Here is a 114,765-nt window from a genome sequence, read left to right as displayed (position 1 = left end):
TTAAAAAGTTATCCTCTCCACCAAATAAGACGAACCAGTCATCTTTAAACGGTAGGCGATACGTCACTTTAGAAGGCACTTTGTACTCATGATATTGTTCTAGGTAGCCAAACTTAAGACCAATAATCAGTGACTGTTTGACTGCGACCGTCAACATTCTTTTCGTCTTGTCATCTACAAAAGCATAACGTCTCACACCAAGTTCTAGTTCATTTTCTCTATACAAGGAAAAGTGTATCGTACCCTGATGAAAATGGCGCGCTTCATTTAGAAACTCTTCTTTTGGCATCAATGCTTGCCATTCAGGCATAGTGGAAAGATAGATGTCTTCGAATTTTTGTGCGTTAAAAAGCTCTCCAATCAAAGCCCCTTCTATTTTCACTTGTTACTCACCCGCTTCGTTTATTTTATCGACAATATACTCCGTTTGTTTTTGTATAGAAATCAAATCATTAGTAATAGTATCTTCTGAATTGAGTAAAATCACATGACCCTTCTCAATATCGAGTGCCTGGGCAAATTCAGTTTTAATATCCTCATTTTCATAGTCAGGTGTATTTACAAAGACATAATCTGCTTCAAACTCACTAAGGTCACTTGGTGTTTTCACATCAAATAAATTGTCTTCTAAGTGACTTTGGAGTGCACTATCCATCTGGAAACCGAGCACATCATATACCGCTTCAGTCCCATAGCTCATATATTCATTATAGAGCACATAGCCATCTTCATGAGCGACTGCAACAACAGCATTCTTATTGTCAACTTGCGTATTAAGTTCCCGTTTTAAGACTGTTGTCTGTCCTTCCCACTCGTCACCAATCTTGTTTGCTTCTTCTTCTTTATTTAAAATTACACCTAAATAATAGAGCTGCGTTAAATAGACGCGTGGACTAAACGGACTCAGTATCCCCCCTGAATAAGACATTCTAATCGTTGGTGCGACTTCACTATACTGATCAAAATATTCATCAGGTGAGTAGGTCACAATTAAATCAGGGTCGACTGCTTTTAATCCCTCAATATCACCAGGCTCTAAAAATGTCAGTGATTGTCCGACCTCATTAGTCAGTGTTTCATTTCCCTCTAGTGCTCTGTTCACGGCAGTTGGCTCATATCCTAAAAGGGCTGCATTTCCTGGATCAATGGTACGAAACAGGACAATATTTTCTGGCTTACCCGGTATATCAATTTCTGATGTATCTTCTGTAGTAATTCTTCTTAACTCCCCATCATCTGTCACATCAATTTCACGAAAACTAGAACATGCCGTGAGCATGAGTACCAGCGTAAGGAGGAATATCATTTTAAATTTCATAGCTTCCCCTTTATTATTTATACCGTCATTATACACAAATATAATACGCATTCGGTACCATTAGAAAAAAATCCCTCATTTCAAATATAAAAAAAGACTCCGGGCTTACCGGAGCCTTCAATATTCAATATACTTTTATGCCAGTGCTTCATTTTCGACTGTAACTCTACCTTTGTACTTGTAGACAAATTCTAAGAACTTATCAAGCTTACCTTCAGAAATGCTTTTTACGCTGACGATTAATTGATCATCTGTCCACAGATGTACAATGTGACCTACAAGAAGCAAATCTTCTATAGTAATTCTTGTGATTTTTTCATAGCCAAAATCTTCAATACAAACGACACCGTGATCTTCAAGATTCAAGAACAATCTTTGTGTCGTAGCAACAAGTGAACCATGGTAAGTACTTTTCTCCCCATTAAAGTACTCTACAGATCCAACAAGCGCAGGTCCTACAACTTCTTTAGGTTGTAAAGTTACACCTTCGATGTTTTTTAATTTGTTGTACATAGACAACATCCCCTTTTTAACTGTTATTTCTTTATTTACCACCAAACATCAAGTAATAAACATCTTTTATCTTTAAAAATAGGACGCCAAGTAAAACGCCTATGATGCCTCCGATTGAGTTTAAAATAATATCATCGATACTTGTTATTCTTCCAATCGGTAATAAATACTGCGTCGTTTCTATAAAGATTGACAAACATAAGCAAAGAATCGTGGTTAACAACTCTCTTCGAATTATAAAATATAAAAAGAAGGAAGTTGGTATGAATAGAACAATATTCATTAACACACTATTGATTAATGCTTCTGTTGTTGCATAATACCAAAGATCTTCAATACTCTCAAAAGGTGTGAGCTGAACGATGTCACTTCCATTTGAAGTCGGCATCAGCGTTACGAGAAAAATACCCACTACGCTCATCGTCAAACCAATGATTGAAAAATATCTGATCTTTTTTGCGATTGTATCGAGCTGATAGCCACTCCTAATATTAATCAATAAGGTCACCACAACAATGATCATAAAAATAAAGATAAATATAGGTATGATTGGACTAAATGCTTCTATTAAAATTCCCATTTATAAAACTGCCTCTAATCTTCTCCAAATTGCTGGTTTGTAAATTCTTTATATTTTTCATGACTGGCCATTAGGGATTCATGTGTCCCTTCTCCAGTAAGTAATCCATTATCGATAAAGTATATCTTATCTGAGTTTACAATTGTTGATAAACGGTGTGCAATTACAAGGACTGTTCTACCCGCCATAAGTTCGTTTAAAGCTTCACCAACATATTTCTCAGACTCTGAATCTAAACTGGCAGTCGCTTCATCTAGCATTAATATTTTAGGGTTTCTTAAAAACGCTCGAGCAATACCGATACGCTGACGTTGTCCACCTGACAATTTAACACCACGTTCACCTACTTCGGTGTCGAGTCCGTTTTCTAGATTGACTACAAATTCTTTAGTGTATGACTGTTCAACAGCTTTTTCAATATCTGCTTCTGTATAAAAAGATGGATCTAAACCATAAGTAATATTATCGCGTATTGTACCTGAAATAATGGCGCTTTCCTGGGCGACATAACCAATGCCCCTACGATATGAACTTAGACTTAGATTATTGATATTAATACCATCAACAAGTATTTGTCCACTCCAAACTTCATAATACTTCTCTATTAAAGCAAAAATTGTAGATTTACCACTGCCACTTGGACCAACAAAAGCAACCTTTTGATTGTTTTGTGCCGTAAATGAAATATTTTCTAAAACAGGTGTTTCATCATATCCAAATGTGACTTGCTCAAATCTTAAGTTGTTATATTCAAGATTCGGTTTCTCTACTCCTGATTTTTCATCATCTAGTTCCATTATATTGATAATTCTACCTGTTGCGCCTAGGGCTTTATTATATTCTGTAAAGAACATCGCAAACATCGTCATCGGCATAATAATTTGGAAGAGGTACAGTAGAAATGCGACAAGTGTACCAATTGTCATCGTTCCATCTGCAACCCGTATGCCTCCATAACCAATGACTAAAATGATGACTAACATCATTACTGTATACATTATGGGTGATAATAAGGCGTTGATAACAGCTTCTTTCATTCCATATTTATAAAGTTCACCAATACCTTTACGGCCTTTTACCTTTTCATAGTTTTCAGCATTAAAGGATTTCATCAAGCGGATTTCACCAAGCGTTTCTTGAATAGAACCTGTGAATGTCGCCGTTTCATCCTGTAATTTCCTCGATACTTTTTGCATTCTATTTCCTAGAGGTAGAATTACTGCAATAGAAATTGGCAAGGCTATAAACATTATTAGCGTGAGTTTCCAGTCCAAGAAGAAAAGAATGACAACCGAGCCAATTATACTCATCACACCTGAAATTAATTGAGGAAAATGACTCGTGATTAAGCCTTGAATAATACTTGTATCATTTACCACTCTACTTACAGACTCACCGCTCTTCGTCTTATCAAAATATGTTACTGGTAATTTAAGAAACTTATCCCATACGAGTTCTCTTAACCGTTTGACGACTGACTGTCCAATTTTTGCGAGCATATAGTAAGCAACACCATCAACGACTGCGCTTAAGAGAAAGACAGCAATAATCAGTACGATGAGTGGTGTACTAATTACTGAAGGATCAAAACCATCTATGAACATCTGCGTTAAAAGTGGCACGATTAAAGATCCTGCGGTACTAATTAAAGTAAGGAACACACCACCAAAAAATATACTTTTCTTTACATTCGTGCGTTTAATTAAATCCATAAACTTTTTAAATGATGCTTTTTCTTCGACTGCTTCCAAGACGACACCTCACTTTATAATTTTGACCTTTACATTATAACAACTTTTCATTAACAAGTGGTGTGGTAAAATGTAAACATCAATATAAAGGAGGAACATCCCATGGCTTTGGAGTTAAGTAACATCCAGAAAACCTTCGGTAACCACAAAGCAGTAGATTCTATTAACATTAATGTACCAAGTGGCAGTATGTACGGCTTTCTTGGCGGTAATGGTGCAGGTAAAACAACGACCTTTAGAATGATTTTGCAGTTACTCACGCCGACTGAAGGTACAATATTGTATAACGGTGATAAGATTGGCTATCACATGACGAACAAGATTGGCTATCTACCGGAAGAACGCGGCTTACATCCAAAATTAACGGTTAAAGAACAAGTCATCTATCTAGCAGAGCTGAAAGGCATGTCCAAAAAAGAAGCCAATGAGGCATTAGATTATTGGTTAGACCGATTTAAGGTAACGGAGAATAAGCTAAAGAAAATAGAAAAACTCTCAAAAGGGAATCAACAAAAAATACAACTTATTGCTTCAATAATCCATAATCCAGAACTCATCATTCTCGATGAACCTTTCAGTGGACTTGACCCGATTAATGTTGAACTTCTTAAAGATGCGGTCAAAGATTTAAATAGAAATGGTTCAACGATTATTTTTAGTTCTCACCGTATGGAACACGTTGAAGAACTGTGTGAAGAGCTATGTATATTAGACCGTGGTAAACAAGTGGTCAGCGGTAATATTGATCAAATTAAAAAAGACTTTGGACAAAAAGAAATTATTATTGAAGGCGATCATGATGTGTCCTTCTTAAAAGATTTTCCTGGTGTACTTGATATCAAACAAGTACGTAAGAAGACTACCTTAAAAATTGAAGAGGAAAAGTATGCAGAAGAAATCTATAACAAAGTGACTGAACTCGGTTTCTTTAAACGTTTCCAAGTTAACGAACCTTCACTAACCGATATCTTCATTTCGAAAGTAGGTCGAGACTATGAATAAATTTATGACGACTTTCAACCTAACATTTTTCTCAAAATTAAAAGCAAAATCATTTATTATCACAACCTTGATTATTATCGCAGGAATGTTTTTAGCATTTAACCTGGATAAAATAATCAGTCTGTTTGATTCAGATGAGTCCTCTACGCTTCAAATTGAAGCAGATCAGTCCTTTATAGAAGTGTTTGAACCGATTATTCAAACATATGACGAAGAGATAGAGATTGTAGAAGAAGATGGTGATACGGTTCTAGAGGTTACAAGTACAGACCCACTAGAAGCAGAAATTAGAAGTGATGAAGCCTTATCTTCTACAGAAGAACAAAACATTCAACTTGCATTAAATGATACCAACCGTGCTTACGTACTGCAGACTTTAGATCTAAGTGAAGAAGAGCTAGCGTTAATGTACGACGAAGTGCCTGTTAACTTCTTAGTCCAAGCTGAAGATTCAGGAGAATTTGAAGCAGCAAGTGAAGATGATACCAATATATTAAATATGGTTATATTCTACTTCTCAGTCATTTTGATGTTTATCATCATACTGAACTATGCATCACAAATTGCTATGGAGATTGCAAATGAGAAATCTTCAAGAGTGATTGAAATGATTGTTTCAAGTATACGACCTGTTCAACACTTAATGGCAAAAATCTTAGCAATGATGGCCGTTAGTATCATTCAAGTTGCCGCCATAACGATCGGTGGTCTTATCGCCTTTTACACATCAGATCACGCAGCATTACTTGAACGATTTGGTCTAGAACCAAACGACCAAACACCATTATTAATCGTTTATTGTGTCATCTTTGTTGTCCTTGGTTTAATACTTTACCTATCGATTGCAGCTATGCTCGGTTCATTCATCAACCGTATGGAAGATATCCAACAAGGCTTAATGCCAGTCACCTTTATTACGATGATTGGTTACTTTATTGCATTGGCAGGTATCAGTTTTGCAGACCATTTCTTAATCACAGTAGCGAGCTACATCCCGTTCTTCACACCATTCGTTATGCCACTCAGATTACTCGCTAATGATACAGGTCACCTTGAGATGATTATAGGTGTTGTAATTCTCATCGCTCTGATTATCGTGACACTTATGGTTGCTGCTTATGTTTATAAAAGAAGTGTATTGTCGACTGAAAGTGGTATTATGAAAAACATTAGAAGACTTAGAAAATAAGCAATTTGAGACTACTTTTAATGAATAATATACAGTAAAAATTTATTTCTATAACTTTCTCAAAATTCTTAAGATACTTTCTTAAAAAGATTCTTTGATAAGGTCATTGACATTGCCCAAAAAAGGTGTAATATGATGTTGACTAAAACAAAGGAGTCCTGAATATGCAAGTAGAATTAACAAGATTTAGGGTGAAAAAAGGTAAGGAAGAATTAGTCGATCAATGGATGGAATTCCTCAATGAGCATATGAATGATGCGCTTCTCACACTCGACGGTGAAAAAATGTTTGTCGAGACGATTATGCGTGATCATATGGGCGAATTCGATTATCTTTACTGGTATTCTATTCAGGCAGATGATGGAGACTCCAGTACAGAATCTGAGAAATGTATTGATCAAAAACACTTAGAATACTTCGAGAAATGTATTGATAAAACCTATCGTCCTAAAAACCTAAAAACTGAAGTTGTTATGATACCGAAAAGAATTAAGAACCAAATAGAAGCTGCTGCAGAAGAGCAGTTCTCGTAAAATTTTAAAGGCATGCTTCCTGATTGTTTATTTCAGGAAGCATGCCTTTTTATGTATCATTTAAGATGGTTATTCTGGTTCGTTATTCTCTTTGCTTTTCTTGATTTCTCTATATGCCATATAAATATAATAAGCTGCAAACAGCACTGCTAATACTTGTAAGGCCCAGTTTACTTCAACCATAGTATTTGCGATAACTAAAAATATTAAAAGCATCGCTAAAGTGTATATGATTTTTTGCTTGTTTTCATTCATAAAAATACTCCTAACACGATGTATTAGGAGTATTATCTCATATGTTAGCCTTATTCACCAATTGCTGCACTGTCTGCAATAATCGTTACATCAGGATGATTATTTAGAATAGACGCAGGATTTTCTTCTGAAACTTCACCACTAAGTAGTGCTGATAAGGCTTCTTTCTTATTCTCACCATTGATTAAAATAAGGATTTTTCTCGCTTTCATAATTGACGCTAAGCCCATAGAAAATGCAGCCTTAGGTACATCATCAATATCATCAAAGAATCTCGAATTATCTTCAATCGTTTCTGGTGTTAATTCAACTTTATGTGTTAATGAATCAAATGAAGTGCCTGGTTCATTAAAAGCAATGTGACCATTACGTCCGATACCGAGTAGTTGAATATCGATACCTTTGTCGTCAATCTTTCTCTCGTAACTTTCAACTTCTGCAGTTTCGCTTTCTGCCTTACCATTTAATAAATTAATATTTTCTTCCTTAATAGAAACATGATCAAAAAAGTTTTTATGCATATAATATGAATAACTTTGCTCATGTGAAGCATCTAGTCCAACATACTCATCAAGGTTAAATGTTGTGATTTGATCTTGATTCACATCACTATCATTAAGTTTTTTAACAAGTGATTGATACGTACCTTCTGGTGTTGAACCAGTAGCTAAACCGATAACAGGTGCTGACTTAGATTGGATTACATCCATCAAAATATCCGCAGCCTTATCGCTCATTTCTTCATATGAATTTACTTTTAAAACGTCCATAATACCCTCCTAAGTATCTTGAAGATTTTCTATTAAGATATGAATTGCTTTTGTGATATCTTCTTGAGACCAACTTGCAGACACTACTGCAATTCCAATTTCATGACTCGGTGGAACATGTACAAAACCTGCTGGAATGTCTAAGCCTTTTTGATTTAAATAATAAAGACTACTATACATTAAATTATTGCAGAGATATGTCCCTGCTGAGTTAGAAATTGTTGTTGGAATATTGGCATCTAAAAGTGCTTGTTCTAATCGCTTTAAAGGCAACTTAGAGAATAGTCCATCTGCACCATCTTCATAGATTTTTTCTCCATTTGGTTTAAAACCAGAATTATCCTCACGACCATCTCTCGTATTGATTGCAATACGTTCAAGGTGGATGCTTTTAATACCATTAGCCAGTCCAAGTGAAACAATAGCGTCAGGTTCTACATCTTCAATGTCTTTTTCGATTAAGCTATTAATCTCACCAAAAACAACAGGATAAATTCTACCGACAATTTTATAACCACCAATTGTTTTACCCTCTAGGCTTTCAACAACAGATTGTGTTGGATTGGTTTTAAACTTTAAAAATGGTTCATATCCTGTGAGAAGCAAAGTCTTCATAACATCATCCTTACCTAACTAGATTAAAGTCGTAATTAATTAAATTTTAGCATAAAAGCAATTAAACTGTCAGATTTTATTATAAAAACAGACTTATTTTGAAGTCGTATTTTGCCATTTTCTACTACGAATACGTAAGTAAGTGACTATTCTAAGTAGGTATTCTAATGGACCATATCTAAAGTGTTTCATATACCAAGTCGCAAGGATTAACTGAAGTACATAGAAGAGTGTAAACAAGCAAACAGTATAGATTACGGTATTTGTACCAAACATGCCAAGCCCATAGCCGTACATCACTAAAGTTCCGAAGATACTTTGTAAGATATACATCGTGAGTGACAGTTTGCCAATGTTTTTCATACCGGTCAGTATCATATGATTTTCATATCTCTGGAATAAAAGTTTCACTAAACTCATTAAACCAAACGCTAAAAGTAAGCCAAAAACTAGGTTTAAGTTACTTGCTAATGTCTCATCATTTAACCAGTAAATACTTGATTTCATTATGATACTTACTGGAATAAGCCAAATATATAGTGCACTGTTCCAAAATTTTGTGCCATCTTTTTTGAACCAACCAGAACGAGACAAGTTAATACCAAACATAAAACCAAGTGCTGGCATAAAGAGTCCTAAAATCATGAATAACCCTTTTGAATCCTTGAATTCACTCATCATTTCATCATAAAAAGGATCTTCCATATTCTCTCTTGCATCGACTACTTCTCCGTAGGTCCCATTTTGATAGACCGTTAGTAATTCAGTCATATATTCATTTGTCTCCGCTTCACTAACCGTTGATACTTCATCAATTTCACCAACAAAAAAGCTACTAACGAGTATAAACATTAAAACGCCAATGATAATACCGGAGATAACTTTATAAAACCAAGTCGGTAAACCTATAAAAATAATGGATACTAACATAGCGAGTCCATATGCTAAAAGAATGTCCCCTTCCCAAATATATGTAGCATGTAGAAAACCAATCACTAAAATACCAATTGCTCGACATAAAAGTTTAAACCTTTTCCATTTAATTCCCTTATTCTTCATGGATTCAAATAATTTATCCATGGAAAAACCAAACAGTATGGCAAAAATAGGCATGAAACTACCTTCAAATATTACCTTTACAGCCTTAAATAGCAATTCATTTATCGTATTCAATTCATAATATTCAATTTGGTCTTTACCACTCAGGCCAAATTGAAATATAAGTAGATTCGCCATTAAAATGCCATATAAGCTAAATCCTCTTATAACATCTGCACTTTCGATTCTTTTCACTTTATAACTCACCTCAAAATCATTGTATCCTTCAGACTTTAAATGAAATTTAAACTTACCTTAAATGTTTCTTAATTTATTTTATAAAGGTGGTCAAGTAGAGCTTTTATTTCTACAATATAGTTGAGGTGTCACTATGACTAATAAAGTTTTAATCGTTGAAGACGATAATGATATTTTACAATTGATATCTTTAAGTTTATCGTCTCAAAATATAAATAATGTATACACTGCTACCCACTTAGAAGAAGCAAAAGACTTAATCTTAAAACACAATTTTCAAGTCTTACTATTAGATTTAAATTTAAAATCAGAAAATGGCTACCAGTTAATGAAATTCATCAATTTAAATATGACAAAAGTCATTATCGTAACTGCTAAAGATTCTGAAATCGATGTCTATAAAGGCTTTCAACAAGGTGCGATAGATTATGTCAAAAAGCCTTTTGACCCTATCGAACTTGCCTACAGAGTGAAAGTTCACTTAAAGCCAGTACATCATATGAAATATAAAGACTTAACGGTGGACACGTCAACAGCAGAAGTATTTAAGGCAGACATAAAAATTCATTTAACAACAAGAGAATTCGATCTTTTAACTTGTTTTATGACCAACAATAATCAAATACTGACGAAAGAGCAACTCTACCTTAATGTTTGGGGTTATGACAAAGGTGTGGATGATAATACATTAATGGTGCATATTAGAACCTTGCGTAAAAAAATTGAAGATAATCCAGAACAACCTGAATTAATTCAAACTGTAAGAGGAAAAGGTTATATCTTCCGTGGTGATGTTCATGAATAGGCGTTTTGCTTTAATATTTTTAAAGTACATCATTACTTTTCTTATCTTGAGTTTACTTGTTGTAATCATAGGACTTTTTCTTTTTGGTATAAACGTGAACTCATTGTTCTCTAATAACTCACCGGCTAAGATTGATAACTATGAATTAATTACTGAAATCAATGATGACGATGAAGATGGTTATATACTGTCTGATAATCTTAAATCATCTCTTAAAGAAGAGGGCTATACAGCTTTTATTGTCGATGATGAAGCAAATACGATATATCCGAAGAGTAATCGTAATTTAAAATCGTTAATCATCGATAATATTACAACAACAATTGCCATCCCCTATAAAGAAAATGCACACTTTCTATTGATCAATGAGAATGATGCCACAAATATCGATATCTCAAATGAAGATGAGGTCGATACTTTAATGCTGATTGATAGTCTTTATACGAAAAACTATAACGATTATAACTATCATATCATTGGTGATGAGCTACAGTTTTTTGAATCACCAACGACTACGGACTATGCCTATGTTGACGAATTTACAGATACGGATATTACTGTATTCAAATTAATAGGTATCCTGTTAATCGTTGTCCCTATTCTTATAATTCTCTTGGCAATTATCTTATCCATCATTATGACTCGAAGACTAAGTAAACCTTTGTTCTTCTATGTCGATTGGTTGACTCAACTATCTAATGGATTGTTATATAAACCGAGTTCTTCATACAATAGGAAAAAATCTAAGAAAATCTACAAGGAACTTGATGAAGCTGTTGAGTCTCTAAATGCTCAACTATTAGAAGATCGATTGTACCAAAATCAAATTGATTACTATAGAACGAAGTGGCTAACCCAAATTTCTCATGACTTAAAATCACCCTTAACTTCCATCTATGGTTATTCTAAAGTAATGCCTTATTTCCCAGATGACCAAAAGGAATATATCACTTTAATTTCTGATAAGGCCTTATATATGGAACAGCTGATCGATAGTTTAAATAGCACTTTTAAAATCGAAACAAGCCAGATGGAACTAGACAAGGAATCCTTTTCACTAGCCCGTGCGCTTAAGGAAATCATTAAAACTGTAGGCTACAAAGATATCAATATAGATAACAATTTAGACGATGATGAATTCTATGGAAATAAGTTGTATGTAGAGCGTATGTTTATCAACCTTATTGAGAACAGCCTTGATCATAATGAAAAAAATCCGATTATTAACATTAGTCTAGAAGATAATGAAGAAGGTATTGTCATCACTTATGAAGATAATGGTCAGGGTATAGACCAAAAAGACCTCAGTAAACTGATGCAAAGTAAACAAACGACTAAGGAAGATAAAGACCAGCACGGTCTTGGCTTTTCAATTATTATGGACGCTGTAAATTTCCATAATGGCAGTTTTACAGCAGCTCCAACTGAACATGGTGTAAAATTCATCATTCATTTCCGCTAAAAGTATATACATGATAAAACACAGTTAAATAGTCACTTTTTACTCTTATGTGTATAATGTCTCAGTTGATAATTTAGATATGGCATTCCATAATCAGACAACAAAATCCGAGTGTTGATACACAAGGGAAATTACCTTACAGGTATCACGACTGTTATCTTTATTTGATCTAACTTAAAACTAGAATTTGAAAAGAAGAAAGGACTGGAAATACTAATGAACTTTTTTCTTAGACTAATGTTAATAGGACTATTATCATTTATGGTCTCTTTAATTTTGATTAATGCTAATTTATTTGATGGTTATAAGTATTCAAATCAATATGATGCTATTATTACTGGATTAACAAGCCTTATATTCGCTTTCTTTATTTTTAGAGGAATGGATAATAAAGAGTAAAACATCTTATTAAAAAAATCACCCACTTCAATCTTCTTTTGTTGAAGTGGGTGGTATCTATCTATGGGAAAATTTTTTATTCACTTCTCCAGTTTTTCTTTAAAAGTCCCATAATATGAGAGTTCTTATATTCCCCTTTTGTATAAAAATGTTCTTTTAAGGTGCCTTCAATTTCAAAATTTTGATTTTTGTAAATGTGGATGGCTTTTTCATTTTCAACATCGACATATAAATATATTTTATGCAAATTTAAAATGTTAAATGCATAATCTATTGCTTGTTTCATTGCCCTTTTGGCATATCCATTACCAGCAAATTGTTCATCCACTATAATCTGAATTTCACAATTCCTATGAATAAAGTTTATTTCTACTAATTCTACAATGCCTACTTTCTCATTTTCATCTTCTATAATAAATCTTCGCTCAGATTCATCCAAGATATGCTTCTGGTAAAGCGATTGTAACTCGCCTAATGATTCATATGGTTCTTCAAACCAATATGCCATAGTAGAGTATCTGTTATTCAATGTATGAATAAAGTTTAGATCAGTTTCCTCTAATGCTCTTATTTTCATTTTTATGCTCCTTATATAGCCTTAATATTTATACGTTCCTTGTTAATTAAAGTATAAAATTTGCTTAGTTAATTGTAAATACATGCAAGAAGCCCCTACTCAAAATTATATTTTGAGTAGGAGCTTTCTTTTTTAATGCAAGTCTTTTAAATAAGGGAAACTACTTGGGTATTGATAATAGCCATCTAAATCAGAGTTAATCCCTGTTAACAATTTAGTATGGAAGATCGGAATCAATGGTTCTTCATCGATAATAATTTGTTGAGCGTCTTCATACATTTGTAGACGTGTTTCTTCATCTAACTCAACACGGGCATTGTCAAGTAGTTCATCTACTTCTGGATTAGAGTAACGTGTTCTGTTTCCTGCAGCTCCGATATTATCAGAGTGGAACATAGGATATAGACCATAGTCTGCATCTAGGGTTACTGTACCCCAGCCACCCATGAACATTTCGTGGTCACCGTTGGCAGTGTATTCTTGATATGCTCCAGCTTCCATCAAGGAAATTTCTAGATCAATGTTCAGTTCTTTTAGAACTTCTTGGATATACGTTGCAACATCTTGATGCGTTCTTGAGTTTAATACCACTTCTGCTGAAAAACCATCTGGATAATCACTTTCTGCAAGGTATTCTTTCGCTTGGTCAAGATCATACTCGATTGGGTCTAAGTTTTCACTATAGCCAAAAACAGTTGGGTTTAACGGTGTTTCGGCAACTTCGTGAATACCGACAAGAATATTTTCAATGATTGAGTTTTTATCGATAGCTGAAGCAATCGCAAGTCTCACATTTTCATCATTAAATGGTTCTTTTTCAGTATTAAATCCTAAGTAAGTCATGTTCGCACTTGGGCGTTGTTGCACTTCACTACCTTCATTAGAATCCACTTGTTCAACATCATTCGGATCCATCGGATAGATGATATCTGCCGTACCTGAAGTTAATTCAGCAATTCTCGACTGATCTTCTGGCACTGCTCTAAAGGTGATTGATTCTGGTTCGGCTGGGTCTCCCCAATACTCTTCGTTACGAACTAAAGTAATTTCTTCGCCTTCTTTAATATCTTCAAATTTAAAGAAACCAGTTCCTACTGGAGTTTTATTTACTTCTGTTAAAGGATTACCGCCTTCTTCCATTTGAGCATAATCCGCATCGATGACTTCCTTACTAATCATGTGTCCACCTGGATGTGCTAAGTGAGCAGGTAAGGCCGCAAATGGTTGTTTCGTGTGAACCTGAACAGTGTAGTCATCTACGACTTCAACTTCATCAATCTCTGTAAACAAGAAAGATAATGGTGATGCAACTTCCTCATCACGTACGCGGTCTAAGTTAGCTTTAACCACTTCCGCATTAAAATCACTACCATCGTGGAATTTGATCCCTTCCCTGAGCTTAAATTCCCATGTTGTATCTGAAATTTGTTCATAACTCTCAGCAAGTCCTGGTTCTAATTCCAGATCTTGATTCAGTTTTACTAAAGTTTCATAAATGTTTGTCATAACATATAATGAATAGCCATCATTAGCAGCATGTGGGTCTAGAGAGTTTGGTAGTGACATAATACTGAAATCAATCGCTTCTCCAGCAGTCTCTTCACCTTCTCCCTCCTCTTCTGTTAATTCCTCGTCAACCTCGCTATCAGATGTACAAGCAGCAAGTACGAGAACAAATAGAGCTATAATGGGTAATATGTACTTTTTCATTCTGACGCCTCCTAATATTAATCCCTATTATTATACTATGATTTAAAAATTATTGCTATATCAATTTAAAAATAAAAACCTTTCACATCTTTTTTGATGTGAAAGGTTGTTTATAATCCCCCTGTTCCAATATCCGTTCTATAGAATAGATCATCACCATGAAAGTCTACTTTCTTAAGATTATCGTAAGCTAGGTTTCTAGCTACTTCTAAATTCTCACCTCTAGCAGTGACCAACAAGACGCGTCCACCGTTTGTTTCAAAAATATCATCGTCGACTTGTTTTAGACCACTATTAAATACCTGACCCTTAAGTTCAGTTGGTATCTTCACCTTTAATCCTTTAGTTGATGATTCAGGATAGCCTTTAGACGCTAAGATAACTCCAAGCATATAGTCCTTAGAGAAGTTTAACTGATATTTTTCTTTCGCTTTAACCGCTTCTAAAACTTCAATTAAATCAGACTCTAACAATGATAGGAGAATTTGAGCTTCTGGATCACCAAAGCGAGCATTGAATTCAATGACCTTAATACCATCTTTAGTAATGATAGCACCAAGGTACATGACACCAAAATACTTCAAACCTTCTTTAACCATCGCATCTGCCATAGGTTGAACAATATTCTTAACCGCTTCTTCAATCACTGTATCACCCAAGTGATGGACTGGCGCATAGGCACCCATACCGCCTGTGTTCGGACCTTGATCATTATCATAGGCACGTTTATGATCTTGCGCAATAATATCAAAAGGTAAAATATAATCTTCGTTGACTAGCACCATCAAACTAAATTCTTCACCTTCAAGAAATTCTTCGATTACAAGTCCTTCTTCTGAAGATTCATCAAACATGTGATCAAGCGCTTGAAGTGCTTCGTCTACTGTCATAGCGACAGAAACACCTTTACCAGCAGCGAGCCCATCTTTTTTAAGTACTATTGGTGCTCCTTTATGTTCAATGTATGCTTTAGCTTCATTTTTATCATAGAAAACTTGGTAGTCTGCGGTTGGAATATCATATTTCTGCATTATTTTCTTAGCAAATTCCTTAGATGATTCAAGTTGAGCTTCTAATTTTCTTGGTCCAAAAACCTTAACACCATCAGCTTCTAATGCATCAACTAGACCAATATTAAGGGGTGCTTCAGGCCCGATGATTGCCCAAGTAATTTCAAGTGCTCTACATTTTTCTGAGATTTTTTCTGTATCAACATCTGAGATTTCAGGGTAAATTTCAGCATACTGTTTCATACTATCATTCCCTGGGATGGCATGAATTTCATCAACATATTTTGACTCACTTAGCTTTTTTACAAGCGCATGTTCTCTACCGCCACTACCTACTACTAAGACCTTCATAAGACATCTCCTTAATGTTTGAAATGACGCATGCCTGTAAACACCATTGCCATACCATGCTCGTTGCAGAAATCTATGGACTCCTGGTCACGCTTAGAGCCACCAGGTTGTATAATTGCCTTAATTCCATGTTCATAGGCAAGTTCTACTGTATCTGGCATAGGGAAGAAGCCATCACTTGCGAGTACAACTTCTTCATCAGAATCAATTGAACGTTCTGCAGCAATCTTTAAGGCCCCTACTCTATTCATCTGACCTGCACCAATACCGGTTGTTTGTTTAGAGTTCGCTAAGACAATTGCATTGGATTTAACATGTTTTGATACTTCCCAAGCGAGTGTCAGAGCTTTTAATTCAGCATTACTTGGTTGTTTTTCAGTCACAAACTCCAACTGACTCATGTCAAGTTTGCCAAGGTCTTTAGATTGGACTAAATATCCACCTGATACACTCACCATTTCTTCGCTTTGAACTTCATCTGTAAAATCCATTTTTAACAAACGAATATTCTTTTTGACGGTTAGTATCTCCAAGGCTTCATCAGTATAGTTAGGCGCAATAATCACTTCTAAAAAGATCTTACTTAATTTCTCAGCAGTCTCTTGATCCACAGTTTTGTTCAGGGCAACTATGCCACCAAAGATAGACTGACTATCCGCATCAAAGGTATTTTGAAAGGCATCGGCTAGATTTTCTCCAGTGCCCACCCCACAAGGGTTCATATGCTTTACAGCAACTGCAGCTGGCGCATCAAATTTTCTGACCAGGCTAAGTGCACTATCAGCATCTCTTAAATTGTTATAGCTCAATGCCTTACCATGTAAAATTTCAGCATTTAACAGTGTATTTGTATCATCACTTGTTTTAACTGAACGTGCAGTTTGATGTGGATTTTCACCATATCTTAAGATTTCTTCATTTTGAGAAAAATGGTTCACAATCGCTTGATCATAGTCATTGGTATGACGAAACACCTTAATCATAAGCGACTTTCTATAAGCTTCATTTAGATTATTACTTTGGATACGTTCAATGACTTCGTCATAATCAAACGGATCAACTACCGTCGTCACATGCTTAAAGTTTTTTGCTGCTGCTCTAAGCATAGTTGGTCCACCGATATCGATATTTTCAATTGCTTCGTATTCAGTCACGTTAGCTTTCCTAACTGTTTCTTTAAACGGATATAGATTAACCACTACAAGGTCAATTGTCTCGATGTTATTTTCTTTTAGTTCTTCTAGATGCCTCGGATTATCTCGATTAGCTAAAATGCCACCATGAACGGCAGGGTGTAAGGTTTTTACACGACCATCCATAATTTCACTAAAATTGGTTAAGTCACTCACTGATTTAACTGAAATGTTAGCATCCACTAAAGTCTGGTAAGTACCACCTGTGGAGTATAATTCATAGCCTTCTTTAACAAGTGATTTGGCAAAATCCTCTATACCTGTTTTATTTGAAACACTAAGTAAGGCTTTCATTCTTAAACGTCTCCTTTAAATAACTTTTTTAAAGTACTCGGATACAAGTTGTATTCAAGCAGATGTATTTTTTCTTCATATATATCTAAACTGTCATTATCATCTATAATTATTGGCTCTTGAGCAATAATCTCACCAGTATCTACACCACTATCCACATAGTGGATCGTCACACCGCTAACCTTCACTCCATACTGATATGCATCATGAATTGCATTTCCGCCTTTAAAAGCTGGCAATAATGATGGATGAATATTGATTATTTTTCTATCATATTGTTCAACAAATGTTTTCGATAAAATTCTCATGAAACCAGCTAGAATTAAATAATCTGGTTCTTCATCAGCTAAGGTTGCTTTTATTTTGTCCTCAAATTCTTCTTTTGATTGATAGTCTTTTCTATTGATCACGTGATATGGAATGTTTAGCATCTTCGCTCTTTCAATCGCATAAGCATTAGCTCGATCAACAATTAGGCTTGAGACTTCCATACCAATATCTTTAGATTTCAGTACAAGATTCTCAAAATTTGAACCGCCACCAGAAGCAAATATTACAACCCTTTTAGTCATTGATGACAAGTCCTTCTTGAGACGTAACTTCACCAATCATACTCGCTTCATAATTTGCTTCTTTTAATAAGCTAAGTGTCTCATCAACATCATCTTGGTCCACAATCATAATAAAGCCAATGCCCATGTTAAATACATTGTACGCTTCCTTCATATCTAAACCAGATGTTTCAATTAACCAAGAAATAATTTTGGGAAGTTTGATATCACTTGTATTAATATCAATACCTAGATGTTCAGGTATTGCTCTTGGGATATTTTCATAGAAGCCGCCACCAGTAATATGGCTCATTGCTTTAATGTCAATTTTATCCTTTACTTTTTTGACTGCTTTCGTGTAAATTCTTGTTGGCTCTATTAATAAATCCAGCAGCTTATCTCCATCAAGTTCATCACTAACATCTATATTATGATCTGCTAAAATTTTTCTGACTAAACTGTAACCATTTGAATGAATACCGCTTGAAGTTAAACCAATAACCTTATCGCCACTTTTAACAGTCGAACCATCAACATACTGATCTTTTTCAACAGCACCAACGGCAAAGCCAGCTAAATCATACTCTCCTTTTGCATACATTTCACCCATTTCAGCGGTTTCTCCACCAATCAAAGCGCAATCTGACTGTATACAACCTTCTGAAATTCCTTTTACAACTTCAGCAACATGTTCCGGAATCACCTTATTGACGGCAATATAGTCTAAGAAGTAAAGTGGTTCTGCACCTGTCGTAATAATATCGTTGACACACATTGCCACGGCATCTATTCCTATCGTGTCATGACGATTATGATCGATCGCAAGCTTTAATTTTGTTCCAACGCCATCTGTACCTGAAACGAGAACAGGTTTCTTCATATTGAGCTCTGACAAGTCAAAAGCAGCACCAAAGCCACCGATTCCACCAATGACTTCGGGTCTTAGTGTCTTTCTAACATGTCTTTTCATTTGTTCAACCGCTTCATAACCAGCTTCTATATCTACACCAGCATCTTTATATTGTTTCGACATGATTAAACCCCTTTCTTTTTAGCATCTTTTTCTTGAGGCATTAAACCGTCTAAGTTTTCAATAGGGTATTGTCCTGTAAAACAAGCATCACATTGTCCTCTAGATCCGAATTTATAATAGACCTCGTGCATTTTATCGACAGATAAGTAGGTCAGTGAATCAGCACCAATTTCTTCACATACTTCAGTTGTTGACTTCGATGAAGCAATTATTTCCGCATGTGTAGAGACATCAATACCGTAAAAACATGGATTCTTTAATGGTGGTGATGACACACCCATATGCACCTCTTTTGCACCAGCATCTTTTAAAGCCTTCACAATATACTTACTCGTCGTACCCCGGACAATGGAATCATCGATAACAATGACACGTTTCCCTTCCACAATATCCCTCACTGGTGAAAGCTTCATTCTGACCGCTCGTTCTCGAGCCTCTTGACCTGATGCAATAAAAGTACGACCAACATAACGATTCTTCAAGAGTCCCTGCTCACTCGGTATACCACTGTAATCACTGAATCCTTTTGCAGCGGCCAAGCTTGAGTCCGGTACACCGATGACGATATCGGCATCCACTGTCATCTCTTTTGCTAAGGCTTCACCGAGTGCTTTACGAATTGTATAGGTTGACGTGCCTCTAAACTCAGAATCTGCACGGGCAAAATAAATATATTCCATGGAACATAAATTCGGATTTTCATAATCTGAATAACGGTCAAAGTCGATGCCCTTATCATTAATAGTAATCAGTTCACCAGGCTCGATATCTCTGATGTAAGTTGCCCCAATTGCACTAAAGGCACAGGTCTCACTCGCAACACAGTATGCCCCGTCGACCTCACCTAACATCAGCGGTCTCACCCCGTGATCATCTAAGGCAACTGTGAGTTCATCCTCATGTAAAATCACGTAGGCAAAGGCCCCTTTTAATTGCTGTAATGCTGTCTTAATTCTCGCCTTTCTAGAAGGACCTTTAGCACGTCTTAAGAGATGGGCGAAAACTTCAGAATCTGAAGATGTCTGAAAAATTGCCCCTTCGTCTTCTAATGCTTTTCTTAGTTGAATAGCATTCACTAGATTTCCGTTATGTGCAAGCCCGAGATCCCCGATATGACTTTTAAAAAGAAAGGGTTGGACGTTGGAAAGTTCACTACCCCCTGTTGTTGCGTAACGGACGTGACCAATAGCACAAGGAAAGTTTCTTAAAGATTCTAATTGGGTCTTAGACAAGGCTTCAGTTAAGAGGCCCATGCCACGAGCACCAAATAGATATTCTTTATTTGAAGCAACGATTCCTGCCCCTTCTTGCCCACGATGCTGAAGACTGTGTAAGGCAATATAAGTCAGTTCCGTTGCTTCTTTATGGCCCCAAATTCCAAACACACCACATTCTTCATTTAGTCCACGGAGTTCATACATGTCGGGATTGCCCCTTCCCATTCAGCTTTTATTTCTTTTACTTTTTTCTTTATTTCAAAATCTTGTGCGGTAACTTTAAATGTTTCACCCACTAGCCTACCGATTTCAACAGCGTCTTCTATATCTAAACCACCTTTAGCAACAACCAGGTAGTTTGATCCACCTTCACTAAAAAGTAAGTCTGGACGAATATCCATATTCACATCTACACCAAGTTGATAAAAACTTGAAAGTTGTGCGATTTTAGTAATCAAGCCGCCTCGGCCGAGTGGTGCAATTTTGTTTATTTCACCTTTTACAAGTTTTTCTTTTAGGTACATTCCTCTTTTATATTCCGCATCTAAGTCAATATATCTTCTAGTTTTACGAATTGTATTCTCTAAAGTTTTTTCTATTTGACTTCCTGCAAAAGAAGGAGTGAGTTCTCCAACAAGATAAAGCACATCTCCTTCATTCACTTTTAAATCTTTCATGAAGTTTACATCTTCTATTAAGCCGACCATTCCAACCACTGGTGTTGGTAAAATCGATCCTTTGCTATTCTCGTTATAGAGGCTAACATTTCCTGATACAACAGGCGTTGATAATGCTTTACAAGCCTCTGCCATACCTTTGGTTGATTCACTTAACTGATTGTAGATTAATGGTTTGACAGGTGAACCGTAGTTCAGACAATCCGTCATGGCAAGTGGTGTTGCACCAGTAGCTATAATATTTCTAAAGGTTTGTGCGACGACTTCCTTACCACCGTTGTAAGGGTCGCTATAAACATAGCGGCTCTTTCCATCGATTGCCATAGAGATTGCTTTGTTGGTCCCTTCAACACGTACTACCCCTGGGCCGAAGCCAGATTGTTGTACCGTATTCGCACCTACTTGACTGTCGTACTGATCAAAGATAAACGACTTATCGCCGTGAGTTGGATGGCTAATCAACTTCATAAATACATCTTCTAGATCTTCATTTGAGTAGTCTTCACGCGCTTCATCCTGTACGTTTTCTTGACCTTCTAAAATGTACTCTGGTGCTTCTTCTGAAAGTGGTAAGACTGGAATGTCCGCGTAGAGTTCATCACGAAAGTAAAGTAGTAAACGTTTTGAATCCGTCACTTCCCCTATAACAGCTGAGTCTAGCTCATGTTCATCAAACAATTTAAGGAACTTATCTTCTGAACCATCTTCCACAACAAGAAGCATTCGTTCTTGAGTTTCTGAAAGCATCATTTCGTATGGAGAAATACCTGCTTCACGAACAGGGACCCTATCTAAATATAGCGTCATGCCTGATTGACCTTTAGCGGCCATTTCAGAGCTTGAAGAAGTTAATCCTGCTGCACCCATGTCTTGAATACCGACGAGTTCTGGCATTTCAATTGCAGCTAGTGTTGCTTCCATTAACTTCTTCCCTGTAAATGGATCACCAATTTGAACAGATGGTCGTTTTGCATCCGCTTCTTCATCTAGTTCTTCAGATGCAAATGTCGCACCGTGAATGCCATCGCGTCCTGTCTTTAGTCCAACATATATAACTTTATTTCCCTTACCTGTTGCAGTACCTTTTTGGATTTTATCGTGTTCGATAATACCGACACACATAGCGTTCACAAGTGGATTGCCGTCATATGACGGATCGAATTCAACCTCCCCTGAAACTGTCGGAATCCCAATGCAGTTACCGTAACCTCCAATTCCTTTTACGACACCTCTTAATAGACGGCGATTATTGGCTTTAGTTAGTTCACCGAATCTAAGTGAATTCAATAGCCCAATCGGACGTGCACCGATGGATACGATGTCACGAATGATACCACCGACACCTGTAGCAGCCCCTTGATAAGGCTCAACAGCTGATGGGTGATTGTGTGATTCTACTTTAAAGACGACAGCTTGGTTGTCACCAATATCGACAACTCCTGCACCCTCACCAGGTCCCATTAAAACGTGTTCGCCTGTTGTGGGAAACTGTTTTAAAAATGGTTTCGAATGCTTATAAGAACAATGTTCACTCCACATGACAGAAAATATTCCGATTTCAGTATAGTTAGGCTCTCTCGATAAAATTTCAACAACTTTCTTGTATTCATCATCAGTCAGACCCATTTCCTGATATAATTTTTGTTCTCTGATATCCTTACTAGTCGGCTCAATAAATCTCATCTTAATTGCCCTCCCAATTTGTTAGACTCTCAAAAACTCTAAAACCATCTTCACTACCGAGTAAAAGATCAATGGCACGTTCTGGGTGCGGCATCATACCACACACATTTCCAGCTTCATTAACAAGGCCAGCAATGTCGTCTCTTGAGCCATTTGGGTTGTCATTGTAAGTTAAGATAATTTGCTTATTCTTAACGAGTTGATCGTATGTGTCATCTGAGCAATAGTAGTGGCCTTCACCATGTGCGATTGGAAAGATAACATCTTCTCCATCGTTATAAAGTTCTGTATATTTCGTTTGATTGTTAACGATTTTTAACGATTCATTTCTAGAGACAAAACTATGGTTGTCATTATGTATAAGTGCACCGGGTAAAAGCCCAATCTCAGTTAAAATTTGGAACCCATTACAGATGCCAAGAACAGGCTTTCCTTTTGCCGCTAGTTTTTTAATCTCAACAGTCACTGGGGCAACACTTGCCATAGCTCCAGAACGTAAGTAATCCCCAAATGAAAATCCACCAGGTATTAAAACGCCATCATAGTCACTTAAATCAGTTTCTCTATAATCCACGTAATCTGCTTTAGCACCACTTTTTACAATGGCATTGTATAAATCACGGTCACAGTTTGACCCTGGAAAACGAATAACTGCAAACTTCATTTATACTGTCTCCTCGTCTAAGATTTTATATTCGTAAGTTTCTATGACTGTATTGGTAAATAATTTTTCAGAGAGTTGACGGACGATCTCATCAATCTTCTCATCATCAGTTTCATCAATATCAAAGTACAATACTTTACCTACTCTAATATTCTCAACCTGACCCGTACCGAGTTCCTTAACCGCTCTATCTAAAGCTTCGCCTTGAGTATCTAACACTTGGGGTTGTAAAGTTACGATAAGTTCAATTTTTTTCATTGTTAATTTCCTCCAACTTGTTATAAAAAATATTATATGTCTCAATTAATGATCCAGTATTATTTCTGTAAACATCCTTATCTAAATTTTTATTAGTAGTTTTATCCCATAATCGACAGGTGTCTGGTGAAATCTCGTCCGCTAATAGAATGTTGCCTTGGTCGTCTCGACCGAACTCAATTTTAAAGTCGACAAGCTTTAAATTCATTTCGTCCATAAGATGTGTCAGTGCTGAATTAATTTTAAGTGCTTGATTCTTCAGTTCTGATAATTCAACTGATGTCGCAATTTTAAGATGATGAATATGATCTTTTGTAACGAGTGGATCATTTAAATCGTCTTCTTTTAAGTAAAACTCAACTAGTGGTGTGTCAAAAACATGACCTTCTTTAAATCCCAATCTTTTAACAATATTGCCAGCAGCAATATTTCTAACAACGACTTCTAGTGGAATAATCGTGACCTTTTTTACAAGCTGACTGGTTTCTCCAGTCTCTTCTATAAAATGAGATTTAATATCGTGTGTTTTCAGATGTTTGAAAATACTGGCTGAAATTAAGTTATTTAAACGCCCTTTACCTGGTACAAAGTCATGTTTTTTGCCATTACCCGCTGTAACCTCATCTTTATACTCTATTAAAAGAACTTCCGACTCAGCTGTTGTGTATACTGATTTTGCCTTACCTTCATACAATAACGACATATTTTCACTCCTTTTCAAAGTCTGTTTTTAAAGACTTAAGTGATGCTTCGATATCGTTTGTTAATAGAGTGACATGTCCCATTTTACGAGCTGGAAGACTTTTACTTTTTCCGTACAAATGAACATTCCAATGCGGATGATAAAATAAATCACCTTCTAAGCGATCTAAATCTTGACCGAGTAAGTTCATCATAATTGCTTCTTGATGCTGATAAACTTCAGGCATCGGTGCACCAGTAATGGCTAAGATATGGGCATCAAATTGTGAGATATTACAAGATTCAATTGAATGATGTCCAGAATTATGTGGTCTTGGCGCAATTTCATTGACATAAAGTTCACCGTCTTTAGAAATGAAATACTCAATCGTAAAGACACCAACAAAATGGAGATGTGTCATTATTTTTTCCGCTTCGCTTTTAGCCTGTTCAAAGTAATCAAATCTAGACGGTGCAATGGTTCTGTACAAAATTTGATCTCTATGTAAATTTTCCTGCAGTGGGAAATAGATACATTTGGAGTCTGTATTTCTTGCGATGGTGAGCGAGACTTCCGCTTCTAGGTCAATGTATTTCTCTGCAATAAAATCAACTTGGTCAAAAGGAATCTCTTCACTTTCTAACGCTGCTTGACTGTTTAAGTAATACTGACCTTTACCGTCGTAACCGCCCGTTTTTGTTTTAACGATTAAGGGATAGCCATGTGTATTTGCAAAACTTTCAATATCTGCTTTACTTTGAACATTTTCAAAAGGCACAACTTTAGCACCCGTTGCTTTAATGGCATCTTTTTCAGAACTTCTATTCTGAAGCGTGAGTACTGTTTCAGCACCTTGTGGAACATAAAAGTTATCTGTTAGTGAGTGAAGAATATGAGCATCAATATTTTCAAATTCATAAGTCACCACATCAGACAAACTCGCTAATTTTTCCATCGCTTCTTGATTACTAAAATCTGCCTGTATAAAGGTGTGGCATGTTGAGCTTGCAGGGGCATCTGGAGAGGGATCTAGAACAATTACCTTATAGCCCATTCTTAAAGCACTTTGTGCAAGCATCTTACCAAGTTGACCGCCACCTATAATACCGATGGAGCTGCCAGGATATAGACGTTTACTTAAGGTCATTTTGCATAGCCTCCACTTTTTCTTCCAAGGATTTTTGATAAGCTTCTAATTTTTCGTATATTTCTTTAGAATTTACAGCTAAAATTCGTGCAGCAAGAATCGCAGCATTTTTAGCCCCTGCATCACCAATCGCTTGTGTGGCAACAGGTATGCCCGCCGGCATCTGCACTATAGATAATAGAGAATCCATACCGCTTAGTGCCTTAGATTGAATCGGCACCCCGATTACAGGCACGTGAGTCGAAGATGCAACCATGCCAGGGAGATGTGCAGCACCCCCAGCACCTGCAATGATGACATCAATACCATTAGACTTCGCTTCCTTAGCATAATCCAACATCATTTCTGGAGTACGATGCGCGCTAACCACTTTCTTCTCATACTTAATTCCAAAGTAATCAAGCAAGTCAGCACTATGTTTCATCGTTTCCCAGTCTGATGAGCTTCCCATAATTATTCCGACAGTCATTTCAATAACACTCCTAATTTAACGAACATTATTTATATTTATAATTATAATGTACGTATTTTAAATGTCAATAGTTGATCATTTTATTTTAATGTACGTTTTTAAGTAATTTTCACTGAGATTGCTGCTATGATGAGCTTAGTTTATTTTTGAAGCCCCTCCATTCAAAACAAAAAAAGACTCAAAAACCTCGATTAAGAGATTCTTGAGTCTGTATGAAACTTATTTTTTGTAATCTTCATTATTAATATCTGTAATGAACATGTGACCTGGTGCATGTGAGATCAGAATCTCAGGTTTTGCATTTAACACCACATTCTGAGGTGTCACACCACACGCCCAAAATACGGGCACTTCATCTTCGGCAATATCAATCGGATCACCGTAGTCAGGCTGATTAATATCTTTAATACCAATCATTTCTGGATCTCCTACATGTACAGGTCCCCCGTGCATATTAGGGAATTCATTCGTGATTCTGATAACATCATCTACTACTGACTTTTTAAATGGTCTCATTGATACCACTGTTTCCCCGTGGAAAATACCAGCAGGTTCAGTATCTATATTTGTCTTATACATCGCAACGTTAACACCTTGGTCTATATGTTTAATCGGAATACCTTCATCTAGAATTGCCTGTTCGAAAGTAAAACTACAACCAATCAAAAATGTGACAAGATCGTCTGACCAATATGGTCTGACATCATCTACTGTATCTACGAGCTCACCGTCTCTATAAATATTATAGAGCGGGACATCTGTTCGAATGTCTGAGTTTTTAGCGTAGCGACTGACATATTCACCAGCCTCTAACACTTCAATAATCGGTACAGGTTTATGGTTTCTCATAGCAAATAAAAGAAAATCAAAGGCATATTTTTTAGGTAAGATGGCCAAGTTTGCTTGGACTTTATCACCAGAAATTCCTGAAGTCGGCCCTGTATGTTCACCAGTTCTAATACGCTGTCTAATTTCTTCTGTATTCATTTAATCACCTATCCATTCCAAAGATCCGCGAGTCCTTGTAGCGACATAAATCCTGCAATCAAGGTTACAATTACTGCAATAATACCAAAAATAATCATCCATGTAGGGTGATGGTAGTTACCGACAATGCTCTTCTTACGTGATGCCAATAGAATGGCACCCAGTGTGACTGGTAAAATTAATCCGTTGAATGAACCTGCAAGTATAAGTAATGTTACTGGTCTTCCGACGAACAGGAAGATAAGTGTCGATGTTAGGATGAAGACCACAATTACAATATTATTATACTTATCGAAAACCTTATTAAACGAGCGCATGAAGCTTGCACTTGTATAAGCAGCCCCAATAACTGAAGATAATGCTGCTGCAAGGAGCACAACACCAAAGATCTTCATACCGATATCACCTAAAGCAAATTGGAAAACGGATGCTGGAGGGTTTTCAGAATCTAGTACTGCACCTTGAGCTAAGACTCCTAGTACTGCTAAGAATAATAGCACACGCATTAAACCTGTTGTTAAAATACCCCAATTTGCTGCGTGACTCACAAAGCGTAGGTTTCTCTCACCAGTCATCCCTGCTTCGATTAAACGGTGGGCACCAGCGAAGGTGATATAACCACCAACTGTTCCCCCAACCAGGGTGATAATTGGTAAGAGCATCGCAATAGGATCTTCTGGTAAAATTACGCGTTTCGCTGCTTCTGCAACAGGTGGTTCTGAAATTATCATGACGTAGGCAATGATACCTATCATGAGTACCCCGAGTATTTGTGTCACGATATCCATGACCGCACGTCCATTTTTTACTAAGAAAATGATAATTGCAAAAATACCTGTAATCGCTGCTCCAATTCTAACATCCCATCCAAAAATGGCATTAAAACCGAGCCCTGCACCTGCGACGTTACCAATATTAAACGCTAAACCACCGATGACAATTAATATGGCAACAACCGAACCAAGTCCTGGTAATACCTCATTGGCAACGTCTTGTCCGCGTTTTCCACTAACTGATAAAACTCTCCAAATATTTAGCTGTGCACCAATATCAATCACAATTGATGCGACAATTGCAAATGCGAAACTTGCCATAAATTGTTGGGTAAACACTGTTGTTTGCGTTAAAAAAGCAGGCCCAATTGATGATGTTGCCATCAAGAACACTGCACCAAATAATAACCTGCGCTGAGCAGCAGTTATCTTAGGTTTATTCTCCATAATTTCACCTCTTCTTACATCGTATCGATAGTAACACCTTTCTCCTGTAATTGTTTTCTTATCTCTTTAACAAATTCTAATGCTTTCGCACCATCACCATGGACACAGATACTATCTGCTTTAATATCTATGTCTTTGCCATTAATGCTTTCAACCTTACCTTCAGTAATCATGCGTAGCACTCTAGAGACTGCGATTTCACTATCTGTAATCATTGCACCTTCTTTAGAACGTGATACTAATGTACCGTCATCCTCGTAGGCTCTGTCTGCAAATACCTCATGCACAACCTTCAAACCGAGCTTTTCTCCACTTTTCACTAGGTTATTATTCGCTAAGCCCATTAATTTTAAATTAGGATTAAAGTCATTAACTGCACCAGCAATCACATCAGCGAGGTGTGCATCTGTAAACGTTGCATTATAAAGTGCGCCGTGGGGTTTCACATGATTTAGTTCCAAGCCATAAGTCTTCGCTAAACCATCCAGTGCAGATAATTGATAGAGTACCAAGGCATGCACTTCATCATCAGATAATTTCATAAATCGACGACCAAAGCCCATCAAATCTAAATAACCAGGATGGGCTCCAATTCCAGTTGTCCCAGATTCTTTAATGCGTTTAATTGTCTCAATCATCACACTCGGATCTCCTGCATGAAAGCCACAAGCAACGTTAGCAGATGAAATCATAGGAATAATTTCAGCATCATTGCCAATCTTGTAATTACCATAACTCTCACCTAAATCAGCATTTAAATCTATTGTTAACTCAGACATGTGAATCCTCCTTAATCAATGATATTCTCATTATGAATAAATTTAATATCGTAATCGTTGGCATGCACTTTCGGATGTCCAGCCAAGAAATATTGTAAATTCAAATTTGTTTTAATTGGTTCAATCACTGTTTCACCTAAGACTAACTTCAGCTTATCTAAAGCATCCGTACGATTATTTGCAGTTACAATTATTTTTGCAATCATCGAATCGTAGAAAGGTGGAATCACATAACCCGAATAGATGTGACTGTCCACTCTGACATTCCTACCTAAGCCATAGTGAAGTTTTTCGATTTTACCCGGCGAAGGCAAGAAATTGTTAGCCGGGTCTTCTGCATTAATTCGTGCTTCAATAGCGTGACCAGACAACTGAACTTCATCTTGAGTAAAACCAATTTCTCCATCGAATGCCACTTTAATCTGCGACTTAATGATATCGATGCCTGTTACCGCTTCAGATACGGTATGTTCCACTTGGACTCTCGTATTCATCTCAATGAAGTAAAAACGCTTCTCTTCTGGTACATATAAGTATTCAATCGTTCCAGCTCCACGGTATTTCAGTTTTGCGATTGCTTGACGTGTGGTTTCCGTAATGTCAGCTCGCTCTTTTTCACTTAAAATTGTCGCTGGCGCTTCTTCTAGAAGCTTCTGATTATTTCTTTGAATCGAGCAATCTCTTTCAAATAAATGCACCGCTTCTCCTTTACCATCACCGATAACCTGAATTTCTATGTGTCTCGCTTTCGGAATATATTTTTCAACATATAGGCGGTCATCATTAAAAGAACTTTTAGCTTCCTGCTTCGCTTGACTGTATAATTTGTCAACATCTTCATCATTAAAAGCAAAACGCATGCCTTTACCGCCACCACCGGATACGGCCTTGATTACAATTGGGTATGTCACTTCGTTAGCGATAGCTTTTACCGCCTCAATCGAATCTACGACACCCTCACTACCCGGTATGACAGGTACTCCAGCCTCATCCATTGTCTGACGAGCCATCGCCTTATCACCCATTTTTTCCATCGTCGACGCATCAGGCCCAATGAAAATGAACCCCGCTTCCTCTGTACGTCTTGCGAATTCAGGTGTTTCCGATAAAAACCCGTAACCAGGATGAATCGCATCCGATTCACTGACCGTCGCAGCTTGTAAAATACGGTCAATGTTCAAGTAGCTATCAGCACTTTTTGGTCCACCGATGCAATATGCTTCGTCTGCCAAGGCAACATGCAAGCTATCTCGGTCACCGTCTGAGTAAATCGCGACACTCTTAATATTCATTTCTTTTAAAGTTCTTATAATACGAACTGCAATTTCTCCGCGGTTAGCAATTAACACTTTTCTCATAACTTATGCTCCTTCTGGACGTAAGCGAATCAACACATCACCAAATTCAACAGTATCTCCATTGGACACTAAAATTTCTTCAACGGTACCAGCAACATCACTCTTCACGTCATTAAATACTTTCATTGCTTCTATAAAGCCAACTTGATCACCTTTTTGTACTGTATCACCCACAGCTACAAATGTTTCTTCGCTGTTCTCATCTTTGTTAATGAAAAATGTACCAAGTTGCGACGCTTTGATTTCTAGTAAATCAGAACTTTCTTCATTTGCACTCGTGTCAGTTGATGCAGGTGTACTTGTTGCACTAGTCACACCATTACTCATATTTCTTTCTAGATGAATAGATGTACTTTCATCTGAAAAACTTAAAACTGATAAATCTTCCTCTTTTAAGAGTTTCACTAATTTTTTTATATCTTTATAATTCATGACTTATCCTCCAATTAATTTCGACACGCTATTGGCATCTGTTCTTCTTACTGCTTCAAAATCTTTTGATGGTACTAAATCGATCTTATTTTGTAACTGCTCTAAACTTTCCTTGTACAGCGCACTTGCACTTTCCACGCTAATTTCTTTAAAACGAATTCTATCCCCAGGTTGCTTCTGAGCAATTTTAGGTAGATCGACTTTAGCAACGGTGGCGATTTTAGTGTATCCACCTGCTGTTTGTCTGTCTGCTAGAAGAATAATCGGCTGTCCATTTTTAGGTATTTGGATGCTACCAAATTGGGTCGGTGCACTTAAAATATCGTGCCCATCATCCGATTTGATTGCTGGACCTTCTAACCTCGCACCCATACGATCCGTATCTTTAGAAACCGTATATTCAGATGACTTAAACAAATTTTGATATTCGGCATTAAAGCGTTCACTTTCTTGGCCGAGTATGACGCGTATTTCTTCTACTTCATGTGTCTCTATTACTTCATCTACTTCTAATAAAGGAACGTCAGCATGACCGCCAATAGTTTTTAGGATATCACCTGCTCGAAGGACTCGTCCCTTGTATCCACCAATTCCACTTCTCGTATGTGTCGCATAACTACCAAGCTCACTAGGCAAATCTAATCCACCTGTAAAAGCGACATAAGTTCTAACGCCACTTTCCACACTACCAAAAACGACCTGGTCTCCTTTATCCAAGTCGATAATCGTACCAATTCTGTACGGCTGATTATTTACTGTTAGTTTCATTGGGGCGCCGGCAGTTGCGATTGTTGTTTTCTTAAGTACAGTAAATTGTGTACCTTGGAAGGTCATCTCTAGAGTCGCTTTTGTAAAACCGTTACCGACTAAAGCATTTGCTAGACAGTAACTTCTATAGTCCATAGCACCTGCTGGAGAAAAACCATAAGACTCATAGCCTCTTCTACCTAAATCTTGCACTGTTGTAAACAGTCCTGGCTCGGTAATCTTAATCGTCATTTGCTTCACCTCTGTCGATAACTTTAACTTCGTACGTCCCATCATAATAGGCCTGTTCTAACCGATAATATTCGTCTTCATCAATCGCCTTGTAGACGATACGATCCCCTGCTTCATACAGTATGGCGTGATCTCGGTTTTTATCGTAGAGGGGGATTGGGGTACGTCCCAATAAGTTCCAGCCTCCTGGTGAAGTAAATGGATACATTCCTGTCTGTTGTCCACCAATACCAACAGAACCTGCTGGAATACGTGTTCTTGGTGAATCCAATCGATCTTTATAAAGCCTTTTGTCTAGGCCACCTAAATAAGGAAAGCCCGGCATAAAACCGAGCATATATACTAAATACTCTTTGTTGCTATGTAGTTCTATGACGTCAGTTTCAGACAATCCAGATTCTTCAAATTTTTTGATATCAGGACCAAATTCACCGCCATAACACACAGGTATTTCAACGACCTTATAACTTGATGGTGTGGTCGATAATTCTTCTTGCTTCATTTCTTCTAAGGCTGATTTCATCGCCTTAACGTCCGCTCGTAAAACATCAAAATAAATAATTAAACTGGTATAGGATATAACAATATCCAGAACCCCTTCAAAATCTAGCTCTACAAATTTTTCTTTTAGTTGTACAAGCTGTGTATTGATGGTCTCGTCAATATCTTGACCAAGCGTAACTGTTAAAGCATCCTCTGCATACTGCTGAACTCTCATAGTACAATTATTCCCCCGCTTCTAAACGTCCTACAATGTCATTGAATTGTTTCTTAACTCTAGGAATCTTTAAGGCATAAAGTGCAAAACTTACTGGAGAATCCGTAATAAGTTTCGTCGAAATGGTTAGCTCAGAGCGACCTTCAACCGGTACAATATTAACCATTGTCCATAATCTACCCGCTGGGACGTATGATTCAAACTCAAGTCGACGATTATCTGTGTAAAATATTACTTCTGTATTAATATTAGCCTCATTGTATACTAATATCCCTTCTGTCCCGACTGATCTTTGATTTGTAACGTCTGAGTTATAAGTAATTGCTGTTAGTTTTTGTACTCTGTCAAGGAGTTCTTGATCATTGTTTAGAACGCTAAACACGTACTCTGGAGATTGTTCAATCTCTTTATGGTAAAAATACAACTGTAGCTGAAGTTCCAAATCGCTCACCTTTTTCTGAATAATTTAATTTTTTCTTTTAAATGTAACCGTATACAGTTATGATTATAAACAACCAGCTGATATCTTTCAATATTAGAACATTCCCAAATCAGCTGTATTATTGATGATTTAGAGGTGAAGAATATGGATACAATATCAACTGAAAAACTGATCACACTAGATGATGTGAGGGAACTGTATACTTCTGGTGGTAATGATTTGTATAATGATTATAATAAACTCAGAACAGATATTATCAACTCAGATTTTGTCATCACGCTTCGGCAAGAAGATAAGCTCGTTGCGCTTATGCGATCGAATGGCGATGGTACAAATAATCAATACATATCCGAAATCATACTTCATGCCACTTTACCTAACCAAGGTTTTGGTTCAAAGCTAATTGATAAATACTTAGAATGTACCCATGAAGTCAGTAAGATTTATATCCTCTCTCACGAATACTATCGCTCAACGTTTTCGAAAACTTGGCTGCAGTATAAAGGCTTCAACATCATTGCTGAAAATGAGAACGTCATTGTCTATTTGTATGATCGTCATTTAAAGTACTAAATGACATAAAAATCGTCCGCAAACGTTAGCGGACGATTTTTTATACATTTATTCTAAAATAATATGCGTCTAAATTAAGTAGTTACCTAATACACTGTTTACATCATGCACCACAACAAAGGCTTGATCGTCATTTGCTTTAATTAGACGTTTTAGTCTATTGAGCTGTGATTTATTGATGACTACAAACAGAATGTCTTTATCTTCTTTAGAATAGTATCCACGACCATCTAAAATTGTCACTCCACGGTTGATTTTTGTATTGATTAAGTTCGCCACAACATCCGGTTTTTGAGAAATAATCGTAACTGCTTTTTTCGGATTCATACCTTCTATAATGAAGTCCATCACTTTTGTTGCTACATATAAAGCGATTACTGTTAACAAGACTTGCTCAATGCTCATCACAGTTAAACCAATCGTAATAACAATTAAATCAAAGAACAGTAAGGCATAAGATACGTTGACATCTAAAAATTTATTCGCCATCTTGGCTAAGATTGTCGTACCTGCCGTTGTAGACCCGACACGAATAATCAACCCAATTCCTGTCCCTATAAAGAGCCCACCAAAGACAGTATTGATCAGTATTTCATCAGTTTGAATTTGCCAGGTTTCAGTTACCCAAAGTGCGAGGGAGGTCATCGGTATGGTAAAAATCGTGTAATACATGGCACGTTTACCTAAAAACTTAAAACCAACAATCAAAATCGCAAAGTTCATAATTAAGTTTGTTAAGGCTGTCGGTAGGCCAAATGCGTAGTATAAAATAATAGAAATACCAATAAATCCACCTTCACCTAAATTACCGGCAATCATAAAACTATTTACACCTATGGAAAATAAAAACGAACCGACAATAATGGTTAAGACATTAATTAATGTTTGAACCGTAAACTTTGAATTTAACGATAAACGAATTTTTTCAAACTGAATATTTTTCAAAGTGTTTCTAAGTTTCATACCTTCTCCCCCTTCGGCTACTATACTTTTACTATGTTATAGCAACTCAACCGACTTTTCAACGCACTAAAAAAGCCGCCAAGGGCGGCTTTTGAATCTTTATGCAATTTCTTTAAGGATTTTCCCATCCTTGGCAACAACTTTAATTCGGTCATTATCTTTAAGGAGTCCGATATCTTCAAGTGGATTACCGTCTGTCAGAATAAAGTCAGCAATGTATCCTTCTTGAACAAGTCCAAGGTTTTCTATTTCCATACATTCTGCTGCATTTTTTGTCGAAATAACAATTGCGTCCATCGGAGTGGCTCCAGCTTCCACCATCAGCTCAAGCTCTCTTAAGTTCGTACCATGTTTGAACACACCTGCGTCTGTCCCCATAGCAATATTCACCCCTGCATCATAAGCTTTTTTAAAGCTTGCTCTATGGGCATCCATTACTTCCTTAGACTTTTTAAGACCGACTTCTGAAATACCTAACTCATCTGCAAATTCAATAACTGATACTGGTGCAAGTAATGTTGGTACGAGATACGTGCCTTTTTCTTTCATCTTTTCAATCACTTCATCATCTAAATAAATACCATGTTCAATAGAATGAATACCTGCTTCAACACAGTTTTTAATTCCTTCTAAACCTTGAGCATGCGCCATAACTTTGACACCATTTCTAAACTGCGCTTCTTCAACTATGACCTTTAGTTCTTCTAGTGAATACTGAGTAAATTTAGGGTGGTCTGTCGGACTTGATACTCCTCCGGTAGCCATGACTTTAATGACATCTGCCCCAGCTCGAAGCATTTCTCTTGTACGTTTTCTTACTTCTTCCACTCCATCTGCAATACCGTCCGGCATCCCTTCATAAGGTCTCACTAAACTTAAATCAATACCAGAATAGTTTAAACCATCGCCATGCCCCCCTGTAATAGATAAGGCATTAATTGACACTTGCATACGTGGCCCACGAACCAACCCATCATTGATTGCTTGTTTAAAACCAAGTGGACTACCTAAGGCGTCTCTAACAGTTGTGACTCCAGCATCAATTGTTCTTTCAGCATATTGAATTGCTTCATAGAAACTATAAGAAAATGGTGTAGCAACACGTTCTGCTAATGGTTTAAATTCAGTAGATAAATGCACATGAGCATCGATCATACCTGGCAACATATATTTTCCTTGACCGTCGATCACTGTTGCATCAGTTTCTATTACTTCTGTTGTAATGTGTGTGAATTTCCCATTTTCTATCACGACGTTTACGTTTTTTTGTACATCTGAACCCGATCCATCAATTAAGTTAATATTTTTTACGATAGTTTTTGACATGAATGAAATCTCCTTTTTATAGCATTCCCATTACAAATGATGCAATGACAACAGATGCAATGGTGACCGTGACAAACCCACCAATTAACATAGGGGTGACAATTTCCGAAAACACACGTTCTTGATCAACGGCATTATCTGTCGTACTTCTAGATACTTCTTCGCAAATAATATAGTCACCAGGGAAACCAACTAAGGCTGTTAAGGCAACAGGCATACCTTTAAATGGATGCCAGCCGACAGCTTTAGAAGCAATGAATCCACCAAGCGCGTGACCCCCAACCCCAGTCAATAATATTAATAGTACAGGAGGGATATTATTAATAACGTCTTGTGGAGTGATACCACCCATTGTACCAATAACGACAAAAATCAAGCCCACCATCATAAAACTAAATGAATTCGATTTCTGTAGTACTGCTTGCGGGAACAACTTCGCATTCAAGATCAATATACCAAAAAGTAAACTAAATAAGGTGTAATGAATACCAGTATATTCACTTAATATCGTTGCGACCGCAGCCAAGAGAAAGACTGTAAATAGAAGAATAATATTATTTTTAAAAATACTAAATCGTACTGGTACTTCCTCTTCGGTGATGTCTTCAATTTCCTTTTTAGTTGCAGTCGTATTCTTTACAAAATATCCCGCGTAACGTTTTAATAAGAAGGAAATTAAAGGCATACCAATTGGTGTTTGTAAAGCAGCAATTAACACAGGTATAACAATAAGAGACGTCATACCAATTTCAGTTAATTTCTCAGTGGTAATTAAAAGAGCCACGACACCACCTGAAATTGGACCAACACCACTTGCTGCTGTTTCAAAATCAAAGACTATTGGGACGATAATCAGTACTAATGTCAACGCACCAATTAAACCACTTACAGAAATTACAACTGCACGCCACTGTTTTTTCAAGGTACTAAATGGCATCAAAGTACCCATATGTATAATTAAAGGTCCAATTAAAATCGCACCGAGGGCAGGTAATGTTGATAGCTCTAAAATATTCTCTGGAAAAACACCGATCCAAGTAAATACTAAAAATCCAATCATCGCTGTCATCAGCATTGGAATCCTTGCTCTTGTGGCAATTGAAATCAATTCTCCAAGTGCCAGTAAAGCAAATAACATGACCGTGGCCACTATTGGTTGTTCAATCATACCCTTCACTCCAAACTTCATTAGGTAAGTAACTTATTGTTCGAATTATACGACAATTCAAATAATATGCAATATGATTACGTTTTCAATTAAAAAAATACTCTTAAAATAATAAAAACACCTTGGCAAGGGAGGTTGAGCCAAGGTGCGACTATTAAATTATTCTGCAGGTTGTCCCGGTTCAAAAGCCGGTGTAAATTGATCGTGTTCAGCATCTTCCATCAAGACATCATAGACTTCTTGTGATGTTAGTGCTTTTTTAGCTGCCTGCATTTTTTCACTATCCGCTTTACCTTCACGGGTTACCAACTGGAAGGCAAAACGTTTTTCATCTTTATCTTCTAGTAATATCGCATCCTTAGGATACAGACCTATATTTTCGATAAAGTTCGGATGCTCAAAGACAAGCTCAACACCATCTTCATACGCTGCTGTTAAGTTGAATAAGTCGACATGAGTAAATGTTAAGTTAAGTGGGTTTTCCACGATATCACCTACCTGAGCTTCTATGCCAACATCTTCATCAAGTGTAATCAGACCTGCACCATCTAAAATGTGTAATGCGCGTGCTTCATTTGGTGGATCACTCGGAATTGCGACTTCTGCACCGTCTTCAATTTCTTCTATTGACTCATAGACAGGTGAATAATACCCAACATTAGAAATGTAAGCCGGCTGGATCACAACTAAGTCTGCACCAGCTTCTTCATTAAAGCTTTCCATATACAATTCATGCTGTGCTAGACTTCCATCTACCTCATCGTTGAAAGTGGCTTCATTATATTGAATATTATCGTTTACTTGTAACAATTCCATGGTATAAGGTTCCTCAATGACTTCTGCTGCTTTTTCTACCATATCTGTTAATGGTTCTGACTGTGAAGCAATGATTATATGTGTGTCTTCGGTGTCCGCTGTGTCTTCACCATTACCACAAGCAGCTAAGAAAAATAAGGATGATAGAAAAAGTATAGACAGCTTCTTCATCATTACTCCCCTCCTTCAAAGGCTGGTTCTAGATGTGCTTTATCCTTTAATTCTTCTAAATATTCATAGACCTCTGGTGAGGTAAATGCTTCGTTTAAAGCTTTAATTTTTTCTTTGTCAGCATTACCTTCTCTTACTACGACTTGGCTCGCATAAGTATTATCACTGTCTTCCTCTAAGAAAATCGCATCTTTTGGTGTTAAGCCGAGTGGTTCGATATAAGCTGGGTAACTGAAGACGAGTTCTACTCCATCTTCATAAGCTTCTTTTAAATTGAGTACCTCAACCTGGGTAAATTTTAAATCATGTGGATTGTCTTCAATATCGTCCACTGTCGCTTCCATTCCAGCTTCTTCATCAAGTGCGATAAGGGCTTGATCTGCCAACATTAATAGTGCACGTGTGGCGTTGGTTGGATCGCTTGGGATCGCAACCTCATCACCTTTTTGTACTTCTTCAACTGACTCATAGACAGGTGAATAGAAGCCAACAATTGCATTGTAAATTTCTTCTGTAGCGACTAAGTCTGCCCCGTTCTCTCTATTAAACTGTTCCATATACAGTTCATGTTGAGCAAAACTCGCATCCGCTTCATCATTAAACACTGCCTCATTAAACTGAATATTATCCGCAACTTCCATTAACTCAATTGTGTAAGGTTCTTCTACAGCTTCGGCTGCAACTTCAACAATATCTGTCATTGGAGGCGTTTGGGAAGCAACAACGATATGTGTGTCTTCGGTGTCCGCCGTATCTTCACCATTGCCACAACCTGCTATAAAGAACATAGAAGATAAGAAAATTAAAGAGAGTTTCTTCACTTTACTCGCCTCCTTCAAATGCCGGTTCTAGGTGAGCCTTATCTTTTAAATCATCTAAGAAATCATAGACTTCTTGTGAAGTGAATGCTTCATTTAAGGCTTTAATCTTTTCTGAATCCGCTTGACCTTCACGTGCAACGACTTGGATTGCAAAGGTATTGTCACTGTCATCTTCTAATAACACTGCATCCTCAGGTGTAAGACCGAGCGGCTCTATGTATGTCGGATAGTTAAATACGAGTGGAATACCATCTTCATATGATGCAGAAAGGTTTAACAAATCAACATGTGTAAATTCTAAATTCTTCGGGTTTTCTGTGATATCTTCAACTGTCGCTTCAAAATCAACATCTGGAGCTAAAGTAATTAGACCTTCTTGAGCTAAGATCATCAAGGCTCTTGCTTCATTTGTTGGATCACTTGGAATCGCAACCTCATCGCCGTCTTTCACTTCATCAATGGAACTGTATACCGGCGAGTAAAACCCGACAATCGCATTGTATATTTCCTCCATCGCAACTAAGTCTGCATCATTTTCATTGTTAAACTGTTCCATAAAAGGTTCGTGCTGTGCAAAACTCGCATCTGCTTCATCATTAAACACAGCTTCGTTATACTGGATGTTATCTGATACTTCCATCAACTCAACTGTATACGGTTCTTCGATGACATCCGCAACAATCTCTACAATATCTGTCATCGGCGGTGTCTGTGAAGCAACGACGATATGTGTATCTTCTTCAGTGCTATTATTTGCTGTATCTTCATCACTGCATGCACTCAACACCATTAATATTGATGCGAAAACTGTAACCCACTTTAACTTTTTCATTTACAAAACCCCTTTATCTTTTATCTAATTTTTTAGCAAGTTTAAGACCTAACCACTGCGCAATTTGTACAAAGATAATAATAATGACAATGGCTGTATACATAATATCTGTTTCATAACGCTGGTATCCGTAGCGAATGGCAAAATCACCAATACCTCCACCACCGACAACTCCCATAATTGTCGAATAAGAAATAAAGCTTACAAAAGCTGTGGTAAATCCTACAACGAGTGAACTTCTCGCTTCTACAAACAGAAATCTGTAGACCAGTTGGGGTATCGAGGCACCCATGGCTTCTGCGGTTTCAAGCACACCTCTAGGGACGTCTAGTAAGGACTGCTGAACAAACCTTGCGTATAAGGCAATTGCCACCACCATTAATGGAAATGATGCTGCAATAGGATCCCCAGTCGCCCTGCCATAGACTTCTCTTATGAGTGGTTGCATGGCGATGACTAATAAGAGAAACGGAAATGAACGAATGATATTCACTAGTGCATTGGTAACTGAATAAATCACCTTATTTTCTAAGGGCTGTTTCTCATCTGTTAGAAACAACAAGGTACCCAGTGGTAAGCCGAGCAAAATTGCAGCGACCATTGCAAATCCCATCATAATTCCTGTTTCATTTAAACTGGTAATCATGCTCGGAAAATACTCAAAAACACGCTCAAAATACAAGATGAATGCATCAACCATGGCTGAGCACCTCCAAAATTCTGTCGTAGTATGACAGTTTTGATACAGTCTGATTTGATGGCTCAATAGCCAGTGTGTTTAGTACCTTCCCATCTTCTAGGACAACTGTACGATCACAAAGCTGTTTAATGACATTTAATTCATGTGTAACAATAACTATTGTCATGCCATAGACCTTGTGCGCTTGTTTTAAAACCTCCACAATTTCATCTGTGGTCTTATCATCTAAGGCACTTGTCGGTTCATCACAGAGTAAAATTTTTGGCTTGGTAATTAATGCCCTCGCTATACCAACTCTTTGTTTTTGTCCACCTGATAATTGACCTGGGTAGTTATCTTTCTTATCTAGTAAGCCTGTAAACTTCAATACTTCTTCGACATCTAGAGCATCTTTATATGTATGTAATTTCAGTGGTAATATGATATTTTCTAATACTGTCTTATTGTTTAGTAGATTAAATTGTTGAAAGACCATACTGATGTCTTTTTTATACTTACGTAGCTGCTCATTTTTTAATTTTGAAGGATTTTTCCCCTGAACTGTTACAGTACCTTCGTCAGGTGTTTCTAGCGCATTAATCATTCTAAGTAGCGTTGATTTACCTGAACCACTCGCGCCAATAATGCCAAATTTCTCTTGATCATTTATGGATATTGAAATATCATCCAGGGCCTTGAACATGCCTTTTTGGCCATGAAATGATTTAGTAATATTATTTAATTCAATCATCTTTACACCCCTTGATAAACTTACGATTCGAACTGTTATAATATAAGTGAAACAGAATCAATCTGTTCTAATCTGTTCAATTAGGATTGTAAACAATACTATATCAGTTGTAAAGGAGTATTTTAATGAAAGCTGCCATGCCGCTTATATCATTTAATGGAACAGCATTTTCAGCCATAGAATATTATAAGGAAGTATTTAGAGATTTAGAGATTTTACAGTTTTTAAACTATGAAAATTCATCAAAAGTGCAACAGGCTGTCGTAAGAATTGGAGATTTAAATATAGTAGTTAGAGATGCAAAGATGCCAACTGGTACAAGCTTTAATCCAGAAGTTTCCTTGTATTTGGAATGTGAAAGTTTGGAGGAGATCGAACTTTTATATAGAAAGTTAAAAAAGAATGGTGCAATACACGTACCACTTGATGATTATAATATGAGTAAACGCTATGCAATTGTACAAGATCAGTTCGGCTTGTACTGGCAATTAAATTTAAGCTAAAAAAGCCATTCCTCTCTCTACAGGAATGGCTAAAATTTATTTGATTAATTGAATTATAGTGATAAAGCGCTGATTAGCTTGTTTAAAAATGGACGCTTAACTTCTTTGTCTGATTTGTTGTCTTTTAAAATTGCATTATTATACGCCATCTCTTTAAATTCCTTCATACGAACTTCTGCAGTAATCTTATCTGAAATTATCATTTCTTTCCCTCCCTATTTATAAAAATTTCATTAGAGTATTTTTCTGTACCTCTTTGTGTATCTTTATAATACTATATATACCAAGCGATTTCAAAGATTATGTGATGTTATATTCAAAGTAAATATATTGACAATTATTAGTTAATTCAGGAATGTAAGTATTAATTTAAAGTGAAATTTCACCATATTGCACACATACAATAAAACATACAATAAAATGTATGTTTATACTAATTGTTTTCGCTTTCATACATTAAATGATTATTACACCGCTTACATAAAAAAGTGCAAAAATAAGAGGAAGCGAAATTTTCGCTTCCTATTTCCTCATATTTTTTAATATAGCCACGTTTAAAACATGGGGCGCTTTATGTTTTTTTGATTCATCTAAATGATCTAATAGACCGGCAATCTCTTCAAGTACTTTATCCTTTTGTTTCTTCTTAAATCTCACTAGCCAAGATGATGTACCTAAACGTGCAATCCATTCTTGATCTGTGAATTTCACCTTATACTCTTTTTTGAAAAATTCTTCTATTGAAAACTTACCGTGTTTCCAGTCGCTAAACCACTCTACTGGAAATCCATTGATCATCTGTAGGGAATCTTCTTTTGTACCTGCTGGATGTAGTTCTTCATTCTTAGAATGTTTTTTTACAATTTTCATTGAGTCTTTCATCATTTTATTTGACACTGTAAAGCCAATGTCCCCGACAATTAATAGGCCACCTGGTTTCAGTATACGACTGATTTCTGCTGTTGCCTTATCACTATCAAACCAATGCCAGGCTCTCATGACAAATACCAAATCATAAGTATCTGACTTCAAATTTGTTTCTTCTGCTGTCCCTTGAGTAAAATTAATACGGTCATTATTACCAACGTATTCCTTACCTAGTTCAATAAAGGCGTCCGAAGGTTCTACTGCATCCACGATTGCACCGTAATCACTTAAAACCTTACTTACAAAACCAGGACCTGCACCAATATCAGCGACAATTGCACCGGATAATTCAATGCCACGACGTTCTAACTCTTCATAAAACATGTTCGGAATATCATTTCGATGGTGCATGTATTCCTCAGCGTAATTATGAAAATTCGTCTTCATTATAAGGATTCTCCTCCCAATAAACTCATTTATTTATATTATCAAGCTATTTTTCTCCCATGTCCACCTTGAGGTTTGTTAGAATTTAAGAATAACAGTTTTATAGGAGGAAATCTATGACACGTTTACTGTCTTCATTAGTCTTAATGGCAATAGCTGTCTTCGGCATAAATTGGATTATTGAAACATTCTTACCTTCGATACCAGACAATTATGCTTTACCAATAAGTGTTTTACTTGGTATAACGATTGGATTCTTTATCTACATTCAAATTGATAATAGAATTGGATAGTTTTTAATGAAATTTTATTTAAAGTAGGGTATAATATATAAATTGATTTTTTATATAAAGGGGAGACAACATGTCAGAAACTGTACAATCTAAACCGGATTATAGACTTATTATTATCTTGTTATCCGGTGCATTTATTTCGTTTTTATCGAACACATTTCTTAACGTCGCCCTACCCGCTATCAAAAATGATTTCGGCGTATCCACTTCTGCAGTCCAATGGGTATCTACCGCTTACATGCTCGTTTCTGGAATCATTATTCCTACAACAGCTTACTTAATGCAAAAATTTAGTGCGAAATCCTTATTCTTAGCTGCTATGGGCTTATTCTTAGTCGGAACGATTGTTTCTGGCTTCGCACCTGTATTTATCGTTTTAATTATTGGTCGTATGATTCAAGCGTCAGGTTCAGCGATGCTGATGCCACTCTTGATGAACATCATGATCGTAAGCTTCCCGCCTAACCAACGTGGGACAGCTATGGGGCTTTTCAGTCTCGTCATGTTCTTTGCCCCAGCTATCGGACCAACCGTATCAGGTATAGTCGTAGAACGTTACAGCTGGCATATGTTGTTCTTTATGATGATTCCAATTTTAGTGATTGTGTTAGGGGTTGGATTCTGGAAGTTACCGAAGATTAAACAGCATAAAGAAGCACATATTGATATACCTTCTATTGTTCTATCTACAATTGGTTTTGGCGGCGTACTTTACGGACTAAGTTCTGCTGGTGAATATGGACTTGCAGATACAAGAGTTCTCATTCCATTGTTCATCGGGCTTGCTGGTGTAACAACCTACGTACTTCGTCAGATGAAACTCGAACACCCAATGTTAGACTTTAGAGTCTATAAATACCCGATGTACACGATTGCATCGATCATTATCGGAGCAGCAAATATGGCACTATTTGCGGGTATGATTCTCATTCCAATTTTCATGCAAGATATACAAGGCTTAAGTCCTCTAGATACAGGATTATTGATGCTTCCTGGTGCCTTAATTATGGGCTTCATGAGCCCTGTTTCAGGTAAGCTGTTTGATATGTATGGTCCAAAAAATATGGCAGTATTTGGCTTAACGATTGCGGTAGTCACAACCTTCTTCTTAAGTCGACTAGAAATTGATACACCATTCACTTATCTATTAACAATTTACATGGTTCGTGCACTCGGGATGACACTCGTAAACACTCCAGTTATGACGAATGGAATGAATTCACTACCGCCTCACTTAACACCACATGGGTCATCATTAAATAGTATGTTGAACCAGGTGAGTGGCTCGATTGGTATAGCACTACTCATTACAGTTATGCAGACCTATACCAACTTACAATTAAGAGGTATGGACAATCCAACTGAAACAATGATTAATCAAGCAACCTTAGATGGTATTAACTTAGCCTTTTTAGTCGGTACAGGCTTCTTATTCATTGGTTTAGTTTCAGCTTTCTTCTTAAAACGTATCGTCCCAGATGATGTTATTGGCCAATCCTTTACTAAGGCAAGACCAATCGATGATGAAGTTAAAAAATTGAATAAGTAATGTAAAAGGATTACTGTGAATTCACAGTAATCCTTTTTTGGTCTTCCTTATTTTGCATTTAATTCTATAATCTTAATAATAGTTTGTGTTGCCCTTTCCATATCGTCTATGGATGCAAATTCGAATTTACCGTGGAAGTTCTCTCCACCTGTGAAGAGGTTCGGTGTTGGCAGTCCCTTATATGATAATTGAGAACCGTCTGTACCGCCTCTAACGGGTTCTATAACCGCTTCAATTCCTAAGTCTGCCATAGCTTGTTTAGCAAGTTCAACTGGTGTCATATCTTTTTCAATGATTTCTTTCATGTTGTAATACTGATCATTTAATTCTAATTGAATATCTGCTTCTGGGTATTTATCGATAAATGCATCGACTACTTTTTGAACAAGTGATTTACGTTCTTTAAAGGCGTCTTGATCAAAATCTCTAATAATCATATTGAATTCAGCGTTTTCAACATCACCTATTAAATTCGTTACATGGTAGAAGCCTTCATAGCCTGATGTATGTTCAGGTGTGTCTTTCGCATCGAATGATGCAACGATTTCTGACATAATGCGTGCGGCATTCACCATTGTATCTTTAGCCGTACCCGGATGGACGCTATTACCCGTAACCTTAACTTTTGCACCTGCTGCATTGAAGCTTTCATACTGCAGTTCACCTAAAGGTCCACCGTCCACAGTATAGGCAAAATCAGCCTTAAATTTATCTACATCGAAGTCATGGGGTCCACGCCCAATTTCTTCATCAGGTGTAAAGCCAATCCTCACATCACCGTGTTTAATTTCAGGGTGCTCAATTAGATACTCAATGGCAGTCATAATTTCCGTTACACCCGCTTTGTTATCTGCACCGAGTAAGGTCGTGCCATCTGTTGTCATCAAGGTATGACCCTTATAGCCATTTAAATTTGGAAACTGTTCTGGTGTTAAGACGACATTTAAATCTTTATTTAAGACAATATTTCCACCGTCATAGTCGACAACTTGTGGTTTTACATTTGTGCCTGTAAAATCCGTCGCAGTATCTACATGTGCTAAAAATCCAAGCGTTCTTAAGCCCTCTGTATTTTTCGGTAAGGTCGCAAACAAATAGCCTTTGTCATCTAAGTCAACATCAGTAAGACCAAGTTCCTTTAGCTCTTTTGCTAAGACTTTTAATAAATCCCACTGTTTACTTGTCGATGGTACTGTCTCGCTGTTGGCATCAGATTGAGTATCAATTTTTACATATCTAGTTAATCTTTCTATTAATCCATCTTTCACTATAAAACCCCCAAAATTTTACAATTTACTTATATCACTATAGCCATAGATAGATTCGTTAATGTCTACTCCATCTATAGTAATGATTTCTTCACCGAGTATTTCTCCACCCATATGTTTATAAAAACCAACAGTAGGATTTTCAGTCAAAACTGCAACTGTCATCTTTTTATATCCACGTTCAGATAAATTTCGAACAGCGGCTTCAAAAAGTTCACGCCCAATACCTTGTCCTTGGACATGTTGATAGGAATATATCGCGTAAAGCTCTCCGTCGTATTCAGGATAGCTATCCTTATCACGGTTCTCTCCAGCGATTACAAAACCGACAACTTCACCGTCTAACTCCGCTACAAACATTGGCTGAGTATCTGCTGCCGACTGCCAAACCTTTTCTCTTTTCTTTACATCTAGACTGTTAAGGTATGAATCCGGCACAATACCTTTATAGGTAGAATACCAACTTTCAACTTGAACTTTCGCAATGGCCAGGGCATCCTCTACTTTGGCTAAACGTATTTCCACGGTGTGTCCTCCTATGAAAAATCTGTTTTTAAGGCTTTATTTCTTTGGCTTCTATCAATCGATAAGCGGACTAATTCATCAAGTAAGTTGCTATATGGAATACCTGAGACTTCTAACAATTTAGGATACATAGAAATACTCGTAAATCCCGGTAAGGTATTCACTTCGTTGACAATAATTTCACCATCGTTAGTTAGGAAGACATCCACTCTTGCCATACCTTCACAGTCGAGCGCTCTAAAAGTCTCTTTAGCGATTTCTTGAATTTGTTTTGTCTCGTCTTCAGTGAGTTCACTCGGAATATTCAGCACTGCACCGTCATCATCTAAGTATTTTGATTCGTAAGAATAAAATTCAGTCTGTGACACGATTTCACCAGGTACTGAGACGAATAAGTCTTCCGCACCAAGAACTGACACTTCAATTTCTCTACCATCAATGCCTTGTTCGATCATCACTTTAGTATCGAACAAGAATGCTAAATCCAAGGCAGTTGTAAATTCTTCTTTACTCGTGACCTTAGAAACACCAACTGAAGAGCCCTGATTCACAGGCTTGATAAACATCGGTAATCCAAGTGTTTCATAAGTAGACTCGAAACTGATTTGGTCCTTATCGAAATAGTTTACCGTTATTCCTTTAGCCGTCTGGATATTTGCAAGATTTAAAAGACGCTTTGTCATATCTTTGTCCATGCATACCGCCGAACTTCTAATACCACAACCTGCATATGGAACACCAGCCAACTCTAATAGCCCTTGGATGCTTCCGTCTTCACCAGCTGTACCGTGTAAAATCGGTAAAACTGAATCAAAGTCGATTAATTCACTCGCTGTTCTCAAGCCAGTTGCAGGTGACACAAACACTTCTTCTGCCTCTTTGTCACTGACCATTTTAATTTCCTGATTATCATTTAACAAGCGCCATTGTCCATCTTTACTTATGTAGATTAAACTGATGTTGTATTTATTTTTATCTAGCGCATCTAACACACTCTTAGCTGAACGCACTGATACTTCGTGTTCTGTCGACTTACCACCGTAAATAATTCCTAAATTAATTTTTGACATGCTAATTCCTCAAATCTCTTAAGACTTTTAAATAAATTTTTTATACTACGATACTTAATTTTACACTAAGAATCTCCATAAGTTAATCATAAGCCAATACCTTGTATATTTACTCTATTACAGAAAATTTTTAGTGGTATAATCAAGTTGCTTTAACTATTTTATAAGGATGGGAACAGGATGAAGAAATTCTTTTCATACTATGCACCTTACAAAGTCTTGTTCACTGTAGATTTTCTCTCCGCCGTTATTGTCGGCCTTCTGGAGCTACTATTTCCACTTATCGTTAGCACCTTTATTGACGAACTCCTACCGACCGGTAATTGGCAATGGATCCTACTCGCTGCAGCTGGACTTGTAGTGGTGTATTTATTTAATACATTTATGCAATTTATTGTTACATATTGGGGTCATATGCTCGGGACAAATATCGAAAGAGATATTCGTAATGACCTATACGCACATATACAACGCCTATCGTTTCGCTTTTTTGACAACACTAAGACAGGAAAATTATTAACCCGCCTCACTAATGACCTCATGAATATTGGTGAGATGGCTCACCATGGGCCTGAGGACTTATTTATTGCCGTAATGACGCTACTCGGTGCTTTTGGTATTATGTATTACATTCACCCAGAGCTTGCTATAATTTCATTTATCATTGTGCCGCTCATACTTGTTATAGCCATTTACTTCAACAAGAAGATGACAGTCGCATTTAGAGAATTATTTGGACGTGTCTCAGATTTCAACCATATGATTGGCGATAAAATCGGTGGTATTCGACTTGTTCAAGCCTTCGCTAAAGAAGATGAAGCGTTAAAAGAATTCAAAAAAATTAATGACCGATTTAGAGAGACTAAACTTAAGGCATATAAAATTATGTCCTTTAATAACTCAAGCACATATATGTTAATGCGTCTCGTTAATGTGTTCATCTTAATTGCTGGTGCTTATTATGTAACAATTGGGGAATTATCTTACGGTGATTTCGCAGCATTTATCTTAATATCCAATGTGCTCTTTAAACCACTTGAAAAAATTAATGCAGTTATCGAGCTTTACCCGAACGGTATCGCAGGTTTTAAGCATTTCTTAGATACTATGAATGAGAAAAGTGATGTTACTGAAAAAGAAGATGCTATAACACTGACAGATGTTAAAGGAAATATTTCATATGAAAATGTCAGTTTTAAATACGAAGAGAAAAATGTCTTAACAGATATTTCCTTTGATATAAAAGCAGGTGAAACCATCGCTTTTGTCGGACCATCTGGTGCGGGTAAGACAACTTTAAGTTCACTCTTACCCCGCTTCTACGATGTGTCTGCAGGAAAGATTACTATCGATGGTCACGATATTAGAGATCTAACCCTGTCTTCTTTAAGGGAAAATATTGGGACAGTGCAACAAGATGTGTTCTTATTCTCGGGTACTCTTAGAGAAAATGTGGCTTACGGTAAGGAAAACGCGACTGACGGTGAAATCTATGATGCCCTAGCAAAGGCACAGTTAAAAGAACTCATTGATTCTTATCCTCAAGGTTTGGATACGGTTGTTGGTGAACGTGGTGTGAAACTGTCTGGCGGACAAAAGCAAAGAATTGCCATTGCGCGCATGTTCTTAAAGAACCCACCTATTCTCATCTTAGATGAGGCCACAAGTGCCTTAGATACTGCAACTGAGTTATATATCCAAGAAGCATTGAACCGTCTAGCTGTCGGCCGAACGACCTTAGTCATTGCCCATAGACTCGCAACAATTAAAAATGCTGACCGGATCATGGTCGTGACCCAAGATGGTATTTCTGAGACTGGTACTCATGAAGAGTTATTAAATTTAGAAGGCGGAATATATAAATCGCTGCACCAGGCACAATTTAGTACAATTTAAATTGACAATAATTTTTTAAATTGTTAGAATAATGAACATATAAATTGAGATGAGTGATTTTATGTTAAATCAAGTAAATATCAGTCAATCAAATACTTACTTTTTCAGCCGTTTTAGATAGGCCTGTATCCACCCCATTACGGATATAGGCATACCTAATCTGTAATGGCTGATTTAATGTCGTGTTAAAAACCAGCCATTAGTAAATCTAATCGGTTGGTCATATATGAAGTTGCAATTTCAACCGGTTGGATTCTAGATGAATTCAGCCGGTTTTTTATTATTATTAAGGAGTGTTTCTCATGAAGATTGGTTATCAAGGTGTGCCCGGAAGTTATAGTACTTTAGCTTGTAAGAAATTTGCCGATGATGCGGAGTATGAGGCAGTCGGATATATGACTTTTAAAGTACTCGTTGAAGCTTTGTTAAACGACGAGGTCGACTACATCGCCTTGCCTGTTGAAAATTCAACAAGTGGTCCCATTACCCGCACCATTGATTTAATGAAATATTTAGATGTAAAAGCTGTCGAGGAAATTTATATTAAAATTGACCATGCCTTAATATCTAAAAATCCGATTACTCTCGATGAAGTGACAGAGGTATATTCTCATCCAGAGGCTTTAGAACAATGTTATACCTACTTAAGTCAATATCCAAAAATAGAGGTTAAGGAATTTAGTGACACAGCAGGTGCTGTACATATGGTAAAAGAATCAGAGAAGGAGACTATTGCCAGCATCGCAGGTCGGCATGCGGCAGAACTCTATAATATGAATGTCATCCGTGAAAATATCAGTGATAATCCATTAAATACAACCCGGTTTTTAATCTTTACTAAAGCCCTACCTAAAAAAGTATTACATGGTAAAACATCGCTCTATGTAGAATCTGACCACAGTACAGGTTCTCTGAGTCATATTCTAGAAATTTTCACAGCACACGATATCAATCTGGTCTACTTGATGAGTCGACCTATTCAAAACAAACCTTTCTCCTATGGGTTTTTTATAGATATAGAAAATGGTTTGAATCGAGAAAATTTCGATAGAGCATTAGAAGCTTTAAAACTTAAAACATCATATGTAAATATATTGGGATCCTATAATAAAGGTGAGATTCCAGAATATAAAGGAGTGATTCAAAATGAAGAAGATACTAACGAGTAGTAAGCACCTATTTACAAGAATCGCCATTGGCTTCGTTATCGGGATCTTACTCGGCTTATTTTTACCACAGTTTTCATTAGATATTAAATTTATTGGTGATATTTACTTAAATATTATTAAAGTCATGATCATCCCGATTATTTTTGTTGCTGTTTCAACAGGGATTATTAATATAGGAAGTGGCAAAGACTTAGGAAGAATTGGCTTTAAAAGCATCATAGTCTTTGTCTGTATGTTTGTCTTCACAGCCGGTATCGGTCTTGTGATTTCATACCTTGTTCGACCAGGTCAAAGAATCGATATCGAAGCGACGGGTTATGACGGTGAGGTGACTTCACCTAGTGCTGAGGATTTCTTCATGAATATCATTCCTGATAATTTATTTATGGCACTAAGTGAAGGTGACATTCTAGCAACAATTCTATTTACAGTTATTTTTTCAGTTGCCATTGTCGCTGTTGGTAAAGAAGCAGAACCTGTTAAAAACTTCATCAATAGTTTATCGAAAGTAATATTTAAAGTCTTAAACTATATTATGGAACTGACACCCATTGGAGTTATTTCTCTGATGGCCTATGCTGTTGCAGAATACGGTCCTGGAATATTCTCAGCTCTAGGATTATATATAGTGACTGCTTATATTGCATGTATCATTGCATTCATTATTGTTATGTTGATTCCAGTTTGGTTATATACAGGACTCACTCCAATTGCCTTTCTTAAAGGTATTTACAAAGTATGGTTAGTTTCTTTAGCAACAACAAGTTCAGCAGTGACCCTGCCAACGACAATTCGAGTGACCTCAAATGATTTTAAGGTGAGTGATTCGATTACAAACTTTGTTGTACCACTCGGTACGACGATTAATATGGCGGGCGGTGCCATATCCTTTAGTTTACTCGCTGTATTCGTTTCTGACTTTTACGATATCTCTTTAGGCGTCGGTCAAATTATTTACCTAATTTTCATCGCGACTTTAATTAATATGGCTGCTCCAGGTATTCCAGGTGGTGGTATCGTACTAGGCGCATCCTTCCTATCTCTACTTGGTCTGCCTATAGAATTGATGGGGCCAATCGCTGCAATCTATAGAATATTAGATATGGCTTATACCACTATGAATATTACAGGAGACTCTGCCGCAGCTGTTCTTATTGGGGAGTCTGAAAAACGTAGAGTTATGAAAAAAGCGTGAACTCGAATCTAAAACGACTTCGCGATAAATGATGAAAAACAAAAATCGACGTAAAACCTTAACTTCAAGGTCTTTACGTCGATTTTTTTAAAGATTTACTTAGGTTTTACGATGATATCTCTTTCATCGATATCATGAACTTCGCTTTTTAGGTAGTACTTACCTTTAGTCACATAGGCAATAACAATTGTTAGTATCGCTGCGAGTGCAGCTGCGAAAAATGCTGCTGTACTTTGTAAGAATTCACCCATATAGCCAAGTGCTGCGATTGTTCCTAATAAACTAGAAATCAAAAGTGCACCTACACCAACAGGGTTCCATTTAAACAAGTATTCCTGACGTTCTTCATAGTAATTCGGCCCGATCTTCATCAGCCATTTAACAGCAACAAAGTCCGTTACAAGAATTGCAGCCCATGCCATTAAGAATACACCTTGGAATGTTAGAGCTGTATCTAAGTGGTCTACTATACCCGCAAGCATAAGGAACATAGCAGTCAGACCTGCTACAACTACCCAAAATCTTCTACCTGGAGTAAATTTAACAACGTTTTCAAAGAAGTTAGATAGTGAAAGTGAACTACTATAAATGTTCGTCACATTAATACGCACCTGAGTCAGCATTGTAAATAAAGCACCACCGATACCGAGTAAGTGAACGATATAAACACCTGGGTTTGGTTCACTTAAACGCACACCAAACCAAATACCGAGTCCACCCATTACGCCGTAACAGAATATTTGTGGGATAAAACCAATTGCAATTGAGCCACCTTTAATGTGCCCCGTTTTTAAGAATCTTGCATAGTCTGAGGCAATTAATGCGGTTAAACCAATAATACCATGCTGCATACCAATACATAATAAGAGTGCTGTTCCGCCAATTTGAACGCCTTCAGGCATATATGTCCAGAATGCACCGTCATATTGTGATGGTGTAATGAATGACACAACAATGGCTGTAATTAAAAATATAAAGAATATAGGTAAAGACCACTTTTGGAGTTTATCCAGTTGTTTGATACCAAACCAGTTTAGAGGTATAACGAGTAATCCAAAAAATACGATGAGAATCCAAACAGGGATTACAGGAAAGAATTCATGTACTGCGTAAACAAGAATCATGCCTTCTAAGGCACAGTACATAATAAAGTTAGAAGCGTAAATTAAAGATGTCAGTGAAGCACCTATGTATCCAAATCCTCCACCACGTGACATTAAGTTGACGTTCATACCAGAACGTGCGGATAAGTATGCGATAACTGAACCCATAACACCTGCAACAATAATTGCATATAGGGCAGAAATCATCGCGTTGATTGCGCCGAACTGTAGTGCCATAACACTACCTATTTGAAAATAGAAGATTGCTGTTGCGATACCAAATGTAATATTGGTAATACTCAGCCAGCCCATTTTTCTTTCATTGAAAGGTACCTTTGATAAGGAGTGATCGCTTTCTTCTGTTTGTACATTCTGATCTGTTGTATTCACAGACCCCATACTTACCATCTCCATTCATCTGAAATTTTAGTTTATCACTTTTCAGCAACTTATATAACATACCTTAAAAACGCCAATAAATCAACTTCAGATGTGAAATAAGTAACTTATTTGTGAAATTTCATTCAAATTCACTATGAAATAATCTATAAATTTTATAGAAATAATATTTCATTTCTTTGTGAAAAGTTAATAAATAGAGTCGTTTTTGACATTAAAAAAACGTAAGACCCTTATATAAAAGGCTCTCACGTCTTATCACTTTCTTAATAATTCGTGTCTGTTGAATAGTCGTTTGAGGAATTCCAAATTAAGTATTCCTCCACTCCATTATCGTTTAAAGCTTGAATCTGCGCTTCGACTTCTGCTGCTCCATATTCAAGATAATTTCCAGGTCCTAAATAAGATGCTGTAAAGTCTTGAATCCAAGGTCTTGTTCTTGGTGGGTCATCTAAGGCACCTAAGACCTCATTTTCAACCTTCATATAGTCATCAATGACGCCATATGGTTCTGTATCAGGTGTATCATAGCCAAATGCACCTGCACCCCAGTGAGAAGGGTAAATCATTGAAGAAATCACATCAACATTATTAGATATTTGCGAGAAGTTCTGACCGATACCAGGTGCTTCCCTCTGTGTTGCAGCATAACCAAACACATCTACTGATACTTCAACTCCATAGGGTTCTAAGCGTTCTTTTGCATAGGCAACAAAGTCTGTTACAGCGCTAACACGTTGCTGGACTTCATCCTCTTCTGAATCCGCATAATCACCAAAACTATACTGCAGTTCTGATGACATCGTTTCAAATGCTTCTGGGAATCTCACATAGTCAAATTGTATCTCTTTAAAGCCTAGCTTAGCAGCTTCAATGGCAATATCAACATTATAATCCCATACTTCTTTTAAGAATGGATTTACAAAGCTTTCTCCACTTCCATTTTGCCAAACTGAGCCATCGGAATTTACAAATGATAAGTCCGGTCTATCTTGAGCGAGGCGTGAATCCTTAAATACAACAATTCGACCAATAGGATATATATCATTCTCTTCCATTTGTTGCATCAAGTTTTCGCCATCTACATAGTTCTGCATATAGCGTTTGCTTTCTTCATCCTCAGTGTCTAATTCCATCATGATGTCTCCAATATCCTCTTTTACATCAAGTACCATAGAATTGAGTTCTGTATTGTTAATAAGATCAATAAGTGATTGCATACGATCTCCACCTGCAGAATATGCAGTAACATAGACGCCTTTAACCCCGTCTTCTGGGTATGGAATATCAACGCCCGATTCAAAACCGAAAGCAGAAGTACTTCCCTCTTTTAGTGAGTATAAAGGCCCCTCATTTATATTCACAGTTGGTGATTCACTGTCCGTTTGCTCAGTTTCTTCATTTTCAGAAGCTGCTTCTTCCTCTTGATCATTGCTTTCTTCTGTATTTTCCTCATTCGTTGCAACATCTTCTTCAGAAGCATTTTCAGCATTAATCGCTATTCCTAAAAGTATAAATAAGACGACGAGTATACTACCAACTAAAATTAAGAAATTCCGAGTACTCATTGATCCACCCCACCTTCAACTTGAATTGTTTTCGGATCAACTAAAGTATAGCCTTTATCTCTTAGACCCGTAACGATGTCAGGCAGTGCTTCTTTAGTCCACTGTCTGTCATGCATAAGTAAATTGGCACCATCGTTAAGCACTTCTGTGTTTGTCATAATCTCCGCTAATGCAGAAGGTTCTTGATATTCAGGTTCCCAGTCATATCCATAGGTCCAGTTCATTGCCGTCATCCCTTCATCCTTAGCAACCTTTATTGAAGTGTCATTGTTTACTCCAAATGGTGCTCTGAAGAATTTTGGACGCTCACCAATTACCGCTTCAACTAAGTCATTTGTGTCCACAATCTCTAACTCAGTATTCTCTGGAGACATTTCACCTAAATTCGGGTGGTTATAAGTATGATTCCCAATGGCAAATCCTAAATCATAAATCTCTTTTAGAGCTGCCTTACCTTCTTCAGATTCTAAATACATTCCGTTTACAAAGAATATAGCCGGTGCATCTAGTTCTTTTAATGTATGTGCCATTTCTACAGCATGTTGATCTGGTGCGTCATCAATCGTAATCAATGCTACACTGGCATCTGTCGCCTCCTCAATTGGGGTAATCTCTGATGTATCTGGGTTTACTTGGTAAAGTGGTTCTACTTCTTCCTCTGAATCTTCAGCCTGTTCTGTGCTATTGTTACTTTCATTATTGCCATTCACAGCGGAAATTTGTGTATTAACAGACTCATATTGTGATTTTACATCCTCATACGTACTGTTAATGGATGACATCCCTTCAGTCATCGTCGTATAGTCTGCATCATCTTGAATAAGCGCATCATAATACGATCTTTCTTCATCTAATAAACTGTTGTAAGCTTCTTGAAACCCTTGAACCTCATTTGTTAGGGCTGAAACTGCATCTTTTGTTTGATTCAGCTCTGCTTCATCAATCGCTGAATCTTCTTCAACATTTATGCTTTCCAGGTCCTCATTTATACCTGTTAATTCATCAGCAATTTCAGTAAGATTATCGACCGCTTCTTGCCTCTGATTTAAATTTTCAAATAGATTAGATTCTTCATTTTTAAAAGCCTCTAAGGATTCGTCGGTTAAAGCCTCAGCTGTTAATTCAGTTGTGTCACTTTCATATTGACTCAGCTGGTTCAAAATCTCAACAAGTTGAACAGAAACATCCTCATTGAAAGACTGTTTACTTGCTTCATATTTATCTTCTGGGCTTGAACAAGCTGTTAGTATCAATATTAGTGATAGTAAAACGCTAAATATGTATTTTTGCATTAAATCACCTCATATAAAATAAAAAAAGTAATCCCTTATAATAAGAGATTACCCTATTCTATGCATTTCAATACATATTTCTTTATCATTCTGAGTCAGAATTTATACTGACACTACAATAGACACCGCCGACAAAAAAGATCAGTACAAAAAGATACACAATGAAGTTATATTCAATTGGTATGACCGTGCCAACGCTAAACATCAGCAAGGTTGCGATTAAAAAAAATACAATTGCTAATTTTTTCATCTACTGATCGTCCTCTGTTATCCACACTGTTTTTTCAGTGAATGGTTGACGTTTTGCAACAGGCTCTTTTTTCATATCAGCTTCACCTATAAATATTGCACCTAATATCTCTTCATGGTCGCCGAGGTTGAAATATGATTTTACTGGCTCACACTCATAAGCTGGTCCACTCTTCCAAATGGCCCCATGACCCATTCCATGTGCTTCTAACAAAATATTTTGTATCGCTGCAGCGACGGCAGAATGATCTTCTGAATAAATACCTTTCCCCGATTCATCATGGCTAAGAGCCACGAGGATGATTGTTGGTGCAATCAAGGGTTTGTTCATCATCTTATTAATGCGTTTTTGTCCACTTTCACTGCTCGGATCATCGACACGCGTCTTCGCCCATTCACCCATGACTCTTGATAATGGTAGGCGGCCATCACCTTGGAGTACAAAAAACTTCCATGGCTCAGTATGATGATGATTAGGCGCCATTATTGCTGCTTGAAGTAGCTGTTCAACATCATTTTTAGATATTGGTTCTATATCCTTAAATATTTTTATGCTTCGCCTGGATTGAATTGCTTCACTTACGTCCATTATTAAAACTCCTTTTTCAGTTATAACCGCGCGTCTATCCATGAAATGATCGTATCAAATATTTCATTTTTCTTAATGAATTCATTAAATATCTCATGTTCTAGTTCAGGGTAAATCATCAGCTCTTTATCAGAACTTGAGATCTCATCATGTAGTTGCTCTGAGTCTTTAACAGAAACAATCCCGTCATTTTCACCGTGTAAGATTAAAATAGGGTCCTTGAAATCGCGAGCCTCTAGCTTAAGATATTCAACACCTTTTTGGATTGTACGAATTAAACCAACAGAAATTCGCTTCTTGTTCAACGCATCCTCTACATAGTGTTTACGGACAATTTCTGTTGAACAAATACCGTCACCAAGTTCATTCTTTACATAATCATTGGTATCTAGACCAACAGGTATGTCTTCAAAAATATCGTTGTTAAAGCGTGTTAAAGCACCAGAAGTGATGTAGCCATCAATCTTATTTGGATACTTCGTTCCGTACAATGCTGCAGTGTAACCACCCATGCTGTGCCCGATAATAAACAACTTTTGATTATCAAATTGTTTTCTCGCGTAAAGAATAATGGCACCTAGATCATCAGTAATCTCATCAACTTCAGAGTAAAACGTTTCCTCCCCTGAAGAATGACCATGACCCCTTTGATCGTAACGAATAACGTTAAAACCATTTCGAATTAGAGTCCCTGCAAAATCGTCATAACGTCCTAAGTGTTCAGCTAAGCCGTGAACAATAACGATTGTTGCTTTAGCATTTTCCGGTTGCTCCTGAGTTTGAACTTTTGTGTATAGGAGCGTACCATCCTTAGATTCAATGTATTTTACAAATGACATATAATCACTCCAATCTCTTACATGAAATTATAACCTTATTTCGCTTAAATTGCATAAAGAAACACGTTTAGCTATCATAGAAATAAATACAATTTGAAAGGTACTATATGTCTACTCTAACAAAATACATACTGTCGTTTATAAGTGGTCTATCGCTTTACCTCATCATGTTTGTCGCTTTGATCTATTTCAATTTCATCTACTATACAACAGGATTTTTCGCATTTATTATATTAGTGTTTATTGTATCTGTAGTATTTAGATCTCTCGCATACAAGTTCGCAACAAAAAACGAACGTCCAGATCTTTTCTATATGATATTCATTGGTAGCTTTGTTATCCCTACCCTCATACATGTGTTGATATTTTTATAATTCACAAAAAAAGACAATATCGAGGGTTAATCCTCAATATTGTCTTTTTTATCATTATTTATAATGATATCTACAAGACGCAACTAATATCGCATAGTCATTAACAGTATACACTAATCGATGTTCCTGATTAATACGTCGACTGTAATAACCAGAATAATTACCAACTAATTTTTCAGGCTTCCCTATTCCTTCTAAAACACCATCTCTAGAAATGCTTTTTAATAATTGGTTAATTCTTTTAACCAGCCGTCGATCTTTGACTTGAAAATATTCATAATCCTCAAAAGCTTGAGGTGAAAATGTAATATTGAGTTTTGTCATTAAATCGAAATATCCTTATTTCTAACATTCCCACGCTCTAGGTTTTCAATAGATTCCGATAAACGTTTTGCATTAGCAGGACTTTGTTGTAAATAAAGAGTTTCCATGATTTCGTTATAACTTTCCTCTGACATCATGACCGCATTACGGTCTTTAGTTGTAATGATAATCGCATCACTATCATCGTTCACTTTGTTTATCATGTCTTTAAAATTTTCACGTACGTAAGAATAAGATTTAACTGTCATATCATTCACTCCTCACAATTAAATTGTACAATAAGTTGTACAATACTACAATTATTCTATTTCTTAAAAAAATCGCCAGTAACATATATAAAAACCCCTTAAGCCAGTTTAATCCAACTTAAAGGGAGTATACTTTTACGCTGATACTTTTAATCGATTCGCTATTAATTCTAAGATAATCGCTACGACTAAGATAATTAATGTAATGGCACCAACTTCTTGCATATCATAGTAGAATGAGCTTGACATGAAGAGCTCGTATCCAATTCCACCAGCACCTGCTGCAGCACCCATGGCAACTGCAACACCGAAGTTAATTTCAAATCGTAGGAAGGTCCATGAAATCAAGTAACTTTTCGTCTGTGGAACAATCACCTGAAATAGGATGTGTCCATAGCTAGCGCCAGATGCTCTAAGCGCTTCGATTTTACCTTCATCCACTTCTTCAAATGCTTCACTATACGCTTTTACTAAATAAGCAACTGAGTGGAAGATCATTCCGATTACCGCTGCAACTGCTCCAAGTCCTGCTGCAATCGCAAAGATAAGCACCCATAATACTGTCGGTACAGCACGAACAACTGTAATGAAAGCTTTTATAGTATTACTCAACCAAGGCTTTGACAGGTTAACCGCCGTTCCAAAGGCTAAGAACAGTGAAATGATTGCACCGAGTATCGTTGCTAAAAAGCCAAGTGATAAGGTAACAGCAACTTGCCATAGTGCATTTGACCAAGTTGTATTGTTTAAACTTGGACTTAGGAACATTTGACCTAAGTTATCTATGGTCATTGGTATTGCTTGTGTTAAGTCAAGCCCTGTATAGTCCATTAAAAAGAATCCGACTACTGTGAATATAGCAGACCCGATTATGAGCCATTTTAAAATAGTCTGTCCACGGTTTGGCTTGGAGACTTTTATAGAGCCATTAGAATTATATTCTACTGTTGACTGCATCATAAAATCTCCCTTCTAATGATATTTGATATTGCTTCAATGATTAATACTGCAAGGACGATCGCCAGTGTTATCAATGTCACCATCTCGTAGTTTAACTGTTTATAGTAAAGGTCAAATAAGTAACCGATACCTGTACCCGTTAAGAGGCCAACAAGTGTCGCACTGCGAATGTTTGTTTCAATCATAAAGAGAATCCAACTGAACATCTGTGGCATACTTCCTGGTAGCACTGCCTTGAAAATTGTATGCCAATAAGTCGCGCCAGTCGCATTTAAAGCTTCAACTGAATCGCGGCTTCCTTCATCAATTGTTTCAATAAATGCTCTCACTAAGAAACCAAATGATCCAAAGAATAGAGCGAGAAAACCTGTCATTGAGTTGGTACCAAAACTGATAACTAAAATTAAGGCCCAGGCAACAACGGGGATGTTACGGGAAATCGATGCAATAATTTTTGCTAAGTACATCAGTGGTTTGTTTAAGTAAGTTAAGCTTGAGCCCATCAAGGCAAATACTATCGCAAATACTGATGCTGTCGTTGTCGCAACAATTGAAATCAACACTGTCTCCCAAAGTAATCGGATTACACTACCTAAGTTCGCTAAAGTCGATTGTGAAAACATCAAGTTACTCGCCATCCAAGAGATTGCAGCCGGAATCGATAAAATTCCGTCAACATGATTGTATTCAGTAATGTAGCTTGCGAGCATTATTAAACCGACAATAATCACAACAATCAGTAGAAGCATTAGATTTTTCTTCTGAATGATATTGATATCCTTAGCGTTAATCGTTTGTGTTTGTCTCATCAATTATCACCTACTCCATAATTAAGTCATCGAAATCTGTTCCATAAATCTTCTGAATGACTTCCTTATTTATTTCGTTTGGATGACCGTTAAAGACCACTTCACCACTATTTAAGCCAATAATTCTGTCAGAGTAATTCTTAGCTACATCCACTTGGTGAAGGTTAACGATTACTGTGATACCTTTTTCATTACAGATTTTTCTTAAGTGTTCCATAATGATTCTAGAAGAGCTCGGATCTAGTGAAGCAATCGGCTCATCACAAAGAATAATTTTCGGCTTTTGTACAAGCGCACGAGCAATTCCCACTCTTTGCTTTTGTCCACCTGATAATTCGTCACAGCGCTTATATATATGATCTTGAATACCAAGCTCCGTAATAATATCTAGCGCTTCTTCTTTTTCCGACTCTGTATACATTGAAAAAATACCTTGAATGGAGTTTTTATAACCCAATGTACCGTGTAAAACATTTTCAAAAACTGACAGGCGATCCACTAGATTATAGTGTTGGAATATCATACCGATGTTCGTTCTCATCTTACGCAGTTCTTTACCTTTGATTTTAGTAATATTTTTATTATCAAAATCAATCTTTCCTGAAGTCGGTTCAATCATGCGGTTGATAGATCGAAGAAGTGTAGACTTACCAGCTCCTGATGGCCCTATAATCGATAACAATTCACCTTTTTTGATATCAAAGTTTACATCCTTTAGAACTGTTTTACCTTTAGAATATTCCTTATTTAAGTTTTCGATAGACATGATGACAGGCATTTGTTTGACTTCTTCTTTAGTCGCTACCTCTACTGTCTCTCCTGTTACTTCTGGATCCTCGTCAAATGAAATTAGCACATCGTCAGTTGTCTTCTTATTGAAATCTGTTTTTGTCTTTTGTTCTTCTTTTAATTTATTATCCACCGCCATGGATGACGTCCTCCTATGTAAAAAGAGGGGGGATCCCCTCTTTCAATAAATATTATCTTCTTAAATTAACTACTCTGCACTTAATTCTCTGATTGGGTCGAACCACTCATCTTCAACAACTACGAAACGCTCATCAGCAGTTTTTTCGAATAGTCCGCCTTCTTCTGAATCTTCTGGAACGAAGATGTTTTCATTGTTCGCTACTTCGTCAGATGCGAATACTTCACGTAATTCTTCAACTGTTTCAGAACCTAATGTACTTTCATTAGCAATAAATGGTGCATTAAGTACCGGTGTAGCTGAGATGATTCCGAACTGCTCTCCAGCTAAGTTAGAGAATGGATCTGCAGCACCCTCAGATACTTCATAGATTGCACCAGGTGTATTTTCTTCACCTTCAGCAAGTTCTACATAGTTTTCAACACAAGTGTCACAAAACGCTGCGATTTCAGCTCTGTCGTTAATTAAGTTAACTGCTGAACCTTGGTGAGTATTACCAAACATTACTTGGTCAAAGAAACGACCGCTTTCTGCAAGATCTTCCTCAGTTAAGTCTGCATACTCATCAGTTTCTGAGAAATGATTTAGAATTGTAGAAGTAGGTACTCTAAATCCTGATGTAGATGAAGTTGATACGAATGAGAAGTTTTTACCTGGGAACTCATCGATTGAGTATTCTCCTTCACCAGTTTCGAACTGTTCCATGTTGTCGACCTTAGTTGCAAACCAGCTGTAGTATAAAGCATCTTCTTCAGTCCCAGATGGACCAGATGGTACAACTAATGGAGTAATATTGTCGTTACGTTCTTTCGCTTGTATGTATCCTTCTGCACCAGTAAATGCAAGGTCAGCATTGTCGTTTACAATACTTTCAATTGCAATTGCATAGTCAGTTGTAAGTTCATGTTCAACAGTTCTTCCTGTTGCTTCCTCAATAATGCTTCCGATCTCGTCACGAGCATCAGCAAGTTCGTTACCTGATTCGTTTGGATACCAAACTAAGTTGATTGGCTCATCACTATTTTCACTAGCATCTGCTGTATCCTCTTCTGTTGATTCTTCTTCGTTGCCACTACCACATGCTGCTAAAATTAATACAAAAGTTAAACCGAGAAATAGATTGAGAAACTTCTTCATTTTCAAACTCCTTTAGTGAATTTAATTACATAATTTATTAAATGATATTTCGCTAGGTAAGTAAATGTGATTTACAGCTATTTAACAGATGTTTATATTATCTAAATAATGCCTCTGTTTTACTTAATAATTCATAGTCTAAGCCAATGTCTACAGTGGCTCCAAAGTCACCATGATAGTCAGATCCACCTGTAATAAAAAAGTCGTATTTTTCAACCAGTGCATCTACTTTTTCGTAATCCATTTGATCATGATCTGGATGATATTTTTCAACACCATCGATTAATTCTGCGTTCTCATCAATCAGATCATAACTATTTAATTGTCCTGGGTGCGCAATGACTGCATAACCATTGTCCGCCCTAATCGCTTTTAAAGCCTCTATAGCATCGACATATTCAATGTCTCCACTAGCTGGTCCCTTGTTCTTAAACAAGGTACGGTACTTCGTTGTGTAGCGTGCATTCGTATAATGTTCATCACAAATCGCATGCATAATATGCTGTTTATAAATGACACCAACAGGACCGACTGTTGCCGTAACCTTGTCCATATCCACATCAATACCATAATGTTCAATCTGTTCAATCTGCCAAAGTGAATGTTGATGACGTCTGTTAAGTAAAGGAACTGTTAATTTTTTAATATTTGGTGCATCTAAATCGTAGTTATAGCCTAAAATATGAACTTTTCTATCTCTTTTAAAGTCATAGGCAGAGATTTCTATGCCAGGAATTAAGTCGATACCTAAGCTTTTCGCATATGGTAACGCTTCATAATATGTCATATTTGTGTCATGGTCGACGAAGCTTAACATTGACACGCCCTCTGCTTTAGCAAGATCTAACACTTTATTTACATTGTCTTTACCATCGGAAAAGTTACTATGCACATGCAGATCTAATTTAGACACTATACAGCACTCTCCTCTATTGTTTTCGTATTCATGTCATACACCTTTGTACATAAGCCGTCCATGAATTCAAGATCATGGAAGATACCAATTAAGGTCGTTCCACCATCGATTAACTTAGAAATAGTCTCTCTCACCTTTAACTTTGATTTTTCATCCAGTGATGCTGTCGGCTCATCGAGTAATAATAGCCTAGGTTTTTTCACGATGGCACAAGCAATGTTCAATCGTAGCTTTTCTCCACCAGAGAACGTATTTGGATAGTTGTGCCATAAGGCTTCAGGAATATCAAAGTGTCTAAGTGCTTCTTTTGCCTCTGTTTCTGCAGTTTCCTTATCGACACCCATCTCTAGCATTGAGTTAATAACAAGTTCTAGTGTGGTTGTTCTTGGCATGACTTTTAAAAACTGAGACACATAGCCAATTTCATTCGTACGTAGGCTGATTAAATCACGGTCAGAGATAGCGTGAAGATCGACTTTGCCAAACGCTTTTGAATCATAGCTAACTTCTCCTGTTGATGGTTTGTAAGTTCCATAGATACTCTTTAGGATTGTTGATTTACCGCTACCACTTTCACCAACAATACCTAGAAATTCACCTTTCTTAACGTCAAACGACACTCCATTTATGGCCGTTCTAGTCTGATTTAAGTGATGAATCGTGAATGATTTACTAAAGTCTTTAATACTGATCATTTCTTCCCTCCTAATCAATTCTGTAATGGTATTGGCTCACAATTTTTCCGTTGACGATGCACTCAGTAATCGTTGGATAGTCGTCTTGTAACCTAATAATATTAATATCTGCTTTTTTCCCAGTTTCTAGTGAACCAATTTCATCATCCATCTTCACTGCTTTTGCTGGATTTATAGTAATTAATTTAAAAGCATCTACAAGTGAATAATCCGCTTCATTATGAAGCTTAAATACTGAATGCAACATGGCTGCAGGATAATAATCACTACAGAGAATTGAAATGCAGTTTTCTAAGATAGCATCTTTAGCATTTAAGTTTCCTGAATGCGATCCACCTAGCATGATGTTCGGTGCACCAGCAAGTGTGTATAGTCCCTTGTTATTTGCATACTTAGCTACTTCCATCTTGATGGGGAATTCACTGATTGTCGTATCTAGACACTCATTAAAATCAATCTTTTCAATCGTGTCGTCATCATGAGACGCAACCGCAACATTCTTGGACTTTGCTAGTGCTGCAAGCTCCTTCATATCCTCTATAGAAAGACGGTCCATCTGACGTTTTTCATCGATTTGTCGGTCGATTTCCTCATCGGATATATCTTGATAACCCTTCATTGTGTGGCGATAAGTCTCGATGTCTCTGTATTGACCTTGACCCGGTGTATGATCCATAAAGCTCAACAAATGCACACGCTCATTTTCAAGGTGGTCCATGATTGTATCTTTCATTTCGACCGCATCAAGTTCAAAACGAGCGTGCATACGGTGTCTGATTAGACGCTCTTCCTTATGTGTTCTATGAATGGCATGAATGAGCTTATTTACATTCTCTGGCTGACGCACTGGCTTATGACCAAAGAGATCTTCCTTATAAATTGATAGTGAATGAAACATCGTCGTAATCCCATGAGAACTTAAAATACGTTCTGACTCTTTGATACCAATGTTGAAGTCCATGACTGTCGTCGGTCTCGGCGCAATAATTCCTTCAATATAATCTGAATGAATATCGATAAAGCCCGGGCTCACATAACCACCTTCGGCATCGATGATTGCTTCATCTGAAGTCAGCTCTAACTCTGACATTGGGATGATGTTTTGGATTTTATCCTGTTCAATAATGACTGCATGATTTTCTAAAATTTCATTTTCTGTAATGACTCTACCGTTTGTAATGATCAAGTGTTTCACCTCTTATAAAATTGAATATACGAGCTGTTGTGTATATTCGTGTTGTGGATCTTCTAGAATTTGATCGGTAATACCGTGTTCAATCACTTGTCCATCAAGCATGACCATTGTGCGGTCGCATAACATACGAATGATTGCTAAGTCATGTGAAACGACAATCATGCTCACACCCATATCTCTTTGGATTTCTTTGATTAACTCAAGCACATCTGCCTGGACCGATAAGTCTAAACCCGTTGTGACTTCATCGAGTAAAAGTATCGGTGGGTAGTTAGATAATGCCTTAGCAATTTGAACACGTTGCTGCATCCCACCTGAGAAATTTTTAGGCGCCTCGTATTTACGACGGAGTGGAATATTTACTTTGTTTAAAAAGTGGTCCGCACGGTCTGTCATCTGACCGACATTACGATTGCCACTGGCAATTAATTTTTCCGCAATATTCGTCACAGAGGAGAAATCCATTTTTAGACCGAGCATTGGGTTTTGATAGACCATACCAAGCTGTTCATTTCTTATCTGCCTTTTCCTTTGACTGCTCACTTCAAAGACATTTTCCTCAGCATTTGGATCTTCAGGTAATACATATGTTCCTGTTGTAGCATCTTGGTCAAAGTACAACATTTTCATCAAGGTACTTTTACCACTACCACTTTCTCCAACAACACCGAGGATTTCACCTTCGTACAAGTCAAAAGAAACATTTTTAACTGCATGTACAGTGTTGCAGTGTGGGCACATATTCTTTTGTAGTTCAGCGCTGTCATCTTTACAATAGTCACAGCCGTTGCCAAACTGTTTTGATAAATCTTTTATGGATAAAACGACATCATCAGTTTTATGCATTGACGCTGTCCTCCTCATTCAATTTCTCAAGCATATATGACGTATCATTCGTCACATAGTACGTTTCTCCAGTTTTTTCATCGACTAATTCATCCATGAATACACCTGTTATGCCTGACTCACGGCAAACTTTGTCTGAGAAGTCTTCGACTTCAAACGGATAATCTTCAAAGGCTAATGATTCAACATCTGTATACGGTGGAACTGCGTGAATTTTCTTCTCACGACCTGCTCCAAGTAGAATCAAACCATCGTTTTGATGCATCTTCGGATTATCAAAGCGTGGAATCGGACTTGGTGCCATAACATATCTACCGTTGACCTTAACTGGGTAATCTGCATCATCTGTTATGTGGCCGTGTCTCATAATCTGTTCAAATAATTTAATATAAGCTCCGCTATATTCCTTATCACCGTGTAGTAATTTTGTCTTTCTTTCACTTGGTTCAACCGGTCTTAAAGGTTCCGGCATCGGTACTTGTAGCACTAAAATTTGGAAAGGTTTTAAAGGTACTTCTGGAATACGGTGGCGTGACTGAATCAAAGTTGCTTCAGCCGTATGAATCGTATCTTTAACACCTGTTGTATTCTGCACAAGATTTCTAATATTGACTGCATTAACAGACTCATCTGAACCTTGGTCAATAACTTTGAGAACATCTTCCTGTCCAATAAGTGATAATGTGAGCTGAAGGCCGCCCGTTCCCCAACCTCTGGCAATCGGTAATTCACGTGAGGCAAATGGCACTTGGTAGCCTGGAATGGCAATTGCTTTTAAAGTCTTTCTTCTAATTTCTTTTTTTGAATGCTCATCTAAGAATGCGAAATTTTGACTCATTTTTGGTCCTCCCTACCTTGACGCATGCGGTCTAGTTTCGATTGGAACGTCACATAGTGTGGTAGCTTCAAGTGAGAAATGAAACCGGTAGATTCAACAGAATCGATATGGAACATAATGAATTCATCATCTGACGTTGGTACACCGTCTATTGGGTGCTCTAAGCTATAATCAAGTACACTCATAGCAATTGCCTTCGTTTCATTTTGTCCAAATACTAGGCCGTATCCAATTTTAATTAGCATGTCTTCGTCAGCAGTTGTTTGATCGTCAGCAACGTCTGGCATAAAGCCATCAATCTCTGTCATTTCAAAGTCTCCGATAAAGTACTCACCATACTCATCGTCAATATCGACAAACACTGGTTGCTGACCAACGCGACATTCTCCGATATTTGGGTGAGATGTAAATCCATAGCCACGTATTTCAGCGTAACCTAGAGAAGTTACAGCACCTGTTTGACCACGTGTGAGCGCCTGTAGTCTTTGACTTCTTGTACTTGGAAACTCTATAGATTTTTTAGTAATGTCATCTGGCTCATCATTATTTTCTTCATCTCTTACAAACAAGCCTTCTTTTTCTAAGTAATCGATGACCTTAGGTAATTTATTTAATTTATAGTTGTATTCCATTTCTTTATAGCTGATGTCTTCAGCGGGTCCCTCTGATAATTCTTTTAATGAATCATCTAAAAGTCTGTGGGTAAAGTCTGGTGATGCACCGAGAATCTGACCACCTGGAATGTCTTTAAAGCTTGCCGAAATTCTACGTTCAACAAACATATCTCTCGTATCTGTAATCGTTGAATAGTATAACCTTGGTAGTGTTGAACGATGCGCTCTCATTAGGAAGACAGCTTCCTCCATATTGCCTTCAGCTTGTTTGATGGCAAGTGCAGCTGTATCTCTATCATAGAAACTTGCTTCACTCATGACTTGGTTGATGAGCTGGCGCATGTTTGTTTTAATCTTTTCAACTTCTATATCAATACCTTCTTCTAGGCGTCTGTTCTTATATAAAAGTACAGAATTGTTAATCGCATGTGCGCCACCTTTTACAGCAACATAACCCATTTATGCCACCTCCACTTTCGTCGTTCTAGGAATCATCATGGCCTGATTTTCCTTATCGGTAAGGATGATATCCAATCCTAAAGGAAACTCTTTACATACTTCGTTTCTTAATGATATCCATTCATGCTCTAAAGTGATGTTAACTTTTGTCTCGTCTTTAATACCTGGACCACTAAAGGTATATGATTGTCCTGAAGTAACGCTGTCTACTTCAATGATTAAAGTGACTGATTTCTCAGGTGAAATTAATACGCCATGAGCAGTTTCTGTAAAATATTCTTCCTTTAAATCTGTTGCTTTCAAGACAATAAAATCAGTCTCTTTTAATGAATCAATTGATGTTGCACCTGTTAGTACCTTGATTTCCTTATCCATTCCACCATCTGGTGTTATAAAGGAAATTTCATTATCAAAAAGCGTCATCGTAGTCAGTAAAGTGGCATTGGAAAAATCTGAGTAATTCTTTACTTCTTCCTCAATAAGTTCAATGTGTCCTGGTCGACTTGTAATATTCACAAGTTGACGGTATACAGCTTGGGTCGTATGTACTATAGTCTTCACTGATATCCTCCTAATCGTTCATCATGTCGAAGCTGACTTTAGTTTGTAAAATACGTTCCGTACGTTCTTTTACATTCTCGTCTTCGATCGCGCTTAGTCTTTCAATCATCATGTTAAATTCTTCTGTAAATTCACTGCATTTATTTACTAAATCAATGAAACTTAGGGCAAGAGAAAATGTTTCATCTTCACCTTTGATTAAACCAATTCCGACAGTTTGACCCCTTCTTATCTTTGTTTCAGTAATCAATACTTCACCTATGTAGAACAAGGAATTTTGAGCGTGCTCTCTCATCTTCACCATTGTGAGTCCTTGCTCGGGACCACTGATCACTTCAAAGTCTAAGTCGTTTTTATGAGTTTCAAAAAATTCAATTGCTTCATCTCTTCCGTATCTTGCTATAAGTGCTGACCATTCTTTTCTGTCCATGTCACACCCTCCTATGTCATTAACAATAACTTGTTGCCAAGTTACAAAAGTTTAGACTTAGTAAAGTAATGTAAAGCTTATGTTTAGGATTGTAGATATAAGATAAAAAAGCCGATATAAACTCATCAACAGAGTTTATATCGGCTTTAGACTTAACCTTCATCAGATAACTTATGTTTAAATAGATCACTTCTATATAATATTTTCACTTTTTCTAAGCATTGGTTTGTTGAAGTATCATAGGTTGAAGTTTCAAATACAATAAGTGGTACAAGTTCACTGCATTTTAACATTTCCATCACTTCAAGTGTCGCAAACTGAGCAGATACTGTGCGGTCGCGACTTGTCAGATTTGTATGCCCCTTACTTTCGAAAAAGGTATACACAGATTGCAACTGGTTTTTCTCTTCATATATATTAGGAAATATATCCGTTCTAATGTAAGAAATATGGATGGCACATGGCACATTATCAACAATTCTTAAACGTGAAACCTTAAACGCTTTTTTCCCTTCAAAGGTCATCTCATCCGTATAATCTGCATGTATAACTTTACTTTCATATGGAATGTTTTGAGCTTCCATCTTCTTTGAAAAACTACTTGCCCCGGTCACTGTAAAATCAATAACAGGTAAGGGACGATTCACAAACCTTCCTACGCCTTGTCGGCTATGGACACTCCCCATTTTCTCTAGTTGAACAAGTGCATTCCTCGCATCAATTCTCTTAGATTTAAACTGATCAGCAAGCTGATTTTCACTTGGTAGCTTATCTCCGGGTGCAAGCTGTCCATTTAAAATCATTTCTTGGACTGAAGTACGTATTAAAGTTTCTTTAGAAATATCCACGCTTTAAGACCGCTCCTTTTTTCATCTAGATTAATTATACATTGTTCAAATCCATCAATCTAACAATAACAATTCACGAATGTTTACACTTTTTATTTTAAAATAAACATAAATATAGGAACTATTTTAAAATTAACTATTGTAAAGTTCGTGATTTCTGTTAATATATATACATTCATAGAAATAAAGGAGACTTCACTAATGGATTTACTAAAACAACAGATATTAGAGCAAGGTACCGCTTTATCGGATAATGTACTCAAGGTAGATAGATTTCTAAATCATCAAATCGACCCAAAACTTATGGTCGAAATCGGTAAGGAATTTTATCGTATCTTTAAAGATGAAGGTATTACTAAGGTTCTAACACTTGAATCTTCAGGTATCGCGCCCTCTGTTATGACGGCTTTAAATTTTGATGTACCTGTTGTATTTGCTAGAAAGAGAAAGTCATTAACCCTATCTGATAATCTCTTAAGTGCTCAAGTATTCTCTTATACTAAGCAAGAAACAAACATGATTAGTGTGTCAGATCAGTTCATTACAGCTGATGATAAGGTATTAATCATTGATGACTTCTTAGCAAATGGTGAGGCTGCCAATGCTCTGATTAGTTTAGTCGACCAGGCAGATGCTAAAGTTGTCGGTATTGGAATCGTTATTGAAAAATCATTCCAAAGTGGCGCAACAATTTTAAAAGAAAAAAATTATAGAGTAGAGTCACTAGCAAGAATTGAATCATTAACAGATGGCACAATCACTTTTAAAGAGGATAAAAACTAATGGCTTCTAATATTGAATCTCATGCAAAAGATTTTTCGCTTGGACTTCAGCACGTACTTGCTATGTATGCAGGCGCAGTTATTGTGCCGCTTATTGTTGGTAATGCGATTGGCTTAACGCCAGTGCAATTGACTTATTTAATTGCCATAGATATTATGATGTGCGGGGTCGCAACGATTCTACAAGTTTGGAAGAATAAGTTTTCAGGTATCGGATTACCTGTTGTGCTTGGTTGTACCTTTACCGCTGTTGGCCCAATCATCAACATTGCCAATACATATAGTGTGCAATCTGTTTATGGGGCAATATTAGTTTCAGGTTTACTTGTTGTCATTATTGCACCGATTTTTAGTAAACTTATACGCTTCTTCCCACCTGTTGTTACGGGGACTGTTGTTACAGTTATAGGAATTACATTGATGCCAGTTGCTTTTAATGACCTAGCAGGTGGTCAAGGTGCCGAAGACTTCGGCGCTCCAATCAACTTATTTTTAGGTTTCTCAACTTTAATTATTATTTTAATCATCTTAAAATTTGCTAAGGGATTCTTTGGTTCCATCGCAATCTTAAGTGGGATTATTGCTGGTACTGTACTAAGTTCTTTCTTTGGTCTTGTTGATTTTAAACCTATACTTGATGCATCTTGGTTACATTTACCTCATGTCTTTTACTTTGGTACACCAGAATTTCATATATTACCGATATTAACGATGACTCTAGTTGCCATGGTCAGCTTAGTGGAATCGACTGGTGTTTACTTTGCCCTTGGAGAAATTACAGATAAGAAAATTAAAGGTGAAGATTTAAAACGCGGCTACCGTGCAGAAGGTATTGCGATTGTCTTAGGTGGTTTAGTGAATGCTTTTCCTTATACAACCTTCTCTCAAAATGTCGGCTTGATACAAATATCCGGTGTGCGTAGAAACAAAATTATTTATATTGCGGGCGCAATGCTTATCATTTTAGGTCTCGTCCCTAAAATCGCTGCACTCACACTTACCATTCCGGGTCCAGTTCTCGGTGGTGCCATGATCGCAATGTTCGGTATGGTCATTAGTGCAGGCATTAAGATGTTGTCACGTATTGACCTGAATCAACAATCCAATATGCTAATCGTTGCGGTTTCAGTCGGTATGGGGCTCGGCGTTACCGTTGTTCCTGATCTATTCTCTGCCCTACCAGAAAACCTGTCTGTCATTACTTCTAGTGGTATTGTCATGGGGAGTTTAACCGCTATTCTCCTAAACGCAGTCTTTAACTTCAGGTCGATTGTTAATGCAAGAGATTTCTAGATATATAGTAAAAGGCGAGGTTCCGATTAAAGTCGGAACCTCTCCTTTTTGACTTAATATAGAGCAATACCTTGTTCATCAAAATGATGAAAATTTTCACTATCAAAACCGATAGTAATTTCTATACCATTTTTGATATCATGCTGACCTGGCCATTTAGCATAAATAATCCGACCTTTAAATTTAAAGGTTAATAAGGTATCCACTCCGAGCTGTTCAACACTGTCGACTATAACCTTGTAAGTACCACCTTGTCTTACATTCTCAGGTCGAATGCCAACTTCGTAACCAGTCGTTATCCCTAAATCTTCAGCTTTAATAATATTCATCTTAGGTATGCCTATAAACTCCGCAGTGAACCGGTTAGCGGGTTTATTATACACATTAATTGGCGTATCGACTTGTTGGATCTGACCATCGTGTAGGACACATATTCTGTCACCCATTGTCATCGCTTCTGTCTGATCATGCGTCACATAGATCATCGTTAGGTTCAGTTCTTGTTGTAGTAATTTAATCTCTCTTCTCATGTGCGTTCTTAACTGCATGTCTAAGTTTGACAACGGTTCATCCATCAAGCACAAGGGCATACGACTGACCGCCGCTCGAGCTAAGGCGACTCTTTGTTTCTGTCCGCCCGAAAGCTGTTTGGGTTTTCTTCTTAATAGACCATCTATACCTAATATGTTAACCGTGCGTTTTAATCTACCCTTTTGTTCATCTTTACTAATCTTTCTCGTCTTTAAGCCAAACAAAATATTTTCTTCAACTGTCATATGCGGATACAGGGCATAGTTTTGGAATACCATGGATATATTTCGGTCTTGCACAGCAATATCATTGATTTCTTTTCCATCCATTAGAATGCTGCCTGCTGTAATTTCTTCAAGGCCAGCAAGCATACGAAGGAGTGTTGTTTTACCTGAGCCGGATGGCCCAACTAAAACGAAGAATTCTCCACTATTGATGGTTAAGTTTATATTCTTTAGCACATGGTTTTCTTTTGTCCCATAGCGTTTTGATATATTTTTAAACTCTATATTTACACTCATACCAACCGCTCCTTATCATTACTTCAATTATACAGAAGGTCATGGATTGTTGCGACTTGTCTTCATGCTATAATAAAATTATATTATGTAATTTTAAAGGAGCTGACCTATTATGAAAAAAATGAACGTTGAGAGTTTCAATTTAGATCATACAAAAGTTGCTGCACCTTATATCAGACTTGCAGGCACAAGTGAAGGTGAACACGGTGATGTAATCTACAAGTACGATATCCGCTTTTGCCAGCCAAATAAGGAACACATGGATATGCCTGCCCTACATTCCATCGAGCATTTAATGGCTGAAAATATTCGTAATCATCACGACCGTGTGGTTGATTTAAGCCCGATGGGTTGCCAGACTGGTTTTTATTTATCAGTCTTAAATGATGATGATAAAAATGGCATTGAAAATGTGATGGAGAAAACGTTAAATGATGTTTTAGAAGCTAAAGAAGTGCCCGCTTGTAATGAAGTACAGTGCGGTTGGGCAGCGAGTCATAGCTTAGAAGGTGCTAAGGAAATCGCTCAAAAAATGTTAGCTGACAGAAATGAATGGGGTACAGTTTTCGCTGAATAGACACACTTTTAGGCCGCTCTTTACCTAGAGTGGCTTTTTTTATTTACATCAGTTAAAGTGACGGTTAAGATAAGTTGAATAAGGATATTAGAAAGAGGTCTTACTATGATTACACCTGTATGGTTAATGTGGATAATCACGCCAGTGGCATTTATCTTCATCCCATTTAAATTATTGATTGATTGGTTTTTAATCTACCTACCACTCGGTAAAGAATATAATCGTAAAGAAATCACAGTTAAAGCATCGTGGAAAATTTGGTTAACTGACATAGGTGCCCACCTTATAGCGACTGGGTTATTATATGCAACACTCTTTATCGACCCACTCTTTAGATCAAATCCGTCATCTTTTGATGAAGTTAAAGAGATAAGTAATAATACACCTGACTGGATTGTCGGCTTATTTGAAGGATTGATTGCTAATCCATTCGACAGCATCTTCAGTGCTGCTGTAGTTTTAATTCTATTTTTAGTTCTTATCCTAGGGCAATACCAGCTTACAAAGAAAATCTATGCTAAATATATCCAAGACGATAATCAAATTATCAAATCGAGCATTATTTCTACGCTCGCTATGGCACCTTGGATTATTTTAATTCCAACTGCCTTGTTTACATCTCTAGTATAGAAGCATATTAAAGCCCCCTTTCTTCAATTTAATTTGGAGAAAAAGGGGGCTTGTTTTTGTGATGCGAAGTCGTTTTTATTTCGAGTTCGCGAGGGTCACTCTACTTCTTCGCACTTTCCATTTTCTCGAGTACCTTGTCCAGTGTTGGCATGGCTGCTTGGGCTCCAAATGATTCAACACTGATTGATGCTGCAACATTGGCAAAGTTACAACTTTCCTCAAGTGATTTCCCTTGTGCAATATAAGACACGAAGGCACCGTTGAAGCAGTCACCAGCGCCTGTAGTATCGACTACTTTTGCTTTCATCGTGGGTACAGTAACCTTATATGCATCTACTGTGTAATAACATCCTTTACTTCCACTAGTGACCACAAATTTGTGAGCATAGTTATGAAGTAATCCTGGATGTGCCTCAGCAAGTTGAGTCAGTTCAATTTGATTTGGTGTAATGTATGTGCTGTGTTCTAAAATTTTGTCTGTCAATGCTTGTGCCGGTGCTGGATTCACGACTAGGTCAATTTTATTTTCAGCACAGACTTCAGCAACATAGTCAACTGTTTCCATTGGAATTTCCAACTGAGTAACGACCATATCACTGTTTAGAATCGCTTCTTTATGCTTATCAATCACTTCTTTTGTCATAGATGCATTGGCCCCTGGCACAATAATAATCGTGTTATCCATGGGATTTACTGTAATCATGGCGATGCCACTTTCCTTATCATCTACCATTTCAATATTCTCTACGTTAATGCCTTCATTTTTTAGATTGGCAATCATTTCTTGGCCGAAAACATCATTTCCTACTCTGCCGATAAAGGTCACATCACAGCCAAGACGGGCTGCTGCTACGGCTTGGTTCGCACCTTTACCACCACATAGGGTTGAAAATTTCTGACCAGTAAGTGTTTCTCCGATTTCTGGGTGTCGTTCTGAGGTTACGACTAAATCCATATTTAAACTGCCTATTATTGTAACTTTTGGCCCAGTCATGATTCATTTACCTCCAAGGTTTTAAAGATTCTCTAGTTTATCTAATAAGATTAGCTGAAATTTATCAAGCTCAAGATCTGTTAATAAGGTGACATTGCGTCCTTCTTCTGGTGCAGTATGTCTGAGGTCACACACTGTCATACCACGGTTAATGCCATCCGTACAGTCAACATCAACACTGACTTGTTGTCCTTTAAAAATCTCAGGGTTTGTTACATAGATGATTGCAACAACATCATGGATATGAACGAGATCACTATTGATGTAAGCCGGTGAATCAAAGTAGAAATTCAACATATCACCAAAAGCGTGTTGAATTTTCTTATCACTATCGTATAACGCCTTCACTTGTTCACGGTTTAAACCACTTTTATGCGTCACATCTAAACCACACATTACTATAGGAAGATTAGAATCGAAGACCATTTTGGCAGCTTCAGGGTCTCCCCATATATTAAATTCAGCTGTCGGCGTTCTGTTCCCATAAGTACCTCCACCCATGATCACAATTTTTTCTATTTTTTCACTGACTTCTGGGAAAACTTTCAATAATAGTGCGATGTTCGTCAAAGGGCCCACTGGAACAAGGGTCATTTTTTCACCCTCTGGTAAATTCATGATTGTGTCTCTCATGAAGACTATTGGATTTCCTGGCTCTACAGTTTTAGATGTTTTTGGTAATACTGTATCACCTAATCCTGTTGTTCCATGAACATGTCCAGCATCTACTTTTTCACGCGTTAAGGGACCGACTTGTCCACTGACTACAGGAACATCTAAATTTAAGAAATCCGTTAAAAGCAGTGCATTATTTGTGACTCTCTCAATTGTTTGATTGCCTGCAACAGTCGAAATTCCATGAACGTTTAGAACATCTTGACTTGCAGCACAGGCTGCGATTGCGATTGCATCATCGATTCCCGGATCACAATCAATCCATATATTTGTTTTAGTCATGTTTACACCTCACCGTAAGATTCGAGTACAGCTTCAAAGACATTCCAAAATTCTTCTTGGTCTACTGACCAAGCAAAATGTGTATTCGCTTGTAATCCAGTAACATTTAATTTATCAACAGTGGTCATACCATAAGAAAATTCACCTTTAGTTTCAATGCTTACATTGAGGTGCTGCATGTCGAAAAGTTCAGGTTTCATTAAATACATTGTTGTACATGCATCGTGAATAGGCCCACCATTAAAGCCGAAGTGATCTTTATAGGCTTGGCCAAAGAAGATGAGTAATTCTTTGACGAATTGTGCGATTTCGTTATCGATCTTACCGACACGTTCAACAATATCAGGAGTGGCAATTACTTGATGTGTCACATCTAAACCAAACATAGCGATTGGAACACCACTTTCAAAAACAACCTTGGCCGCTTCAGCATCAACATAAATATTAAACTCAGCCCCAGGTGTCCAGTTACCAAAGGTTCCGCCACCCATCAATACAATTTCATCGATGTTTTCTTTGATCTCTGGAGCTTTTATTAAAGCCATTGCAATATTCGTTAATGGACCTGTTGGCACAAGCGTCACTGCTTCTTTAGAGTGTTTAACTTGGTCAATGATAAAATCTACAGCATGCCCTTCTTTAACCGTCATCGTTGGTTCTGGTAATTCAGGACCATCCATACCTGTGTCCCCATGAATTTCCGGTGCTATTTCTGACTGTTTCACTAGTGGGCGTTCTGCACCTTGAACGACGGGAACTTCTAATTTCAATAGTTCAGCAACTTTGAGTGCATTTTGTGTATTCTTTTCAACTTCTACATTACCTGCAACAGTCGTAATACCTAAAATATTTAAATCACTTTTCTTAGATGCTGCAATAATAATAGATACTGCATCATCATGTCCTGGGTCACAATCTAAAATTACATTTCTCATTATAATCTCTCCATTTTTTCTTTTTTATATAGTATGAGCCGATTAATTTTTATAATAATACACAGCAAGCTGTGTTCGGTCTCTTAAATCAAGTTTTGTTAACATCTGTGAGATATAATTTCTCACTGTACCCTCACTTAGATATAAGCGCTCTGATATTTCTTTATTATTTAAACCTTCTGCTACCAGTTCAATAATATCCTGTTCCCGCGTGGATAATTCACCGAGTGCTTTAGATGTCGACGTTGTCGACATGGTTTTAACGATATTACTATCAAATACCATATTACCGGATAATACAGCATCTATGGCTGGAATAATACCCGTTAAGTTATCCTTTAGTAAATAACCCTTACAGCCCATACCAAGTGCTTGATGAATATATTCATCATCCTTAAATGTAGTAATCAAAAGTATCTTGGCATCACTAAATTCTTCTAATATTTCCTGACTCGCTTCTAAACCGGACTTATTTCTCATTCTGATGTCTGTCATTAACAAATCAGGTTGATAAGTTCGATACAGTTCAACCGCTTCCTGACCATCTGAACCTGTTTTGATCACTTCATAGTTAGAATTATTGACGATTGTCGATAAGGCAGATACGACTAATGGATCATCATCAACGATTACTATCTTCATCTAGTTAGTCCCTCCTTATAAAAAATCGCATGGACGGTAAAGCCTTGGTCGTTGAATGTGTTTAGTACCCCACCATATTTCACTACGACTTCCTTCATTGTTTGAATACCCATGCCCTTATTCGGCACCGTCTTCGGTGTACCATTATCTTTGATTGTCATAGTTAGATACTTCGGATGTTCCTTGATAATTACCCTAATTTCATCACCATTTGAATGCTTAGTAATATTAGTGAGAGATTCCCGTACAATGGCCAAAATATCTATTTTTTCTTCTTGCTTAAATTCTCGATTAACATCAAAAACGAAATGTGTTTCGAAATTTTCCATGTCACTTAAATACTGTTCAATTCTTGCCTCGATATCAATCGAAGTATCATACAGATGATGAATACTATGTCGTATGTCGTTCATTCCTGTCTTTAAGCGGTCTTGTAGCATCTTTAATGATTGCTTTAATTCCGCTTCATCATTGACGAATTGTAGAGATTCAATTAATAGAATACTCGATGATAAGGAGTGCCCGAGCGCATCATGCATGTCTCTTGCGATTCGATTTCTTTCATTTAATCCCGCTAAGTATATATCTTTTTCATGGTTATTCATGAGTTCATTACGCTGAGCCCTTAGTCTAATATTATCCTCGGTAAGTTGATCTCTCATATTTCTGTTCTCTTTTGTTCTTCTTTCTAATTTTAATGATAAAAAAGATAGGTACATCAGTAATACACTAAATATTAAGAGGACCCATTCCGAAAGTAAAAAAAGGGGGATGAATCCAACGATACTGTATGGCCCGACAAGTTGTAAGAGCACATAAGTCGCTGCTGGAACAAAGTAAACGAAATGTGTGTCCAAAAACAACAGCATAAACATGATGATAACAGAGAAATAGGCGATGTATCTTGTCTTAAATACGTCTGAGACAAAAAATAGTATGAATGACACAAGTACGATAATCACTGATGCTTCACTTTCAGCAAACAGATAATAAATTAACAAGATCAAAAAAGTCATCATCTTTTCATTTAAGTTCCCCATCTTTTCACCTCACAATATGACATTTGTCACTTGATATCATGACCAGAGACACTAACGGCAGATTCATTCCTATTATAAACTTAAATTAATCAATATTATACAGGGAGGAAATATTATGATTTCTGTCGACAAAGTCGTTAAACGCTATAAGGATGTTATTGCATTAGACCATTTTTCATTTCATGCAGGAAAAAATGAAATTGTAGGCTTACTTGGTCCGAACGGTTGTGGTAAAACAACTGCAATTAATTGCATGTTATCCCTCCTAAAATTCGATCAAGGTACGATTGAATTATTTGGACAGCCTGTAAATCCAAATAATAATAAAACAAAAGCGAGAATTGGGATCGTGCCACAAGAACTCGCTATTTTTGAAAAACTAAATGTCGTAGAAAACGTCGATTTCTTCTGTGGGCTGTATGTAAAAAATCCAGCGAAACGAAAAGAACTAGTCGATGAAGCCATTAACTTTGTAGGACTTGAAAAATATAGAAAGTTTACCCCAGGTCACCTATCAGGTGGTTTGAAGCGTCGCCTTAATATCGCCTGTGGTATCGCACATAAGCCGGATATCTTATTTTTAGATGAACCGACTGTCGCCGTCGATGCTCAGAGTCGTAATTTCATTTTAGATGGCGTAAAAAAGATGAAGGATCAGGGCACAACAGTGATATATACAACCCACTATTTAGAAGAGGCAGAAGACCTATGTGATTCGTTTGTCATCATGGATAATGGGCGAAATATTGCTGCTGGTTCTTTAGAAGACTTACAGAATTCTATATCCACTACAGAAAGTATCACCGTTAAGTTCATCTCAGAACCAGACAATCTAAAGGAATTGTTGGAGAATATTAGAAACGTCAATCAAGTCATTAAATCCAACAATACCTATAACATCCAATTCGATAAAAACAATAACAATCTAACGAATTTGATTCACTTTATCGAAGAAAATTCTCTGACTTATACAGAAATACGAAGTGAACAACCATCTCTAAGTAATATCTTCCTGGAGCTAACAGGTAAGGAGTTGAGGGACTAATGAATCTCTTACGTTTAACCAAGTATTTACTGTTAATTAACTTTAAGGATTTTGGCTTCCTTTTTTGGACGATTGCTTATCCTCTCGTCTTGGTAACAATATTCATGGCAACCACAGCTAACCTTGGTAGTAATGAGCTATCTGACATTGATGTCGGTGTAGACAGTCAATATGAATATACTGCTGTCTTAGAAGAAATTGAATTTATCAATGTTCAAGAGATGACCGAGTCAAATGCACGAACCGACTTATCTGACGAAGCAATCACTGGATATATTAGTTCAGATGGAAGCCTTCTTGTAGAAGGTAGTGGTTTTGAACAAACCGTCTTAGAATCTGTTTTAAATCAAGTTCACCAAACTGGTACACTCGGAGTTTCACCAGAAAACTTTAATTATGAAACTGACTTTATTCAAACAACGGATATGGATACTGAGCCTCAAGTGGTAATGTTCTACTCGACGATAGCAATGATTTCACTCTATACCATGTTCACGAGTATGGAGCTTATTTCATCGATGAGACCGAACCTGTCTACTATGGGTGCCAGATTCTCCGCCAGCCCATTTTCTAAGTCGCTCTATATTTTAGCAAGTTCACTAGCCTCTCTCGTGTTAGGACTGTTTTCATCAGGAATTGTCATCGGCTTCTTGATGATATTCTATCAAGATAATTTGTTTAATAATCTACCTGCAACACTAGGAATCGTGCTTGCCGCGAACTTTGCCGGTCTAGGATTAGGTTACATTATCGGTTTAACACCGAAAGTAAATATAAATGTGAAATCTATCTTCCCTGTCGTACTCATTGTTGGCCTAGCATTTCTAGCGGGTCTTATGGGTCCTGGCTTAAGAGGCATGATCAATCAACAAGCACCTTTGATTAACCAGCTTAATCCACTTGCACACATTACTGATTCGATTTACCGAGTCAATTTGATGGGGAATTATGATGGCTATTGGATGACTATATTGTATCTTGTTGGTATCACACTTGTCTCAGCCTTGATTACACTTGTCGCTTTAAGGAGGAAACAATATGACAATATTTAGAGTAATTCTCCTACACTTTTGGAAGTATAAGTGGCTGATCTTGCCACTTGCTATCGTGTTCTTCTTAATTGCAGCGATGTTCAGTCAATTTTCTGATCAAGGAGAGTTCGAATCACAGTCACTTAGAATCACTGTCGTTGATTATTCAGAATCTGAAAGTTCAGAGGCTTTAATCGATTATTTAGAACATGGCAATCAAGTAGAAGTTGTCAATGACAAAGCACGTTCAACATTAGAAGAAGCGGTGTTCCTTTCAGAAATTCACGGGGCGATTATTATTGATCCTAACTTTGAGGACCTCGTTCAACAAGGTGATGCTGCAGTTGAAATCATTAGTGATGAACGAGCGACAGCAAGTACTCAATTAGAGACCGAGATATCAAAAGTACTCATGTTCATGAATGCGCAATATAACGAAAGCGGTCAACTCGATACAGAACAACTCGATACAGCATTAAATGAAAGAGTTGAAGTGTCTTTAAATGATGATGGCTTAGCAAGCAGTGAAGAAAACTATAACAATGCTGCTGCTTATTCTAACTTTGCTGCTTACTGGCTTATGTTACTGTTGATGTTAACGATCGGTAACTTGATGTCTGAGTACAATAAACCAGAGTTACAAAAGCGTATTATTGCAGCACCAGTATCATCTACCTCTAGCGCCATTCAAATTTTATCCAGTCAGTCTCTTGTCGGTATATTTGCAACACTCATCATGTTCTTTGGACTCGTCGGTTTATATTATGACCGTTTAGATGGTATACCACTAGGTAAGATACTCGTCGCTCTACTATTGATTACGCTATTTACACTCGCCATGCAATTTGCCATTAATGCACTGACAACAAACCGCTTCATGGTCAATGGGCTCGCGAATCTAATCACCCTAGGATTAGCCTTTATGTCAGGTATATTCGTACCAATAGAATTGTTCGGAGATACTGCAAGACGAGTCGCAGAGTTCCTACCGCTTTACCACTATACACAGATTTACGGTGCCTCAGACATCACTTGGTCAGAGACCATACCGTCAATCGCAGTGTTGCTCCTATACACTGTAGCTTTCTTGATTATTGGAATTATTTTCAACAATCAACGGAAAAGTACACAGTTATGATGAAGTTATCAGGGTTAGGATAAAGTTCCTAGCCCTTTTTTCTATAAGTCCACTGCATTCGGGTGAGTTGTGGAAATTTCGCCCTGCTTTTTCTATAAGTCGGTGGCTTTGATGGGACTTATAGAAAAAAAGCGCACTAGACTCCTTGGGGAGTCTAGTACGTTTTATATAATAGGCTAGCAACCATGCTATTTCTTAAACAACTCATCTATGAATTCAACATCTTCTGGATCTAAGTCTATTTCTGCCGCTCTCATGTTTTCTTTAATTTGTTCACCTTTTTTAGCACCAGGAATAATCACATCTAATGATGGTCTCGTGAAGTAAAATGCAAGTACAATCTGTGCAACATCTTCACCATATTTTTCTGCAAAAGCTTTTAATTGATCAACTTTAGCTAAATTCTCCTTAAAGGTATCTTCCTGGTAGTACGGTAGATTAGCTCTTAAATCATCAAATTTTGTATTTTCATCGTACTTCCCTGCTAACAAGCCTGCAGCTAGAGGGAAGAAAGGAATAAAGGTAATGTTGTTATCTGCCGTATATTGTAAAATTCCATCTTCTGCTTCTCTATTAAAAAGATTATATTCATTTTGAATGACGTCAACATAACCATCTTGATTCGCTTCTTTAAGTTGTTCTAAAGAAAAATTTGAGACGCCAATCGCCTTAATCTTCCCTTGTTCTTTTAATTCTTGTAAGGCTGCAACTGCCTCATTTTTTGGTGTTTCACTATCTGGATTGTGAATATAAAATAAATCTATATAATCAGTGTCTAATCTTTCTAGGGCCGCATCTACGGCTTCACGAAAAAATTCTGGTGAATTATCAACAAACATTTCACCGTTGTCATCATAGTTCTGTGCCGCTTTAGTCGCAACAACAATATCTTCACGATTATATTCTTTTAAAACTTCACCAATTAGTTCCTCAGAACGCTTCGGACCATATATAAAAGCTGTGTCTAACATTGTTACGCCTGCATCAATTGCTTCTCTAACTGTATTTTTCCCCGCTTCTTCATCAACATCTTTGTATAGGTTATGTCCACCTACAAAGTTTGTACCAAGTGCAATAGGGTGTACAGCAACTTCTGACTTACCTAATGAAACGAATTCTGCCATGAGTGTGCCTCCTAAGTTTTGTGTGAATCATTAATGCTACTTTCATCCTAACTGAAATTTGTTTAAGGTTAAAGATTTGAACTTGCAGTTAAGCGCTTTTTTTAGCATACTATAAAGGAGTGTAAAACTTTTAAAGGAGTGTTATTTAATGAATCAAGAACAGCTTGATAAAGTAAAACAAGGTAACGGCTTTATAGCTGCCTTAGACCAAAGTGGCGGAAGTACGCCTAAAGCATTAAAAGCTTATGGTGTCGATGAAAGCCAGTACTCTAATGAAGATGAAATGTTCGACCTTGTACATGAAATGCGTACACGTATTGTAACTTCACCTTCATTTACTTCTGATAAAGTTCTAGGTGCGATCCTTTTCGAACAGACAATGGACCGTGAAGTTGAAGGTGAATACACAGGAAATTATTTAGCAAACAAAGGTGTTGTACCTTTCTTAAAAGTCGACAAGGGCTTAGCTGACGAAGAGAATGGCGTACAGTTAATGAAACCTATGCCGAACCTTGAAGATTTACTAGCGCGTGCAAATAACCGTCACATCTTCGGTACAAAAATGCGCTCTAACATACTTTCAGCAAATGAAGAAGGCATCAAGGCAATTGTGGACCAGCAGTTTGAAGTTGGTAAACAAATTATCGCTGCTGGCTTAGTGCCAATCATTGAGCCTGAAGTTAACATTCATGCTGAAGACAAAAAAGAAATCGAAGAAATCTTAAACAGAGAAATCTTACAACAATTAGACACACTTGCTGAAGATGAGTTAGTGATGTTGAAATTGACGATCCCAACAGTTGCGGATCAGTACAAAGCCTTGGTTGATCACCCTAATGTGATTCGTGTTGTTGCCTTATCTGGTGGATATACTCGTGATGAAGCAAACGAACTACTAAAAGAAAATCACGGTGTGATAGCTAGCTTCTCACGTGCACTTTCAAGTGATTTACGTGCGGATCAATCAGACGAAGAATTTGATGCGAAACTCGCTGAAGCGATCGATTCAATCTACGATGCATCAGTAAATAAAAAATAATATTTAAAAAAGACAATGGTAGCTGCCATTGTCTTTTTTATAAAGGAGAATCCATTGATGAAAGCCTTATTAAATATTGATTATACTTATGACTTTGTGGCAGATGACGGAAAGCTTACAGCAGGTAAACCCGCACAAGATGTACACGATGCGTTAGTAAAAATTACTAAAGATTTTATCGACAATGGTGACTATACGATATTAGCGATTGATGCACATGAAGCAGACGATCCCTACCATCCAGAAACCAAGCTTTTCCCACCTCACAATATCATTGGTACAAGTGGTCGTGATTTATACGGTAAGTTAGAAGCGCTTTACCAGGAGAATAAAGATAAAGATAATGTCTACTATACCGATAAAACCCGCTACTCTGCTTTTGTTGGTACGGATATCGAGCTCCGTTTGAAGACGCGTGGTATAACTGAAATTCATTTAGTCGGTGTGTGTACAGATATTTGTATTTTACATACAGCGATTGATGCCTATAATAAAGGTTTTGATATTGTGATTCATGAAGCTGCAGTACAAAGCTTTAATCCAGAAGGACATAAGGCAGCACTTGACCACTTCAAGAATTCCTTAGGTGCAAAAATTATCTAGTAATAGAAAGTGGGTTTTAAGCTTGAATCCAGCAGTTACTTTTAGTGAAGCAGACAGGCAAGATTTAGAAAGTATTGTTGAAATGCTTGCGGATGATGTACTAGGTAGTAAACGTGAACACTTTGAATTACCTTTGCCTGAAAGCTATTTAAAAGCATTTGAAGCTATTGAAGCAGATCAAAACAATAAATTAATTGTTGCTAATTTAGAAAATGATATTATCGGTGTCATGCAAGTTACTTTTACACCCTATCTCACACATCAAGGTGGATGGAGAGCAACCATTGAAGGCGTCAGAACATCTTCAAACATACGCGGAACCGGGGTCGGATCTAAAATGATTGACTATGCCATTCAAATAGCAAGAGAACGCGGATGTAATCTTATTCAACTGACCACAGACAAACAAAGAGTTGACGCCTTACGCTTTTATGAACACCTAGGTTTTAGAGCAAGTCATGAAGGTCTAAAAATGAAGTTAATATAAAGTTCTCGGTGATAAGTATGCTATGTTTTTGGCACTTATCACCATTTCTACTCTTTTCGGTGATAAATCACCTTTATTTCTGGCACTTATCACCATTTCTATTTTTTTCGGTGATAAGCGCGCACTAAATATAAATCAAAATGTCGATAGACCGAGAAATTCTTGTATTCTATACAAAATAGTCTTACCAAGTGACTCTTCAGCCTCTTCTTCATAGTCTAAAGTATATTCTGCCCCGTCATTATTCCAAAGTGTGTCATAGTACGTCGTCACATGGGAAGCAAAGTCACTATCTTTTGGTGCAGTCACCATCATATTTGTCTCGAGGTTATAATCGTCTAAATTTCGTCTCGTAAAATTGGCTGACCCGCCATTAAAGATGACTTCATCCTCAGTTTCTAACATGATAAATTTTGAGTGATATTGCTCACCACTTGATTTATACCAACGGATTTCCGGTGGATTTTCATAGGACATCAATTCATCTGCCACCGGCTTATTTGGCACCCCGTTCTTCTCATTACCGAAGGCATCTTTATTTATATCCAAAATCAACTTCACATTCACGTCACGGTCGAGTGCTGATTTTAACGCCTCAATAACATCACGGTCTGACAAATAAAACAGCCCAATCTTCAGATGATTTTCAGAATCAGCCTCATCTATCATAGTCAAAATATTTTCTTTAATCTTACCTTCTGTCATGAATTTCACTTTGTATTCGCCAGTCTCATCTTCAGTTTCAAGCCCATCTTTGAAATCACTAAAGATTCGTGTATCTCCACCGCTAAAGTTCACGACAGCTCTTTCCGAATCTAGAAATTCTTCGATAATTGGTCCACTAGTCTTTAAAGCAATATTTGAATGATACGCACTTGCATCATGTGGATTTAAGGAAGTTACCAATACATCTTTCTCATTGATGACAACTTTTCTATGATTGGCTTTAAAGTTCAACATCTGTATATATGAACGAATATTAACTTCAGGGCCATCGGGCCTAAGCGCATTGGTCAGCCAAGCTTCTTTTGAGGTCCCCAAATACTGTAAATATGAACGATAAACCCCTGAATAAATCGAGTTAGAGTCTCTGAGCTTAGATAAATCAGTATAGATAAGGTGGATACCCGCTTCTTCAAGAGCAGCTAGGTGATCTGGTGTATAGGTTCCATAAAATGTATTGATCGGATCTGTTATAAAAACAATTTCTAAGTCTGGATTTTTATTCTTTTTATCAATTAGTTTGTCTGCTAAATCTTGTGATATGGTTGGAAAATCTAAAGTTTCATGGTCATAGTCATCATTAAATAAGAACATGTCGATAACGAGAAAGTCTTCTGCCTCATCAATCATCTGGTAAATCTCATCAATAATTTGTTGCTTGGATTGTGACTCACCTTCAGCATTCATCAAAGTAATGTCATACAAAAAATTCACATCATCAGTTTGATAGAATTCTGATTCATAGGAAACATCATTTGGAACCGGCATAAAATGGCGAGCTGTCATCACAACTAAGGGAATGAGCACGATAAATAACAAAACGATGTACAAGACGTAACGCTTTTTCATAAGTCACCTCATCTGAGTCATTCACTCATTAATGACGCCCCAACATGATATAATATAAACTACCAATTTTAAGGAGCTTAAATTCGTGAATATCAATGTATTATATGAAGATAATCATCTGTTGATTGTCGACAAGCCTGTTAATATACCTGTTCAAGCGGACTCTTCAGAAGATGAAGATCTCTTAACTCTATTAAAAGCATATATAAAAGAAAAATACAATAAGCCTGGAGATGTTTTTTTAGGTCTAGTACACCGTCTAGACCGTCCCGTTGGTGGTGCGATTGTGTTTGCAAGAACATCTAAAGCTGCATCCAGACTATCAAATGAAGTACGTTTGCATAAGTTAGAACGTGAATACCATGCGGTAGTTGAAGGTACTTTGAATCAGAAAAAAGGGACCTTAACGAATTACCTCTTCAAAAACCAGGCAAAAAATATTTCGAAAGTTGTACACAAAAACCACAAAAATACCAAAGAGGCAAAATTGGACTATGAAGTCAAAGAGGCAGTAGATGGTTTATCTCTGGTTAAAGTCAAACTACATACAGGCCGCTCGCACCAAATTAGAGTCCAATTGTCCCATGCAGGCCATCCATTAATTGGCGATCAAAAATATAATAAAAATGCTGAAGCTGGAAGACAGATTGCCCTGTATTCAACCTATTTAAAGGTTAAGCACCCAACAAAAGATGAATATATTGAGGTTAACTGTCAGCCGCCTAGCACCTATCCATGGAGTGAGTTTAATGTGTTTAATTAATTTTAATATTGGCGCACACCATAAATATAAAATGATTATGGCAGCCAATCGTGATGAGTCCTTTGAACGACCAACTTCACAAATAGCTTGGTGGGATGATCATCCAAATATTTTTGGTGGTCGGGATTTAAAAGCAAATGGAACCTGGCTTGCGATCACAAAGTCAGGTAAAATAGGAGCATTGACTAATATTCGTAATGCTCATGAAATGACCAAAATTGCTGACAAGTCTCGTGGTGAATTGATTGTTAATTATCTATTATCACACCAAAATGGTGAAGAATATTTAAACCAATTAAAGTCTAAAAATGAAGATTATGCTGGCTACAACTTACTTGTTGGAGACACTGACCGTCTCTACTATATGAACAACTATCAGTACGATATCAGTGAAATTACACCTGGCACCCATGGTCTGTCCAATGAATTCCTCAACAGCCCCTGGCCAAAAGTTTTAATCGGTAAAGCCGAACTGGATAAAGTCCTCACCGATGATGACATTGATATAGAAGCATTATTTACATTACTCGGCAATACTGAAGAAGCATCAGATGATCAAGTCCAACAAACAGGTGTAGACTTTGGATTAGAGAAACAACTCTCACCATTATTCATCAATATTCCAGATTTTGAATATGGTACAAGATGTTCTTCAGTCATTCTTGTTGATCACGACGATAACATGACTTTTATCGAGCGGACATTCTATAAAGGTCAGCAAACTGGTGAAAGAAAAGAAACGATTATAGTCAAAAAATAATACACAGGTTCGCAAACTCCCTGTCAAAAAAACTAAGGAGAATTACCATTATGAACGTTAGAGATTTGGCAATAAACGCCGTCTTAGCTGCAATTTATGTTGCACTCACAGTCATCAACCCTATCGGTACCGGTGCCATTCAACTGAGAGTCAGTGAGATTCTCTGTGTCATTCCATTTTTTAACCGCAAATACATTCCAGGTATTTTATTAGGTTTAGCAATTGCTAATGCCTTTTCGAGCTTAGGCCTTATTGATGTTGCTGTCGGTTTAGTAATCGGAATCATCGCGTATACGATTTCATATTTCGTTAAAAATGTATGGCTCAACGCCGTACAATATTCTATACTTTCCGGACTAATTGTCGCTCTAGCACTTTACCTAGTGCTTGGCATTCCATACTGGTTCAGTGTCATGACTGTCGGTGCTTCTACACTGATTATGACGCTAATTGGAACCTTCATATTTAAGAAGTTTGGCGATAGAATCTTGCCAGAATAATAATGAGTCACCCTTGACCACATGGTTCAAGGGCTTTTTTCTATTGGCTAGCATTTTAAACATGTCCAATGGAATTTTCACCCTCTTTTGTCTATTCGACTCTCTTTTCGGCATGCCCAATAGAATTTTCAACTCCTTTTGTCTATTCGACACGCCCTTCCTGATGTCTTATGGACCTTCCACCACCAAATCAAAAATAAAAAAGGTATGCCCCTTATAAAGGGACATACCTCAATCAAAATTTACATCTATTACATCATACCTGGCATGCCGCCACCCATGCCACTCATGTCGCTGCCACCGTTTTCTTCTGGAATGTCAGCAACAACAGCTTCTGTTGTTAAGAACATTGCAGCGACTGATCCTGCATTTTGTAAGGCAGAGCGAGTTACTTTTGTAGGATCCACAATACCTGTTTCTACCATGTTAACCCATTCATTTGTTTTAGCATTATATCCAACACCAGCTTCTTGGTTTTTAAGTTGTTGTACAATTACTGAACCTTCTAGTCCAGCATTTTCAACAATTTGTCTTAACGGCGCTTCTAATGCTTTAAGGACAATATTGATACCTGTTTGTTCGTCACCTTCTGCCTCTAATTCAGCGACTTTACTGTGCACACCTGCAAGTGCTGTCCCACCGCCTGCAACGATACCTTCTTCAACAGCTGCACGTGTTGAGTTCAGGGCATCTTCAATACGTAGTTTACGTTCTTTCATTTCAGTTTCTGTTGCCGCACCGACTTTGATTACTGCAACACCACCTGCTAATTTAGCAAGGCGTTCCTGAAGTTTTTCTTTATCGAAGCTTGAAGTTGTTTCTTCAATTTGTGCTTTGATTTGACCGACACGTCCATCGATTACATTTTTGTCTCCTGAACCTTCAACAATCGTCGTATCATCTTTAGTTACGTGAACTTTACTTGCACTACCAAGTAAATCTAAAGTTGCGTCTTTAAGTTCAAGTCCTAACTCATCAGTGATCACTTGACCACCTGTTAATACTGCAATGTCTTCTAGCATCGCTTTACGACGGTCACCAAATCCAGGTGCTTTAACTGCAATCACATTAAATGTGCCACGGATTTTGTTTAAGACTAAGTTCGTCATTGCATCGCCATCAACGTCGTCAGCAATAATTAGAATTGGACGTGAAGATTGAACGATTTGTTCAAGTAATGGCACTAAGTCTTGGATATTAGAAATCTTCTTATCAGTGATTAAGATATAAGGGTTATCCAGTTCAGCTATCATTTTCTCTGAATCCGTCACCATATAAGGGGATAAATAACCACGATCAAATTGCATACCTTCAACGACCTCCAATTCAGTTTTGAAGCCACGTGATTCTTCAATCGTGATGACACCGTCATTGCCGACTTTCTCCATAGCTTCAGAGATATACTCTCCAATTTCAGGATCATCTGCTGAGATTGAACCAACTTGAGAAATAGATTCTTTGTCTTGTACAGGTTTAGAAATTTCTTGAAGTGCTTCTACTGCACGGTCTACCGCTCTACCAATACCTGTACGTATACCAACTGGGTTTGCACCACTTGTTACGTTCTTAAGACCTTCTTGAATCATCGCATGCGCAAGTACTGTCGCAGTTGTTGTACCGTCACCAGCAATTTCATTTGTCTGGTTTGCAACTTCTGCTACAAGTTTTGCACCCATGTTTTCATATCGGTCTTCAAGTTCAATTTCTTTTGCAATCGTCACACCATCATTAGTGATTAATGGTGCAGCATATGGTTTATCTAAAACGACGTTACGTCCTTTAGGACCCATCGTCACTTTTACAGCATTCGCTAATTTGTCCACACCAGCAAGCATTGACTGACGTGCATCTTCTGAAAACTTAAGTTCTTTAGCCATGATTATACCTCCAAAATTTCATAATATGTTAATTATTAATTATTCTACAACTGCTAAGATTTCTGAATCTGATAAAATTAAGTAAGTATTGTCACCATATTCAACTTCTGAACCAGCAAATTTCTGATAAACGACTCTGTCGCCTTCTTTAACTTGCATATCTACAGTCGTTCCATTTTCTAAGACACGGCCTGTACCAACAGCAACGACAACACCTTCTTGAGGTTTTTCTTTTGCCGAGTCAGTTAAAATAATACCGCTAGTTGTTTTTTCTTCTTTTTGTGTTAAATCTACTATTACACGATTTCCAATTGGTTTTAGCATGGAAATGGCCTCCTTATTATTCTTGCTTAATTATAAAATAACAATGAGCTGGCACTCTTTACATCAGAGTGCTAACACAAATTATATTAATCAAAATTGGTCAATATTGCAAGCAAAAAGACTGAAATACTTTTGACTTACTTCATTTTAATGTAAGATAAAATTATTCGAAATTGGAGGTTTAATCTTGAGACGCTTATATAGCCTACTTATAATTTTAACATTCTTGGCAGTACAATTTGCACTCTTACCTATCGGTTTGGTTTTTGCTGCTTTAGATCCGACACTTGGACCAAATGAACTGGTCGAAAAAATGATTCCATATCAGATTATTACCTTTGCACTCGGTGCAATCATCGTTATCGTTATCGGTAATCTTCACAAGAACAAAAATCGTATTGAACTTGGCAAACAGTCTGATCCATTACTTACAACTGTCTGGATTATCGGTGGGGTGGTACTTGCCTACCTTTCACAAATTGTCGCAAGTTTAATCAATATTTCTATACTCGGAAACCCTGTCGAAAGTGAAAATACGATGGAAATCGTCGATATGATTTTCTCTTCTCCATTTATGGTGCTCGTCGTCGTATTATTTGGACCGATTATAGAAGAATATGTATTTAGAAGAGCAATATTTGCTGAGATTTTCGAACTATTTAAAGCAAATTCTACAACTCAAAAAGTCATTGCCTTCTTAGTTGCAGGACTCGTGAGTGGTTTAATATTTGCTGTTGCTCACGCTGACTTCACCCATATTCTTGTCTATCTTTCTATGTCATATGTCTTTAGTTTCTTATATGTCATGAGTGGTCGATTACTCGTTCCAATCATCGTTCATATCTTGATGAACGGTATCGTTGTCTTGATTCAAACTGTCTTTAGAGATTATTTAGAACAGGCGGCTGAACTCCAAGACCAACTGAACTTAATTTTAACGACATTCTTTATGTAAAATTAAAAACGCTCTGTAGTATTAGCTACAGAGCGTTTTTACATGCTTATCTTTTAGAATCCTCGGCCAGCACCACCGCCGCCTCCGGATCCTCCACCGAAGCCACCGAAACCGCCGCCAAAGCCGCCGGAGCCTCCAGATGAACCACCTCCGGGTGGGAAGAAGATGACCGGACCATTACGACCGCGTCTACGACCACCTGAGCCGCCAGTCCCTGAACCACCTGAACCACCGTTGAATATAGAGTAGATTACATATAAAATCACCATAAAGATTGCGAGTCTAATTAAAACGGCAAAGAAACTATCTGGCTCTTCTTCACCTTCATCAGACGCTGGTTGTTCTCTTGTAAATTCCCCATCTTCATAGCCGTATGCTTCTAACGACTCCTCGTAAATCGCAGTGTAAAGGTTGGTCATTGCTGCCTCATAATTGCCCGCAACAAGATCATCATATGCGACATTGTCTATAATTCGACCGAGCTTGGCGTCGTTTAAATAACCCTCAACGCCATAACCAACTTGAATTTCCACACCTCTATTATTGAACTCATTGTCGTTATCAAGATTGAGAAAGATAACAATCCCATTATCTTCTTCACTCTTACCTACACCATATTCTCTGAGTGCGCGCAGTGCGAAGTCTTGACGGTGTTCTTGGCCAGTCGAGTCCATGGTAAGTAATAGTAGCTCAGCACCGGTACCTTCTTCTAAATGCGTACCCATGTCATTGATTTCAGATATGGCAGATTGACTGAGTACATCAGCATTATCCTGCACAAAATAATGATTTTCATTAAGCGCCGGTAAATCGACTCTTGCTTCTGCTGGCGTCGTAATGAGTAAAAAGCTCAAAACGACACCAATAAAAGCAATAAGCTTTTGCATTACTCGCCACCATCTTCGTCATCTTGGTTCGTATTAAAATCAACCTCTGGTGCATCCTGTGCAGAATCATCCGCTTCGAAGTAAGGTTTTTCATCGAAGTTAAAAATACCAGCAATAATATTACCTGGGAAAGTTCTTGTATTTCTATTGTACTCTTGAACAGCTGTATTGTAGTCCTGGCGTGCGACAGCAATTCTGTTTTCCGCACCTGCTAACTCATCTCTTAGACCTGTAAATTGCTCACTCGCCTGTAGTTCTGGATAGTTCTCAGAGATTGCTAATAAACGAGACAAAGCACTTGTCATCTCATTATTTGCCTCAGCCATTTCTTCGACATTACCTTCAGAACTTGCAATTCTAGAACGAGCATCTGCAATATCAGTAAATATTTCTTCCTCATGAGAAGCATAACCTTGAACTGTGCTCACTAGGTTTGGAATTAAATCCCCACGTCTTTGGAGCTGAGTTTCAATCTGAGATTGCTTTCCATTAACCTCTTCATCTAAATTAACTAAGCTGTTGTACCTTGGTACAATCATAATTAAAACAATAATAATAACTGCTGCTAATACACCAATCGGTATCAGATACTTTTTCATATGTGCGCCTCTTTTCATTATACTTTTTAATTAACGATAAAAACCGTTATTTTATAATACCCATATTCACCCTATTTATTGCAAGATTTGATCGCTTATTTATAGTAGATTTTTTAAAGCTTGTGCTAAAATGGCATCAAGACACTTAAGGGGGAATATAAGGATGGTAACAAAGTTCAAAGATTTTAAATACGAAAGACCTGATTTAGAAAAATTTGAAGCGACAGTAGACGAACTATTAGGGGAGTTCGAATCGAGTGAAACTGTAGATGATCAAGTTGCTGTAATCGATAAGTTAAACGTCGAATTTGATCATTTAGATACGATGGCTACACTTGCATCTATCCGTTCTTCTATCGACACTAGAGATAAGTTCTACGATGAGGAACGTACCTTCTTTGATGAGCATGAGCCGTCATTTACTGAGATTCAAAATCGCTATCGTAAAGCGATTACTGAAAGTAAATTTAGAGCGGAACTTGAAGAAAGATTTGGCGCTCAATTGTTCGCACTATCTGACAATGCTTTAAAATCTTTTGATCCATCAGTTAAGTCACTACTTCAAAAAGAAAATAAATTATCTACACAATATGATAAGTTACTCGCATCAGCTGAGATTGACTTCGATGGTAAGAAACTCAATCTTTCTGAATTTGCACCCTACACTCAGAACCCTGACCGTCAGGTTAGAAAAGATGCTGCCTTAGCAGTGAATGGCTTTATGGGTGAGCACCTAGATGAGATTGATGATATCTATGACCAACTTGTAAAAACACGTCATGAAATTGCGACGACTTTAGGTTACAAAGACTTTGTCGAACTCGGATATATTCGCATGAATCGTATCGACTATGACCGTACAATGGTTGAGAAATTTAGAAAACAAGTTGAAGAATATGTCGTTCCTATTGTGACAGAGCTTAAAGAACGTCAGCGTCAACGCATCGGTCTTGATTCATTGAAAAGCTATGACAGCAACTTTGAATTCTTAACAGGGAATGCAACGCCTAAAGGAAAAACTAAAGATATTATGAACAATGGTGCTGAGATGTATAAAGCACTCTCACCCGAAACAGATGAGTTCTATACCTTTATGACAGAACGTGACCTCTTTGATGTAGAAGCTAAAAAAGGTAAAGAAGGCGGCGGTTATTGTACGATGATCGCTGACTATAATGCGCCTTTTATCTTCTCTAACTTTAATGGTACACAAGGTGATGTTGAAGTTTTAACACACGAAGCAGGACACGCCTTCCAGACATATATGTCACGTAATATTACAGTTCCTGAATATTCATTCCCGACATTAGAATCCGCCGAGATTCACTCTATGTCTATGGAGTTCTTCACTTATCCATGGATGGAGTTGTTCTTTAAAGAAGATACAGACAAGTTTAAATTTTCTCATATGGCAGACTCTATTTCGTTCTTACCATACGGTGTAGCAGTGGATGAATTCCAGCATGTCGTCTATGAAAATCCAGAATTAACACCAGCAGAAAGACGTCATGAATGGAAGAAAATTGAGGCTAAATATTTACCATCAACAGACTATGATGGTATTGAACCACTAGAATCCGGTGCCTTTTGGCATAAGCAAGGTCACATCTTTGGTGCACCGTTCTACTATATTGACTACACACTTGCTCAAGTATGTGCCCTACAGTTCTGGAAACGTGCCAAAGAAGACTTTGAAGATGCTTGGAAAGACTACCTTGCACTATGTAAAGTCGGCGGTTCCTTACCGTTCAATTCACTTGTAGAACTCGCTAACTTGAAATCACCATTTGAAGAAGGTTCACTAGAGTCAGTTATTGATGAAGTGCATAGCTACCTAAATTCTATTGATGATAAGAAATTATAAGATGAATGACAAAGACCATCCTCTTGGATGGTCTTTTTGTATCAATTATTCGTCGAAGTTTATGGTTACAACTAAGCCACTGTCTTCCTTAAAATTCAGTTTGAAGCCTAGTTTTTCAGAAAGTAAGTCCATAATTTTTAAGCCAATACCTGCACCACTTCCTTTACTATCTTCACTCAATCCTCGGCCTTTATCGGAGATAATAATCGCCTGATTGTTCAGTTCAAATTTTATATATTTTCCGTCATGTGCATGCCTTAGAACATTTTGTACGATGTTATTTAAAAGACGGTTTATCATATTAATATCAGTAGATATTTTAATATCTTCATTTTGGATATCTACGTCTACCGTAAAACCTTCTTCTTCAAATACTAGATACCAGTTGGCGATATAAGACCTTAGATGTCTACTTAAGTTAATGTTTTCTTCTTCATAAGGGTGTTTGTTGGCACTGAGTAATGAAAAAGCTAATAGACTATCAATTAAATGACTTATATCATCTATATTATTGTTCATCGTCCTAACTTCTTTGGCATATTCATTTTGATCAAACGAAGACATCTGTGCTCTCATAGCCGTCAATGGTGTCTTTAAGTCATGTGACAGATTCGCTATTAATGTCCTTCTCAGTTTCTCTTCATCTAGCTCTTTTTGGTAACTCTCATTTAACTTCTGTACCATCTCATTGAAACTTTCTTCTAATTCACCAATTTCGTCATCTTGGCTAATTTCTATAGGTTCCAATTCTGTACGATCATTCTCTAACTGCATTGATCTTTGCAGGTGAACAATCCGTCGTCTTATTCTCATAAAGAAATAAAAAGATATGATTAAGTAGATTAAACAAATGCCAAAGAACAATAAAAATGTAATCACATAACGGCTCTTAAGTTCTGTGAAATTCGGAAATATTGTAGGTATAATCACAACTGATATATATAGTGAGAATGGTAAAATCACTATTCCAATTAAGGTTAGGACAATAAACTGATATAAGAGTCTTCTTTTAATTTTTTTCATAATCTCACCCGATATCCAATTCCGCGTATCGTTTCGATAATTTTTGGCTGACTCGAATCATCTTCTATCTTTTCTCTTAGGTGCCTAATATGGACATTGATGGACTTATCTCCAGGTATATATGATTCATTCCACACAGCTTCATAAATTTGTTCTTTGGTGAGAATTTGATTTTTATTTTCTAATAGAAAAAAGAAGATTTTTAGTTCTTTAGCTGTCAGTCTAATTTCATCATCATTTTTCCCCTCAAATACTTGATGTTCATTAAGATAAACTTTTAAATGCTCAATTTCGATTAGTTCATTTTGCCTCTGACCCTGCCCCTGTCTTCTCATCAACATTTTGATTCTAGCAATCAATTCTTCCATGCTAAAAGGCTTTGTTAAATAATCATCAGCAAAACCGAGGCCTTGTACCTTATCTTCTACTGCTCCTAGTGCTGTTAACATTATGAGTGGTTTATCGGCATATTTGTTTTTAATACGTTGACCAACGGTGAAGCCATCAATACCCGGTAGCATGACATCTAATATTACCAAATCATGATTTTCGGCAAGACTCACTGCCTCGTCTCCTGATTTTAACCACGTCACTGTCATGCCCGACTCTACTAGCTCTCGTTCCACCCACTCGCCAATTTCTACATTATCCTCTACATATAACACTGAAGTCATCGACTCACCTCTTTAGTTCATTATAAAGTGAATTCACTTTCTATAGATAGCTTGAAGCAATTCTTAAACTAAACTTAAACTTGAACAAAACTTCAATTAACCTCGGAATTTTAAGATGAATGTATCAAATGAATGAGGTGATTGAAATGGAGACAATCGTAAAAACAACTGACTTAAGTAAGTATTTTGGGAAACAACAGGTGATTAAAAGCGTTAATCTTAATGTACCAAAAGGACAAGTCTATGGCTTTTTAGGTCCGAATGGTGCAGGTAAAACAACAGTCATTAAAATGTTACTGAGCTTAACTAAAGTAAGCTCTGGTCAAATTACTATTTTCGATAAAAATCTAAAATCAAATAGAATAAATATCCTGAGAGAAGTTGGATCACTTGTTGAAAATCCGTCTTATTATGGTCATTTGACAGCTTACGAAAATCTAGAAGTCTTTAGAAAGATTTTTGGAGTAAACAAGGCGAGAAGCACAGAAGTTTTAGAAACAGTAGGTCTAAGTCACACAAACAAGAAGCGAGTTAAAAATTTTTCACTAGGAATGAAACAGCGTTTAGGAATTGGAATTGCCTTGTTAGGTGATCCTGAACTTTTAATACTGGATGAACCGACGAACGGCTTAGATCCTTCTGGTATTCAAGAAATTAGAACCTTGATTCAAAATTTAGCTAAGAAAGAAAATAAGACGATTATAATTTCCAGTCACTTACTCAGTGAAATCGACCAAGTTGCAGACTACGTTGGCATTATTTCTAAAGGAAGATTAATCTATCAAGATCGTATTCATGCCTTACGTACTTTAGCAGATTCCACAACGGAGTTTAAAGTGAGTAATAGAAAAACAGCCGAGACACTGATCAAAAATAATTATGAAATTGACTTAAATCAAGAACATTTACGTGTAAAAACAACGGATGAAGATGCAGTTAGTGACATCATCAGCACACTGGTCAAACATGATGTAAAAGTATATGGTGCAAAACCTGTTATCGCATCTTTAGAAGATATTTTCTTAAAAATTATTGAGGAGTCAGAAGGTGATCGCTATGTTAAGTAAGCTTGTCTTTCTAGAGTTCACAAAGTTGAAACGACAATCTGTATGGATGCTTGTCTTGTTAGGGTCTTTAGGAATTTTGGCAGTACCATTAGCAAATTTCCTAATTCGCTATGACTATATCTATGACAATTACGACGGCGATCTGTATGAAGCAATGTTCACCTACATCATGAGTCTAATGCCTACAGTCTTGATGCTTGCCATATCGATAATTACTTCAGTATTAGCAAATACAGAACATGCTGAAAACACGTTAAAACAATTACTATCCCTACCCATTAGTAAATGGCGTTTATACCTTGCCAAATTGATGGTAACGATGACACTCTTGTTCATTTCATCCGTACTGGTTTTTGTGGGCATGTTTGTCATGAGTCAGCTTTTAAACTTTGAAGGTAACTTCCCTTTACTTTATGCTTTGACCCTAGCATTTGCACCACTTTTAGCTGCCTTACCAATCACTATTTTACAGTTGTGGTTAGCACTGAATTTTAAGAACCAAGGCATTGTGCTTTCCGTTGGTGTATTTTTCGCAGTACTGGTTATGTTTAGCGACCGACTACCCAACTGGTTACCACTGACTTGGCCAACTATGCAGGTTCCTAATCCGCTAGTAAATATCAGTCTCGGATTAATTTTAGGTTTAATCTGCTACGTCGTAACAAATATCCACTTCAATAAGAAGGATGTGTAATCATGTTATTTAGAGTATTTAAAAGTGAAGCTTATAAATTATTGAAATCAAAAGTCTGGTATCTGATTTTTATCGGCCCATTATTTTGTTTCTTAATTGGAAATTATTATGCCAATTTAGGTGACTATAGTTGGATGGATATTTTTTCAAGAATGATTGGAATATATGGTATCTATCTTCTACCTTTACTCACGGGAATCATCACAGCTTTTACATGCCGTTATGAGCATGACCAGAAAAATTGGAAACTGTATTTAACTATGCCAATTAGAAAATCTGTTATTTACTTGATGAAATTTACTCTCTCATTTAGCTTAACCGCCGTCACTCAAGGATTCATTTTCTTTAGTCTATTCCTTATCAAAATAATCCATGAAATCAGTGAACCACTACCCTATTCAGAAATACTGACCAGCCTTGGATACGGATGGCTAACCAGTGCACCATTAATTGCATTGATGTTATTAATTTCAGCACATTGGAAAAACTTCACAGCACCGATACTCATCAACGCAGTATTAACCATTCCTAATCTTTTAATCGCACCCATTCCATCAATTGCACCATTATACCCCTGGGCTTACCCATTACTAAGTATGACCATAAGCGATAAAAGCCTCATTGATACTGTGAATCCTCATATGTATTTAGTATTAGGGTTGATCATTGGAATGATACTGGTGATTATCGGTACGCTGACATTTTCACGTAAGCAAGTAAACTAGATTATCTATACGAGGTTGATGTTGTGGTGAATTGTTGTGTTGGGATTGTATAAGTGTTCTAAAAAGTTGGTGCTTATAGAAAAAAAGCTTTAAAATTCTATAAGTCATCTAAATCACAGACACCTATAGACAAAATGGTTCTAAAATTCTACAAGTCACTTAAATCACTGCCATTTATAGACAAATCAAACAAAAAATCTGGTGTGGGAACTCAAATCCCACACCTGATTTCATTTTATTTACCTAATCTCTTAATAATCTCATCTGTCACTTCTGTCATCTTGTATTTTCCACCGAGGTCTCCTGTTTGATAACCATCAGCAGTGACATCTTCAATGACTTTCAATAAATGATCTGCAATTTCTTCTTCACCGTTAAATTCCAATAGCATTTTTGCAGTCCAAATTTGTCCAATTGGATTAGCTATACCTTTTCCAGCAATGTCTGGTGCAGATCCATGTACTGGTTCGAACATGGATGGGAATTTGGCGTTTAAATTTAGGTTAGCTGAAGGTGCGATTCCTATACTTCCCATAATTGCTGCGCCAACATCCGATAATATATCTCCAAATAAGTTACTTGCCACCACGACATCTAATTCATGGGGATGAGTAATGAAATATGCGGCTAAGGCATCAATATGTTTTGAGTCTGATTTTATAGTTGGATACTGACTGGAAACTTGGTCAAAAATCTCATCCCAAAATGGCATGGCATGAAAAATTCCATTGGACTTCGTTGCACTTGTGACTAAACCTTTTCTCTTACCTGCTAATTCATAAGCGACATTCATTGCTTGTTTAGTCGCACGTTTTGAGAACACATTGTTTTGTATGGCAATCTCATTATCATCGTGGAAAATACGTCCACCAATTGAACTGTATTCCCCTTCACTGTTTTCACGGACGACAACTATATCAAAAGGATTTGGATTCGCTAGTTTGGGTTCAATACCTTTCAACAACTTAGCCGGTCTGATATTTATCTCTTGCTGAAATTCTTTACGAATATTTAAAAGTAAACCCCACAATGAAATATGATCGGGTACTTTAGACACATCACCAACAGCGCCTAAAAATACACTGTCAAATTGACTGAGACGGTCCAAACCATCATCTGGCATCATCTTGCCGTGTTCTAAATAATAATCACAGCTATATGGAAACTCTGTAAAATCAAAATTCAAACCACCGTGTACATCTGCAATTTTTTCAAGAACACGAACCGCTTCCGGCATAATTTCCTTACCAACCCCATCACCTGGAATTGTTGCAATCTTTAATGACTTCATTCCTTCACCCCGATGTTTGTATTACAATTGAAAACTGAATATTCAGTTGTATTTAACTTATTATATCATTAAAGATATTAATTATTTTAATACCAAAAATCTTCCTTAGTAACTGTCTCTCCAGCACCCAACATAACTGCTAATTTAATTCTCGCTTTTTTACTATCGTAAGAGCCACCATTAATTGCACCGTCTTTTTTAAATTGTGATATGCCTCCAGAGAAATCATAGGCCACTTTCACATCGCCATCTTCTGAGGCTGTGGTAATAACAACAGTAATACCTTGTTCAATTGCTCGTCTAACGCCGGCAGCGACTCTATCGTTTGCATGACCGCGTCCCATGGTTTCTATCACTAGACCGTCTACCTTATGCTCAATTGCACAATCTATAAATTTCTCATCAGTATCTAGAGCACATTTAATTATATCCACATTCGCTAGTTTCTCTTTCACTTTATATGTATCGTGCTTTTTTGGATATTGATATATTTTTACATCATTACCGTCGACGGTCCCAAGGTATCCTGTACCGCCACCACCGAAGCCGTCAACATTCATTGAATTAATCTTCTTAACGAATCTCGGCATAAAAACTTTTTGATTAAAGAATACACTTACACCGATTTGTTTAGCATCTGGTGCAGCGGCCAAAGTAATAGCATCTTGTAGATTTGCATAGGCATCACTACCAATAAGTTCTGGTCCCCTTTGTGAGCCTGTAACAACGACTGCTTTTGTCGTATCAATCACCTGACTTAAAAAAAACGATGTTTCTTCCAAAGTATCTGTACCATGTGTCAAAACAATTCCATCAACTTCATTATCTAATATGAGTTCTGTCACTTTATCTTTTAAGTGGATTAAATCTTCAAATGTAAGGGCACCACTCGATTTACTAAAAATCTCTTCAACACTGATTTCAATATTGTCGTCAATCTCTAACTGCGACATCAATACTTTACCACTAATTACACCAGTTTTCTGTAAGCCTGTCTGTGGATCTCTTTTACTTGCGATTGTCCCACCTGTAGTGAGTAATTTAATATGTACCATTTGCATCCCCTTTACCCTGTATTTCTCCTACATTATAACAATAATCTACAGATAATATTTCATCACTTTCATCTCGCCTTTCGGTCCCATCACTCTATTCCCTTCATCGATAAATCCACATTTCTCATATAGTTTTTGGGCTGGGATATTCACCTTATTTACACCTAAGACAATACCATTTATATGAGGTAGATTCTCTCGTATATAATCCGGTGTTAATTCTAAAGCTTTTCTAGCATAACCTTTCCCTTGATCTTTGTAGTTAGTTGAAAACGACCGTAAGAGAATATCTCTGTCATTTTTAGAAAATGTTTTTACCGCTTCACCTTCTTCTAAAATAAAGAAAGTCACTAAACGATTTTCATCAATACCCATCATTGAATGCCTTTTACTGTTGGTATCTGAAATCTCTACAGCTATTCTTGGCATAGCTGAGTACTGTTTTTGTTCTTCTGGTAAATAATAGTCTTCCAATAAGTAATCAAGGTCTTTTTGATAGGTCTTAAGGTTCATAATTATTCACTCCTATGAATAAGACATCTTCAGTTTTGAAGATGTCTTAGAACATATTATTTTTTTATATTATTTTCTGCTTTTAAATCTTTAGCGATACCAATACCAGTATACCCTAAAATAATTGCGAATATAAAGCCTACATAACATACAACTGCCCATGGGGCATATGAAAGCGTCGGTACACCAAGTGTTCCAGCCATAAACACACCTGCAGATGACCAAGGAATCAATGGAACCACTACAGTACCTGAGTCTTCTAGAGTTCTTGATAAGTTTTTAGCTGCTAGATTTTTCATTTTATAAGTGTCTTTAAACATTTCACCAGGTACGATAATTGAAAGATAAGAGTTACCTGTAACAAGTGCCATGGTTAAACAAGATAGCACTGTAGACAAAACTAAATCACCTGTGCGTTTAACAAACTTAAGCAATTGTTCAATGATAACATCCAAGGCACCTGATTTCGTCATAATTCCTGCAAAGGCAAATGCAGAGAAAGCAATAAGGATGACACTTGTCATTGACTGCATACCACCTTGATGTATTAAATCTAGTACTTCCGGCATGACGGATGTGCTATCGAAACCATCTTTATTTACCATACTGACGTCGAAACCTGTAACTGTTGAAGCAAACACATCTTGTATGGTAAAACCTTGTATAAAGATTCCTAGTAAAGCGGCCACTATTGAAGAAAAGATAATCACTGGTAAGGTTGGATACTTTCTTAAAGCACCGTATAGAATGATAATAGGTGGAATTAATAAGAGTATATTCCAATTAAACATTTCATTAAGCGTTGTCAGCATACCTGTCATTGTTTCAGATTCAGCTCCACTAGCTGATGTATTGAAACCTGCAATTAAGTAAACAATCATTGCAACGATGGAGGCAGGTATGGTTGTCCATAACATGTGTTTAATATGTTCATATAGTTCACTACCTGCTGCAATGGGTGCAAGGTTTGTAGTATCTGAAAGTGGTGATAATTTATCTCCAAAGTAAGCCCCAGCGACAATGGCACCTGCTGTAGCAGGAAGATTAGCATCAAGACCAGTTGCAATGCCCATCAATGCAACACCAACTGTTCCTACAGATCCCCATGATGTCCCTGTCACAACTGAAATAATCGCGGATACTACGAAGGCGATGAGTACAATAAATGTGGGATTGATCAGTTCAAGCCCATAATAGATTAGCATTGGAATGGTACCTGAAATCATCCATGTACCAATTAAAATACCAATAGAAATTAATATTAAAATCGCAGGCATTGCTTGACTTACTTTTTCTTGAATGCCATCCATCATATCTGACCAAGATAAGCCAATTTTTAAAGCTATAAAGCCAGCATAGACAGAAGATAGTATTAATAGCGGTTCTGGATTTAAATCAAATACGCCAAAACCAATCGCTAACAGTAGTAACATGACTACAATAGGAGAAAATGCTTCAAATAAATTTGGTTTTCTCTTCATATCTTGTCCCCCCTCTTATTCAAACGTACCTTTAACTAAAACTTCTCCATTCAGAAACATATGTTGTCCCTTGGCGAATACGTGTTGAAGTTGATAGGATTCCCCATCTAATACGAGTAAATCTGCATCTTTTCCTTCTACAATTTTCCCTTTCTTGTCTAATTTCAATGCTTCAGCAGTGTTTGTCGTAACTAATCTCAATGTTTCCTCAAGGCTAAGTTTTCCATCTTTTAAAGTAGCAACAACTTGATCAAATAAAGTTATAGTACTTGCAACACCTAAGCCGAGTAAGTTCCCTTCCTCATCGAACTTAGGTAAACTGCCATTTCCATCAGAAGAAATAGTCAGTTTCGATAAATCCCCACCATGATCTTTGTAGTAAGAGACCCATTGATATGTCTCATCATCAGCTGTAATATCGACATAAGATCCTCGATTAGCTAGTCGAATTGCATCATCAAATAATCCCTTACTTCTTGTAATATGTGTCACATGTAGATTTCCTGCCGGTAATTCATACTCATCTAACAACTGGTGTAAAATCGAAAGATAAGCTTTCCCCGGACCGGTATGGAAGTGCGTGATACCTGCCTTACCACTCAACATGCCACCCACACGTGTTTGTCCGACGATTTTTGCGAGTTCATGAACATTAGGTTGACCTGATCTAGAATCAGCAATGGCAATTTCAGCTGTACCGATGACTTTATCGATTAAAATTGCGTCATCTTTAACATTTGATGTAATGGTTGGTGTTGGCACATCGTAATTTCCTGTGTAGATATAAGTCGATACCCCTTCAATTTCAAGTCCACGTGCCTTAGCAAGTAAGGAAGTTAGGTGACGTGTTGTTCCGTCCGTTCCAATTAAACCTGCAACAGATGTTATACCCGATTGAATCAAATCACTGAGCTGTAGTTCAGGCGTACGCGTAGCAAATCCACCTTCCCCACCACCACCAAGTAAATGGACATGAGGATCAATGAACCCTGGTGTGACAATATTGCCTTTCACATCGATAATTTTGTATTCTACCCCTAGTGATTTCACAGCCGCTTCATCCACATCACCGATTTTCCCTATCCTGTTGTTAATGAGTAGAATTGATTGTTGCCCCAAATATTCCGGTGCATAGACCTCAGCATTTTTCAAAAGTGTTAGCATAATATCCCCCTTTAAATTTTCGAAAATTAAGAATATGTTTTTATACTATATATCTTAGTCTGGTAAATCAACTTTAAATAGTATATTTCTTGTGCTAATAAAAAATAAAAGGCATTCCCTATCAAAATAGGAAATACCTCAAACAGTTATAGTAAAATCAAGCAAATTGATAAAAAAGTTTATTTCTCATTCTCTATAATAAACTTATAGTTTTGGAAGAAAAGTGATATTACAAAAATAACAGTTAGTGAAATACTTAGCGTAATCAGAGTATATCTTATAAATGGATGATCTAGATAAACGCCTGTTGCGAAGCTATAAAAGTTAAACACTAAAAATCCTAATATAGTAGTCAAAAAAAGGATATTAATCATTTTACTCAGAATTGTTTCTTTAATCACTATAGTATCTCCGTCTTTTATATTTATTTTACGAGATCGGTCAAATAGTGAAAGATATGATAAGATGTCGTTACTCTCAGGAATAGAATAATTATGTGTGGTTTTCCCCTGTATTGACCTTATTCTTTCGCCATTAAACTTAAGTTCTAATGAGCCTAGCCATCCTAAATACAAAGTTCTACGTTTAACATAAATCTCCATTGAAGACCAACCCCTTAACTGTTGTTCTCAACTTGCTTTTTTGAATTAATAGACTGTAAAAAATACATTACAGACAAAGAAAATACAGGAGCTAATGGTAACAAATTAAAATCAAATGTAAGCCAGAAAATTGGCGTAAATACAATCAGTGCTCCAAAGAATACTTGAACATCACTCGCCTTGAAAATTCCATATGCAAATATAAGTAGACCGACTATTACAAGGACAATCATTAATAAATTAAGCCATAACATTTAAAACTAGTCCTTTCTCATATCTTTTTCTTTAATTAAACGTTGAACATACAATAGATCCTTATCTTCCTTTAAATGCTCAGGTGACCAAGGTATATAATAATCTGGCTGTATTCCCATCCCGTAAGTAAAGCTATTTTCATGCATTTTTGAAATGCTATAGTCAAATTCAAAATCACCATAATCTACTGTAACTAGATTAAAGTAATACATAATTCCCATTGTAGGACGTCCAACTGTAATGACTTTCATGGACTTTTTAGCATTAGATACGAAAGTCTCACCGGAACTACCACAATAGTAATCTGTCAAAATATATATGTTATTAGGTTTAGCTTGACCACAAATTAAATACTCTGTTTCTTCAGGTACTTCTACAAAACCTTTACCATAATGTTCTTTAATGTCCTCAATATCACTTTGTAGTGACTTTATAGTATCCTCTTCAAGCTCTTGCTCCAAGTACTCTTCTAATACACTCAACCACAAATCACAATTTCTCTTTGTATAATTTGTATACATAGCTTCATCTTCTGTAAATAAATCTTTAAACGCTATATTCTCTTCAAATATATAGTCTAATAACGGAAAGTAAAACTCATCATTTCCTCCATTGTTTATACGCACATCTATAATTAGATTTTCACTCTTTTCAATTAAGTCTTTATTGTTTCTCACCAAATCAACAATGGGTTTTTCTTCAGCAAAATCTGTTACTTTCAATAACATTGTTTTGTCATCCAATTGCTTAGCTGAATGAGTACTTACGAAATCTTCATTTTCATAGCTTGACAACAGCAACTTAAAAGTTTTATTATCTCTAACTACTTCCACTTCTGAAAACTTACGAAGAAGTAAATTCCATTGTTGTCTTTCAAAGATACTTTCTTCTAATTGTTTGGAGTGTATCTCTCCTACTTTTGATATTTCAACATTATCTATTTTTGTTATTTCGTCCCCAATTTGCAATCTATTTTCTTGTTTAGCTTCTGTCACATACAAACTATTTTCAAATCGTCGTACTTTGAAGCCTATATTAGGAAATGAATAATTTTTTCCAATAAACCACATATGTCCATCATTAAAGTCTAAAATATAATCTCGAATTATCTCAACGAATTCTCGATCAGACATGTTATTATCTACATGGTATTTTTCAGGATGATTAATATTTCTCTTATCCACATATCCAGCATAATCTGTTTTTATTACACTTTGTATATCTTCAAAAATATCAACTTTACTTAACATATAATCTCCCTCCTTTAATCATAACCTATAAACAGGTTATACTAAATTACATAGATAAATTAAAAACATCTACTGACGCCAAATCAACAATTTAAAATGCTTATATTCTTTAGCTTTCTCAGGATATGACTTTTAATTTTAACTTATTTTATATTTCAAGGAGTGAGAATATGAATATTATTGATAATAATACTGCCTATTTCATGTCCTTTTATAAGGTAATTATATTAGGTGCTTTAAACTTGATTACGTTTCGAAAAATTGAAAGTTTGAACAATGCGTATTTAGATGCAAAGTCTATCTTTGAAGATTATAAGAATTCACGAGATAGAATGTAATTTACAATTAAACATCCAATCTTTAAAATTTTTGAAGGGCATATGATAAATTCTCATGCCTTTCTTTCTAATATATCAGTCCGTTATTTCACATCAATCTTATAAATATATTCACCATTGGGATCTTTTTCACCGATATATTTGAAACCTAAGGATTTATATAGGTTTTTCGCATTTATATTTTCTTCAACAAAACTCAAATAAATTTTATCTACCTTATATTTCTCTTTAACTACTACTATTAACTTCTCCATCGATGCTCGACCAAAGCCACGTCCTTGGTATTTTTTATCGATTAAAATTCGATCTATCCAAGCATCCGGATTCTTCCCAAAAGCGCCGTACATCGCAAAACCCACTAATGTTTCTTCATGATATAGACCAACAGGACACCATTCATCGAATTCCTCAGCTTCTTTCAAGCATTCATCTACTGTTTCGATAAATGATTTTTGATTGTCATTTATTCTAAGCGCTCTTACTTCTTTAATATTTTCATCATTAATTTCTCTTAATTCTATGTTACTCAAAATTGCACCTCTAAAAACAATATTTACTATATTATTATCTTCATTTACGCGTTTTAAAACATCAGTGGCTCACTTAGATTTTAAAAAAACTCCCCTTAAAAAAAGGGGAGTAATTCACAACTTCATCAATTATTTATTTTTTACATTAACTTTAGGAATGACCAGTAAGGCAAATAAGAATGCAATGACAAGTAAGACAACGTTGATAATGAACGCAAGGCTTCCTGCTGTTGCTTCTGACATGGCCTTTTTCATTGCTGTATAGATACTTACAATAATTGCGATTCCAAAGGCACCACCAAGTGTAGAGGCCATTTTAAATATTGCTGATGCGACACCGACTTTTTCTGGTGGTGTTGTTGACACTGCTGTATCTAATGGTGGTGTAGCAAATAGGCCAATTCCGATTCCGAAGAAGACCAAACCGACAAGGCATGACATAATATATGCTGTACTGCCTAAGAATGTTAATGACAACATTAACAGACCGACTCCAAGTAAAAGTGGTGCAGATACGAGTGCTAATTTTGGTCCTGTCTTCTCGATACTTTTTTCACCAATTCTGATTGCTACAAGCATCGTCAGAATACATGGAATCGTAAGTAGCCCTGCTGAAAAAGCAGTCATACCTAATGATTGTTGAGTAAAGATATTAAATAATGCAAGTGACCCTATCGCTGTATTTAATAGGAAGTTTGTCACAACTGTACCTAAAAATGCTTTGTGCGAGAACAGACTCAACTCTATAAACGGCACCTTCATTTTCTGCTCTACAAATATAAAAACCATTAGACCCATCACAAAGATAGCTGTCAATGTAATCGATACTGGACTTAACCAGCCTAAACTCTCACCTTGGGTAATAAAAATGCTTAACGCACCAATAGTTATAACAAAAATTGTTAGACTCGCAAAGTCAAAGTTCAGTGCATTTTTACTGTCATGCTGAACATCTTTAATATCTTTAAGTAAAAATAACGCGATGAGCGATAAGCCGATTGATACGACAAATATCCATTGCCAAGCAATGAAAGTTGCGACTGTTCCAGCAAATAAGGAAGCGAGTACTGTTCCACCAAAGGCACCTAGCGACCAGTAACTCAATGCTTTACGACGCTGTTCTCCTTCAAAAATATTATTAATATAGAAATCGTTGCTGGCATAATCATTGCCGCTGAGAATCCTTGTACGATACGCCCTACTATTAAAAATGAACTATGGAATGGTAGGAGAATAATCACAGATCCAATGATGCTTAAAATAACACCGATATAGGTAATTTTAGTATAACCAATCTTATAGGCAATATTCCCTGCAGCAACCATAAAAACCCCAGTAATGAGTGATGTTAAACTTACCGAAAGATTAATAATTGTACTACTAGTATCTGAATATGTTGCTTGTACAGATGGCCCAATATTAAGGAATGCTTGTGCAAACAATCAGTAAGTTAATATATAAAGGATAATCCTCACTATAATATTGTTAGGTGCTTCTTTCTTCATAATTGTCTGTGACAATTTTCTCATCTCTATTTTTTTGTAATTACATTCCCCATTATAAAGTAATTTACTTAAAAATATGTATCAGAACATTGAGTTTAATCACTTAAAAATAATTCCTGCAAAAATTTATTTTTCTTCCTTGCACTATATTTTTCCAATCGTTAATATATATTAAGTAGATAAATGAGAATGATTATCACAATATATTTCAATACATCTCATTATTACAAGTAATTTTAATAGAAGGTGGTGGACGCATGAAAAAATTACTCGTAATTAAAAATAAACGTTCAAAGTCTAAGAAAATTAAGGCTGGTTTTAGTAAAGAAAATCATTTCGATGTCACTTTACATAATGAGGATGACGGTTTAGATATCGTTTTTACAAAAAAATGGGATATTATCATACTGGACTGGGATGATCTCAATCTTCCTGGACCTGATATTTGTAAAAAAATTCGTGAACGTCAGTCCACACCTATCATAATTATCACAGATAACATCTCTACAGAAAGTTGTATAGCAGGCCTACATGCTGGGGCTGATGATTATATCAGAAAACCTTTTGACATCGAAGAACTGATTGCAAGAATTAATGTTATTTTTCGCATTCGAGAAACTGCAAACTCATATTCAAAATCCCAGTATACTTTTAAAAATTTATCTATAGATGATGACAAAAAGACAGTCACGAAAGATGGTCACACTATCAAACTCACCAAAAGAGAATATGATTTACTCATTTTCTTAGTGAATAATAAAAACAAAGTATTGAGTCGTGAACTGCTGTTGAACGAGCTATGGGGCTATAACAATGAAGTGCATACTAATGTCGTGGACTTATATATTGGTTATTTACGTAAAAAGATCAATGATGAAGAAAATGGTAATTACATAAGTACTATATATGGTAGAGGTTACTCTATGATGGAATAAAATATTGTCTAAAATTTGACAGACGACAAATTTAATTAAAAAGTTTTAAATATATGCTTTATTCACAAGATTTTCACAGAAGTCTACTCTATAATGACTTATATAAGTCTAATTGAAATTGATTCTCAATACCATTTGTAATATTTATAATCCACTGTTATACTACACAGTGAATATTAAAGAAGCATACATAATGTATTGGTTAATTTCATTGGACAAAATATATCATAAGGAGAGTTTTCCAATGAATAAATTTAAGTTCATCTTATTTATGGCTGTGCTTGTTCTAGTACTAGCTGCTTGTTCGAACACTGATTCAGAGGATGAATCTACAACTGAAGAGGAAGGTTCTGAAGACGCATCTTCTTCTACTGTAGAAATTGAAGATGCCCATGGTACTGTTGAAGTACCTGTTAACCCAGAAACTGTTGTTGCACTGGACAACAGAACTTTCGAAACACTTGAAGACTGGGGCGTTGAACTTGCCGCTGCACCTCAAGACTTAATTCCAGCTGATATCTCTTACTCCTCTGATGAGTCAATCGAGAACATTGGTAACCACCGTGAACCAAATCTTGAAGCAATCGCAGCTGTTAACCCTGATCTTGTTATCGTTGGTCAAAGATTCGCAGGCTACTACGAAGATATTAAAGAAATCGTTCCTGAAGCTGCTGTAATCGATCTTAACATCGACGTTTCAGAAGAAGCAGAAACACCAGGTGAAAACTTCGAAAATGGTTTCAAAGATATCACAACTCAACTTGGTCAAATCTTTGATAAGAACGACGAAGCTGAAGCATTAATCACTGAATTTGAAGATTCAATTACTGCTGCACAAGAAGCATACGATGGTGAAAGTACTGTAATGTCAGTCATCGTTTCTGGTGGTAACATCAACTTCTCTGCACCAGGTAACGGACGTGTTTGGGGTCCAATGTATGAAATCTTCGATTGGCAACCAGCATTAGAAGTTGATGAATCATCGACTGACCACCAAGGTGACGAAGTGTCTGTTGAAGCAATCGCTGAAACGAATCCTGATTGGTTATTTGTTCTAGACCGTGATGCTGCTGTATCTAGTAGTGGGGAAGAATCAATTCCAGCACAGGATGTAATCGCAGATTCTCCTGCATTACAAAATACGACTGCTGTTTCAGAAGATAACATCGTCTATGCACCTGAGGATACTTACACAAACGAATCAATCCAAACTTATATAGAATTGTTTAACAACCTTGCTGAAGCACTAGCTGAGTAATCAAAGGAGCAATTTATAGTGTCACATAAAGACATGGGTGGGATTGGGAGAGACTCCCAATCCCTTCTTTATAATCATAATAAAATATGGACTAAGCCTTTCATCTTAGCAGTTATCGCTGTATTTATTCTCGGTACTATTTCCTTATTTACCGGCGTATACGATATCCGAGGACAAGAAGATGGAATGGAGATGTTCTTCACAACACGTATACCAAGAACAGTTGCCTTAATATTAACTGGTGCTGCTATGGCAATGTCAGGACTGGTTATGCAATTAATTACTCAGAACCGATTCGTTGAACCTACGACAACAGGAACAATGGAATGGGCAGGTCTAGGTTTACTTTGTGTTTACCTGCTTGTACCATCGCCTTCTCTAATGTTAAGAATGGCTGGAGCAATCGTATTCTCATTTATTGGGACTATGATTTTCTTTATGTTTTTACGTCGTGTTGAGTTAAAATCTTCACTTATCGTTCCAATCATTGGTTTGATGCTTGGAGCTGTCATTTCTGCTGTTGCTACATTCGTTGGCTTACTTTTCCAAATGACTCAAAATATTGAGTCTTGGTTTATCGGCTCATTTGCTTCCGTTCAAGCAGGCAGATATGAATACTTATGGATCATTGTCATTATTTGTATACTTATATTCTTACTAGCTAATCGACTGACCTTAGCTGGTCTTGGTGAAGATATTGCAACGAGCTTAGGTGTTAATTACAACCTACTCGTCTTAATTGCAACTGGTTTAATCTCACTCGCAGTCGGGATTGTTGCTGCTGTAATTGGTTACCTACCGTTCCTAGGTCTCATTGTGCCTAATATTGTCTCCTTATTTAGAGGTGATGATCTCCGGAGTAACTTACCTTGGGTATGTGTAATCGGTATGTGTACCATTACCATTTGTGACATTATCTCACGTACAATCATTATGCCATTTGAAATTTCTGTTTCAGTAATTCTAGGTACAGTGGGTGCAGTTGTGTTTATTGCCCTACTACTTAGACAAAGAAGACCAAGGAGGATTCGATAAATGGAAACAACGAAAAATCAATCCTCCACAGCGCTTCACAATAAAAGAAGATCGGCAAAAGCATTTCGTAACAAAAAAGAAAGAACGCGTTATTGGCTATTGCTCATTGTATTATTATCTGTTGGTCTACTGTCTTCATTAGGTTTACTACTTTACAATAACCCAGTTCCTGTCGATTCTCCTTCTTTTATTCCAGTTACAAAGAGAAGAATTGCTGCAGTCATTGCGATGGCAATTGCTGTGATATGTCATAGCTTGTCTACAGTCGCTTTTCAGTCTGTGACGAATAACAAGATTATCACTCCGTCCCTACTCGGTTTTGAATCATTATATGGTGCTATTCAAACGAGTACAATTTACTTCTTTGGTGCGACAGCCTTAGTTAACTTCAGTGGCCCTGAAGCATTTGGTATACAAGTTACCTTAATGGTCATAATGAGTTTAATATTATATGGCTGGTTACTATCTGGAAAATATGGCAATCTACAGCTAATGCTTTTAGTGGGAATTATTATTGGAAGTGGTTTAGGCTCTGTCTCAACATTCATGAGAAGAGTGCTTGCACCTTCTGAGTTTGATATCTTACAAGCTAGATTATTTGGTTCTGTTAACAATGCAGATCCAGAATACTTCCCGATTGTTATTCCCCTAGTGATTATCGTTGCAGTTCTACTTTTCTTGTTCTCAAGAAAACTTAACGTACTCAGCCTAGGAAGAGATGTTGCCTCGACATTAGGCACAAGTCATAGAGCGAGCATTATCTATACTTTAATTTTAGTCGCAATTCTAATGTCCATTTCAACTGCATTAATCGGACCATTGACGTTTTTCGGATTCTTAGTTGCAACTCTAACTTACCAAGCTGCACCAACGTACGACCATAGATTTTTATTCCCAATGTCTTTAGCCATTGGTTTTGCAGTGTTAACAACTGCCTACTTCGTAATGACGCATGTTGTTAGTGCCCAAGGTGTTGTATCTGTTATCATTGAACTTGTTGGTGGAATAATATTCTTGATAGTGATATTAAGGAAGAGGAAATTATGATAAAAATTAATGATATTAAAAAACGATATACTGATTCTGTAGAAATTGGTCCTTTAAATATAGAAATTCCTAGAGCTGGTCTAACATCTTTGATTGGCCCTAATGGTGCAGGAAAATCTACGACCTTGTTGATGATCGGCCGGCTTCTAGATATCGATGAAGGTAACATTACAGTCGCTGATTTGGATGTCTCAAGTACGAAATCTAAGGATCTTGCTAAGATTATTACGATTCTTAGACAGGAGAACCATTTCGTTACACGCCTGACAGTTAGACAACTCGTTGGGTTTGGTCGATTCCCTTACTCAAAAGGCAATCTCAACAAAAAGGACGAAGAAATTATATCTAAATACATCGATTTTCTAAAATTAACAGAACTCGAGAACAGATATTTAGATGAACTGTCAGGTGGACAAAGACAACGCGCCTATGTTGCTATGGTCCTCTGTCAAGAGACTGAATACGTTCTTTTAGATGAGCCATTAAATAACTTGGACGTTGCACGCTCAGTCCAGATGATGGATCATTTAAGACAAGCAGCAAATGAATTCGGCAGAACGATCGTTACAGTGATGCACGACATTAACTTTGCCGCGAAGTATTCAGATAGAATCTGTGCCATGAAAGATGGTAAAATTGCCGCTTACGGTACAGTAGATGAAATCATGGATCCCGAGATTTTAACAGATATCTTTGAAACAGAAATCCAAACAATCGACGGACCTTATGGTAAAGTCGCTATATATTGATTATGATTGATTTCTTCTCCCCATTACTGAGTATTTCGCTCAGTAATGGGGTTTTTTAA

119 protein-coding genes, 2 pseudogenes and 1 riboswitch are annotated in these 114,765 nt (G+C 36.9%); of the genes and pseudogenes, 35 read left to right on the top strand and 86 right to left on the bottom strand.

Annotation, left to right across the window (positions count from 1 at the left end):
- The 5 genes and pseudogenes from V6E76_RS04870 to V6E76_RS04850 form a co-directional block, all read right to left on the bottom strand.
- A pseudogene (locus tag V6E76_RS04870) lies at positions 1-382 on the bottom strand (M23 family metallopeptidase); the annotation flags it as partial.
- Between the two features lie 3 nt (positions 383-385).
- On the bottom strand, positions 386-1,369 hold the full coding sequence (locus V6E76_RS04865) for an ABC transporter substrate-binding protein (protein WP_499797717.1): 984 nt from the start codon (positions 1,367-1,369) through the stop codon (positions 386-388).
- Positions 1,370-1,453: 84 nt separating this feature from the next.
- On the bottom strand, positions 1,454-1,831 hold the full coding sequence (locus tag V6E76_RS04860) for a PH domain-containing protein (protein WP_247349959.1): 378 nt from the start codon (positions 1,829-1,831) through the stop codon (positions 1,454-1,456).
- Positions 1,832-1,862: 31 nt separating this feature from the next.
- Positions 1,863-2,411 (bottom strand): VanZ family protein, encoded by a 549-nt coding sequence (locus V6E76_RS04855; protein ID WP_247349957.1) that lies wholly within the window; start codon positions 2,409-2,411, stop codon positions 1,863-1,865.
- Between the two features lie 14 nt (positions 2,412-2,425).
- Positions 2,426-4,123, bottom strand: coding sequence for an ABC transporter ATP-binding protein (locus V6E76_RS04850; protein ID WP_247349988.1), 1,698 nt, complete (start codon positions 4,121-4,123; stop codon positions 2,426-2,428).
- 141 nt (positions 4,124-4,264) lie between these two features.
- Here V6E76_RS04850 and V6E76_RS04845 point away from each other — a divergent pair, with 141 nt between their 5' ends.
- The 3 genes from V6E76_RS04845 (at position 4,265) to V6E76_RS04835 (ending at position 6,886) form a co-directional block, all read left to right on the top strand.
- Complete coding sequence (locus tag V6E76_RS04845) at positions 4,265-5,164, top strand: ABC transporter ATP-binding protein (RefSeq protein ID WP_247349955.1); 900 nt, start codon at positions 4,265-4,267, stop codon at positions 5,162-5,164.
- A complete protein-coding gene (locus V6E76_RS04840) occupies positions 5,157-6,353 on the top strand; it encodes an ABC transporter permease (protein ID WP_247349954.1) in 1,197 nt (398 codons plus the stop codon). The genes V6E76_RS04845 and V6E76_RS04840 overlap by 8 nt, the downstream gene beginning before the upstream one ends.
- A gap of 164 nt (positions 6,354-6,517) precedes the next feature.
- On the top strand, positions 6,518-6,886 hold the full coding sequence (locus V6E76_RS04835) for a DUF6176 family protein (RefSeq protein ID WP_247349952.1): 369 nt from the start codon (positions 6,518-6,520) through the stop codon (positions 6,884-6,886).
- A gap of 69 nt (positions 6,887-6,955) precedes the next feature.
- Here V6E76_RS04835 and V6E76_RS04830 read toward each other — a convergent pair whose 3' ends face one another.
- The 4 genes from V6E76_RS04830 to V6E76_RS04815 all read right to left on the bottom strand — a co-directional run bounded on the left by V6E76_RS04830 (position 6,956) and on the right by V6E76_RS04815 (position 9,819).
- The gene (locus V6E76_RS04830; protein WP_499797716.1) at positions 6,956-7,141 is read right to left on the bottom strand and encodes a hypothetical protein; all 186 of its coding nucleotides are present in this window, start codon (positions 7,139-7,141) and stop codon (positions 6,956-6,958) included.
- A gap of 50 nt (positions 7,142-7,191) precedes the next feature.
- Positions 7,192-7,911, bottom strand: a complete 720-nt coding sequence (gene nagB, locus V6E76_RS04825) for a glucosamine-6-phosphate deaminase (RefSeq protein ID WP_247349941.1) — start codon at positions 7,909-7,911, stop codon at positions 7,192-7,194.
- Between the two features lie 9 nt (positions 7,912-7,920).
- On the bottom strand, positions 7,921-8,526 hold the full coding sequence (locus V6E76_RS04820; RefSeq protein ID WP_247349939.1) for a pyroglutamyl-peptidase I: 606 nt from the start codon (positions 8,524-8,526) through the stop codon (positions 7,921-7,923).
- Between the two features lie 93 nt (positions 8,527-8,619).
- Positions 8,620-9,819 carry a DUF418 domain-containing protein gene (locus V6E76_RS04815; RefSeq protein WP_247349937.1) on the bottom strand — a complete coding sequence of 400 codons (1,200 nt, stop codon included), beginning with the start codon at positions 9,817-9,819 and terminating at the stop codon, positions 8,620-8,622.
- 136 nt (positions 9,820-9,955) lie between these two features.
- Here V6E76_RS04815 and V6E76_RS04810 point away from each other — a divergent pair, with 136 nt between their 5' ends.
- A complete protein-coding gene (locus V6E76_RS04810) occupies positions 9,956-10,627 on the top strand; it encodes a response regulator transcription factor (protein WP_247349935.1) in 672 nt (223 codons plus the stop codon).
- Positions 10,620-12,089: a sensor histidine kinase gene (locus tag V6E76_RS04805; protein WP_247349933.1), complete on the top strand. Its 1,470-nt coding sequence runs from the start codon at positions 10,620-10,622 to the stop codon at positions 12,087-12,089. Before V6E76_RS04810 ends, V6E76_RS04805 begins: the two co-directional genes overlap by 8 nt.
- A 475-nt stretch (positions 12,090-12,564) precedes the next feature.
- On the opposite strand, the gene V6E76_RS04800 is transcribed toward V6E76_RS04805, so the two are convergent.
- The 21 genes from V6E76_RS04800 to V6E76_RS04700 all read right to left on the bottom strand — a co-directional run bounded on the left by V6E76_RS04800 (position 12,565) and on the right by V6E76_RS04700 (position 32,951).
- The gene (locus V6E76_RS04800; protein ID WP_247349931.1) at positions 12,565-13,065 is read right to left on the bottom strand and encodes a GNAT family N-acetyltransferase; all 501 of its coding nucleotides are present in this window, start codon (positions 13,063-13,065) and stop codon (positions 12,565-12,567) included.
- A 132-nt stretch (positions 13,066-13,197) separates the two neighbouring features.
- Entirely contained in the window at positions 13,198-14,775 is a 1,578-nt protein-coding gene (locus V6E76_RS04795; protein ID WP_247349929.1) for a glutathione ABC transporter substrate-binding protein, read from the bottom strand.
- 110 nt (positions 14,776-14,885) lie between these two features.
- Complete coding sequence (gene purD / locus V6E76_RS04790; RefSeq protein ID WP_247349927.1) at positions 14,886-16,136, bottom strand: phosphoribosylamine--glycine ligase; 1,251 nt, start codon at positions 16,134-16,136, stop codon at positions 14,886-14,888.
- Between the two features lie 11 nt (positions 16,137-16,147).
- Positions 16,148-17,623: a bifunctional phosphoribosylaminoimidazolecarboxamide formyltransferase/IMP cyclohydrolase gene (gene purH, locus V6E76_RS04785; RefSeq protein ID WP_247349916.1), complete on the bottom strand. Its 1,476-nt coding sequence runs from the start codon at positions 17,621-17,623 to the stop codon at positions 16,148-16,150.
- A 2-nt stretch (positions 17,624-17,625) separates the two neighbouring features.
- Complete coding sequence (gene purN, locus V6E76_RS04780) at positions 17,626-18,195, bottom strand: phosphoribosylglycinamide formyltransferase (protein WP_247349907.1); 570 nt, start codon at positions 18,193-18,195, stop codon at positions 17,626-17,628.
- Positions 18,188-19,207 (bottom strand): phosphoribosylformylglycinamidine cyclo-ligase, encoded by a 1,020-nt coding sequence (gene purM / locus V6E76_RS04775; RefSeq protein ID WP_247349897.1) that lies wholly within the window; start codon positions 19,205-19,207, stop codon positions 18,188-18,190. The genes purN and purM overlap by 8 nt, the downstream gene beginning before the upstream one ends.
- A 2-nt stretch (positions 19,208-19,209) precedes the next feature.
- Positions 19,210-20,628, bottom strand: coding sequence for an amidophosphoribosyltransferase (purF, locus tag V6E76_RS04770; RefSeq protein WP_247349888.1), 1,419 nt, complete (start codon positions 20,626-20,628; stop codon positions 19,210-19,212).
- Positions 20,607-22,784: a phosphoribosylformylglycinamidine synthase subunit PurL gene (gene purL, locus V6E76_RS04765; protein ID WP_247349876.1), complete on the bottom strand. Its 2,178-nt coding sequence runs from the start codon at positions 22,782-22,784 to the stop codon at positions 20,607-20,609. Before purL ends, purF begins: the two co-directional genes overlap by 22 nt.
- 1 nt (position 22,785) lies before the next feature.
- Positions 22,786-23,448, bottom strand: coding sequence for a phosphoribosylformylglycinamidine synthase subunit PurQ (gene purQ / locus V6E76_RS04760; protein WP_247349867.1), 663 nt, complete (start codon positions 23,446-23,448; stop codon positions 22,786-22,788).
- The gene (purS, locus tag V6E76_RS04755; RefSeq protein WP_247349857.1) at positions 23,449-23,706 is read right to left on the bottom strand and encodes a phosphoribosylformylglycinamidine synthase subunit PurS; all 258 of its coding nucleotides are present in this window, start codon (positions 23,704-23,706) and stop codon (positions 23,449-23,451) included. It lies immediately after the preceding gene.
- Positions 23,693-24,409, bottom strand: a complete 717-nt coding sequence (gene purC / locus V6E76_RS04750) for a phosphoribosylaminoimidazolesuccinocarboxamide synthase (protein WP_247349844.1) — start codon at positions 24,407-24,409, stop codon at positions 23,693-23,695. Before purC ends, purS begins: the two co-directional genes overlap by 14 nt.
- Before the next feature lie 4 nt (positions 24,410-24,413).
- Positions 24,414-25,535, bottom strand: coding sequence for a 5-(carboxyamino)imidazole ribonucleotide synthase (gene purK, locus V6E76_RS04745; RefSeq protein ID WP_247349842.1), 1,122 nt, complete (start codon positions 25,533-25,535; stop codon positions 24,414-24,416).
- A complete protein-coding gene (purE, locus tag V6E76_RS04740) occupies positions 25,522-26,004 on the bottom strand; it encodes a 5-(carboxyamino)imidazole ribonucleotide mutase (protein WP_247349831.1) in 483 nt (160 codons plus the stop codon). The genes purK and purE overlap by 14 nt, the downstream gene beginning before the upstream one ends.
- Before the next feature lie 222 nt (positions 26,005-26,226).
- Complete coding sequence (locus V6E76_RS04735; RefSeq protein ID WP_247349819.1) at positions 26,227-26,994, bottom strand: putative hydro-lyase; 768 nt, start codon at positions 26,992-26,994, stop codon at positions 26,227-26,229.
- Between the two features lie 8 nt (positions 26,995-27,002).
- Positions 27,003-28,214 (bottom strand): NRAMP family divalent metal transporter, encoded by a 1,212-nt coding sequence (locus V6E76_RS04730; RefSeq protein ID WP_247349818.1) that lies wholly within the window; start codon positions 28,212-28,214, stop codon positions 27,003-27,005.
- Between the two features lie 14 nt (positions 28,215-28,228).
- Positions 28,229-28,993, bottom strand: coding sequence for a 5-oxoprolinase subunit PxpA (locus V6E76_RS04725; RefSeq protein ID WP_247349816.1), 765 nt, complete (start codon positions 28,991-28,993; stop codon positions 28,229-28,231).
- Between the two features lie 11 nt (positions 28,994-29,004).
- Positions 29,005-30,351, bottom strand: a complete 1,347-nt coding sequence (locus V6E76_RS04720) for an acetyl-CoA carboxylase biotin carboxylase subunit (RefSeq protein WP_247349806.1) — start codon at positions 30,349-30,351, stop codon at positions 29,005-29,007.
- Positions 30,352-30,354: 3 nt separating this feature from the next.
- Positions 30,355-30,783 carry an acetyl-CoA carboxylase biotin carboxyl carrier protein gene (locus V6E76_RS04715; protein WP_247349803.1) on the bottom strand — a complete coding sequence of 143 codons (429 nt, stop codon included), beginning with the start codon at positions 30,781-30,783 and terminating at the stop codon, positions 30,355-30,357.
- A gap of 3 nt (positions 30,784-30,786) precedes the next feature.
- Positions 30,787-31,782, bottom strand: a complete 996-nt coding sequence (locus V6E76_RS04710; protein WP_499797715.1) for a 5-oxoprolinase subunit C family protein — start codon at positions 31,780-31,782, stop codon at positions 30,787-30,789.
- Positions 31,772-32,500: a 5-oxoprolinase subunit PxpB gene (gene pxpB / locus V6E76_RS04705; protein WP_247349799.1), complete on the bottom strand. Its 729-nt coding sequence runs from the start codon at positions 32,498-32,500 to the stop codon at positions 31,772-31,774. The genes V6E76_RS04710 and pxpB overlap by 11 nt, the downstream gene beginning before the upstream one ends.
- Positions 32,501-32,507: 7 nt before the next feature.
- Positions 32,508-32,951 (bottom strand): hypothetical protein, encoded by a 444-nt coding sequence (locus V6E76_RS04700; protein ID WP_247349788.1) that lies wholly within the window; start codon positions 32,949-32,951, stop codon positions 32,508-32,510.
- 135 nt (positions 32,952-33,086) lie between these two features.
- On the opposite strand from V6E76_RS04700, the gene V6E76_RS04695 reads away from it, so the two are divergent.
- Complete coding sequence (locus V6E76_RS04695) at positions 33,087-33,515, top strand: hypothetical protein (RefSeq protein ID WP_247349786.1); 429 nt, start codon at positions 33,087-33,089, stop codon at positions 33,513-33,515.
- Positions 33,516-33,584: 69 nt separating this feature from the next.
- Here the strand turns inward: V6E76_RS04695 and V6E76_RS04690 are convergent, their stop codons facing one another.
- From V6E76_RS04690 to V6E76_RS04655, 8 genes are all read right to left on the bottom strand, one after another.
- On the bottom strand, positions 33,585-34,478 hold the full coding sequence (locus V6E76_RS04690) for a YitT family protein (protein ID WP_247349784.1): 894 nt from the start codon (positions 34,476-34,478) through the stop codon (positions 33,585-33,587).
- A 99-nt stretch (positions 34,479-34,577) separates the two neighbouring features.
- Positions 34,578-35,804 carry a metal-dependent hydrolase family protein gene (locus V6E76_RS04685; RefSeq protein WP_247349782.1) on the bottom strand — a complete coding sequence of 409 codons (1,227 nt, stop codon included), beginning with the start codon at positions 35,802-35,804 and terminating at the stop codon, positions 34,578-34,580.
- Between the two features lie 16 nt (positions 35,805-35,820).
- Positions 35,821-36,972, bottom strand: coding sequence for a cation:proton antiporter (locus V6E76_RS04680; RefSeq protein ID WP_247349779.1), 1,152 nt, complete (start codon positions 36,970-36,972; stop codon positions 35,821-35,823).
- A gap of 159 nt (positions 36,973-37,131) precedes the next feature.
- Positions 37,132-37,962, bottom strand: coding sequence for a MetQ/NlpA family ABC transporter substrate-binding protein (locus tag V6E76_RS04675; RefSeq protein WP_247349778.1), 831 nt, complete (start codon positions 37,960-37,962; stop codon positions 37,132-37,134).
- Complete coding sequence (locus V6E76_RS04670) at positions 37,962-38,780, bottom strand: MetQ/NlpA family ABC transporter substrate-binding protein (RefSeq protein WP_247349766.1); 819 nt, start codon at positions 38,778-38,780, stop codon at positions 37,962-37,964. The genes V6E76_RS04675 and V6E76_RS04670 overlap by 1 nt, the downstream gene beginning before the upstream one ends.
- A gap of 1 nt (position 38,781) precedes the next feature.
- Positions 38,782-39,612, bottom strand: coding sequence for a MetQ/NlpA family ABC transporter substrate-binding protein (locus V6E76_RS04665; RefSeq protein WP_247349755.1), 831 nt, complete (start codon positions 39,610-39,612; stop codon positions 38,782-38,784).
- 13 nt (positions 39,613-39,625) lie between these two features.
- Positions 39,626-40,312, bottom strand: coding sequence for an ABC transporter permease subunit (locus V6E76_RS04660; protein ID WP_247349743.1), 687 nt, complete (start codon positions 40,310-40,312; stop codon positions 39,626-39,628).
- Positions 40,305-41,042 carry an ATP-binding cassette domain-containing protein gene (locus V6E76_RS04655; protein ID WP_247349732.1) on the bottom strand — a complete coding sequence of 246 codons (738 nt, stop codon included), beginning with the start codon at positions 41,040-41,042 and terminating at the stop codon, positions 40,305-40,307. The genes V6E76_RS04660 and V6E76_RS04655 overlap by 8 nt, the downstream gene beginning before the upstream one ends.
- A gap of 125 nt (positions 41,043-41,167) precedes the next feature.
- On the opposite strand from V6E76_RS04655, the gene V6E76_RS04650 reads away from it, so the two are divergent.
- On the top strand, positions 41,168-41,545 hold the full coding sequence (locus V6E76_RS04650; RefSeq protein ID WP_247349722.1) for a VOC family protein: 378 nt from the start codon (positions 41,168-41,170) through the stop codon (positions 41,543-41,545).
- A gap of 53 nt (positions 41,546-41,598) precedes the next feature.
- On the opposite strand, the gene V6E76_RS04645 is transcribed toward V6E76_RS04650, so the two are convergent.
- Entirely contained in the window at positions 41,599-41,748 is a 150-nt protein-coding gene (locus tag V6E76_RS04645) for a hypothetical protein (protein WP_156889151.1), read from the bottom strand.
- Between the two features lie 319 nt (positions 41,749-42,067).
- Positions 42,068-42,859 carry a class I SAM-dependent methyltransferase gene (locus V6E76_RS04640; protein ID WP_247349720.1) on the bottom strand — a complete coding sequence of 264 codons (792 nt, stop codon included), beginning with the start codon at positions 42,857-42,859 and terminating at the stop codon, positions 42,068-42,070.
- Positions 42,860-42,975: 116 nt separating this feature from the next.
- Here V6E76_RS04640 and V6E76_RS04635 point away from each other — a divergent pair, with 116 nt between their 5' ends.
- Both V6E76_RS04635 and V6E76_RS04630 read left to right on the top strand, forming a co-directional pair.
- Positions 42,976-43,152, top strand: a complete 177-nt coding sequence (locus V6E76_RS04635; RefSeq protein WP_166627069.1) for a hypothetical protein — start codon at positions 42,976-42,978, stop codon at positions 43,150-43,152.
- Between the two features lie 70 nt (positions 43,153-43,222).
- Positions 43,223-44,701, top strand: a complete 1,479-nt coding sequence (locus V6E76_RS04630; RefSeq protein ID WP_247349718.1) for an MDR family MFS transporter — start codon at positions 43,223-43,225, stop codon at positions 44,699-44,701.
- A 47-nt stretch (positions 44,702-44,748) separates the two neighbouring features.
- On the opposite strand, the gene pepT is transcribed toward V6E76_RS04630, so the two are convergent.
- The 3 genes from pepT to V6E76_RS04615 are packed head-to-tail and all read right to left on the bottom strand — an operon-like array spanning position 44,749 to position 47,564.
- Positions 44,749-45,969 (bottom strand): peptidase T, encoded by a 1,221-nt coding sequence (gene pepT / locus V6E76_RS04625; protein WP_247349708.1) that lies wholly within the window; start codon positions 45,967-45,969, stop codon positions 44,749-44,751.
- A gap of 18 nt (positions 45,970-45,987) precedes the next feature.
- Complete coding sequence (locus V6E76_RS04620) at positions 45,988-46,494, bottom strand: GNAT family N-acetyltransferase (RefSeq protein WP_247349696.1); 507 nt, start codon at positions 46,492-46,494, stop codon at positions 45,988-45,990.
- Between the two features lie 11 nt (positions 46,495-46,505).
- On the bottom strand, positions 46,506-47,564 hold the full coding sequence (locus V6E76_RS04615; RefSeq protein ID WP_247349694.1) for a D-alanine--D-alanine ligase family protein: 1,059 nt from the start codon (positions 47,562-47,564) through the stop codon (positions 46,506-46,508).
- A gap of 180 nt (positions 47,565-47,744) precedes the next feature.
- Between V6E76_RS04615 and V6E76_RS04610 the strand changes: the two genes are divergently transcribed.
- The 3 genes from V6E76_RS04610 (at position 47,745) to V6E76_RS04600 (ending at position 51,824) form a co-directional block, all read left to right on the top strand.
- Positions 47,745-49,460 (top strand): ABC transporter ATP-binding protein, encoded by a 1,716-nt coding sequence (locus V6E76_RS04610; RefSeq protein ID WP_247349692.1) that lies wholly within the window; start codon positions 47,745-47,747, stop codon positions 49,458-49,460.
- 302 nt (positions 49,461-49,762) lie between these two features.
- Complete coding sequence (locus V6E76_RS04605) at positions 49,763-50,629, top strand: prephenate dehydratase domain-containing protein (protein WP_247349690.1); 867 nt, start codon at positions 49,763-49,765, stop codon at positions 50,627-50,629.
- The gene (locus tag V6E76_RS04600; RefSeq protein WP_247349688.1) at positions 50,607-51,824 is read left to right on the top strand and encodes a dicarboxylate/amino acid:cation symporter; all 1,218 of its coding nucleotides are present in this window, start codon (positions 50,607-50,609) and stop codon (positions 51,822-51,824) included. Before V6E76_RS04605 ends, V6E76_RS04600 begins: the two co-directional genes overlap by 23 nt.
- 95 nt (positions 51,825-51,919) lie before the next feature.
- Here V6E76_RS04600 and V6E76_RS04595 read toward each other — a convergent pair whose 3' ends face one another.
- The 20 genes from V6E76_RS04595 to V6E76_RS04500 form a co-directional block, all read right to left on the bottom strand.
- Positions 51,920-53,326 (bottom strand): cytosine permease, encoded by a 1,407-nt coding sequence (locus V6E76_RS04595; RefSeq protein ID WP_247349685.1) that lies wholly within the window; start codon positions 53,324-53,326, stop codon positions 51,920-51,922.
- A gap of 266 nt (positions 53,327-53,592) precedes the next feature.
- Positions 53,593-54,894 (bottom strand): putative glycoside hydrolase, encoded by a 1,302-nt coding sequence (locus tag V6E76_RS04590; RefSeq protein WP_247349667.1) that lies wholly within the window; start codon positions 54,892-54,894, stop codon positions 53,593-53,595.
- Positions 54,891-56,186: a polysaccharide deacetylase family protein gene (locus V6E76_RS04585; RefSeq protein WP_247349665.1), complete on the bottom strand. Its 1,296-nt coding sequence runs from the start codon at positions 56,184-56,186 to the stop codon at positions 54,891-54,893. Before V6E76_RS04585 ends, V6E76_RS04590 begins: the two co-directional genes overlap by 4 nt.
- Before the next feature lie 250 nt (positions 56,187-56,436).
- Positions 56,437-57,024 (bottom strand): nitroreductase family protein, encoded by a 588-nt coding sequence (locus V6E76_RS04580; RefSeq protein WP_247349651.1) that lies wholly within the window; start codon positions 57,022-57,024, stop codon positions 56,437-56,439.
- Positions 57,025-57,044: 20 nt separating this feature from the next.
- Positions 57,045-57,863 carry an alpha/beta hydrolase gene (locus tag V6E76_RS04575; protein WP_247349648.1) on the bottom strand — a complete coding sequence of 273 codons (819 nt, stop codon included), beginning with the start codon at positions 57,861-57,863 and terminating at the stop codon, positions 57,045-57,047.
- Positions 57,864-58,291: 428 nt separating this feature from the next.
- The gene (locus V6E76_RS04570) at positions 58,292-58,561 is read right to left on the bottom strand and encodes a Txe/YoeB family addiction module toxin (protein WP_247349644.1); all 270 of its coding nucleotides are present in this window, start codon (positions 58,559-58,561) and stop codon (positions 58,292-58,294) included.
- The gene (locus V6E76_RS04565; protein ID WP_247349632.1) at positions 58,561-58,809 is read right to left on the bottom strand and encodes a type II toxin-antitoxin system Phd/YefM family antitoxin; all 249 of its coding nucleotides are present in this window, start codon (positions 58,807-58,809) and stop codon (positions 58,561-58,563) included. Before V6E76_RS04565 ends, V6E76_RS04570 begins: the two co-directional genes overlap by 1 nt.
- A 135-nt stretch (positions 58,810-58,944) precedes the next feature.
- Entirely contained in the window at positions 58,945-59,769 is an 825-nt protein-coding gene (locus V6E76_RS04560) for a PhnE/PtxC family ABC transporter permease (protein ID WP_499797714.1), read from the bottom strand.
- Entirely contained in the window at positions 59,766-60,578 is an 813-nt protein-coding gene (locus tag V6E76_RS04555; RefSeq protein WP_247349628.1) for an ABC transporter permease subunit, read from the bottom strand. The genes V6E76_RS04560 and V6E76_RS04555 overlap by 4 nt, the downstream gene beginning before the upstream one ends.
- 10 nt (positions 60,579-60,588) lie before the next feature.
- Positions 60,589-61,356 carry a phosphonate ABC transporter ATP-binding protein gene (phnC, locus tag V6E76_RS04550; RefSeq protein ID WP_026866759.1) on the bottom strand — a complete coding sequence of 256 codons (768 nt, stop codon included), beginning with the start codon at positions 61,354-61,356 and terminating at the stop codon, positions 60,589-60,591.
- Positions 61,357-61,575: 219 nt separating this feature from the next.
- Positions 61,576-62,643, bottom strand: coding sequence for a PhnD/SsuA/transferrin family substrate-binding protein (locus V6E76_RS04545; RefSeq protein ID WP_247349618.1), 1,068 nt, complete (start codon positions 62,641-62,643; stop codon positions 61,576-61,578).
- Positions 62,644-62,740: 97 nt separating this feature from the next.
- On the bottom strand, positions 62,741-63,556 hold the full coding sequence (locus V6E76_RS04540; protein WP_247349616.1) for a PHP domain-containing protein: 816 nt from the start codon (positions 63,554-63,556) through the stop codon (positions 62,741-62,743).
- On the bottom strand, positions 63,556-64,254 hold the full coding sequence (locus V6E76_RS04535) for an ATP-binding cassette domain-containing protein (RefSeq protein WP_247349613.1): 699 nt from the start codon (positions 64,252-64,254) through the stop codon (positions 63,556-63,558). Before V6E76_RS04535 ends, V6E76_RS04540 begins: the two co-directional genes overlap by 1 nt.
- A 10-nt stretch (positions 64,255-64,264) precedes the next feature.
- Positions 64,265-65,440, bottom strand: a complete 1,176-nt coding sequence (gene phnM / locus V6E76_RS04530) for a phosphonate metabolism protein PhnM (RefSeq protein WP_247349610.1) — start codon at positions 65,438-65,440, stop codon at positions 64,265-64,267.
- Positions 65,441-65,452: 12 nt separating this feature from the next.
- Complete coding sequence (locus tag V6E76_RS04525) at positions 65,453-66,295, bottom strand: ATP-binding cassette domain-containing protein (protein ID WP_247349609.1); 843 nt, start codon at positions 66,293-66,295, stop codon at positions 65,453-65,455.
- Positions 66,288-67,133: an alpha-D-ribose 1-methylphosphonate 5-phosphate C-P-lyase PhnJ gene (locus tag V6E76_RS04520; protein ID WP_247349601.1), complete on the bottom strand. Its 846-nt coding sequence runs from the start codon at positions 67,131-67,133 to the stop codon at positions 66,288-66,290. Before V6E76_RS04520 ends, V6E76_RS04525 begins: the two co-directional genes overlap by 8 nt.
- On the bottom strand, positions 67,130-68,206 hold the full coding sequence (locus V6E76_RS04515) for a carbon-phosphorus lyase complex subunit PhnI (RefSeq protein ID WP_247349599.1): 1,077 nt from the start codon (positions 68,204-68,206) through the stop codon (positions 67,130-67,132). The genes V6E76_RS04520 and V6E76_RS04515 overlap by 4 nt, the downstream gene beginning before the upstream one ends.
- Complete coding sequence (gene phnH, locus V6E76_RS04510; protein ID WP_247349596.1) at positions 68,207-68,767, bottom strand: phosphonate C-P lyase system protein PhnH; 561 nt, start codon at positions 68,765-68,767, stop codon at positions 68,207-68,209. It abuts the gene before it with no gap.
- A 10-nt stretch (positions 68,768-68,777) separates the two neighbouring features.
- Positions 68,778-69,197 (bottom strand): phosphonate C-P lyase system protein PhnG, encoded by a 420-nt coding sequence (locus V6E76_RS04505; protein WP_247349587.1) that lies wholly within the window; start codon positions 69,195-69,197, stop codon positions 68,778-68,780.
- Between the two features lie 152 nt (positions 69,198-69,349).
- Positions 69,350-70,045: a GntR family transcriptional regulator gene (locus V6E76_RS04500; RefSeq protein ID WP_026866750.1), complete on the bottom strand. Its 696-nt coding sequence runs from the start codon at positions 70,043-70,045 to the stop codon at positions 69,350-69,352.
- A gap of 201 nt (positions 70,046-70,246) precedes the next feature.
- Between V6E76_RS04500 and V6E76_RS04495 the strand changes: the two genes are divergently transcribed.
- Positions 70,247-70,828, top strand: coding sequence for a xanthine phosphoribosyltransferase (locus tag V6E76_RS04495; RefSeq protein ID WP_247349585.1), 582 nt, complete (start codon positions 70,247-70,249; stop codon positions 70,826-70,828).
- On the top strand, positions 70,828-72,120 hold the full coding sequence (locus V6E76_RS04490; protein ID WP_247349572.1) for a nucleobase:cation symporter-2 family protein: 1,293 nt from the start codon (positions 70,828-70,830) through the stop codon (positions 72,118-72,120). Before V6E76_RS04495 ends, V6E76_RS04490 begins: the two co-directional genes overlap by 1 nt.
- A gap of 53 nt (positions 72,121-72,173) precedes the next feature.
- Here the strand turns inward: V6E76_RS04490 and V6E76_RS04485 are convergent, their stop codons facing one another.
- Positions 72,174-73,172 (bottom strand): ABC transporter ATP-binding protein, encoded by a 999-nt coding sequence (locus tag V6E76_RS04485; protein ID WP_247349571.1) that lies wholly within the window; start codon positions 73,170-73,172, stop codon positions 72,174-72,176.
- Between the two features lie 112 nt (positions 73,173-73,284).
- On the opposite strand from V6E76_RS04485, the gene V6E76_RS04480 reads away from it, so the two are divergent.
- Positions 73,285-73,749 (top strand): S-ribosylhomocysteine lyase, encoded by a 465-nt coding sequence (locus V6E76_RS04480; protein WP_026866747.1) that lies wholly within the window; start codon positions 73,285-73,287, stop codon positions 73,747-73,749.
- A 105-nt stretch (positions 73,750-73,854) separates the two neighbouring features.
- The gene (locus V6E76_RS04475) at positions 73,855-74,379 is read left to right on the top strand and encodes a hypothetical protein (RefSeq protein ID WP_247349569.1); all 525 of its coding nucleotides are present in this window, start codon (positions 73,855-73,857) and stop codon (positions 74,377-74,379) included.
- 100 nt (positions 74,380-74,479) lie between these two features.
- On the opposite strand, the gene rbsK is transcribed toward V6E76_RS04475, so the two are convergent.
- Genes rbsK through V6E76_RS04450 form a run of 5 tightly spaced genes read right to left on the bottom strand, consistent with a single transcriptional unit; the run spans position 74,480 to position 78,947 of the window.
- Positions 74,480-75,373 (bottom strand): ribokinase, encoded by an 894-nt coding sequence (rbsK, locus tag V6E76_RS04470; RefSeq protein WP_247349567.1) that lies wholly within the window; start codon positions 75,371-75,373, stop codon positions 74,480-74,482.
- 21 nt (positions 75,374-75,394) lie between these two features.
- On the bottom strand, positions 75,395-76,330 hold the full coding sequence (locus V6E76_RS04465) for a nucleoside hydrolase (RefSeq protein ID WP_247349558.1): 936 nt from the start codon (positions 76,328-76,330) through the stop codon (positions 75,395-75,397).
- 2 nt (positions 76,331-76,332) lie between these two features.
- The gene (locus tag V6E76_RS04460) at positions 76,333-77,265 is read right to left on the bottom strand and encodes a nucleoside hydrolase (RefSeq protein ID WP_247349548.1); all 933 of its coding nucleotides are present in this window, start codon (positions 77,263-77,265) and stop codon (positions 76,333-76,335) included.
- A 42-nt stretch (positions 77,266-77,307) separates the two neighbouring features.
- A complete protein-coding gene (locus V6E76_RS04455) occupies positions 77,308-77,907 on the bottom strand; it encodes a response regulator transcription factor (RefSeq protein WP_247349546.1) in 600 nt (199 codons plus the stop codon).
- Positions 77,904-78,947, bottom strand: a complete 1,044-nt coding sequence (locus V6E76_RS04450; RefSeq protein WP_247349535.1) for a histidine kinase — start codon at positions 78,945-78,947, stop codon at positions 77,904-77,906. The genes V6E76_RS04455 and V6E76_RS04450 overlap by 4 nt, the downstream gene beginning before the upstream one ends.
- 115 nt (positions 78,948-79,062) lie before the next feature.
- Between V6E76_RS04450 and V6E76_RS04445 the strand changes: the two genes are divergently transcribed.
- The 3 genes from V6E76_RS04445 to V6E76_RS04435 are packed head-to-tail and all read left to right on the top strand — an operon-like array spanning position 79,063 to position 82,161.
- Positions 79,063-79,992, top strand: coding sequence for an ABC transporter ATP-binding protein (locus tag V6E76_RS04445; RefSeq protein WP_247349524.1), 930 nt, complete (start codon positions 79,063-79,065; stop codon positions 79,990-79,992).
- Positions 79,992-81,044 carry an ABC transporter permease gene (locus V6E76_RS04440; protein WP_247349523.1) on the top strand — a complete coding sequence of 351 codons (1,053 nt, stop codon included), beginning with the start codon at positions 79,992-79,994 and terminating at the stop codon, positions 81,042-81,044. The genes V6E76_RS04445 and V6E76_RS04440 overlap by 1 nt, the downstream gene beginning before the upstream one ends.
- Positions 81,031-82,161 (top strand): ABC transporter permease, encoded by a 1,131-nt coding sequence (locus V6E76_RS04435; RefSeq protein ID WP_247349521.1) that lies wholly within the window; start codon positions 81,031-81,033, stop codon positions 82,159-82,161. Before V6E76_RS04440 ends, V6E76_RS04435 begins: the two co-directional genes overlap by 14 nt.
- 188 nt (positions 82,162-82,349) lie before the next feature.
- On the opposite strand, the gene V6E76_RS04430 is transcribed toward V6E76_RS04435, so the two are convergent.
- Positions 82,350-83,285, bottom strand: coding sequence for an aldo/keto reductase (locus V6E76_RS04430; protein WP_247349519.1), 936 nt, complete (start codon positions 83,283-83,285; stop codon positions 82,350-82,352).
- Between the two features lie 148 nt (positions 83,286-83,433).
- Here V6E76_RS04430 and V6E76_RS04425 point away from each other — a divergent pair, with 148 nt between their 5' ends.
- The 3 genes from V6E76_RS04425 to V6E76_RS04415 are packed head-to-tail and all read left to right on the top strand — an operon-like array spanning position 83,434 to position 85,414.
- Positions 83,434-84,324, top strand: coding sequence for a fructose bisphosphate aldolase (locus V6E76_RS04425; RefSeq protein WP_247349510.1), 891 nt, complete (start codon positions 83,434-83,436; stop codon positions 84,322-84,324).
- A gap of 54 nt (positions 84,325-84,378) precedes the next feature.
- Positions 84,379-84,927, top strand: a complete 549-nt coding sequence (locus V6E76_RS04420) for a cysteine hydrolase family protein (protein WP_247349987.1) — start codon at positions 84,379-84,381, stop codon at positions 84,925-84,927.
- Positions 84,928-84,949: 22 nt separating this feature from the next.
- A complete protein-coding gene (locus tag V6E76_RS04415; RefSeq protein ID WP_499797718.1) occupies positions 84,950-85,414 on the top strand; it encodes a GNAT family N-acetyltransferase in 465 nt (154 codons plus the stop codon).
- A 135-nt stretch (positions 85,415-85,549) separates the two neighbouring features.
- Here V6E76_RS04415 and V6E76_RS04410 read toward each other — a convergent pair whose 3' ends face one another.
- Positions 85,550-86,986 (bottom strand): phospholipase D family protein, encoded by a 1,437-nt coding sequence (locus tag V6E76_RS04410; protein WP_247349509.1) that lies wholly within the window; start codon positions 86,984-86,986, stop codon positions 85,550-85,552.
- An 85-nt stretch (positions 86,987-87,071) separates the two neighbouring features.
- Here V6E76_RS04410 and V6E76_RS04405 point away from each other — a divergent pair, with 85 nt between their 5' ends.
- From V6E76_RS04405 to V6E76_RS04395, 3 genes are all read left to right on the top strand, one after another.
- Complete coding sequence (locus V6E76_RS04405) at positions 87,072-87,749, top strand: RluA family pseudouridine synthase (protein ID WP_247349507.1); 678 nt, start codon at positions 87,072-87,074, stop codon at positions 87,747-87,749.
- The gene (locus V6E76_RS04400) at positions 87,736-88,509 is read left to right on the top strand and encodes an NRDE family protein (RefSeq protein ID WP_247349505.1); all 774 of its coding nucleotides are present in this window, start codon (positions 87,736-87,738) and stop codon (positions 88,507-88,509) included. Before V6E76_RS04405 ends, V6E76_RS04400 begins: the two co-directional genes overlap by 14 nt.
- Positions 88,508-88,551, top strand: a riboswitch (PreQ1 riboswitch). (Overlaps the previous gene by 2 nt.)
- 8 nt (positions 88,552-88,559) lie before the next feature.
- Positions 88,560-89,009, top strand: a complete 450-nt coding sequence (locus tag V6E76_RS04395) for a QueT transporter family protein (protein ID WP_247349503.1) — start codon at positions 88,560-88,562, stop codon at positions 89,007-89,009.
- A gap of 251 nt (positions 89,010-89,260) precedes the next feature.
- Here the strand turns inward: V6E76_RS04395 and groL are convergent, their stop codons facing one another.
- Positions 89,261-90,886 carry a chaperonin GroEL gene (groL, locus tag V6E76_RS04390; protein ID WP_247349501.1) on the bottom strand — a complete coding sequence of 542 codons (1,626 nt, stop codon included), beginning with the start codon at positions 90,884-90,886 and terminating at the stop codon, positions 89,261-89,263.
- 39 nt (positions 90,887-90,925) lie between these two features.
- Complete coding sequence (gene groES, locus V6E76_RS04385; protein ID WP_026866728.1) at positions 90,926-91,210, bottom strand: co-chaperone GroES; 285 nt, start codon at positions 91,208-91,210, stop codon at positions 90,926-90,928.
- 187 nt (positions 91,211-91,397) lie between these two features.
- Between groES and V6E76_RS04380 the strand changes: the two genes are divergently transcribed.
- Positions 91,398-92,165, top strand: a complete 768-nt coding sequence (locus V6E76_RS04380; RefSeq protein ID WP_247349493.1) for a type II CAAX endopeptidase family protein — start codon at positions 91,398-91,400, stop codon at positions 92,163-92,165.
- Positions 92,166-92,218: 53 nt separating this feature from the next.
- Here V6E76_RS04380 and V6E76_RS04375 read toward each other — a convergent pair whose 3' ends face one another.
- Together V6E76_RS04375 and V6E76_RS04370 are read right to left on the bottom strand one after the other, a co-directional pair.
- Positions 92,219-93,052: a TPM domain-containing protein gene (locus V6E76_RS04375; protein ID WP_247349491.1), complete on the bottom strand. Its 834-nt coding sequence runs from the start codon at positions 93,050-93,052 to the stop codon at positions 92,219-92,221.
- On the bottom strand, positions 93,052-93,651 hold the full coding sequence (locus tag V6E76_RS04370) for a LemA family protein (protein ID WP_247349490.1): 600 nt from the start codon (positions 93,649-93,651) through the stop codon (positions 93,052-93,054). Before V6E76_RS04370 ends, V6E76_RS04375 begins: the two co-directional genes overlap by 1 nt.
- Positions 93,652-93,814: 163 nt before the next feature.
- On the opposite strand from V6E76_RS04370, the gene V6E76_RS04365 reads away from it, so the two are divergent.
- On the top strand, positions 93,815-95,515 hold the full coding sequence (locus tag V6E76_RS04365; RefSeq protein ID WP_247349487.1) for a M3 family oligoendopeptidase: 1,701 nt from the start codon (positions 93,815-93,817) through the stop codon (positions 95,513-95,515).
- A gap of 45 nt (positions 95,516-95,560) precedes the next feature.
- On the opposite strand, the gene V6E76_RS04360 is transcribed toward V6E76_RS04365, so the two are convergent.
- Positions 95,561-96,538: a sensor histidine kinase gene (locus V6E76_RS04360; RefSeq protein WP_247349485.1), complete on the bottom strand. Its 978-nt coding sequence runs from the start codon at positions 96,536-96,538 to the stop codon at positions 95,561-95,563.
- A complete protein-coding gene (locus V6E76_RS04355; RefSeq protein ID WP_247349483.1) occupies positions 96,535-97,212 on the bottom strand; it encodes a response regulator transcription factor in 678 nt (225 codons plus the stop codon). The genes V6E76_RS04360 and V6E76_RS04355 overlap by 4 nt, the downstream gene beginning before the upstream one ends.
- A gap of 146 nt (positions 97,213-97,358) precedes the next feature.
- On the opposite strand from V6E76_RS04355, the gene V6E76_RS04350 reads away from it, so the two are divergent.
- The 3 genes from V6E76_RS04350 to V6E76_RS04340 are packed head-to-tail and all read left to right on the top strand — an operon-like array spanning position 97,359 to position 99,698.
- A complete protein-coding gene (locus V6E76_RS04350; RefSeq protein WP_247349481.1) occupies positions 97,359-98,279 on the top strand; it encodes an ABC transporter ATP-binding protein in 921 nt (306 codons plus the stop codon).
- Entirely contained in the window at positions 98,269-98,973 is a 705-nt protein-coding gene (locus tag V6E76_RS04345) for an ABC transporter permease (protein WP_247349479.1), read from the top strand. Before V6E76_RS04350 ends, V6E76_RS04345 begins: the two co-directional genes overlap by 11 nt.
- Before the next feature lie 2 nt (positions 98,974-98,975).
- On the top strand, positions 98,976-99,698 hold the full coding sequence (locus V6E76_RS04340) for an ABC transporter permease (protein WP_247349477.1): 723 nt from the start codon (positions 98,976-98,978) through the stop codon (positions 99,696-99,698).
- A gap of 235 nt (positions 99,699-99,933) precedes the next feature.
- On the opposite strand, the gene V6E76_RS04335 is transcribed toward V6E76_RS04340, so the two are convergent.
- The 9 genes and pseudogenes from V6E76_RS04335 to V6E76_RS04295 all read right to left on the bottom strand — a co-directional run bounded on the left by V6E76_RS04335 (position 99,934) and on the right by V6E76_RS04295 (position 109,619).
- On the bottom strand, positions 99,934-100,989 hold the full coding sequence (locus V6E76_RS04335; protein WP_026866719.1) for a tartrate dehydrogenase: 1,056 nt from the start codon (positions 100,987-100,989) through the stop codon (positions 99,934-99,936).
- A gap of 86 nt (positions 100,990-101,075) precedes the next feature.
- Complete coding sequence (locus V6E76_RS04330; RefSeq protein WP_247349475.1) at positions 101,076-102,044, bottom strand: asparaginase; 969 nt, start codon at positions 102,042-102,044, stop codon at positions 101,076-101,078.
- A gap of 45 nt (positions 102,045-102,089) precedes the next feature.
- On the bottom strand, positions 102,090-102,557 hold the full coding sequence (locus V6E76_RS04325; RefSeq protein WP_247349473.1) for a GNAT family N-acetyltransferase: 468 nt from the start codon (positions 102,555-102,557) through the stop codon (positions 102,090-102,092).
- A 56-nt stretch (positions 102,558-102,613) separates the two neighbouring features.
- Positions 102,614-104,038: a Na+/H+ antiporter NhaC gene (gene nhaC, locus V6E76_RS04320; RefSeq protein WP_247349471.1), complete on the bottom strand. Its 1,425-nt coding sequence runs from the start codon at positions 104,036-104,038 to the stop codon at positions 102,614-102,616.
- Positions 104,039-104,053: 15 nt separating this feature from the next.
- Positions 104,054-105,202 (bottom strand): beta-aspartyl-peptidase, encoded by a 1,149-nt coding sequence (iadA, locus tag V6E76_RS04315; RefSeq protein ID WP_198687413.1) that lies wholly within the window; start codon positions 105,200-105,202, stop codon positions 104,054-104,056.
- 616 nt (positions 105,203-105,818) lie between these two features.
- Positions 105,819-106,058 carry a hypothetical protein gene (locus V6E76_RS04310; protein ID WP_247349457.1) on the bottom strand — a complete coding sequence of 80 codons (240 nt, stop codon included), beginning with the start codon at positions 106,056-106,058 and terminating at the stop codon, positions 105,819-105,821.
- A gap of 6 nt (positions 106,059-106,064) precedes the next feature.
- Positions 106,065-107,309, bottom strand: a complete 1,245-nt coding sequence (locus tag V6E76_RS04305; protein WP_247349455.1) for a S41 family peptidase — start codon at positions 107,307-107,309, stop codon at positions 106,065-106,067.
- A gap of 421 nt (positions 107,310-107,730) precedes the next feature.
- Positions 107,731-108,177: a GNAT family N-acetyltransferase gene (locus V6E76_RS04300; protein ID WP_247349453.1), complete on the bottom strand. Its 447-nt coding sequence runs from the start codon at positions 108,175-108,177 to the stop codon at positions 107,731-107,733.
- 129 nt (positions 108,178-108,306) lie between these two features.
- Positions 108,307-109,619 (bottom strand): annotated as a pseudogene (locus tag V6E76_RS04295) (MFS transporter).
- 320 nt (positions 109,620-109,939) lie between these two features.
- Between V6E76_RS04295 and V6E76_RS04290 the strand changes: the two are divergent.
- From V6E76_RS04290 to V6E76_RS04270, 5 genes are all read left to right on the top strand, one after another.
- Positions 109,940-110,617: a response regulator transcription factor gene (locus V6E76_RS04290; protein ID WP_166627093.1), complete on the top strand. Its 678-nt coding sequence runs from the start codon at positions 109,940-109,942 to the stop codon at positions 110,615-110,617.
- A 244-nt stretch (positions 110,618-110,861) separates the two neighbouring features.
- The gene (locus tag V6E76_RS04285; protein WP_247349451.1) at positions 110,862-111,875 is read left to right on the top strand and encodes a siderophore ABC transporter substrate-binding protein; all 1,014 of its coding nucleotides are present in this window, start codon (positions 110,862-110,864) and stop codon (positions 111,873-111,875) included.
- A gap of 33 nt (positions 111,876-111,908) precedes the next feature.
- The gene (locus V6E76_RS04280) at positions 111,909-112,910 is read left to right on the top strand and encodes an iron chelate uptake ABC transporter family permease subunit (protein WP_247349981.1); all 1,002 of its coding nucleotides are present in this window, start codon (positions 111,909-111,911) and stop codon (positions 112,908-112,910) included.
- Complete coding sequence (locus V6E76_RS04275) at positions 112,911-113,957, top strand: iron chelate uptake ABC transporter family permease subunit (protein WP_247349448.1); 1,047 nt, start codon at positions 112,911-112,913, stop codon at positions 113,955-113,957. It begins immediately after the preceding gene.
- Positions 113,954-114,706 carry an iron ABC transporter ATP-binding protein gene (locus tag V6E76_RS04270; protein WP_026866707.1) on the top strand — a complete coding sequence of 251 codons (753 nt, stop codon included), beginning with the start codon at positions 113,954-113,956 and terminating at the stop codon, positions 114,704-114,706. The genes V6E76_RS04275 and V6E76_RS04270 overlap by 4 nt, the downstream gene beginning before the upstream one ends.
- Positions 114,707-114,765: the final 59 nt, after the last annotated feature.

Source organism: Jeotgalicoccus huakuii (assembly GCF_036665975.1).
GTDB lineage: Bacteria > Bacillota > Bacilli > Staphylococcales > Salinicoccaceae > Jeotgalicoccus > Jeotgalicoccus marinus.
Note: the sequence above shows the minus strand (reverse complement) of the source record. Positions and strands in the feature narration are given on the sequence as shown.

What these genes read in the sequence shown, in the direction of transcription:
- V6E76_RS04865 (WP_499797717.1), bottom strand. Translation starts at nt 1,369, where the DNA reads ATGCGTATTATATTTGTGTATAATGACGGTATAAATAATAAAGGGGAA.
- V6E76_RS04860 (WP_247349959.1), bottom strand. Translation starts at nt 1,831, where the DNA reads ATGTACAACAAATTAAAAAACATCGAAGGTGTAACTTTACAACCTAAA.
- V6E76_RS04855 (WP_247349957.1), bottom strand. Translation starts at nt 2,411, where the DNA reads ATGGGAATTTTAATAGAAGCATTTAGTCCAATCATACCTATATTTATC.
- V6E76_RS04850 (WP_247349988.1), bottom strand. Translation starts at nt 4,123, where the DNA reads ATGGATTTAATTAAACGCACGAATGTAAAGAAAAGTATATTTTTTGGT.
- V6E76_RS04845 (WP_247349955.1), top strand. Translation starts at nt 4,265, where the DNA reads ATGGCTTTGGAGTTAAGTAACATCCAGAAAACCTTCGGTAACCACAAA.
- V6E76_RS04840 (WP_247349954.1), top strand. Translation starts at nt 5,157, where the DNA reads ATGAATAAATTTATGACGACTTTCAACCTAACATTTTTCTCAAAATTA.
- V6E76_RS04835 (WP_247349952.1), top strand. Translation starts at nt 6,518, where the DNA reads ATGCAAGTAGAATTAACAAGATTTAGGGTGAAAAAAGGTAAGGAAGAA.
- V6E76_RS04830 (WP_499797716.1), bottom strand. Translation starts at nt 7,141, where the DNA reads ATGAATGAAAACAAGCAAAAAATCATATACACTTTAGCGATGCTTTTA.
- nagB (WP_247349941.1), bottom strand. Translation starts at nt 7,911, where the DNA reads ATGGACGTTTTAAAAGTAAATTCATATGAAGAAATGAGCGATAAGGCT.
- V6E76_RS04820 (WP_247349939.1), bottom strand. Translation starts at nt 8,526, where the DNA reads ATGAAGACTTTGCTTCTCACAGGATATGAACCATTTTTAAAGTTTAAA.
- V6E76_RS04810 (WP_247349935.1), top strand. Translation starts at nt 9,956, where the DNA reads ATGACTAATAAAGTTTTAATCGTTGAAGACGATAATGATATTTTACAA.
- V6E76_RS04805 (WP_247349933.1), top strand. Translation starts at nt 10,620, where the DNA reads ATGAATAGGCGTTTTGCTTTAATATTTTTAAAGTACATCATTACTTTT.
- V6E76_RS04800 (WP_247349931.1), bottom strand. Translation starts at nt 13,065, where the DNA reads ATGAAAATAAGAGCATTAGAGGAAACTGATCTAAACTTTATTCATACA.
- V6E76_RS04795 (WP_247349929.1), bottom strand. Translation starts at nt 14,775, where the DNA reads ATGAAAAAGTACATATTACCCATTATAGCTCTATTTGTTCTCGTACTT.
- purD (WP_247349927.1), bottom strand. Translation starts at nt 16,136, where the DNA reads ATGAAGGTCTTAGTAGTAGGTAGTGGCGGTAGAGAACATGCGCTTGTA.
- purH (WP_247349916.1), bottom strand. Translation starts at nt 17,623, where the DNA reads ATGAAAGCCTTACTTAGTGTTTCAAATAAAACAGGTATAGAGGATTTT.
- purN (WP_247349907.1), bottom strand. Translation starts at nt 18,195, where the DNA reads ATGACTAAAAGGGTTGTAATATTTGCTTCTGGTGGCGGTTCAAATTTT.
- purM (WP_247349897.1), bottom strand. Translation starts at nt 19,207, where the DNA reads ATGTCGAAACAATATAAAGATGCTGGTGTAGATATAGAAGCTGGTTAT.
- purF (WP_247349888.1), bottom strand. Translation starts at nt 20,628, where the DNA reads ATGTATGAACTCCGTGGACTAAATGAAGAATGTGGTGTGTTTGGAATT.
- purL (WP_247349876.1), bottom strand. Translation starts at nt 22,784, where the DNA reads ATGAGATTTATTGAGCCGACTAGTAAGGATATCAGAGAACAAAAATTA.
- purQ (WP_247349867.1), bottom strand. Translation starts at nt 23,448, where the DNA reads ATGAAGTTTGCAGTTATTCGTTTTCCAGGGTCAAACTGTGACCGTGAT.
- purS (WP_247349857.1), bottom strand. Translation starts at nt 23,706, where the DNA reads ATGAAAAAAATTGAACTTATCGTAACTTTACAACCCCAAGTGTTAGAT.
- purC (WP_247349844.1), bottom strand. Translation starts at nt 24,409, where the DNA reads ATGTCGTTATTGTATGAAGGTAAGGCAAAATCAGTATACACAACAGCT.
- purK (WP_247349842.1), bottom strand. Translation starts at nt 25,535, where the DNA reads ATGACCTTAAGTAAACGTCTATATCCTGGCAGCTCCATCGGTATTATA.
- purE (WP_247349831.1), bottom strand. Translation starts at nt 26,004, where the DNA reads ATGACTGTCGGAATAATTATGGGAAGCTCATCAGACTGGGAAACGATG.
- V6E76_RS04735 (WP_247349819.1), bottom strand. Translation starts at nt 26,994, where the DNA reads ATGAATACAGAAGAAATTAGACAGCGTATTAGAACTGGTGAACATACA.
- V6E76_RS04730 (WP_247349818.1), bottom strand. Translation starts at nt 28,214, where the DNA reads ATGGAGAATAAACCTAAGATAACTGCTGCTCAGCGCAGGTTATTATTT.
- V6E76_RS04725 (WP_247349816.1), bottom strand. Translation starts at nt 28,993, where the DNA reads ATGTCTGAGTTAACAATAGATTTAAATGCTGATTTAGGTGAGAGTTAT.
- V6E76_RS04720 (WP_247349806.1), bottom strand. Translation starts at nt 30,351, where the DNA reads ATGAGAAAAGTGTTAATTGCTAACCGCGGAGAAATTGCAGTTCGTATT.
- V6E76_RS04715 (WP_247349803.1), bottom strand. Translation starts at nt 30,783, where the DNA reads ATGAATTATAAAGATATAAAAAAATTAGTGAAACTCTTAAAAGAGGAA.
- V6E76_RS04710 (WP_499797715.1), bottom strand. Translation starts at nt 31,782, where the DNA reads ATGACGATTAAGATTACCGAGCCAGGACTGTTTACAACAGTGCAAGAT.
- pxpB (WP_247349799.1), bottom strand. Translation starts at nt 32,500, where the DNA reads ATGAGAGTTCAGCAGTATGCAGAGGATGCTTTAACAGTTACGCTTGGT.
- V6E76_RS04695 (WP_247349786.1), top strand. Translation starts at nt 33,087, where the DNA reads ATGGATACAATATCAACTGAAAAACTGATCACACTAGATGATGTGAGG.
- V6E76_RS04690 (WP_247349784.1), bottom strand. Translation starts at nt 34,478, where the DNA reads ATGAAACTTAGAAACACTTTGAAAAATATTCAGTTTGAAAAAATTCGT.
- V6E76_RS04685 (WP_247349782.1), bottom strand. Translation starts at nt 35,804, where the DNA reads ATGTCAAAAACTATCGTAAAAAATATTAACTTAATTGATGGATCGGGT.
- V6E76_RS04680 (WP_247349779.1), bottom strand. Translation starts at nt 36,972, where the DNA reads ATGATTGAACAACCAATAGTGGCCACGGTCATGTTATTTGCTTTACTG.
- V6E76_RS04675 (WP_247349778.1), bottom strand. Translation starts at nt 37,962, where the DNA reads ATGATGAAGAAGCTGTCTATACTTTTTCTATCATCCTTATTTTTCTTA.
- V6E76_RS04665 (WP_247349755.1), bottom strand. Translation starts at nt 39,612, where the DNA reads ATGAAAAAGTTAAAGTGGGTTACAGTTTTCGCATCAATATTAATGGTG.
- V6E76_RS04660 (WP_247349743.1), bottom strand. Translation starts at nt 40,312, where the DNA reads ATGGTTGATGCATTCATCTTGTATTTTGAGCGTGTTTTTGAGTATTTT.
- V6E76_RS04655 (WP_247349732.1), bottom strand. Translation starts at nt 41,042, where the DNA reads ATGATTGAATTAAATAATATTACTAAATCATTTCATGGCCAAAAAGGC.
- V6E76_RS04650 (WP_247349722.1), top strand. Translation starts at nt 41,168, where the DNA reads ATGAAAGCTGCCATGCCGCTTATATCATTTAATGGAACAGCATTTTCA.
- V6E76_RS04645 (WP_156889151.1), bottom strand. Translation starts at nt 41,748, where the DNA reads ATGATAATTTCAGATAAGATTACTGCAGAAGTTCGTATGAAGGAATTT.
- V6E76_RS04640 (WP_247349720.1), bottom strand. Translation starts at nt 42,859, where the DNA reads ATGAAGACGAATTTTCATAATTACGCTGAGGAATACATGCACCATCGA.
- V6E76_RS04635 (WP_166627069.1), top strand. Translation starts at nt 42,976, where the DNA reads ATGACACGTTTACTGTCTTCATTAGTCTTAATGGCAATAGCTGTCTTC.
- V6E76_RS04630 (WP_247349718.1), top strand. Translation starts at nt 43,223, where the DNA reads ATGTCAGAAACTGTACAATCTAAACCGGATTATAGACTTATTATTATC.
- V6E76_RS04615 (WP_247349694.1), bottom strand. Translation starts at nt 47,564, where the DNA reads ATGTCAAAAATTAATTTAGGAATTATTTACGGTGGTAAGTCGACAGAA.
- V6E76_RS04610 (WP_247349692.1), top strand. Translation starts at nt 47,745, where the DNA reads ATGAAGAAATTCTTTTCATACTATGCACCTTACAAAGTCTTGTTCACT.
- V6E76_RS04605 (WP_247349690.1), top strand. Translation starts at nt 49,763, where the DNA reads ATGAAGATTGGTTATCAAGGTGTGCCCGGAAGTTATAGTACTTTAGCT.
- V6E76_RS04600 (WP_247349688.1), top strand. Translation starts at nt 50,607, where the DNA reads ATGAAGAAGATACTAACGAGTAGTAAGCACCTATTTACAAGAATCGCC.
- V6E76_RS04595 (WP_247349685.1), bottom strand. Translation starts at nt 53,326, where the DNA reads ATGGGGTCTGTGAATACAACAGATCAGAATGTACAAACAGAAGAAAGC.
- V6E76_RS04590 (WP_247349667.1), bottom strand. Translation starts at nt 54,894, where the DNA reads ATGAGTACTCGGAATTTCTTAATTTTAGTTGGTAGTATACTCGTCGTC.
- V6E76_RS04585 (WP_247349665.1), bottom strand. Translation starts at nt 56,186, where the DNA reads ATGCAAAAATACATATTTAGCGTTTTACTATCACTAATATTGATACTA.
- V6E76_RS04580 (WP_247349651.1), bottom strand. Translation starts at nt 57,024, where the DNA reads ATGGACGTAAGTGAAGCAATTCAATCCAGGCGAAGCATAAAAATATTT.
- V6E76_RS04575 (WP_247349648.1), bottom strand. Translation starts at nt 57,863, where the DNA reads ATGTCATTTGTAAAATACATTGAATCTAAGGATGGTACGCTCCTATAC.
- V6E76_RS04570 (WP_247349644.1), bottom strand. Translation starts at nt 58,561, where the DNA reads ATGACAAAACTCAATATTACATTTTCACCTCAAGCTTTTGAGGATTAT.
- V6E76_RS04565 (WP_247349632.1), bottom strand. Translation starts at nt 58,809, where the DNA reads ATGACAGTTAAATCTTATTCTTACGTACGTGAAAATTTTAAAGACATG.
- V6E76_RS04560 (WP_499797714.1), bottom strand. Translation starts at nt 59,769, where the DNA reads ATGATGCAGTCAACAGTAGAATATAATTCTAATGGCTCTATAAAAGTC.
- V6E76_RS04555 (WP_247349628.1), bottom strand. Translation starts at nt 60,578, where the DNA reads ATGAGACAAACACAAACGATTAACGCTAAGGATATCAATATCATTCAG.
- phnC (WP_026866759.1), bottom strand. Translation starts at nt 61,356, where the DNA reads ATGCCTGTCATCATGTCTATCGAAAACTTAAATAAGGAATATTCTAAA.
- V6E76_RS04545 (WP_247349618.1), bottom strand. Translation starts at nt 62,643, where the DNA reads ATGAAGAAGTTTCTCAATCTATTTCTCGGTTTAACTTTTGTATTAATT.
- V6E76_RS04535 (WP_247349613.1), bottom strand. Translation starts at nt 64,254, where the DNA reads ATGATCAGTATTAAAGACTTTAGTAAATCATTCACGATTCATCACTTA.
- V6E76_RS04525 (WP_247349609.1), bottom strand. Translation starts at nt 66,295, where the DNA reads ATGCATAAAACTGATGATGTCGTTTTATCCATAAAAGATTTATCAAAA.
- V6E76_RS04520 (WP_247349601.1), bottom strand. Translation starts at nt 67,133, where the DNA reads ATGAGTCAAAATTTCGCATTCTTAGATGAGCATTCAAAAAAAGAAATT.
- V6E76_RS04515 (WP_247349599.1), bottom strand. Translation starts at nt 68,206, where the DNA reads ATGGGTTATGTTGCTGTAAAAGGTGGCGCACATGCGATTAACAATTCT.
- V6E76_RS04505 (WP_247349587.1), bottom strand. Translation starts at nt 69,197, where the DNA reads ATGGACAGAAAAGAATGGTCAGCACTTATAGCAAGATACGGAAGAGAT.
- V6E76_RS04495 (WP_247349585.1), top strand. Translation starts at nt 70,247, where the DNA reads ATGGATTTACTAAAACAACAGATATTAGAGCAAGGTACCGCTTTATCG.
- V6E76_RS04490 (WP_247349572.1), top strand. Translation starts at nt 70,828, where the DNA reads ATGGCTTCTAATATTGAATCTCATGCAAAAGATTTTTCGCTTGGACTT.
- V6E76_RS04485 (WP_247349571.1), bottom strand. Translation starts at nt 73,172, where the DNA reads ATGAGTGTAAATATAGAGTTTAAAAATATATCAAAACGCTATGGGACA.
- V6E76_RS04480 (WP_026866747.1), top strand. Translation starts at nt 73,285, where the DNA reads ATGAAAAAAATGAACGTTGAGAGTTTCAATTTAGATCATACAAAAGTT.
- V6E76_RS04475 (WP_247349569.1), top strand. Translation starts at nt 73,855, where the DNA reads ATGATTACACCTGTATGGTTAATGTGGATAATCACGCCAGTGGCATTT.
- rbsK (WP_247349567.1), bottom strand. Translation starts at nt 75,373, where the DNA reads ATGACTGGGCCAAAAGTTACAATAATAGGCAGTTTAAATATGGATTTA.
- V6E76_RS04465 (WP_247349558.1), bottom strand. Translation starts at nt 76,330, where the DNA reads ATGACTAAAACAAATATATGGATTGATTGTGATCCGGGAATCGATGAT.
- V6E76_RS04460 (WP_247349548.1), bottom strand. Translation starts at nt 77,265, where the DNA reads ATGAGAAATGTAATTTTAGATTGTGACCCAGGACATGATGATGCAGTA.
- V6E76_RS04455 (WP_247349546.1), bottom strand. Translation starts at nt 77,907, where the DNA reads ATGAAGATAGTAATCGTTGATGATGATCCATTAGTCGTATCTGCCTTA.
- V6E76_RS04450 (WP_247349535.1), bottom strand. Translation starts at nt 78,947, where the DNA reads ATGGGGAACTTAAATGAAAAGATGATGACTTTTTTGATCTTGTTAATT.
- V6E76_RS04445 (WP_247349524.1), top strand. Translation starts at nt 79,063, where the DNA reads ATGATTTCTGTCGACAAAGTCGTTAAACGCTATAAGGATGTTATTGCA.
- V6E76_RS04440 (WP_247349523.1), top strand. Translation starts at nt 79,992, where the DNA reads ATGAATCTCTTACGTTTAACCAAGTATTTACTGTTAATTAACTTTAAG.
- V6E76_RS04435 (WP_247349521.1), top strand. Translation starts at nt 81,031, where the DNA reads ATGACAATATTTAGAGTAATTCTCCTACACTTTTGGAAGTATAAGTGG.
- V6E76_RS04430 (WP_247349519.1), bottom strand. Translation starts at nt 83,285, where the DNA reads ATGGCAGAATTCGTTTCATTAGGTAAGTCAGAAGTTGCTGTACACCCT.
- V6E76_RS04425 (WP_247349510.1), top strand. Translation starts at nt 83,434, where the DNA reads ATGAATCAAGAACAGCTTGATAAAGTAAAACAAGGTAACGGCTTTATA.
- V6E76_RS04410 (WP_247349509.1), bottom strand. Translation starts at nt 86,986, where the DNA reads ATGAAAAAGCGTTACGTCTTGTACATCGTTTTGTTATTTATCGTGCTC.
- V6E76_RS04400 (WP_247349505.1), top strand. Translation starts at nt 87,736, where the DNA reads ATGTGTTTAATTAATTTTAATATTGGCGCACACCATAAATATAAAATG.
- V6E76_RS04395 (WP_247349503.1), top strand. Translation starts at nt 88,560, where the DNA reads ATGAACGTTAGAGATTTGGCAATAAACGCCGTCTTAGCTGCAATTTAT.
- groL (WP_247349501.1), bottom strand. Translation starts at nt 90,886, where the DNA reads ATGGCTAAAGAACTTAAGTTTTCAGAAGATGCACGTCAGTCAATGCTT.
- groES (WP_026866728.1), bottom strand. Translation starts at nt 91,210, where the DNA reads ATGCTAAAACCAATTGGAAATCGTGTAATAGTAGATTTAACACAAAAA.
- V6E76_RS04375 (WP_247349491.1), bottom strand. Translation starts at nt 93,052, where the DNA reads ATGCAAAAGCTTATTGCTTTTATTGGTGTCGTTTTGAGCTTTTTACTC.
- V6E76_RS04370 (WP_247349490.1), bottom strand. Translation starts at nt 93,651, where the DNA reads ATGAAAAAGTATCTGATACCGATTGGTGTATTAGCAGCAGTTATTATT.
- V6E76_RS04365 (WP_247349487.1), top strand. Translation starts at nt 93,815, where the DNA reads ATGGTAACAAAGTTCAAAGATTTTAAATACGAAAGACCTGATTTAGAA.
- V6E76_RS04360 (WP_247349485.1), bottom strand. Translation starts at nt 96,538, where the DNA reads ATGAAAAAAATTAAAAGAAGACTCTTATATCAGTTTATTGTCCTAACC.
- V6E76_RS04355 (WP_247349483.1), bottom strand. Translation starts at nt 97,212, where the DNA reads ATGACTTCAGTGTTATATGTAGAGGATAATGTAGAAATTGGCGAGTGG.
- V6E76_RS04350 (WP_247349481.1), top strand. Translation starts at nt 97,359, where the DNA reads ATGGAGACAATCGTAAAAACAACTGACTTAAGTAAGTATTTTGGGAAA.
- V6E76_RS04345 (WP_247349479.1), top strand. Translation starts at nt 98,269, where the DNA reads ATGTTAAGTAAGCTTGTCTTTCTAGAGTTCACAAAGTTGAAACGACAA.
- V6E76_RS04340 (WP_247349477.1), top strand. Translation starts at nt 98,976, where the DNA reads ATGTTATTTAGAGTATTTAAAAGTGAAGCTTATAAATTATTGAAATCA.
- V6E76_RS04335 (WP_026866719.1), bottom strand. Translation starts at nt 100,989, where the DNA reads ATGAAGTCATTAAAGATTGCAACAATTCCAGGTGATGGGGTTGGTAAG.
- V6E76_RS04330 (WP_247349475.1), bottom strand. Translation starts at nt 102,044, where the DNA reads ATGGTACATATTAAATTACTCACTACAGGTGGGACAATCGCAAGTAAA.
- V6E76_RS04325 (WP_247349473.1), bottom strand. Translation starts at nt 102,557, where the DNA reads ATGAACCTTAAGACCTATCAAAAAGACCTTGATTACTTATTGGAAGAC.
- nhaC (WP_247349471.1), bottom strand. Translation starts at nt 104,038, where the DNA reads ATGAAGAGAAAACCAAATTTATTTGAAGCATTTTCTCCTATTGTAGTC.
- iadA (WP_198687413.1), bottom strand. Translation starts at nt 105,202, where the DNA reads ATGCTAACACTTTTGAAAAATGCTGAGGTCTATGCACCGGAATATTTG.
- V6E76_RS04310 (WP_247349457.1), bottom strand. Translation starts at nt 106,058, where the DNA reads ATGTTATGGCTTAATTTATTAATGATTGTCCTTGTAATAGTCGGTCTA.
- V6E76_RS04305 (WP_247349455.1), bottom strand. Translation starts at nt 107,309, where the DNA reads ATGTTAAGTAAAGTTGATATTTTTGAAGATATACAAAGTGTAATAAAA.
- V6E76_RS04290 (WP_166627093.1), top strand. Translation starts at nt 109,940, where the DNA reads ATGAAAAAATTACTCGTAATTAAAAATAAACGTTCAAAGTCTAAGAAA.
- V6E76_RS04285 (WP_247349451.1), top strand. Translation starts at nt 110,862, where the DNA reads ATGAATAAATTTAAGTTCATCTTATTTATGGCTGTGCTTGTTCTAGTA.
- V6E76_RS04280 (WP_247349981.1), top strand. Translation starts at nt 111,909, where the DNA reads ATGGGTGGGATTGGGAGAGACTCCCAATCCCTTCTTTATAATCATAAT.
- V6E76_RS04275 (WP_247349448.1), top strand. Translation starts at nt 112,911, where the DNA reads ATGGAAACAACGAAAAATCAATCCTCCACAGCGCTTCACAATAAAAGA.
- V6E76_RS04270 (WP_026866707.1), top strand. Translation starts at nt 113,954, where the DNA reads ATGATAAAAATTAATGATATTAAAAAACGATATACTGATTCTGTAGAA.